This is a genomic window from Aestuariispira insulae, from assembly GCF_003385955.1.
Taxonomy (GTDB): Bacteria; Pseudomonadota; Alphaproteobacteria; order UBA8366; family Aestuariispiraceae; genus Aestuariispira; species Aestuariispira insulae.
This window is the reverse complement of record NZ_QRDW01000008.1, coordinates 56,850-169,840: the sequence shown is the minus strand read 5'-3', so window position 1 is coordinate 169,840 and position 112,991 is coordinate 56,850. Positions and strand designations below refer to the sequence as shown.

General features: G+C 56.9%; 109 protein-coding genes and 1 tRNA gene (2 of these 110 cut by a window edge). 66 read left to right on the top strand and 44 right to left on the bottom strand.

Features of this window, described 5'->3' with window-relative positions:
• Both DFP90_RS17270 and DFP90_RS17265 read right to left on the bottom strand, forming a co-directional pair.
• A protein-coding gene (locus DFP90_RS17270; RefSeq protein WP_115937763.1) for a glutathione S-transferase family protein crosses the window boundary here: on the bottom strand, window positions 1-617 show its 5' portion. 4 nt of this gene lie to the left of the window's left edge; the window shows 617 of its 621 coding nt (coding positions 1-617); it begins with the start codon at window positions 615-617; the stop codon falls past the left edge of the window.
• A gap of 93 nt (window positions 618-710) precedes the next feature.
• Window positions 711-1,571 carry an AraC family transcriptional regulator gene (locus DFP90_RS17265; protein ID WP_181905426.1) on the bottom strand — a complete coding sequence of 287 codons (861 nt, stop codon included), beginning with the start codon at window positions 1,569-1,571 and terminating at the stop codon, window positions 711-713.
• Window positions 1,572-1,758: 187 nt separating this feature from the next.
• Between DFP90_RS17265 and DFP90_RS17260 the strand changes: the two genes are divergently transcribed.
• Together DFP90_RS17260 and DFP90_RS17255 are read left to right on the top strand one after the other, a co-directional pair.
• The gene (locus DFP90_RS17260) at window positions 1,759-2,205 is read left to right on the top strand and encodes a MarR family winged helix-turn-helix transcriptional regulator (RefSeq protein WP_147301045.1); all 447 of its coding nucleotides are present in this window, start codon (window positions 1,759-1,761) and stop codon (window positions 2,203-2,205) included.
• 49 nt (window positions 2,206-2,254) lie between these two features.
• A complete protein-coding gene (locus DFP90_RS17255; RefSeq protein WP_115937760.1) occupies window positions 2,255-2,698 on the top strand; it encodes a methyltransferase family protein in 444 nt (147 codons plus the stop codon).
• A 34-nt stretch (window positions 2,699-2,732) separates the two neighbouring features.
• Here the strand turns inward: DFP90_RS17255 and rraA are convergent, their stop codons facing one another.
• On the bottom strand, window positions 2,733-3,230 hold the full coding sequence (rraA, locus tag DFP90_RS17250) for a ribonuclease E activity regulator RraA (protein ID WP_115937797.1): 498 nt from the start codon (window positions 3,228-3,230) through the stop codon (window positions 2,733-2,735).
• Window positions 3,231-3,420: 190 nt separating this feature from the next.
• Between rraA and DFP90_RS17245 the strand changes: the two genes are divergently transcribed.
• The 3 genes from DFP90_RS17245 (at window position 3,421) to DFP90_RS17235 (ending at window position 7,225) form a co-directional block, all read left to right on the top strand.
• Window positions 3,421-4,662 carry a fatty acid desaturase gene (locus DFP90_RS17245; RefSeq protein WP_115937759.1) on the top strand — a complete coding sequence of 414 codons (1,242 nt, stop codon included), beginning with the start codon at window positions 3,421-3,423 and terminating at the stop codon, window positions 4,660-4,662.
• Between the two features lie 113 nt (window positions 4,663-4,775).
• Entirely contained in the window at window positions 4,776-5,963 is a 1,188-nt protein-coding gene (locus tag DFP90_RS17240) for a phosphoglycerate kinase (protein WP_115937758.1), read from the top strand.
• Window positions 5,964-5,980: 17 nt separating this feature from the next.
• Complete coding sequence (locus DFP90_RS17235; RefSeq protein WP_115937757.1) at window positions 5,981-7,225, top strand: PQQ-dependent sugar dehydrogenase; 1,245 nt, start codon at window positions 5,981-5,983, stop codon at window positions 7,223-7,225.
• Window positions 7,226-7,235: 10 nt separating this feature from the next.
• On the opposite strand, the gene DFP90_RS17230 is transcribed toward DFP90_RS17235, so the two are convergent.
• Entirely contained in the window at window positions 7,236-8,342 is a 1,107-nt protein-coding gene (locus DFP90_RS17230; RefSeq protein ID WP_115937756.1) for a tetratricopeptide repeat protein, read from the bottom strand.
• Between the two features lie 83 nt (window positions 8,343-8,425).
• Between DFP90_RS17230 and DFP90_RS17225 the strand changes: the two genes are divergently transcribed.
• Window positions 8,426-9,028 (top strand): NUDIX hydrolase, encoded by a 603-nt coding sequence (locus tag DFP90_RS17225; RefSeq protein ID WP_115937755.1) that lies wholly within the window; start codon window positions 8,426-8,428, stop codon window positions 9,026-9,028.
• 16 nt (window positions 9,029-9,044) lie between these two features.
• On the opposite strand, the gene DFP90_RS17220 is transcribed toward DFP90_RS17225, so the two are convergent.
• Window positions 9,045-9,656 carry a septation protein A gene (locus tag DFP90_RS17220; RefSeq protein WP_181905425.1) on the bottom strand — a complete coding sequence of 204 codons (612 nt, stop codon included), beginning with the start codon at window positions 9,654-9,656 and terminating at the stop codon, window positions 9,045-9,047.
• 117 nt (window positions 9,657-9,773) lie between these two features.
• Here DFP90_RS17220 and DFP90_RS17215 point away from each other — a divergent pair, with 117 nt between their 5' ends.
• Window positions 9,774-10,931 (top strand): glycosyltransferase, encoded by a 1,158-nt coding sequence (locus tag DFP90_RS17215; protein ID WP_115937753.1) that lies wholly within the window; start codon window positions 9,774-9,776, stop codon window positions 10,929-10,931.
• On the opposite strand, the gene DFP90_RS17210 is transcribed toward DFP90_RS17215, so the two are convergent.
• Entirely contained in the window at window positions 10,928-11,779 is an 852-nt protein-coding gene (locus DFP90_RS17210; protein WP_181905424.1) for a DMT family transporter, read from the bottom strand. The two genes, DFP90_RS17215 and DFP90_RS17210, sit on opposite strands and share 4 nt — an antisense overlap.
• Window positions 11,780-11,992: 213 nt before the next feature.
• On the opposite strand from DFP90_RS17210, the gene DFP90_RS17205 reads away from it, so the two are divergent.
• Both DFP90_RS17205 and DFP90_RS17200 read left to right on the top strand, forming a co-directional pair.
• Window positions 11,993-12,247 (top strand): hypothetical protein, encoded by a 255-nt coding sequence (locus tag DFP90_RS17205; RefSeq protein ID WP_115937751.1) that lies wholly within the window; start codon window positions 11,993-11,995, stop codon window positions 12,245-12,247.
• 67 nt (window positions 12,248-12,314) lie between these two features.
• Complete coding sequence (locus DFP90_RS17200; protein ID WP_115937750.1) at window positions 12,315-13,397, top strand: response regulator; 1,083 nt, start codon at window positions 12,315-12,317, stop codon at window positions 13,395-13,397.
• 27 nt (window positions 13,398-13,424) lie between these two features.
• Here DFP90_RS17200 and DFP90_RS17195 read toward each other — a convergent pair whose 3' ends face one another.
• From DFP90_RS17195 to DFP90_RS17165, 7 genes are all read right to left on the bottom strand, one after another.
• A complete protein-coding gene (locus DFP90_RS17195) occupies window positions 13,425-14,306 on the bottom strand; it encodes a DMT family transporter (RefSeq protein ID WP_115937749.1) in 882 nt (293 codons plus the stop codon).
• 79 nt (window positions 14,307-14,385) lie between these two features.
• The gene (locus tag DFP90_RS17190; protein ID WP_181905423.1) at window positions 14,386-15,243 is read right to left on the bottom strand and encodes a helix-turn-helix transcriptional regulator; all 858 of its coding nucleotides are present in this window, start codon (window positions 15,241-15,243) and stop codon (window positions 14,386-14,388) included.
• Between the two features lie 216 nt (window positions 15,244-15,459).
• The gene (gene ftsY, locus DFP90_RS17185) at window positions 15,460-16,377 is read right to left on the bottom strand and encodes a signal recognition particle-docking protein FtsY (RefSeq protein ID WP_115937747.1); all 918 of its coding nucleotides are present in this window, start codon (window positions 16,375-16,377) and stop codon (window positions 15,460-15,462) included.
• Window positions 16,374-17,660, bottom strand: coding sequence for a tRNA (N(6)-L-threonylcarbamoyladenosine(37)-C(2))-methylthiotransferase MtaB (mtaB, locus tag DFP90_RS17180; protein WP_281269701.1), 1,287 nt, complete (start codon window positions 17,658-17,660; stop codon window positions 16,374-16,376). The genes ftsY and mtaB overlap by 4 nt, the downstream gene beginning before the upstream one ends.
• Window positions 17,657-18,469, bottom strand: coding sequence for a diaminopimelate epimerase (dapF, locus tag DFP90_RS17175; protein ID WP_115937745.1), 813 nt, complete (start codon window positions 18,467-18,469; stop codon window positions 17,657-17,659). Before dapF ends, mtaB begins: the two co-directional genes overlap by 4 nt.
• 166 nt (window positions 18,470-18,635) lie before the next feature.
• Window positions 18,636-20,009, bottom strand: coding sequence for an RsmB/NOP family class I SAM-dependent RNA methyltransferase (locus tag DFP90_RS17170; RefSeq protein WP_115937744.1), 1,374 nt, complete (start codon window positions 20,007-20,009; stop codon window positions 18,636-18,638).
• A 58-nt stretch (window positions 20,010-20,067) separates the two neighbouring features.
• Window positions 20,068-20,523 (bottom strand): HIT family protein, encoded by a 456-nt coding sequence (locus DFP90_RS17165; RefSeq protein WP_115937743.1) that lies wholly within the window; start codon window positions 20,521-20,523, stop codon window positions 20,068-20,070.
• Window positions 20,524-20,710: 187 nt separating this feature from the next.
• Between DFP90_RS17165 and DFP90_RS23430 the strand changes: the two genes are divergently transcribed.
• Entirely contained in the window at window positions 20,711-20,980 is a 270-nt protein-coding gene (locus DFP90_RS23430; protein ID WP_115937742.1) for a DUF1674 domain-containing protein, read from the top strand.
• 21 nt (window positions 20,981-21,001) lie between these two features.
• On the opposite strand, the gene DFP90_RS17155 is transcribed toward DFP90_RS23430, so the two are convergent.
• Both DFP90_RS17155 and DFP90_RS17150 read right to left on the bottom strand, forming a co-directional pair.
• Window positions 21,002-21,292, bottom strand: coding sequence for a 4a-hydroxytetrahydrobiopterin dehydratase (locus DFP90_RS17155; RefSeq protein WP_115937741.1), 291 nt, complete (start codon window positions 21,290-21,292; stop codon window positions 21,002-21,004).
• An 18-nt stretch (window positions 21,293-21,310) separates the two neighbouring features.
• On the bottom strand, window positions 21,311-21,928 hold the full coding sequence (locus tag DFP90_RS17150) for a regulatory protein RecX (RefSeq protein WP_245957106.1): 618 nt from the start codon (window positions 21,926-21,928) through the stop codon (window positions 21,311-21,313).
• Between the two features lie 343 nt (window positions 21,929-22,271).
• On the opposite strand from DFP90_RS17150, the gene DFP90_RS17145 reads away from it, so the two are divergent.
• The 4 genes from DFP90_RS17145 to DFP90_RS17130 all read left to right on the top strand — a co-directional run bounded on the left by DFP90_RS17145 (window position 22,272) and on the right by DFP90_RS17130 (window position 26,598).
• Window positions 22,272-23,558 (top strand): hypothetical protein, encoded by a 1,287-nt coding sequence (locus DFP90_RS17145; RefSeq protein WP_115937740.1) that lies wholly within the window; start codon window positions 22,272-22,274, stop codon window positions 23,556-23,558.
• Window positions 23,559-23,656: 98 nt separating this feature from the next.
• Window positions 23,657-24,451, top strand: a complete 795-nt coding sequence (locus DFP90_RS17140) for an ABC transporter permease (protein ID WP_115937739.1) — start codon at window positions 23,657-23,659, stop codon at window positions 24,449-24,451.
• 7 nt (window positions 24,452-24,458) lie between these two features.
• Complete coding sequence (locus DFP90_RS17135; protein WP_115937738.1) at window positions 24,459-25,253, top strand: ABC transporter permease; 795 nt, start codon at window positions 24,459-24,461, stop codon at window positions 25,251-25,253.
• Window positions 25,254-25,320: 67 nt separating this feature from the next.
• Window positions 25,321-26,598, top strand: a complete 1,278-nt coding sequence (locus tag DFP90_RS17130; RefSeq protein WP_147301044.1) for a hypothetical protein — start codon at window positions 25,321-25,323, stop codon at window positions 26,596-26,598.
• A 54-nt stretch (window positions 26,599-26,652) separates the two neighbouring features.
• On the opposite strand, the gene DFP90_RS17125 is transcribed toward DFP90_RS17130, so the two are convergent.
• A complete protein-coding gene (locus DFP90_RS17125) occupies window positions 26,653-26,820 on the bottom strand; it encodes a DUF3012 domain-containing protein (protein ID WP_115937736.1) in 168 nt (55 codons plus the stop codon).
• A gap of 174 nt (window positions 26,821-26,994) precedes the next feature.
• Here DFP90_RS17125 and DFP90_RS17120 point away from each other — a divergent pair, with 174 nt between their 5' ends.
• The 3 genes from DFP90_RS17120 (at window position 26,995) to hslO (ending at window position 30,128) form a co-directional block, all read left to right on the top strand.
• On the top strand, window positions 26,995-28,218 hold the full coding sequence (locus tag DFP90_RS17120; RefSeq protein ID WP_245957105.1) for an aspartate aminotransferase family protein: 1,224 nt from the start codon (window positions 26,995-26,997) through the stop codon (window positions 28,216-28,218).
• Window positions 28,211-29,125, top strand: a complete 915-nt coding sequence (argF, locus tag DFP90_RS17115; protein WP_115937735.1) for an ornithine carbamoyltransferase — start codon at window positions 28,211-28,213, stop codon at window positions 29,123-29,125. The genes DFP90_RS17120 and argF overlap by 8 nt, the downstream gene beginning before the upstream one ends.
• A 76-nt stretch (window positions 29,126-29,201) precedes the next feature.
• A complete protein-coding gene (gene hslO, locus DFP90_RS17110; protein ID WP_115937734.1) occupies window positions 29,202-30,128 on the top strand; it encodes an Hsp33 family molecular chaperone HslO in 927 nt (308 codons plus the stop codon).
• A gap of 24 nt (window positions 30,129-30,152) precedes the next feature.
• Here the strand turns inward: hslO and DFP90_RS17105 are convergent, their stop codons facing one another.
• Window positions 30,153-31,469, bottom strand: a complete 1,317-nt coding sequence (locus DFP90_RS17105; protein ID WP_115937733.1) for an aspartate aminotransferase family protein — start codon at window positions 31,467-31,469, stop codon at window positions 30,153-30,155.
• Between the two features lie 129 nt (window positions 31,470-31,598).
• Here DFP90_RS17105 and DFP90_RS17100 point away from each other — a divergent pair, with 129 nt between their 5' ends.
• Window positions 31,599-32,300 carry a TetR/AcrR family transcriptional regulator gene (locus DFP90_RS17100; RefSeq protein WP_115937732.1) on the top strand — a complete coding sequence of 234 codons (702 nt, stop codon included), beginning with the start codon at window positions 31,599-31,601 and terminating at the stop codon, window positions 32,298-32,300.
• A 92-nt stretch (window positions 32,301-32,392) separates the two neighbouring features.
• Window positions 32,393-32,977, top strand: a complete 585-nt coding sequence (locus tag DFP90_RS17095) for a hypothetical protein (protein ID WP_115937731.1) — start codon at window positions 32,393-32,395, stop codon at window positions 32,975-32,977.
• Between the two features lie 117 nt (window positions 32,978-33,094).
• Here DFP90_RS17095 and DFP90_RS17090 read toward each other — a convergent pair whose 3' ends face one another.
• Complete coding sequence (locus tag DFP90_RS17090; RefSeq protein WP_115937730.1) at window positions 33,095-34,093, bottom strand: NAD(P)H-dependent glycerol-3-phosphate dehydrogenase; 999 nt, start codon at window positions 34,091-34,093, stop codon at window positions 33,095-33,097.
• A gap of 18 nt (window positions 34,094-34,111) precedes the next feature.
• Window positions 34,112-35,134, bottom strand: a complete 1,023-nt coding sequence (gene tsaD, locus DFP90_RS17085) for a tRNA (adenosine(37)-N6)-threonylcarbamoyltransferase complex transferase subunit TsaD (protein WP_115937729.1) — start codon at window positions 35,132-35,134, stop codon at window positions 34,112-34,114.
• 73 nt (window positions 35,135-35,207) lie between these two features.
• On the opposite strand from tsaD, the gene hemC reads away from it, so the two are divergent.
• From hemC to bhcD, 19 genes are all read left to right on the top strand, one after another.
• The gene (hemC, locus tag DFP90_RS17080; RefSeq protein ID WP_115937794.1) at window positions 35,208-36,122 is read left to right on the top strand and encodes a hydroxymethylbilane synthase; all 915 of its coding nucleotides are present in this window, start codon (window positions 35,208-35,210) and stop codon (window positions 36,120-36,122) included.
• On the top strand, window positions 36,115-38,523 hold the full coding sequence (locus tag DFP90_RS17075; protein WP_181905422.1) for a uroporphyrinogen-III synthase: 2,409 nt from the start codon (window positions 36,115-36,117) through the stop codon (window positions 38,521-38,523). Before hemC ends, DFP90_RS17075 begins: the two co-directional genes overlap by 8 nt.
• Window positions 38,520-39,722, top strand: coding sequence for a heme biosynthesis protein HemY (locus DFP90_RS17070; RefSeq protein ID WP_115937727.1), 1,203 nt, complete (start codon window positions 38,520-38,522; stop codon window positions 39,720-39,722). The genes DFP90_RS17075 and DFP90_RS17070 overlap by 4 nt, the downstream gene beginning before the upstream one ends.
• A gap of 240 nt (window positions 39,723-39,962) precedes the next feature.
• Window positions 39,963-40,038: transfer RNA gene (locus DFP90_RS17065), tRNA-Thr, on the top strand.
• Window positions 40,039-40,099: 61 nt separating this feature from the next.
• On the top strand, window positions 40,100-40,417 hold the full coding sequence (locus DFP90_RS17060; protein ID WP_115937726.1) for a hypothetical protein: 318 nt from the start codon (window positions 40,100-40,102) through the stop codon (window positions 40,415-40,417).
• A 221-nt stretch (window positions 40,418-40,638) separates the two neighbouring features.
• Window positions 40,639-41,955 carry a SpoIIE family protein phosphatase gene (locus DFP90_RS17055; protein WP_115937725.1) on the top strand — a complete coding sequence of 439 codons (1,317 nt, stop codon included), beginning with the start codon at window positions 40,639-40,641 and terminating at the stop codon, window positions 41,953-41,955.
• A gap of 99 nt (window positions 41,956-42,054) precedes the next feature.
• A complete protein-coding gene (locus tag DFP90_RS17050) occupies window positions 42,055-42,711 on the top strand; it encodes a paraquat-inducible protein A (protein ID WP_115937724.1) in 657 nt (218 codons plus the stop codon).
• Complete coding sequence (locus DFP90_RS17045; protein WP_115937723.1) at window positions 42,708-43,343, top strand: paraquat-inducible protein A; 636 nt, start codon at window positions 42,708-42,710, stop codon at window positions 43,341-43,343. The genes DFP90_RS17050 and DFP90_RS17045 overlap by 4 nt, the downstream gene beginning before the upstream one ends.
• A complete protein-coding gene (locus DFP90_RS17040; RefSeq protein ID WP_115937722.1) occupies window positions 43,340-45,085 on the top strand; it encodes a PqiB family protein in 1,746 nt (581 codons plus the stop codon). Before DFP90_RS17045 ends, DFP90_RS17040 begins: the two co-directional genes overlap by 4 nt.
• A gap of 25 nt (window positions 45,086-45,110) precedes the next feature.
• A complete protein-coding gene (locus DFP90_RS17035; protein WP_115937721.1) occupies window positions 45,111-45,716 on the top strand; it encodes a PqiC family protein in 606 nt (201 codons plus the stop codon).
• Window positions 45,717-45,775: 59 nt separating this feature from the next.
• Window positions 45,776-48,343 carry a PAS domain-containing sensor histidine kinase gene (locus DFP90_RS17030; RefSeq protein ID WP_115937720.1) on the top strand — a complete coding sequence of 856 codons (2,568 nt, stop codon included), beginning with the start codon at window positions 45,776-45,778 and terminating at the stop codon, window positions 48,341-48,343.
• 88 nt (window positions 48,344-48,431) lie between these two features.
• Entirely contained in the window at window positions 48,432-48,848 is a 417-nt protein-coding gene (locus tag DFP90_RS17025) for a MarR family winged helix-turn-helix transcriptional regulator (protein WP_115937719.1), read from the top strand.
• Window positions 48,845-49,258 carry a DUF2000 family protein gene (locus DFP90_RS17020; RefSeq protein ID WP_245957104.1) on the top strand — a complete coding sequence of 138 codons (414 nt, stop codon included), beginning with the start codon at window positions 48,845-48,847 and terminating at the stop codon, window positions 49,256-49,258. Before DFP90_RS17025 ends, DFP90_RS17020 begins: the two co-directional genes overlap by 4 nt.
• Entirely contained in the window at window positions 49,251-49,706 is a 456-nt protein-coding gene (locus DFP90_RS17015) for a MaoC/PaaZ C-terminal domain-containing protein (protein WP_181905421.1), read from the top strand. The genes DFP90_RS17020 and DFP90_RS17015 overlap by 8 nt, the downstream gene beginning before the upstream one ends.
• Window positions 49,707-49,802: 96 nt before the next feature.
• The gene (locus tag DFP90_RS17010) at window positions 49,803-50,951 is read left to right on the top strand and encodes an Acg family FMN-binding oxidoreductase (protein ID WP_115937716.1); all 1,149 of its coding nucleotides are present in this window, start codon (window positions 49,803-49,805) and stop codon (window positions 50,949-50,951) included.
• A 2-nt stretch (window positions 50,952-50,953) separates the two neighbouring features.
• A complete protein-coding gene (locus DFP90_RS17005; RefSeq protein WP_115937715.1) occupies window positions 50,954-51,403 on the top strand; it encodes a MarR family winged helix-turn-helix transcriptional regulator in 450 nt (149 codons plus the stop codon).
• A gap of 214 nt (window positions 51,404-51,617) precedes the next feature.
• Complete coding sequence (gene bhcB / locus DFP90_RS17000; protein WP_115937714.1) at window positions 51,618-52,574, top strand: beta-hydroxyaspartate dehydratase BhcB; 957 nt, start codon at window positions 51,618-51,620, stop codon at window positions 52,572-52,574.
• A 40-nt stretch (window positions 52,575-52,614) separates the two neighbouring features.
• Window positions 52,615-53,778 (top strand): 3-hydroxy-D-aspartate aldolase BhcC, encoded by a 1,164-nt coding sequence (gene bhcC / locus DFP90_RS16995; RefSeq protein ID WP_115937713.1) that lies wholly within the window; start codon window positions 52,615-52,617, stop codon window positions 53,776-53,778.
• Window positions 53,779-53,789: 11 nt separating this feature from the next.
• On the top strand, window positions 53,790-54,755 hold the full coding sequence (bhcD, locus tag DFP90_RS16990; RefSeq protein WP_115937712.1) for an iminosuccinate reductase BhcD: 966 nt from the start codon (window positions 53,790-53,792) through the stop codon (window positions 54,753-54,755).
• A gap of 102 nt (window positions 54,756-54,857) precedes the next feature.
• Here the strand turns inward: bhcD and DFP90_RS16985 are convergent, their stop codons facing one another.
• Genes DFP90_RS16985 through DFP90_RS16975 form a run of 3 tightly spaced genes read right to left on the bottom strand, consistent with a single transcriptional unit; the run spans window position 54,858 to window position 56,389 of the window.
• Window positions 54,858-55,385, bottom strand: a complete 528-nt coding sequence (locus DFP90_RS16985) for a macro domain-containing protein (protein WP_115937711.1) — start codon at window positions 55,383-55,385, stop codon at window positions 54,858-54,860.
• 1 nt (window position 55,386) lies between these two features.
• Window positions 55,387-56,172 carry a hypothetical protein gene (locus tag DFP90_RS16980; RefSeq protein ID WP_115937710.1) on the bottom strand — a complete coding sequence of 262 codons (786 nt, stop codon included), beginning with the start codon at window positions 56,170-56,172 and terminating at the stop codon, window positions 55,387-55,389.
• Between the two features lie 10 nt (window positions 56,173-56,182).
• Window positions 56,183-56,389 (bottom strand): hypothetical protein, encoded by a 207-nt coding sequence (locus DFP90_RS16975; RefSeq protein WP_115937709.1) that lies wholly within the window; start codon window positions 56,387-56,389, stop codon window positions 56,183-56,185.
• Between the two features lie 162 nt (window positions 56,390-56,551).
• Between DFP90_RS16975 and DFP90_RS16970 the strand changes: the two genes are divergently transcribed.
• Window positions 56,552-56,761 (top strand): dodecin, encoded by a 210-nt coding sequence (locus tag DFP90_RS16970; protein ID WP_115937708.1) that lies wholly within the window; start codon window positions 56,552-56,554, stop codon window positions 56,759-56,761.
• A gap of 28 nt (window positions 56,762-56,789) precedes the next feature.
• On the opposite strand, the gene DFP90_RS16965 is transcribed toward DFP90_RS16970, so the two are convergent.
• From DFP90_RS16965 to DFP90_RS16940, 6 genes are all read right to left on the bottom strand, one after another.
• The gene (locus DFP90_RS16965) at window positions 56,790-57,212 is read right to left on the bottom strand and encodes an EVE domain-containing protein (RefSeq protein ID WP_115937707.1); all 423 of its coding nucleotides are present in this window, start codon (window positions 57,210-57,212) and stop codon (window positions 56,790-56,792) included.
• Window positions 57,213-57,244: 32 nt separating this feature from the next.
• Complete coding sequence (locus DFP90_RS16960; protein WP_115937793.1) at window positions 57,245-57,598, bottom strand: TraR/DksA family transcriptional regulator; 354 nt, start codon at window positions 57,596-57,598, stop codon at window positions 57,245-57,247.
• 65 nt (window positions 57,599-57,663) lie between these two features.
• On the bottom strand, window positions 57,664-58,998 hold the full coding sequence (locus tag DFP90_RS16955; RefSeq protein ID WP_115937706.1) for an MFS transporter: 1,335 nt from the start codon (window positions 58,996-58,998) through the stop codon (window positions 57,664-57,666).
• A gap of 593 nt (window positions 58,999-59,591) precedes the next feature.
• Complete coding sequence (locus DFP90_RS16950; RefSeq protein WP_115937705.1) at window positions 59,592-60,329, bottom strand: Bax inhibitor-1/YccA family protein; 738 nt, start codon at window positions 60,327-60,329, stop codon at window positions 59,592-59,594.
• Between the two features lie 116 nt (window positions 60,330-60,445).
• On the bottom strand, window positions 60,446-62,968 hold the full coding sequence (locus DFP90_RS16945) for an ABC transporter permease (protein ID WP_181905420.1): 2,523 nt from the start codon (window positions 62,966-62,968) through the stop codon (window positions 60,446-60,448).
• Window positions 62,969-62,981: 13 nt separating this feature from the next.
• Window positions 62,982-63,719 carry an ABC transporter ATP-binding protein gene (locus DFP90_RS16940; RefSeq protein ID WP_115937792.1) on the bottom strand — a complete coding sequence of 246 codons (738 nt, stop codon included), beginning with the start codon at window positions 63,717-63,719 and terminating at the stop codon, window positions 62,982-62,984.
• A 75-nt stretch (window positions 63,720-63,794) separates the two neighbouring features.
• On the opposite strand from DFP90_RS16940, the gene DFP90_RS16935 reads away from it, so the two are divergent.
• The 5 genes from DFP90_RS16935 (at window position 63,795) to DFP90_RS16915 (ending at window position 68,371) form a co-directional block, all read left to right on the top strand.
• Window positions 63,795-64,460 carry an arylesterase gene (locus DFP90_RS16935; protein WP_115937703.1) on the top strand — a complete coding sequence of 222 codons (666 nt, stop codon included), beginning with the start codon at window positions 63,795-63,797 and terminating at the stop codon, window positions 64,458-64,460.
• Between the two features lie 3 nt (window positions 64,461-64,463).
• Window positions 64,464-65,597, top strand: a complete 1,134-nt coding sequence (locus DFP90_RS16930; protein WP_115937702.1) for an FIST signal transduction protein — start codon at window positions 64,464-64,466, stop codon at window positions 65,595-65,597.
• Between the two features lie 29 nt (window positions 65,598-65,626).
• Window positions 65,627-66,682 (top strand): NADP(H)-dependent aldo-keto reductase, encoded by a 1,056-nt coding sequence (locus tag DFP90_RS16925; RefSeq protein WP_115937701.1) that lies wholly within the window; start codon window positions 65,627-65,629, stop codon window positions 66,680-66,682.
• A 103-nt stretch (window positions 66,683-66,785) separates the two neighbouring features.
• Window positions 66,786-67,382 (top strand): RNA 2',3'-cyclic phosphodiesterase, encoded by a 597-nt coding sequence (gene thpR / locus DFP90_RS16920; RefSeq protein WP_115937700.1) that lies wholly within the window; start codon window positions 66,786-66,788, stop codon window positions 67,380-67,382.
• Window positions 67,379-68,371: a tyrosine recombinase XerC gene (locus DFP90_RS16915; RefSeq protein ID WP_245957103.1), complete on the top strand. Its 993-nt coding sequence runs from the start codon at window positions 67,379-67,381 to the stop codon at window positions 68,369-68,371. Before thpR ends, DFP90_RS16915 begins: the two co-directional genes overlap by 4 nt.
• A gap of 11 nt (window positions 68,372-68,382) precedes the next feature.
• Here DFP90_RS16915 and DFP90_RS16910 read toward each other — a convergent pair whose 3' ends face one another.
• From DFP90_RS16910 to ubiG, 4 genes are all read right to left on the bottom strand, one after another.
• Window positions 68,383-69,153: a substrate-binding periplasmic protein gene (locus tag DFP90_RS16910; protein WP_218044712.1), complete on the bottom strand. Its 771-nt coding sequence runs from the start codon at window positions 69,151-69,153 to the stop codon at window positions 68,383-68,385.
• A gap of 48 nt (window positions 69,154-69,201) precedes the next feature.
• Window positions 69,202-70,767, bottom strand: a complete 1,566-nt coding sequence (locus DFP90_RS16905) for a methyl-accepting chemotaxis protein (protein WP_181905419.1) — start codon at window positions 70,765-70,767, stop codon at window positions 69,202-69,204.
• 72 nt (window positions 70,768-70,839) lie between these two features.
• Window positions 70,840-71,655, bottom strand: coding sequence for a substrate-binding periplasmic protein (locus DFP90_RS16900; protein WP_115937698.1), 816 nt, complete (start codon window positions 71,653-71,655; stop codon window positions 70,840-70,842).
• A 201-nt stretch (window positions 71,656-71,856) separates the two neighbouring features.
• The gene (ubiG, locus tag DFP90_RS16895) at window positions 71,857-72,636 is read right to left on the bottom strand and encodes a bifunctional 2-polyprenyl-6-hydroxyphenol methylase/3-demethylubiquinol 3-O-methyltransferase UbiG (protein ID WP_425452180.1); all 780 of its coding nucleotides are present in this window, start codon (window positions 72,634-72,636) and stop codon (window positions 71,857-71,859) included.
• Window positions 72,637-72,893: 257 nt separating this feature from the next.
• Between ubiG and DFP90_RS16890 the strand changes: the two genes are divergently transcribed.
• The 9 genes from DFP90_RS16890 to DFP90_RS16850 all read left to right on the top strand — a co-directional run bounded on the left by DFP90_RS16890 (window position 72,894) and on the right by DFP90_RS16850 (window position 84,773).
• Window positions 72,894-74,114, top strand: coding sequence for an aspartate kinase (locus tag DFP90_RS16890; RefSeq protein ID WP_115937697.1), 1,221 nt, complete (start codon window positions 72,894-72,896; stop codon window positions 74,112-74,114).
• 211 nt (window positions 74,115-74,325) lie between these two features.
• On the top strand, window positions 74,326-76,647 hold the full coding sequence (gene ptsP / locus DFP90_RS16885; protein WP_245957102.1) for a phosphoenolpyruvate--protein phosphotransferase: 2,322 nt from the start codon (window positions 74,326-74,328) through the stop codon (window positions 76,645-76,647).
• 173 nt (window positions 76,648-76,820) lie between these two features.
• A complete protein-coding gene (locus tag DFP90_RS16880; RefSeq protein ID WP_115937696.1) occupies window positions 76,821-78,179 on the top strand; it encodes a helix-turn-helix domain-containing protein in 1,359 nt (452 codons plus the stop codon).
• A gap of 142 nt (window positions 78,180-78,321) precedes the next feature.
• On the top strand, window positions 78,322-79,464 hold the full coding sequence (gene ispG / locus DFP90_RS16875; RefSeq protein ID WP_115937695.1) for a flavodoxin-dependent (E)-4-hydroxy-3-methylbut-2-enyl-diphosphate synthase: 1,143 nt from the start codon (window positions 78,322-78,324) through the stop codon (window positions 79,462-79,464).
• A 27-nt stretch (window positions 79,465-79,491) separates the two neighbouring features.
• Window positions 79,492-80,784, top strand: coding sequence for a histidine--tRNA ligase (gene hisS / locus DFP90_RS16870; RefSeq protein ID WP_115937694.1), 1,293 nt, complete (start codon window positions 79,492-79,494; stop codon window positions 80,782-80,784).
• A 26-nt stretch (window positions 80,785-80,810) separates the two neighbouring features.
• Window positions 80,811-82,130 (top strand): glutamyl-tRNA reductase, encoded by a 1,320-nt coding sequence (gene hemA, locus DFP90_RS16865; protein ID WP_115937693.1) that lies wholly within the window; start codon window positions 80,811-80,813, stop codon window positions 82,128-82,130.
• Entirely contained in the window at window positions 82,127-83,206 is a 1,080-nt protein-coding gene (prfA, locus tag DFP90_RS16860) for a peptide chain release factor 1 (RefSeq protein WP_115937692.1), read from the top strand. The genes hemA and prfA overlap by 4 nt, the downstream gene beginning before the upstream one ends.
• Window position 83,207: 1 nt before the next feature.
• Window positions 83,208-84,059: a peptide chain release factor N(5)-glutamine methyltransferase gene (prmC, locus tag DFP90_RS16855; RefSeq protein WP_115937691.1), complete on the top strand. Its 852-nt coding sequence runs from the start codon at window positions 83,208-83,210 to the stop codon at window positions 84,057-84,059.
• 219 nt (window positions 84,060-84,278) lie between these two features.
• Window positions 84,279-84,773 (top strand): DUF4167 domain-containing protein, encoded by a 495-nt coding sequence (locus DFP90_RS16850; protein WP_115937690.1) that lies wholly within the window; start codon window positions 84,279-84,281, stop codon window positions 84,771-84,773.
• A gap of 81 nt (window positions 84,774-84,854) precedes the next feature.
• On the opposite strand, the gene DFP90_RS16845 is transcribed toward DFP90_RS16850, so the two are convergent.
• Complete coding sequence (locus DFP90_RS16845; protein WP_245957101.1) at window positions 84,855-85,622, bottom strand: MOSC domain-containing protein; 768 nt, start codon at window positions 85,620-85,622, stop codon at window positions 84,855-84,857.
• Window positions 85,623-85,728: 106 nt separating this feature from the next.
• Between DFP90_RS16845 and DFP90_RS16840 the strand changes: the two genes are divergently transcribed.
• Complete coding sequence (locus DFP90_RS16840) at window positions 85,729-88,107, top strand: Lon protease family protein (RefSeq protein WP_115937688.1); 2,379 nt, start codon at window positions 85,729-85,731, stop codon at window positions 88,105-88,107.
• Window positions 88,108-88,121: 14 nt separating this feature from the next.
• Window positions 88,122-88,712, top strand: a complete 591-nt coding sequence (locus DFP90_RS16835) for a D-sedoheptulose 7-phosphate isomerase (protein WP_115937687.1) — start codon at window positions 88,122-88,124, stop codon at window positions 88,710-88,712.
• A gap of 63 nt (window positions 88,713-88,775) precedes the next feature.
• Here the strand turns inward: DFP90_RS16835 and DFP90_RS16830 are convergent, their stop codons facing one another.
• Window positions 88,776-89,780 carry a hypothetical protein gene (locus DFP90_RS16830; RefSeq protein ID WP_115937686.1) on the bottom strand — a complete coding sequence of 335 codons (1,005 nt, stop codon included), beginning with the start codon at window positions 89,778-89,780 and terminating at the stop codon, window positions 88,776-88,778.
• A 276-nt stretch (window positions 89,781-90,056) separates the two neighbouring features.
• Between DFP90_RS16830 and secA the strand changes: the two genes are divergently transcribed.
• Both secA and coaA read left to right on the top strand, forming a co-directional pair.
• On the top strand, window positions 90,057-92,729 hold the full coding sequence (secA, locus tag DFP90_RS16825) for a preprotein translocase subunit SecA (RefSeq protein WP_115937685.1): 2,673 nt from the start codon (window positions 90,057-90,059) through the stop codon (window positions 92,727-92,729).
• 77 nt (window positions 92,730-92,806) lie between these two features.
• A complete protein-coding gene (gene coaA / locus DFP90_RS16820; RefSeq protein WP_115937684.1) occupies window positions 92,807-93,754 on the top strand; it encodes a type I pantothenate kinase in 948 nt (315 codons plus the stop codon).
• Between the two features lie 27 nt (window positions 93,755-93,781).
• Here the strand turns inward: coaA and DFP90_RS16815 are convergent, their stop codons facing one another.
• Together DFP90_RS16815 and DFP90_RS16810 are read right to left on the bottom strand one after the other, a co-directional pair.
• Window positions 93,782-94,168, bottom strand: a complete 387-nt coding sequence (locus tag DFP90_RS16815) for a VOC family protein (protein ID WP_115937683.1) — start codon at window positions 94,166-94,168, stop codon at window positions 93,782-93,784.
• A gap of 97 nt (window positions 94,169-94,265) precedes the next feature.
• Window positions 94,266-94,637 carry a hypothetical protein gene (locus DFP90_RS16810; RefSeq protein ID WP_115937682.1) on the bottom strand — a complete coding sequence of 124 codons (372 nt, stop codon included), beginning with the start codon at window positions 94,635-94,637 and terminating at the stop codon, window positions 94,266-94,268.
• A 66-nt stretch (window positions 94,638-94,703) separates the two neighbouring features.
• Between DFP90_RS16810 and DFP90_RS16805 the strand changes: the two genes are divergently transcribed.
• The 4 genes from DFP90_RS16805 to DFP90_RS16790 all read left to right on the top strand — a co-directional run bounded on the left by DFP90_RS16805 (window position 94,704) and on the right by DFP90_RS16790 (window position 97,794).
• Complete coding sequence (locus tag DFP90_RS16805; protein ID WP_115937681.1) at window positions 94,704-94,976, top strand: hypothetical protein; 273 nt, start codon at window positions 94,704-94,706, stop codon at window positions 94,974-94,976.
• Between the two features lie 120 nt (window positions 94,977-95,096).
• The gene (dapD, locus tag DFP90_RS16800; protein ID WP_115937680.1) at window positions 95,097-95,942 is read left to right on the top strand and encodes a 2,3,4,5-tetrahydropyridine-2,6-dicarboxylate N-succinyltransferase; all 846 of its coding nucleotides are present in this window, start codon (window positions 95,097-95,099) and stop codon (window positions 95,940-95,942) included.
• Window positions 95,943-95,981: 39 nt separating this feature from the next.
• The gene (dapE, locus tag DFP90_RS16795) at window positions 95,982-97,145 is read left to right on the top strand and encodes a succinyl-diaminopimelate desuccinylase (RefSeq protein ID WP_115937679.1); all 1,164 of its coding nucleotides are present in this window, start codon (window positions 95,982-95,984) and stop codon (window positions 97,143-97,145) included.
• A gap of 64 nt (window positions 97,146-97,209) precedes the next feature.
• Complete coding sequence (locus tag DFP90_RS16790; protein WP_115937678.1) at window positions 97,210-97,794, top strand: hypothetical protein; 585 nt, start codon at window positions 97,210-97,212, stop codon at window positions 97,792-97,794.
• A gap of 6 nt (window positions 97,795-97,800) precedes the next feature.
• On the opposite strand, the gene truA is transcribed toward DFP90_RS16790, so the two are convergent.
• The 5 genes from truA to DFP90_RS16765 form a co-directional block, all read right to left on the bottom strand.
• On the bottom strand, window positions 97,801-98,538 hold the full coding sequence (gene truA, locus DFP90_RS16785) for a tRNA pseudouridine(38-40) synthase TruA (protein ID WP_115937677.1): 738 nt from the start codon (window positions 98,536-98,538) through the stop codon (window positions 97,801-97,803).
• Between the two features lie 40 nt (window positions 98,539-98,578).
• Window positions 98,579-99,067, bottom strand: a complete 489-nt coding sequence (locus DFP90_RS16780) for a copper chaperone PCu(A)C (protein WP_115937676.1) — start codon at window positions 99,065-99,067, stop codon at window positions 98,579-98,581.
• 58 nt (window positions 99,068-99,125) lie between these two features.
• Window positions 99,126-99,512 (bottom strand): DUF2946 family protein, encoded by a 387-nt coding sequence (locus DFP90_RS16775; protein WP_245957107.1) that lies wholly within the window; start codon window positions 99,510-99,512, stop codon window positions 99,126-99,128.
• A 12-nt stretch (window positions 99,513-99,524) separates the two neighbouring features.
• On the bottom strand, window positions 99,525-100,448 hold the full coding sequence (locus tag DFP90_RS16770; protein ID WP_115937674.1) for a homoserine O-succinyltransferase: 924 nt from the start codon (window positions 100,446-100,448) through the stop codon (window positions 99,525-99,527).
• A gap of 172 nt (window positions 100,449-100,620) precedes the next feature.
• A complete protein-coding gene (locus DFP90_RS16765; RefSeq protein ID WP_115937673.1) occupies window positions 100,621-101,403 on the bottom strand; it encodes a phosphoadenylyl-sulfate reductase in 783 nt (260 codons plus the stop codon).
• A 247-nt stretch (window positions 101,404-101,650) separates the two neighbouring features.
• On the opposite strand from DFP90_RS16765, the gene DFP90_RS16760 reads away from it, so the two are divergent.
• Window positions 101,651-102,607 (top strand): putative metalloprotease CJM1_0395 family protein, encoded by a 957-nt coding sequence (locus tag DFP90_RS16760; protein ID WP_115937672.1) that lies wholly within the window; start codon window positions 101,651-101,653, stop codon window positions 102,605-102,607.
• Between the two features lie 12 nt (window positions 102,608-102,619).
• Here the strand turns inward: DFP90_RS16760 and DFP90_RS16755 are convergent, their stop codons facing one another.
• Complete coding sequence (locus DFP90_RS16755; RefSeq protein WP_115937671.1) at window positions 102,620-103,381, bottom strand: SDR family NAD(P)-dependent oxidoreductase; 762 nt, start codon at window positions 103,379-103,381, stop codon at window positions 102,620-102,622.
• Between the two features lie 265 nt (window positions 103,382-103,646).
• Between DFP90_RS16755 and DFP90_RS16750 the strand changes: the two genes are divergently transcribed.
• The 3 genes from DFP90_RS16750 (at window position 103,647) to DFP90_RS16740 (ending at window position 110,189) form a co-directional block, all read left to right on the top strand.
• Window positions 103,647-104,795, top strand: a complete 1,149-nt coding sequence (locus DFP90_RS16750) for an efflux RND transporter periplasmic adaptor subunit (RefSeq protein ID WP_115937670.1) — start codon at window positions 103,647-103,649, stop codon at window positions 104,793-104,795.
• 25 nt (window positions 104,796-104,820) lie between these two features.
• Window positions 104,821-107,991 carry an efflux RND transporter permease subunit gene (locus tag DFP90_RS16745; protein WP_115937669.1) on the top strand — a complete coding sequence of 1,057 codons (3,171 nt, stop codon included), beginning with the start codon at window positions 104,821-104,823 and terminating at the stop codon, window positions 107,989-107,991.
• Between the two features lie 242 nt (window positions 107,992-108,233).
• Window positions 108,234-110,189, top strand: coding sequence for an acetoacetate--CoA ligase (locus DFP90_RS16740; protein WP_115937668.1), 1,956 nt, complete (start codon window positions 108,234-108,236; stop codon window positions 110,187-110,189).
• 74 nt (window positions 110,190-110,263) lie between these two features.
• On the opposite strand, the gene DFP90_RS16735 is transcribed toward DFP90_RS16740, so the two are convergent.
• Window positions 110,264-110,689: a TerB family tellurite resistance protein gene (locus DFP90_RS16735; RefSeq protein ID WP_181905417.1), complete on the bottom strand. Its 426-nt coding sequence runs from the start codon at window positions 110,687-110,689 to the stop codon at window positions 110,264-110,266.
• Between the two features lie 89 nt (window positions 110,690-110,778).
• Window positions 110,779-112,269: a MocR-like pyridoxine biosynthesis transcription factor PdxR gene (pdxR, locus tag DFP90_RS16730; protein WP_115937787.1), complete on the bottom strand. Its 1,491-nt coding sequence runs from the start codon at window positions 112,267-112,269 to the stop codon at window positions 110,779-110,781.
• 126 nt (window positions 112,270-112,395) lie between these two features.
• On the opposite strand from pdxR, the gene DFP90_RS16725 reads away from it, so the two are divergent.
• Window positions 112,396-112,991, top strand: partial view of a pyridoxamine 5'-phosphate oxidase family protein gene (locus DFP90_RS16725; protein ID WP_115937666.1) — the 5' portion only. It continues 43 nt past the right edge of the window; the window shows 596 of its 639 coding nt (coding positions 1-596); it begins with the start codon at window positions 112,396-112,398; the stop codon falls past the right edge of the window.

Below are 112,991 nucleotides of genomic sequence, written 5' to 3'. Positions count from 1 at the left end.
TCCAGCCCTTGCGCAGCCAGGGCCCGTTTCACCGCGGGCCTTGCCCGCATGCGGTTCCGGTGGGCAATGATGCCGGGAAGTCTTTCCACATCAACACCATCCCCTTCCAGCCAGCGCGCCAACGTAAATAAGTACATATCAGCGATGGAATAATCCTCACCCATAACATATGGCCCTGCCAGCATTCCGTCTTCCACCAGCATCATGGAAGAAAGCATGGTTTCAGGCACCTTGCGCTTCATATCATCAAAGCTGGACACCTCATCCGCCCAACGGCTGCCACGCAGTTTATGCGCATGGGCCACATGCACGGTTGAACAGAGATAACTGTTGAAGGATTGTAACGCCGCCAATTGGTAGGGGTCGCCCAGCGGGGCAAGATCCGCGTCCGGGTGGGTTTGCGCGATGTAAAAAAGTAGAGCTGGCGTTTCGGTCAGAACCCCTTTATCCGTTACCAATGCCGGGACACGCCCTTTGGGATTGAGCGTCAGGAAATCCGAGCTGCGTTGCTGGTTCTTGGAAAAATCGATGCCGACCGCCACATAGTCGGCACCGACCTCTTCAAGCGCGATATGCGTCGCCAGCGCACATGTGCCGGCTGCATAATAGAATTTCATCTTTTCTTCCCCTGATCATTGCCCTGATCTTGTGTTGGCCATTGTGGGAAGAAACCGGCATTAGGCCAATGAATTATTTTCCGGCCACCTGCATCACGCCGGAACCACCGGAATATAGATATCAATTTCACCGCTCAGGCTTTCGGGATCAAACCGGTCATCGGTCAGCTCGAAATCCGGATCGCCGGTATACCGGTAATCGGAATTGGGCAGCCAAGTACCCCAGATATACTGCATCGTCACTTTCATTCCCGCGGGCACATCAGGCGAGGTCACCTTATGGGTGAAAACCGCATAGGTCCTGGCCGGCAGCTCGATCGACCGCATGCCATCGGGAACATGACCGATTTCACTGACATCCAGGCAGGCGGTATAGGTGAATGTTTCGTCGCCGGGCTGTTTTCCAGAGCAGATCCCGTAGGCCGCCTTTCCGGTTTTGGCCGGGATATCGGGAATGCGCCCACGCAGCTGCCCCCAAAGCGCCGGTATTTCAACCGCTTTTTCAGGTGAGAACGTCATATCCAAACCGATCGCCTTCAATCCCGCATGTTCGACAATTTTTGGTTCCATCGTGATATCCTCATGGAAATGCTTCAAAATATCGCTCGTCAGGGCAGGCTTGAGCATGAATCCCTCCCAATCCCGTTGACGCCGGAATTGTCCCGGTGCCATGCCGAAAAGCTTTCGAAACGCCCGGGAGAATGCCTCCTGTGAGTCAAATCCGCTCTCCAGCGCCAGATCAATCAGCCGGATATCTTCACTGACCAATCGCTCGGCCGCGATGGAAAGCCGCCTTTTACGGATATAGCCAACGATTGTATCCCCGGCCAAAGCGCGAAACATCCTGGCAAAATGATAATCCGAATAACAGGCGGCGTTCGCCACATCCGACAGGCGGATCTCGGTTGAAAGATTGGCTTCAATATAGTCGATCGCCTTGAAAAACTGCTTCATGCAACATCCTTTACCCTGAAATGGAGCGTAAGGGAAAGGCCCGCATCTGTTTTGACCGGGATTGCTAAATTTTGCGGCAGGACAGAAAATATTTGACATCGTTTAGCATCTAAACAAAAATGCTTTTGTAACAGTAACAGGGTTCCAAGACTTGTCCGGAACAGGGAAAAATCAAGCCGTTGATCAGATGCTGGAGACGCTTCATCAATTGATCACGCGGGCCAATGCGCTTGAAAACACGCCAAAGGCTTTTGGCACCGACACTTTATTGCATCGTGCGGAAATCCATACGATCCAGGCGATCGGCCTGCGGCCAGGCCAGAATCTTCAGCAACTGGCGGATCGGATGGCTGTGACCAAAGGCGCGGCCTCCCAGATGGTCACCAAGCTGGTTCGAAAGGGGCTGGTGAAAAAAGACAAAGGTGAAGATAACCGGAAAGAGGTGCTCCTGAACCTGACCGAACAAGGCTGGACCGGTTTTCACAGACATGAAGCCTTCCACGCCTACCTGCACCAGGTGCTGCTGGACCATTATGGTGAGGCACTGGAGCAGAAGATGGCAGAGCTGCGCGGCTGCTTGCAGGAACTCCTGTCTGTCACTGATCTTTATGAAGAGAAGGTCAAAGATTTCTAAAAAAAATTTGCGTAATTAGTTTAGCATCTAAACAATATGGAGAAAGACCATGAAACGCCTACTACCCCCCTATCTGTTCTTCCTGTCCGTGCTGGCAATGCTTGCCGTGCATCGCTATCTGCCACTCTGGCATGGCGAGTTTTCGCCCTGGAACCATTTGGGCTGGCTGGCCATCCTGGGCGGCCTTGGTCTGGCCATTATTGGCAAACGTCTTTTTGCCAATCGCCAGACCAACATCAAGACCTTCAACGACCCCCAGACGCTTGTCACCGAGGGTCCGTTCCGCTTGTCGCGCAACCCGATGTATCTCGGCTTTCTGTTAGCCCTGATCGGGATTGCAATCGTCTTGCAGGGCCTCTCGCCCTTCCTGGTCGTGCTGGCCTTCTTCCTGATAACGGATTTTTGGTACATCCGCTTTGAAGAGGCACGCATGCGCGCCATCTTCGGTGACGATTACGAGAACTACTGTCTGAGAACCCGCCGCTGGATTTGAAATGCCGGCTGTACACGTTGCCGGCAGACCTCTCTCAGGCCGGCAGCGGTCCCTTCGCATGGAACAAAACACCATCCTCATCGGCATAGAGCCAGCCACCCGGCGTAAAGGTCACACCACCAAACGTGACAGGCACATCCCGTTCACCTGCCCCGGTCTTGGCGGACTTCATCGGATTGGTTCCCAAGGCCTTTACGCCGAAATCCATCTCACCGATGGCGCGGCTGTCGCGGATCGGGCCCAGGATCACTGCGCCGGACCATCCATGATCGCGACCCATTGCCGCAATCAGATCTCCCATCAGGGCGGTTTCCATATTGCCGCCGCCATCAATCACCAAAATACCGCAGTCACTTTCCTCCTGCAGGATCGATTTCAGCAAGGCATTGTCATTGCGGCATTTTACTGTAGTCACCGGCCCGGAAAAACGGACCCGCCCGCCCAAATCAAGGAACTGGGTCTGGCAGCTTTCAACCACTTCCTGGAAATCATCTACAATATCGGCCGTGGCCCGGCCCAACTTATCAGTCATCAATTCATCCTGTTCAAACGGGTGATTTTTTCGCAGAATAGGATGAAACAATGCCCCTATGAAAGCCTTGATGGAAATTCGGGACGGAACCCGATTTTTTTCATGAAACAGGGTGGCATTCATCATTTCTACACCCATGTCTGATATACCATCTTTCAGACTGATCAGCCGCAAGACCGAGAGTAACTTCATGCCGGACAACCATACCGCCATCGCCGACAATCGCTCCTTGATGTCGCGGATCGCCGCCCCTGTGCCCTTCGCCCTGGTGCATCTGTTGTGCTTTGCCGCCATCTGGACCGGGGTTTCCCTGACGGACATCGCCCTGGCCTTTTTCCTATACGGATTGCGTATGTTCGGCATCACGGCGGGCTATCATCGGTATTTTTCGCACCGGACCTTTAAAACCAGTCGCGTTTTCGGTTTCATCCTGGCCTTCATCGCCCAAAGTTCGGCCCAGCGCGGGGTAATCTGGTGGGCTTCGAATCACCGCCAGCATCACCGGGCCTCTGACACGGAGGAAGATGTACATTCGCCGGTGCGCAAAGGGTTTTGGTATGCCCATATGGGCTGGATCTGGTCCGGGCATCATGAAAAAACCGATTATGACGCCGCCCCGGACCTGGCCAAGCTTCCGGAATTGATGTGGCTCGACAAACATCCCTATACCCCGGCGGTCATCATGGGTGTGCTTGTCACCCTGCTGTTCGGCTGGTCCGGCCTGATCGTCGGCTTCTTCTGGTCCACGGTCGCCCTGTGGCATGCCACTTTCTGCATCAATTCGCTGGCCCATGTTTATGGCCGCCAGCGCTATCTGACCGGTGATCAGTCTCGCAACAACTGGTGGCTGGCGATCCTCACCATGGGCGAGGGATGGCATAATAACCACCACCATTTCCAATCCGCCGCCCGCCAGGGATTCCGCTGGTATGAAGTGGATATGACCTATTACATCCTCCAGGGTTGCCGACGCCTGGGCCTTGTCTGGGATCTGGCCCAGCCGCCCAAACAGGTGGTTGAGAATGAGCGCAAGGTGGCCCGCTCCGTCGTGGAAAAAGCCGCCCGGCAGCTGGCCGCCTCCTTCCAGGTAGATGCGATCACCGCCGACTTGAAAGCGAGCCTTGCCGAACATTATGCAAAACTGGAGCCATCCTTTGATAAGCTGCAGACCAATGTGGCGGCAACCCTGGCCGGCTGGCATCAGCATCTGGAAGGCGATATGGAAAAAGTCCGCGAAGATATCCGGGAACTGGTGGCAAAACTGCCCGCCCAGGCCATGCCCACCGGGGCCGACCTGATGGCGCGCGCACAGAAAATGTTCGCCAGGACACCGGCGCTGGGTGACGTCACCGAACGGGCGCGCGAAATCCTGCTGGAGGCGATCTATGCGGAACTGGCCCGCCAGGCAGTACCGGTGCGAGTGAAGCCCTAGCCTCACCCTTACGGGTAGCTGCCATGGCTGGCTTTTTCCCTTATGATCGGCTATGCCCAACGGCGAAAAGCTACACACCCCTTTTGCTGACCCAGTAAAATGACGAGGATCTGATGTTCAAGACTTTGGATGATGCAAGCGTCTCCGGTAAAATCGTGCTGCTGCGCGGTGATCTCAATGTGCCGATGGCCGACGGTAAAGTAACCGACAAGACCCGGATCGAGCGTTTGATGCCGACCGTCCGCGAACTTTGTGAAAAGGGCGCGCGCGTGGTGATCCTCTCCCATTTCGGCCGGCCCAAGGGCCAGCGGGTGCCGGAAATGTCCCTGGCCCCGATTGCCCCGGCCGTCGCCGAGGTTCTGGGCGCACCGGTCGCCTTTGCCGATGATTGTGTCGGATCCGTCGCCAGTGACGCCATTGCCAAGCTGGACGACGGCCAGGTCCTGCTGCTGGAAAACCTGCGTTATCACCCGGAAGAAGAAAAGAACGATCCCATGTTCGCCGCCAAACTGGGCCAATTGGGTGACCTTTATGTGAATGATGCTTTCTCTGCGGCGCACCGGGCGCATGCCTCCACCCACGGGGTCGCCAAGACCCTGCCCGCCTATGCCGGACGCAACATGCAGGCGGAACTGGAAGCCCTGGAAGCGGCCCTTGGCAATCCGGAAAAACCGGTCGCCGCCATTGTCGGCGGCGCCAAAGTATCCACCAAGCTGGCGGTTCTCACCCATCTGATCGAAAAGGTTGATGTGCTGGTGATCGGCGGCGGCATGGCCAACACCTTCCTGCATGCCCTGGGCACCGATATCGGGGCCAGCCTGTGCGAGAAGGATCTGGCGGAAACCGCACGCGAGATCATGGCCAAGGCCGACCAGGCCAATTGCGAGGTGATCCTGCCCTCTGACGTAGTCGTCGCTAAGGAATTCAAGGCGGGTGCCGAAAACGAGGTGCGCCAGATCGCCTCCGTCCAGAAAGACGGCATGATCCTGGACATTGGCCCGGACAGCGCCACCGCCCTGGCCCAGCGCCTGGAAACCTGTAAGACATTGCTGTGGAACGGCCCCATGGGCGCCTTTGAGATCGAGCCCTTTGACGCCGGCACGGTTAAAGTCGCCCAGGCAGCCGGTAAGCTGACCGCCAATGGCAATCTTGTCTCCATCGCCGGAGGCGGCGATACGGTCGCAGCCCTGGCCCATGCCGGTGTTTCCGACAAATTCACCTATATCTCCACCGCAGGCGGTGCTTTCCTGGAGTGGATGGAAGGCAAGGAACTGCCGGGCGTCGCGGTATTGGAGAAGTAATCCGAGGGAGGGTCGATATGATCAGGGCCGGAATAGCATCTTTCCTGGCACTTGCCGGAACACTGCTTCCGATAGCCATTGCGTCCGCCGAGATGCCGGGCAAATCCTATCATATCGACCCGGCCAGCCTGCCCAAACCTTATGCGACCGCGTCAGCGGTCAATCCATCCCGATATAATCCAAGCCCGTCCGACGCACGGATCAATTTACCGATCGGTTTTCAGATCAATCTGTTTGCCGATCAGTTGCAGCATGCACGCAATATCAAGGTCGCCTCTGACGGCACCGTCTTCATGGCGCAATCCAGGCGCGGGCGCATCCTGCTGCTGAAGGATAGCGATGGTGATAGCCAAGCCGACATCCGGGAATTTTATGTCCGGGGCATGTCCCGCCCCCATGGCCTGGCCATTCATGACAGCTGGCTTTATTTTGCCGATACCGACCATATCTGGCGCATTGACTGGGTGCCGGGCCGTACCCGGCCCAAGCGGGCACCGGAAAAAATCACAGCAGAAGGCGCGCTTGGCGATGGCAGCGGCCATTGGACCCGCAATATTGCCATCAGCCCCGATGGCAAGACTATGTTTGCCTCCATCGGCAGCCGTGGCAATATCGGGGAGGAACCCCTGCCCCGTGCCAGCATCCAGAAATTCAGCCTTACCAAGAACGGTTTCCTGACCGACCAGGAAACCTATGCCACCGGCCTGCGCAATCCTGTTGGAATTGGTTTCAATCCGGCAAATGGAAGGCTTTATACGGTTGTCAATGAACGCGATGGCCTGGGCGACGGCCTAGTCCCGGATTATTTCACCTCCGTGCGCGCAGGCGGCTTTTATGGCTGGCCCTATGCCTATATCGGCCCCAACCCTCAACCGGACTATGGCGAACGCGCACCGGACATGGTTGCGAAATCCATCATCCCGGATGTCCTGATCCAGTCACACTCGGCACCGCTTGGCTTTACCTTCCTGCAAAACGCTGATGTACCGGAAGATTGGAAGGATGATGCGCTGGTCGCGCTCCATGGTTCGTGGAATGCCGCCCGGCCAACCGGGTATAAGATTATCCGGGTGCCGTTTGAAAAGGGCAAACCCACCGGCGGTTATGTGAATTTCATGACCGGTTTTCATCTCAACCCAGAGGCCGAAGATGGGGCCGCCAGCATCTGGGGCCGCCCGGTCGCGCTCGCCGTCATGCCCGACGGCTCGATCTTGTTCAGCGAAGATGCCGGCCAGAAGATCTGGCGAATTTCCAGACTCTAATTGCAAGGCACTAGGGACGGCGGGCCAACAGGATCAACCCTTTGACATCCTCGCCATATTCACTGCGCAACACCGCCCGGTCATAGTTCTCGATCACAAAACCCACCGCCCGGATCGCGGACAGGACATAATCCTGTTCATGGGAATAGCGTCCGCTTGGATGCAGGTGGTAGCGCGCGGTGTCCGGCCGGGTTTCCAGAGAAAAGGCAAATGTCCCGCCCGACCGAAGGCTGTCATGGGTCGCCGCAAAAGCCTCTTCCAGAGCCCCGAAATAACAAAGCACATCCGCCGCGACCACAAGATCATACTGTCCCCGCCGGCTTTTCAGAAACGCCACCAGCTCTTCTTCCGCCAGGTCATCATATAGGCCGCGGTCCGCCGCTTTTTCCAGCATGCCGGACGAGAGGTCCACCCCGTCCATGCGGTTCGCCAGCGGCTTCAGCAGCGGGCCGCACAATCCTGTACCACAACCGGCATCCAGGATATCCAACCCCGTTATGCCTTCCGGCAGATGCTGTTTAACCAACGTTTCCAGCAATTGCGGCGCGCAATAACCCAACTCCTCCAGTTTCTGGTCGAAATCCTGGGCAAAAACGTCAAACACATCCGCCACATAGGCCTCGACGGCCTTTTCCGGAGGGGTCAAACCGCCAACGGCCGCCCCCATATGGGCCGCATCCGGATTGTCAGGAAAGCGTTTTACCCAGTCACGGGCAATCCGGGCCGCTTCCTGCTCCGCCCCACTGTGAAAATAGTCATAGAGCGCCCGGCCCAGGTTGGAATGGGCAACCAGATCCTCGTCATCCCGCTCGATGGCGGTCAGCAGGGCGCGGACCGATTTCTCCGACTCTTCCAATTCATAATAGGCCAAGCCCAGCTTGCCATATTCCTCGAACCCGTCAGGATCCAGATCCAGGTTTTTCTGCAGACATGCCGCCGCCACTTCATATTCATCCAGCTGGATCGCAATCTCGCCGCGCCAGCCCAGGGCCTCCAAATTGTCCGGATCCTGCGCTAGCACGGAATCATAAAGCTTTGCTGCCGCTTCATACCGATCTTCACGATATTGATCCATTGCCGCTGCCAGCAGGCTGTCCAGGTTTTGTCCGTCCGTCATGAAATATCGTCTCCGGATAAAAATTCTGCTCCGCCGCTGCAATCCCTCTTGCGTGAGCGAGCCGGCAATTCCAATATCAGCCCATGAGCACACGCAAGGAACATAAAGGCGGTTATCAGACCACCTATTTCGACGGCGATACCGTTGAGACCGGCAAGGGCGAGCGCGGCCCGAGGGTCCGGCGCGTGCCCAGCGGTGATTCCGTTGAGCGCCTTGTATGCCCCGAATGCAACTTTATCAACTATGAAAACCCGCTGATGGTGGTCGGCGCCGTGGTCACTTTCGGTGATAAATTCCTGCTGTGCAAACGCTCGATCGAACCAAGGGCCGGTTTTTGGACCATCCCGGCAGGCTATATGGAGCTGCATGAAACGCCCTTGGACGGTGCCAAGCGGGAAGCGGTTGAAGAGGCCAACGCCGCGATCGAGATTGATGCACTGCTGGCGATCTATACGATTCCCCGAATCTCACAGGTCCAGATGATCTATCGCGCCAGCCTGCCGGAACCCCATTTTTCACCGGGACCTGAAAGCACCGATGTCGGGCTGTTCAGCTGGGATGAAATCCCCTGGCAGGAAATCGCCTTTCCGACCGTCCATTGGGCCTTGAACCATTTTCAAGAAGTCCGGGGGCAATCCGCCTTCGCGCCATTCACCAATCCGGAGGGTGCCACCGGCACCCTGTGACCGATGCCGCCTCCGCTCAGGCGGCGTCATCTCCTCCGTCTTCTTCCTCATGCTCGACAGCATTTTTTGAAATCATCGGCATTTGGCTGAGGATAAAGACAAAGGTTAGGCCGGTGAGGCCGAAAACCTTGAAATTGAACCAGAATTCCTCCGACAAAGTGCGCCAGACAAATTCGTTCAAGGCCGCACTGGCCAGAAAAAACCAGATAAACCGCCAGGTCAGCGTGCGCCAGATTTCATCCGGTAAATGGAAAGCCATATTAAAGATGCGCTTCAACCAAAGCCGGTTCAGCAACAGGCTGACCCAGAGCAGGCCCGCAAACAGGATCTGCACGATGGTCGGTTTCATCTTGATATAGGTTGCATCCTCGAAATAGACCGTCAGCCCGGCAAAGAACAAAACGAAGCCCGAGGTAACGAGAGGCAAGACCGGCACGCGCCGGGCAACCACCAGCGAGAGCAGCACCGCCGCGGCAGTGGCGATCAGGATCACCTTTGTCGCAGCCACCAGGTCTTTATCGGTGAAAAAATAATAGGCGATGAAATAGGCGGCCAATGGCACATAATCCACCACCGGCTTCAGCCATTTCGGCTCTGCCTTTTCCGCGCGTGTTTCCGATTGGGTCAAACCTGATACTCCCTTATTCATTGGCAGGGCCAGATATAGGCCTTCCTGTTGGCAGGCGCAACCGAACAGCCCTATAGTGTTGAGCATGTTAATAAATATGCAACAGGCGGTGCACCCATGATTGGCATCGGTTTCCTTTGTCACGCCGAGAATGACAATGTGAATGAAATGGCCCGGCAGATGGCGGACGGCTTTCTGGCCGAAGGCGTCGACTACCGCCTGATCGACACCCGCCAAAGCGGCGCGGGGCAGGAATTGCTGGATCTGATCAGGGAGACGGACGGCAACTGTTTCCTAAATTGTTTCAACAATGTCGGCCTGCCTACAGCCGGTGACAGTCCGGTTCTTGATGCCATCAACGACGCCTTCATCCCGGTCTATTCATGGTATCTGGATCACCCGATCATCAATGCACCGGAATTCAATATCCCGGTCAAGAATCACATCATCACGCAAACCTCCCCCCTGCATGTGGAATTCCTGGAAAAATACCCCATCCATGATGGCAGACCTCTCTATACGCTGCCCCATGCCGTGAATGTGAGCGACAATTTTTCCTGGGACCAGGAGAAAACCATTCCTTGCCTGTTTGTCGGCACCATAGGCGCCCATCCGGATGAACAGCGCAATCAATGGGCCGGGCAATATGGAGAGCGGGTGGCCGAAAACCTGAACCGGATGGTCGAGCTTTATCTGGGCGGCCTGCCGGGCGGACTTGAAAACTATCTGCTCAAGGGCCTGGACCAGCAGGAAAAGGAGCGCCTGGACTGGCCATTGTTACGGTCCTACGCCATTGTTCTGGACCGGTATCTGCGCGACCGGATGAAACTGATCATGGCCCAGCTTTGCCTGGATGTTGGCGGCCTGGTTGCCGGTCCAGGATTTGACGCATTGCTGTCGGCCGGCACGGCCGACCAGTTTCCCGGTGCGGTCCCGGCGGATCAGGTACCGGCATTGGTGCACCAATCCCGCCTGATGATGTCACCACAACCGGAATATTACCAATCCCATGAACGGTTTTTCTTTGCTGCCGCCGGGTCCGCTGTTCCCATCACCGGCCAACAGGACTATCCAGCGCAATGGCTGGATCAAGGGGTTGTGAAAGTGGATTACCGGGACCCTTCAGGCAATCGTGACCGGCTGATGGCGGCGCTGCAGGATGAAGACCTGCTTGCCCAAAAGGCACTTGATGCCTATTCAGCGGTCAGGGAACGCCATCAATATCAAAACCGGGCCTTAGAGATCCTGCGGCATCTGGCAGAGGTTTCCCATTAGGCCCAGCCGTTGAGCACCACGACACCGATGGAAACCAGCCCCGCAGCCAGATAGCGTCTGGCGGTGAAGCTCTCTTTCAAAACAACGGCGGCGATCACCGTGGCCAGTAAAGAAGAGGTTTCCCGGATGGAAGATACAGCCGCCATGCTGCCCAGGCTCATGGCAAAAATCACCAGACCATAGGCCAGATTGCTGGCCATTGCGCCGCCAAGGCCGGTGATCCAGTTCCGTTTCAAATGGCTGACAAAGGCCCGGCGCTTCCAGAGCAGAACCCAGACCAGGAACGGCAGCCCTTCCAGGATATAGAGCCAGAGTATATAGGAAATTGGCGCGCCAGAGCGGCGCACGCCCATGCCATCCAGGACCGTATAGCCGGCAATCCAGCACCCGGTCACCAGTGCCAACAGCACCGGTGTCCGGTCCCGCCCCCGCGGCCAGCCGCCTTCAAAGGCCAGCATCATGATCCCGGCTGACGTTACCATCACCGCCATCATCCCCATGGGAGAGAGCATCTCGCCCGCAAAGATCCAGGCGCCGGCCGCAACAAGAAGTGGCGCTGCCCCCCGTGCCAGCGGATAGACCTGGCTGAGATCGCCATGCCGGTATGAGAGAATCAGGAATGCGTAATAGCCGTAATGAACCAGGGTAGAGGCTATAAGATAGGGCCAGGCTTGATGATCCGGGACCTCAAGAAAGGGAACCGCCACCATCCCCGCCAACATGCCGCCCAGAGAAAGCGTGGCGAAAGTCAGCACCCGATCCGCCGCTGATTTGACCAAGGCGTTCCAGCTGGCATGCAAAACCGCCGCAGCAAGAACCATCAAAATAGCCAGGCCATCGAGCCCCATAACCGCCCCTCCACGAGTGCAATAACAAGATTTCACCAACATTATTCCAACTAACCGTATGTAATCAAAAGAGGCTTTGTCATACAGGCATGAGTATTTATTCATGTTAATCGTCCTGAAGGCGCCTTCAGATATCAATGGATTGCTACCCAATCTGGTCCTGGCTGTTTCCCGCCGTTGCCAAGTTCCTTCGGTAAGCGGTATAATATTGCCATGTCTGATAATGGTTCTTCCATCTCGGGACCGCGCGGCCTACAAACTCCCGCGGTCAGCCCACAAAAAGTCACCGACCGACCGCAGACCAGTGGCGGCCGTACGGCGGCGCGTGCGGCCCGACCCGATCAGGAAGAACAGACGGACCTCGACAATGCCTTTGGCCGCCTGGATACCCTTCTGGCGCGGGACGACGGCGGGGAACCGCGATCAGATGTGCCGACCCGCGGGTTTTATCTCAACATACTGGTTTAACGGGTTTTCAAAACGCCAGCTTGCCTGATAAGAATTATAAAATAGTAACAAGGATATAAGGGACCCTATGGCACGCTTTGACTTCTCCCGGCTATCTGTCCTCGTCGTCGAAGACAGCCAATTCATGCGCAGTCTGATTATCGGCATCCTCAGGGCCCTTGGTGTCGAGAGGATCTTAACGGCTGAAAATGGTGAGGAAGCCATTGCGGTCATGTCACCAGGTGGCAAGAAAACCCAGTCCATGGTCGGCATGACCGGTGTCGATATCATCGTCTCCGATATGTTCATGCCGGTGGTAGACGGGCTTATGTTCCTGCACTGGATCCGCCTGTCGGATAAGTCACCGGATCGGTTCCTACCTTTCATCATGATTTCCGCCGCCGCCGATCGAGATGTAATTATCAAGGCCCGCGATGCCGGTGTTGATGAATTCCTCGCAAAGCCCTTTTCCGCCGCCAACCTGGCCTCCCGCTTCACCCAGGTGATCGAACATCCCCGACAAGTCGTCTATTGCCCGACCTATTTCGGACCGGATCGCCGCCGGCGCAATATTCCAGCCAAGGAAGAAAAGCGCGTCAACACGCAAAATGACGTGGAAATAATCCATTCGGGCAAGGAAATGGCCGCGCTGAAAAACAGCAAGAAGCGTGTCTGGTATATCCGCCTGCCAAAGAAACTGAAAACCAAACTGGCCACCGGCTTTGGCGGCAATGACGAACCGGCCTTTGATCCGGAATTGCTGGAAGCGGCGGAAGCCAAGATTGCCGACATGGAGGGCGATTACGCCGATTGGGTGGCCGAAAGCATTGAAAAGCTGGTCCAGGCCCATCACCGCTCCATCGAGGATATGGGCGATGAATCCTGCAAGGAACATATGGCCACCATCCATTCCATCGCATTGGAATTGCGCGGCCAGGGGGGCATCTTCGGCTATCCGCTGATGACCCAGTTTGGTAAATCGCTTTATGAATGCACCGATGAGGAATCCGAAGCAACACCGTTGCTGCTGGATCTGATCAACAGCCATATCGACCTGATCAAGGTTGTCATGTCCCAGAAAATTAAAGGCGATGGCGGCAAGATCGGCAAAGAATTGATGCAGAGCCTTCACGAAGCCAAGATGAAGTTTAAGAAAAGCCAGGACGACTAAGCGCGTTCTGGCCCCTTTCCGACAGTATCAGGCGTTTTTCTTGTTAGCCATCGTGCCGAGTAGGATAGCACCGATGGTCGCGCCAATACCGACCACATGCATTGATGATAGCGTTTCCTGCAGGAAAAAGGCCCCGCCGCATACCGCGCTCACCGGCAACACCGCGGTAAAAAGGCCTGACTGGCTGACCGGCACATGGGCTGTGCCAAAGAACCAAAGCATATAGCTGATCACGCTGGATGTGACCGCGTAATAGAACAGCAGCAGCCAGACATCCGCCGGAACCGATACCAGATCCATGGCGACAAGTTCCGGCAACCCCAGCGGCAGGAACATCACCAGCGCCGCCAAATTCAGCCAGGCCGTCGCCGCCAGCGGACTGAGCCGCCCGGACGCGCGCTTGGCAAAGATCACAAACAACGCCTCGCAAAAGACCGCGCCGATCACGAAACCGTTGCCGATCAAGTCGCCCGCTGCGCCCTGTGCATTGCCGCCCAGGTTCACCAGCATCACGCCACAGACTGCCAACGCGATGATCATCAAGGCGCGCATCGTCAGTCGTTCCCGGAAAAACAAGAACCCCAGCAGGGCCACGGCGGCCGGAATGGTGCTGGTGATGATGCCCGCATCAATGGAGGAGGTGCGTTCAAGCCCCCATAGAATGAACAGGTTGAACAGGAATACCCCGATAAAGGCCTGCCCCAGGATCGCGCCCCCGCCGGAAAGGCCCGGTGCTGGAATGCGGCCATATTTCATCTTCAACAGGGGAAACAGGATCAGAATACCGACCAGCCCGCGGATCACGGAAAAACCAAAAACCGGGAAATGATCCAGCAACATCTTGCCAACCGGAATATTCAGGCCGACCAGGATCATGGCGGCAGCAAGGGAAAGATAGGCGAAGGGCATGGCGGTTCCAAATTCAATCACAAAGCGGATGCAGCATGTCTAACAGGCATCTGCGCCGCCAGCTTGTAAGATATTGCGCTTAATAGAGCCCCGCCTGCCGGGCCGCCATTCCCGGGGCCACACCATAGATCTGTTTGAAATAACGGGTGAAATGGGACTGATCAAAAAAACCGCTGTCGAGGGCGGCCTCAGTCGCATTATGCCCTGCCCGAAGCAGCGTCATGGATTTCGCCACCCGCCGATGGGTCAGATAGCTAAAGGGCGTCACACCGATCGCTTTCTTAAATGATCGGACAAAATGATACTTGGAAAGCCCAGCCAGTGCCGCCAGCTGATCCAACTCATAACTTTCCTCCGGCGCATCCGCCAGCAGGGATCTAACGCGCTCCACCGCGCCAAAGGCACCGGCCTGGCGATCCGGCCTTTCGGTTCCATGATGGCACACCAGACGCCCGGTGATTTGAGCCAGCAAACTATCGGTCGCAAGCTTGTCTTCGCGTTCCAGATAGGCGTTGTGCAGCCGGTGCAGCCCTGCCGCCAAGCACCGGTCTTTTGCCGCGCTGGGTGCAATCTCAGTATTGTTTGACCAGACCGCCCCCAAATCATCCGCGGCCTCGTAGAGAATGCCGGGTTCCAGATAAAACATGCGGAACGCCCTTCCCTGATCGTCAATGGGCGTGCCGTCATGCACCTCACCGGGATTGGTCAGCATCACATCCCCCGCCTCCGTGATGCGGGAATGGCGGCCATAAACCGAATCCTGTGCGCCTGCGACCATATATCCGATGCCAAAGGCATCATGGCTGTGTTTGGGATAGGCATGGCTGGGCAGCCAGGCGGTTACAGGCATCACATCCGCACGGTTGGTGGCATGAAAAGAGACACTGTCCGCTTTTCCCTTGCCCCCATCAATCCGGATTGTCCTGTCTGCCTGCATCGCTTTCCCCTCTTGGAAGGGGCCAAGCATATCAGATCGCCACTGCAAGTCACTTGTATGATATTGCTGTTGATCCCAGTCCTAACGATTCGTCACCCCGGACGTGATCCGGGGTCCAAGACAAATTTCTCAGGCGACGGCGGTTTACAGCCCCTGGATCCCGGCACGGTGGCCGGGATGACAGAACCTAAATGAAAATCAGGGAATTGAACGCGCTTAGTCTGCCAAGCCCATCAGGCTCTTGGCATAGGCATCCGCCTCAAAAGGTTTCAGATCATCGGCGGTTTCGCCAACGCCGATGGCATGCACGGGCAGGCCGAATTTTTCCGCCAGCGCCACCAGCACGCCCCCCTTGGCCGTGCCATCCAACTTGGTCACCACCAGGCCGGACACATTCACGATCGACTGGAAGGTTTCCACCTGGGAATGCGCATTCTGGCCAACCGTCGCATCCAGCACCAAGAGGGTGTTATGCGGCGCGCTTGCGTCCAGTTTGGCAATCACACGCACGACCTTTTCCAGCTCCGCCATCAGGTCTTTCTTGTTATGCAGACGCCCGGCGGTATCGATCAACAGCAGATCCGCGCCTTCGGCCCGCGCGCTTTCAATCGCGTCATAGGCCAGGCCTGCCGCATCCGCGCCGGTTTCCCGTGCCACCACTTTGCATCCGGTCCGGTCGCCCCAGATTTTCAGCTGTTCGACCGCGGCCGCACGGAAGGTATCGCCCGCCGCCAGCATGACCTTCAGCCCCTGCGCGGAATAATGCTGTGCCATTTTGCCGATGGTGGTGGTCTTGCCCGAACCGTTGACTCCAACCACCAGAACCACATGCGGGCCTTTCGAGCGGTCAATTTCCAGCGGCTTGGCCACGGGATCGAGAATAATGGCGATATCCTCAGCCAGCGCGCCGCGCACCTCCTCGTCGGTGACTTCCTTGTCAAAGCGCGATTTTGCCAGCGATGCCGTCAGCTTCGCCGCCGTGACAGGTCCGAGATCCGCCGCAATCAGCGCCTCTTCCAATTCTTCCAGCGCCTCATCATCCAGCTTGCGCTTGGTGATGACACTGGAAATGGAGGAAACAATTTTGGTGGAGGATTTGGAAAGGCCGGATTTAAGTTTTTGGAACCAACTCATGCGGCGGCCTCATGGGCCGGTTTTGCCAGCAACATATTATTCTCTACCCCTGTAATCACTGCATGCACCAGGGCACCGTCCTCGACCGGGCGGTCGAACCGGACCTGGGTAAACTGTTCGGTGCGGCCAACGCCGTTGCGCTCGAAAAGCACCATGGCTTCTTTTCCAATTTGAGCCGCGAGGAATGCCGCTTCCCGCTCTGCTCCCTTGGCGCGCAGGCGGGCCGCGCGTTCCTTGCGCACGGCCTTGGGCACCGAATTTGGAATCTTTGCCGCCGGTGTGCCTTCCCGTTCGGAATAGGGGAAAACATGCAGCCAGGTCAGGCCGCATTCATCCACGATCGCCATGGTATTTTCGAACATTTCCTCGGTCTCAGTCGGGAAACCGGCAATCAGGTCGGCACCGAAAACCACCTCGGGCCGGGCGGCGCGCAGGCGCTTGCACAGGTCAATCGCCTGATCACGCAAGTGGCGGCGTTTCATCCGTTTCAAGATCATGTCATCGCCCGCCTGCAGCGAGAGGTGGAAATGCGGCATCAGACGCTTTTCCTCCGCCAGCAGGCGGAACAGATCCTCGTCCATCTCAATGCAGTCGATGGACGAAATCCTCAGGCGCGGCAGATCCGGCACCGCGGCCAGCAACCGGCGCACCATTTGGCCCAGCTGTGGCTTGCCTGGCAGATCCTCGCCATAGGACGTGATATCCACCCCGGTCAGCACTACTTCCTTGTAACCATTGGCAACCAGCTCGCGCACCTGGGCGACCACCTCGCCCATAGGAACCGAGCGGCTGTTGCCGCGGCCATAGGGGATGATGCAGAAGGTACAGCGATGGTCACAGCCATTTTGTACCTGGACAAAGGCACGGGCGCGGCCCTCAAGGCCTGCGACCAGATGACCGGCGGTTTCCTCCACCGACATAATGTCATTGACCAGGACTTTTTCCGTCACATCCAGGCCAAAGGCATCGGGCTTCATCTTTTCCATATTGCCGACCACCCGGTCGACTTCCGGCATCTGGGCAAAGGCGTCGGCATGCACCTGGGCAGCGCAGCCGGTCACAATGATCTGGGCGTCGGGATTGTTGCGTCTGGCGCGCCGGATCGATTGCCGGGCCTGGCGTTCGGCCTCTGCGGTCACCGCACAGGTGTTGAAGATCACCGCGTTGGTCAGGCCTGCTTCGCGCGCATTATCCAGCATCACTTGGGATTCATAGGTGTTCAACCGGCATCCGAAAGTGACAATTTCCGGATCCGCATCGGGGCGTTGATCCGGGTTACTCACAGGTCCAGCTCCCCGATAAAGGCAGTGGCCACTGCCCCGGTCATCAGCACATGGCCGTTTTCCAGCCATTGCATTTTCAGAACCCCGCCATCCAGCTCAATCTCCGCCTGACGCGCGCTCAAACCGCGGCGCACGGCAGCAACCAGGGTCGCGCAAGCGCCCGATCCGCAGGCCAGCGTCTTCCCGGCGCCGCGTTCCCAGACACGCAGCCGGATGGATCCGTTCGGCCGGATGGTAGCCAGCTCGACATTGGTGCGTTCGGGAAACAGCGGATGATGTTCCACCTGCGGTCCCAGTTTTTCCAGGGGCAGGCTGTCCGCATCCTCAACAAAGAATACACAATGGGGATTGCCCATACCAACCGCCACCGGGTTTTCCAGCGAACCCAACTGTATCGGCAGGGACAGGGTATCCATTTCCTCCGACAGCGGCACATCGCGCCAATCGATCAGGGCATTGCCCATATCAACGGTGATATCACCCGCCTCGGCGGCGGTTGCATGCAGGTTGCCGCGCCGGGTCTTGATCAGGACCTGATCCAGGCCGCGTTCCTTCATCGCAAGCGACGCGACACAACGGGTCGCATTGCCGCAGGCCCCGGATTCGGACCCGTCCGGATTATAAATCCGCATGAACAGATCCGCGTCCCCTTCGACCGCTTCCATAATGATCAATTGGTCACAGCCAACGCCAAAGCGGCGGTCAGACACCAGGCGTACCTGATCCGTCGTCAGGGACCATTGTCCGTGGCGGTTGTCGATAACGACAAAATCGTTACCCAGGCCATGCATTTTCCTGAACGGAATCATTTTTAATACGCTCTTGTCTGAAGCAGGTTACGGGGCACCATGCAGCGTACCATGACGCGCAAATCAATCGGGTGCAACCGGTTCTTACGCGCGCGTTATAAGGCCAGTAACGGGCAAAAGTCCAGCCTTTTGCCCGATTTCCGCCCGGGACGGTGATACCGGCCCATTATTTTCGGATCAGACGCGCCGCGAAAAACCCGTCCATGCCGCCCTTTTCCGCCCAGTAACTGGGCAGGCAGCGCAGATAACCATGATCCGTGATGGCTTCTTCCAATCCAGGCAGATCCGCTTTGACAAACGGCTTCAGGGAGAGTTCAACCACCGCATCCAAAAGACCTGCGATCTGGGCTTCACCCTCTTCGGGCTGAAGCGAACAAGTCACATAAAGGATCTCGCCGCCCGGACGAACCATGTCCAGGCTGGCCAACAATAACTTCCGCTGCAGCTCCGCCAATTCCTTCACATCATTGGGCGAGCGGATCCATTGCAATTCCGGATGACGCCGAATGGTGCCGGTGGCCGTGCAGGGCGCATCCAAAAGGACAATATCTGCGGGCTTTTCCGGTCGCCAGGTTTCCGCATCCGCCTCAACCACCTGCGCACGCTGGCCGACCCGGTCCAGATTGGCCTGCAAACGTTTCAAGCGGCCACCATGCCGGTCCACCGCCGTAACGGAGGCCCCGGCTGCGATCAGTTGCATGGTTTTGCCGCCCGGCGCAGCACAAAGATCAATGACCGTCTTCCCGGTCACATCGCCCAGCAGCTTGACCGGCAGGGCAGCCGCCGCATCCTGCACCCACCAATGGCCGGCCTTATAGCCTTCCAACCCCGGCACAGCGGTACCGGCGGGCAGACGCAGCGAACCCGTGGGCAGCCGATCCGCGCCCAGTGTTTCCGCCCAGTCATCCGCATCATCCTTCACGGTCAGATCCAACGTAGCCCCGGCAACATGCGCCGTTGCAATCGCCCTCGCCGTAGTTTCGCCATAGGCGGCTTCCCAGGATTTCCATGCCCAGGGGCGGACATTTAGTTTCGGATCGGACAGATCGTCAAACAGGGCATCGCCCTCACGATCCACCCGACGGAGAATGGCATTGACCACCCCTTTGTACCGAAACAGCGGTTTGCGGCCCGCCAGCTCAACGGTCTGGCCGACCGCGGCATGGGCCGGTGTCTTCAGATAAACCAGCTGCGCCAGGCCCAGTTGCAAGATCCGGCGGACCTGGCCCTTATCTCCTTCGGGCGGTTCCTGCAGCAAACGGTCAATCAACGCATTCATCTGGCCCATATGCCGGGCGACGGTCAGCACCAGCAGTTTGGCAAAGGATTTGTCCCGATCTGACAAATCGGCGAAATCCCGGTTGCCAAAACAAGCATCATCCACGGCCAGATGTTTATCCATCACCGCACCAAGCAAGGTCAGGGCAACCTGCCTTGCACTCTTGGGCCGCGCTGTGGTTGGGCGGGCATTGGGGTTGCCCGGTTTTCGTGCGCGGCCGTTACGGCCATGCGCGCTTTTGGAAGAGAATCTGTCAGTCATGAGACTGGTTATGACCCCATGCCCGCCCAAAAGAAAGCCTTATCACCATCTTTCCCGGTCAGGCACCATCCAACACCCGGTTTTCCCGCAAGTGATCTGACAGTTGCAAAAGTATCTCCGGTCGGCCGGCGGCCTGGTCGGCCCCCAGATCCGGTGCTGTCGGCCAAGAGCCATCCTGCCAGGTATGCCCCTCAAATATCCGCGGGCCGCCATAGCGGGGAATCACATGATAATGCACATGCGAATCCACCATCATCAACATCAGATGATTGATTTTGTCATAGCCGAAACACTGTTTCAGGGTCTGTTCGATCACCCGGACCATGCGCTGGTAATCCGCGCCGGCCCCTTCCGGCATGGCCGAGAGCCTGGTCTGATAGTTACGCAGCGACAGGATCCCAGCCCCCAGTGTAGGCTGCTGCGGTCGCACGCTCCAACGCCAGAAATCTGTCTGGTGAACCTGTAGCTCCGGTATCCTGAAATGCGTATCAAATTCTGCAAGGCTATTTGTCATGACGGTTTCTCCGGCCCTCATCGCCTTTTGCTACAACGCCTTGATCCCAGATTCGCACGCGTTTCGGCAATCTTATTCCGTCCCGTACTCCTTCCCGGCCAGGCTTTGCCGCGTCTTTGCCTCCAGACGGAACCATTCCACATGCCCGATCTTGGCAAATCATCATTTTGCACACATATTATGCCTTATGAACAAGCTTGCAGAACTTTTGAAATTCGCCCGGTCAACGGATGGCAAGGCCCCGGAAGCGGAGCCCGCCCAGGATCAGCCAACCCCGGAGGCCAAAGGCCATGATTCCCGTTCCCTAGCCGAAGAAAAGGCGGATCTGGCGGGCGAAAAATGGCGCAAGATGGCTGAGGCCAATGGCGAGATTGATATTGAAATCGGTGGCCCGAAAGGTCTGGAGCCGACCCGTTACGGCGATTGGGAACGGGCCGGCCGTTGTGTGGATTTCTAAATCGCAGTCCGTCTTACAGGATTAACCGGCAATGCGGTCGATGAACTTAGCCAATTTTTCATCCCGTTCGGACAGACCGTTACAGTCATGGGTGGTCAATGTCACCTCAACGCGGTTATAGACATTGAACCATTCCGGATGATGGTCCGCCTTTTCCGCCTGGATCGCGACCCGGGTCATGAAACCGAAAGCTTCATTAAAATCTTTGAATTTCAGCTTCCGGATGATGGCATCACGGCCATCCACCTCTTCCCAGCCGTCCAGTTCCCGCAGCAAAGTTGCCCGTGCGTCAGCTGACAGTTTTTCAACCATTTTCTCTTTTCCCTTTCCCTATTCTTGTTCATAGAGGCTTTCTTCCAAAGCCTCGGCTGAGTCGGCTTCAATGATTTTTCGTGCCAGGTCAAACCCAAACCCTTGCCGCGCCAGTGCCGCCAGGTCCTTATCCCGCTGTTCTTCCCGGTTTTTTATCCGATAGGGACCGATCCGGCGACGTTTGGCATAGGCCACCGCGGCTGTTAGGTCCAGATCCGCAGGCTGTTCTTCCGCCGCCGCCTCAAGCGCAAGGTCAATATCTTCTGAAGCGACACCCTTTGCCCGCAATTTCATGCGCACGGTTCTTGGCGCATTGCCGCGCCGGAGAAGGCTGGTCACTTTTACCTCTGCATACTGACGGTCATTCAGCAGGCCCAGCTCCTGAAGCTTGACGATAATCTCATCAATCCAGGCGGCACCCTCTTCCGGGTTGGTGCTGTGGTCGCGCGCGCTTTTTAACACGCGGCGCATCAAGACCTGGCGTAGATTCTCGGAACTGCTGGCGAAACGCTGCAGGTAAAAAAGCGCCCCGTTATGCAGGCGGCTTTTGGTAATCGGCCTGGATGGGCGCCTATTCCGGCCACCCTGGGTGTTTTGCTTTTTTTCTTCCCCGTTATCCATTTGATTTTTAATCATTAAATGAGGGTTTTCCGATTCATGACCTGTTTTTTTTCGTTGCTTGTGATGGCTATCACATCCCTGTCGCGATGCCCACAGTATTATCATTTTCACAAGACAAAGCTAAGGCTAAGTACCAAGGTGAAGTTTTGCCGGAACGATCGATGGTTGAATATCCTGCCCCTCCCATCCAGCATCGGTCGCTCGGGTTTCAAGGCCGGTGACGCATAGATCATGCGTCACCGGTTTTTTTATGCCTAAGTCTTTCTCATAATTACGCTAACTTTCTCTTTAGCCTTTTATGCTAGGCTTCTGCCTGATCAGGGCCTTAGTCCCTTTCGCCAACTGCCGGGTGACATTATTGGCAAAGAAACAGGATTTTGCAGATCGAGGAGTTTATGTCGGTTTCCGGGGACGGGGACTGGAGGCTGTTCGCTGCCGGAAAGCAAAAACAGAAAATGATGTTTATGAAGCCTTGATCGTCAATTGGAGCGGGGACAATTCGCGAAGCGGCGACATGATCATGCCTTTCATGGGTTTGAAGGACTGGCGGACACTGAATTTCTTTGATGAAACGCTTTTCCTGGCGGTTCAGGATTACGGCAAGGTGACCCAGGGCTATATGGATCCCCTGGTGATGCGGAATCTGCGGCTGAAAATCGTCGCCGATCATGGGGATGAATTTGAAGTGTCTCAGGCTCAAGCCGCCATGGAGGTTGAGGAACGTGATACCAGAGAAACTTTTCTAGAAGTGCTCGCTCTATTTTCCAGGGATTATGGTGCCCGCGCCGGGGATGAGCAATTACGTCATGTTACCCGCAAAATTTTGATGCGCCTGATGAGCGAGGATCCCGATACCGTTTATAAGCTGGCAAGAGAACTGGCCACCATCATGGGCCGCCTATCAGGTGCTTCCGGCGATGTGCTGGCCCGGCGGATCGAATTTTACAGTGAGTTTGCCGCGCCGATTTGTTCGCTTGTCTCTGGCGACAACAGCCGTGACATCGGCTATCTGTCCCGGCAATTAGGCGAATTGGAAAAACTGGCAGACGAAATCAAGGATTATGCAGGCCTTAAACGCGGCGAATTATCAACCTTTGCCAACAAGATCTATGAAAATGCCCAGAAATTTGTCGATTACGCCCTGATCAAGGCACAAGATATCCAGGCGCTGATCCTGGATAACACCGCCTATATTGATCCCGTGAAATTCAAGGCCATGCAAAAGGAGCTGAAAGAGAACCGCCTCTACATCTCTTTTGCGTTGGATGGCTGGGGCGGTCATTCTATACGCTGGGCCAAGGCGAAGCTGGAAGGTGCCGATGCCTGTAATGATGTGATTGTCGATATGTACCGGGCCATGCCTCAACCCACTAAGGAGTTGGAAGAAGTGTCGTTGCGCGGATATGACACCAAAGGTGCCGGTTTACGAACGGGTTCCGTGCGAGAGATGCATAGCTGGGATAGTGAAGAGCGCGACGACGAGCTCTATAACCGGGTTTTACAGGGAAAATTACAATCAACTGACGATCCGGAAGCCAAAAAGCACCGGGAGAAAGAACGGCAGAAGGCTCGGGATGAAAGTAAGGCGCTTCTGGATGATGTGCTCAATCTGGTTGCTGGCGGCACACCTGCGAAAAAGCCGTGACGGGGAAAATCCGTTCATCTTGAGCACCTGCCCTTGAGAAATAAGGCAGTAATGCCTAAATCGTAAATTTCCCGTGCAAAGGCGATTGGTTTTATTTCATGCAAGTGGCGTCTCCCAGGCGATTTGGGCTGATCAACTGGATCGGCCTTTGGAATCTCTATCTCAAAGAGGTTCGCCGGTTTCTCAATGTTTTCACACAGACCGTTGCGGCCCCTGTGGTCACCACCCTTTTATTTTTGGCCATTTTCAGCCTGGCGTTGGGGCGGGCGGTTGAAACTGTGAACGGCACGGCCTTTGCCACCTTCCTGGCGCCTGGCCTGATCATCATGGCCATGGCCCAAAACGCATTTGCCAATACTTCCTCCTCGATCGTGATCTCTAAGATCCAGGGCAATATTGTCGATGTCCTGATGCCACCGATCAGCGCTGGGGAGTTTGTCGCCGCCTATGTCCTGGGCGGGGTCACGCGCGGCGTCCTTGTCGGCCTTGTCACCGGCCTTGGCATGTCCGCTTTTGTGGAATTACCCTTTGCCCATCCCGGCTTCATCCTGTTCCACGCGGTCAGTTCCTCCATGATGCTGGCATTGCTGGGCATGCTCGGCGGAATCTGGTCCGAGAAATTTGATCATATCGCTGCCGTCACCAACTTTGTGATAACGCCGTTTTCTTTCCTGTCCGGCACGTTCTATTCCATTTCCAGACTGCCGGAACCCTTCTATTCTGCCGCCTACTTCAATCCGTTTTTCTATATGATCGATGGTTTCCGCTTCGGGTTCATCGGTCAGTCCGATGCCAATCCCCTGCTAGGGCTGGCGGTCATGACGGGTGTGAATGTGGCCCTCTGGCTGGTGGCCTGGCGGATGACCGCGCGCGGTTACAAACTGAAAGCGTGATAGCAGGATGATTGAAGCCCCCCGAAAATATGGCATTTTGAACCAGATGGGGGTCACCACATTCATCCGGCGCGAGCTTGCCCGTGAATGGCGTTTCTTCCGCTACACCGTCTTCGGACCAGCCCTTCAAGCCGCCCTGTTTGCCGCTGTCTTCCTGCTGGCGGCAGGCGATAAGATGATCACTTTTGACGAGATTGGATTTCTGGAATTCCTGATTCCCGGCATGATGATGTCCGCCGCCATGCAAAAAGCCTTTGAATCCGGTGCCTTCTCCCTGATGGATGACAAGCTTTCCGGCCAGATCGGTGATTTCCTGAGCGCACCTTTCAATGCCTTTGAATGGTTGCTGTCCTATACAGTTTCGACATTCGTGGTCTCGGCCCTGACCGCGCTTACGGTCTGGGGCGCGCTTTGCCTGTTCGGCACCGTCGTCATCCCGCAAAACCCGCTATTGCTGCTCGGCTTCTTTGCTGCCGCCAGCATCGCCTTCACCGCTTTTGGCATCCTGTCCGCTATCATTTCCGATAAATGGGACAGCCTTTCCGCCAAGGAAGTCTTCATCCTGGCCCCCCTGGTTCTGTTGTCGGGCTCCTTCTTCCCCCTCAACGCCCTGCCCGGCGAATGGCAGATTGCCTTGCTGTTCAATCCGATCTTCTACATGATCGACGGGTTCCGCTATGCCATGACAGGCTATCAGGACAACCCGCCGGAGCTTGGCATGTTGGTCGCTTGGTTCACGGCGATCATCATGTGGGTTGCCGCCTTCATCTGCCTGAAACGCGGCTACCGGATCAAAAGCTGAACCATGGTCAGGGGGCATGCCCTCTGTTACGCTGCTGATCCATATGAACCTAGTCCCGGAAACCGGCATGCCCAAACCTCTCTTTTCCATTGATGACGCCTGGAACCTGCTCTCCAAGGGCCAGGTGGTTCAAGCCGCCCAAATTTTCCAGGCTGCCGTTTCAGCGAAGGACCAGGACCGCAGCGCCTGGACCGGCCTGTTTGTCTGCGGCGTTCTAAGCGGGCAGACAGACGGCATCGACCGTTTGGCGGAAGAACGGGACAATGCCTTTGGCGACGCAGGTTCCATGCTGTGCGATGCCCTGATATTGCTGGCCAATAACGAGGTGCTGCCCGCACTGGCATCCCTGGCGGATAGCTGGCCGTCAGAATCCCATTACCGCCCACTGGTCGATTATTATCTGGGTCATTGCCAACTGGCTCTGGGTGAGACAGATCAAGCGCTTGAGAGCCTGATGGCGGCGAAAACCGGCTTTTTGGAAAAAGGCGCTGCACTCAACCTCGATCAGGCGGACATGAACCTCTCCACCACTTATCTGCAATGCGTCAACCTGATGGACCCGGACGCGGTCGATCAATGCCTGATTGGGAAAGAACCCGCCCGCCCGCTGGAAGAAATCACCTGGCTGGATGGGGCCACAGGCAACGGCCCGGTTTTCTTTGCAGCCGCCGATGCAAAATACATCCGGCGGTTCGCTGCTGAATTCATTGCCGGACTGGCCGGTAAGCTACCGGATGGCTGTCGCCTGCATCTCCATATCATGGATCCGGATGAGGCCAGTTTAAATGAGGAAATTGCCGGTTTACGTTCCAAGGCTGGTAAAACCGGGATTGATCTGCGCTTCTCCCATCATAACAGCGCCGCCTTTGCGGTTGAGAAGGCCGCCTATTATGCCGGTACCCGCTTTCTGATCGGAGACCGGATCATCGACCATTATGGCTGCGGAATCACGGTCATGGATATTGATCTGGTGGCCAAGACCTCCCTCGAACGGTTGGCCGAAACGGTGGAAAACCAGGTTTATGCCCGATATCTTCGCCCTGATTTCGGCCCGGGCGGCATCGAATATGCTGCGGTTACCTGTTTTTCGCGGGATCAGGGCCGCGACTTCTTGCAAAAAGTCGCCCAACTGATCCGCCTACGCATGGCGGAAAGCCAGCGCCATCTTTGGTTCGTGGATCAGGCCGCCCTGTTCCAAGCCCGCCATTGGTGCGAAACAAACCTGCCCGACTTTTCCGCTGGCGATCTGGCTGAGATCGCAGCCTTTGACGATCTCTTCGATCACACCTCCGCTGAGGCAGATAAAGCCGCCATCATGAGCAGCCACGAAAAAAGGGAGGCCTGACCGCCTCCCTTTCTCGCTTTTTCAAAAAGCCGCTAAAGCGCTCTGATCATTCGGTCAGAGAACACAGCTCTTGGCAAACTCTGCCGCTTCATTGGCGGACCAGTCACCCTTCGGTTTTTCCTTCAACTGCTCACACCATTCCTTGCTGCCCATTTCGGGCTCACAAGCCGTCAGGAAGGCGCCTGTGAATGCCAGCATCAAAACCAAGGTCAATTTTTTCATGGGAACCCCCAATAGTTTCTCAGTATCTACCTCAATACACTAAAAAACCCCATCCGTTCAGTCCCTTTTTGACAGAATTGCGGAAAGCTTCGTTGACAGGACGTGAAAAGCCCGTCATTCCTCGCGTTTCACTTATTTCAACCAACATGCAGTATAAGGAAAGATATTAAGGTCATGTCCTCCAACGACACCGCAAAACAGCCGACGGCTGTGATGAATACCTACGCACGGTTCCCAGAGACCATGGTGCGGGGCGAAGGGGTTTACCTCTTCGATGCGGAGAACCGACGATATCTCGATTTCTATACCGGCATTGCTGTGAATGCGCTTGGCCATTGCCACCCGCATCTGGTGAAATGCCTGCAGGATCAAGCTGCCAAACTGTGGCATGTTTCCAACCTCTATCATATTGAGGATCAGGAACGCCTGGCCAAACGCCTCACCGCCCACAGCTTTGCCGATGTGGCCTTCTTCCCCAATACCGGCGCGGAAGCGCTGGAAGGCCTGATCAAGCTGGCCCGGCGCTATCATTTTGTCACCGGCAACCCGCAGCGCTGGCGGATCATCACCGCAAGCGGTGCCTTTCACGGGCGCTCGCTCGCGACCATTTCGGCGGCCAACAATCCAAAACATCTGGAAGGTTTCGGGCCGAAGGTAGAAGGCTTTGACCATGTACCATTCGGCAATATGAACGAGCTGCGTGCAGCCATCACCGAAGAAACCGCCGCCATCCTGGTCGAACCGATCCAGGGCGAAGGCGGGATCAATGCCGCCGAGATGGGATATTTGAAGGAATTGCGCCGTTGTGCCGATGAATTTGGCCTGCTCCTGATTCTGGATGAAGTCCAGTGCGGCAACGGACGGACAGGCAAAATGTGGGCCCATGAATGGGCGGAGATCAAGCCCGATGCGCTGGCCACGGCCAAAGGGCTCGGCGGCGGCTTCCCGGTCGCCGCCATCCTGGCCACCAATGACGCCGCCCAGGGCCTGACCCCCGGCACCCACGGCACCACCTTTGGCGGCAACCCGCTGGCCATGGCGGTCGCCAATGCGGTTCTGGATGTCCTGGAAGGGGATGGTTTCATGGATCATGTGATCGCCGTCTCTGGGTATCTTGACCAGAAACTGGCCGGATTGGTGGAGCGCCATCCGACGATTTTCACAGCGAAAAAAGGTTTTGGCCTGATGCTGGGCCTGAAATGCACAGATGCGATCACCAATGGTGACATTATCGGGGCGGCCAAGGCGGAAGGCCTGTTGCTGGTCGGGGCTTCGGATAATGTGATCCGAATCCTGCCGCCACTCACCATTGAAAATTCCCATGTGGATGACGCCATCGCCATCCTCGACAAAGTTGCCGCCGCGCAGGCGCGAAGGAAGGTTAGAACCAATGACTGAACCGAAACATTTTCTGGACCTGGACAAATTTTCCGAAGCCCAGCTGCGCGCCATGCTCGATGCCGGCAATGCTTTCCGCAAAGGCAATGCCCGTGGGGCCGAACGTCCGCTGGAAGGCAAGGTACTGGGTTGTATTTTTGAAAAACCCTCGACCCGGACCCGCATTTCCTTTGATGTCGGCATGAAACAGCTGGGCGGCGAAGTAGTGGTCATGACCCCGTCTGAATCCCAGCTGGGCCGGGGCGAATCCATCGCCGATACCGCGCGCGTGCTGTCACGTTATGTGGATTGCATCATGATCCGTACCACAACAGAGGAAAAACTTCTGGAACTGGCGGAATATGCCACCGTGCCGGTGATTAACGGCCTGACCGACCGCACCCATCCCTGCCAGCTGATGGCCGATGTGATGACCTATGAACAGCATCGCGGCTCGATCAAGGGCAAGATCCTCACCTGGTCCGGTGACGGCAATAATATGGCCACCAGCATGATCCATGCGGCCGTGCGGTTTGACTTCACCCTGCGCCTGGCCGTGCCGGAAGAATTGCCGCCGCCGGCGGATGTTCTGGAATGGGCCAAGCGAGAAGGCGGCAAGATCGAGATCTATAACAGCCCCGAACCGGCCGCCGAGGGCGCGGATTGCATTGTAACGGACACCTGGGTTTCCATGGGCGACAAGGACGCGCCGGTACGCCATAACCTGCTGCAGCCCTTCCAGGTGAATGACCATATCATGAGCCTGGCCAATCCGGATGCGCTCTTCATGCATTGCCTGCCTGCCCATCGCGGCGAGGAGGTGAGCGAAAGTGTGATCGACGGCCCGCAATCGGTCATCTGGGACGAGGCGGAAAACCGCATGCATGCCCAGAAAGGCGTTTTGGCCTATTGCATGGGCGCGCTTTAAGCCTATTTAAGGTGATATTGCGTATCATGGGGCGCTCTGTTATAGAGCGCCCCTCACTTTTTCAGGGTATTGAGCGATGTCCGACAGTAATTTTCAGATGACCGACGATCTGGTCCAGCCCTTCATGATCGATGCCAGTGGTCTCAATGGCCGCCTGGTCCGTCTTGGCAACGCCATCGATACCATCGTCACCCGCCATGACCTGCCTGAATCCGTGCGTGCCCTGCTGGGCAAACTGCTAGCCCTGGGGGCCGGCATGGCGACCGCGCTCAAATATGACGGCATTTTTACCCTACAGATCAAAAGCGATGGTCCGGTTTCCATGATGGTGGCCGATGTCACCACCAATGGCGACATTCGGGGTTATGCCCAGTTGAGCGGTGAGATTGCCGACGAGGAAGCAGCGCGCGCCGCCCCTGTGCCAAATCTGCTGGGCAAGGGCTATATGGCCTTCACCGTGGACCAGGGTGCCGAGATGGAGCGCTACCAGGGCATTGTGGAGCTGGTCGGTGACAGTTTGGAAGACAGCATCGACAATTATTTCGAAAAATCCGAACAGTTTGCGTCAAAGACCCATCTGGCCGCAGGCAAAACCCCGTCCGGCCAATGGCGTGCAACCGCCATTGTGCTGCAGCGCCTGCCGGAAGAAAGCGGCGACAAAACGCACGAGGAAACCCAGGAAGATTGGGTGCGCGCGGTCACCTTGATGAAAAGCGCCACGGCGGATGAGATGCTGGACGAGCGCCTGGACGCCCATGGCATGCTCTATCGCCTGTTCCATGAAGATGGCGTGCGGGTCTATGACCCCAGGCCGCTGGATGTGGGCTGCCGCTGTTCGCGGGACCGGATCGCGGGCATCCTCATGGGCATGCCGGACGATGATCTGGACCATGCCATGGTCGACGGCAAAATCTCGGTCAATTGCGAGTTTTGCAATGTCAGCTTTGACTTCACCCCCAATGATGTAGACGCCCTTAAGGCAGCCCGGCGCGACCAAGCCTAGGCTCTATACGGCCTGCTGATCTTATCACGGCAAATGCTCCCTGAGAAGGTCTGATCGCCGCTCCAGGACCCGGCGAAAAGCATCGACAAAGCGATCAATTTCCTGTTGCGTCAATGTCAGGGACAGAGCGATAAACCCCCGCCGTGCGATGTAATATCCTTCTTCAAGCAAATCGAGAAAGACCAATTCTCGCAATCGATCATCCCGGCGCATCACATCCCGATAGTTTTCTATCGGGCCAGCGCCCGGATGCAGGCACATGAGCGACCCCAGACCGGATATCTGGAACGGTATCTCCAGATCAATTGCGGTCTGATTCAGCCTCTCGCGGATCTTGTCCCCCCATGCATTAAACCGGAATGCATGTTTTGCTGTATAGATCCTGCCCAAGGCCGCCACGCCGGCATGCATGGTCAGTACATTATTGTTGAATGTTCCCGCATGAGCGATGGCATCGGGCCGCCTCGGATCAAAAAGATCCATGACTTCCGCACGGCCGCCGAAAGCCCCGAAGGACATGCCGCCGCCAATCCATTTGCCGACAGTCATAAGGTCGGGGAAAATGCCATAGAGCCCTTGTCCACCCTCTTCCCCCAGACGGGAGGTCATCACCTCATCAAAAATCAAAAGACAACCAGCCGCATCGCTTTCACGCCGTAACGCGGCGAGAAAATCGGGCCTGGCCGGGACACAGCCTCCGGACCCCAGCATGGGTTCCACCATCACCGCCGCCAATTCAGGCCCCAGCGATCGGATCGCCGTGACAGCCGCTTTCACATCATTGAACGGGCAGACCTCCCAGGAGAAGGGGGCATTTGTTGATATATCCGGCTTAAACAGAAAAACACCACCGTGATAACCGCCCTCAAAAACAAGAATTTTGTCACGGCCCGTATGAGCCCTGGCCGCCGTCAGCGCCATTAACGTGGCTTCGGTTCCTGAATTTGTGAAACGGACTTTTTCCAATGCCGGAAAGCGAGAAACCAGCAGCTGAGCGAATTTTGATTCTATTGAATGATGGGCCCCAAGGTTAATACCGCCTTGCAGAGCAGTGCGGATCGCCAGCTGAATTTCCGGATGGTCATGGCCAAACAAACCTGCCGTATATTCTCCCAACAGGTTCAGCAACCGGTTGCCGTCTGCATCAATCAGCCAGCTCCCCTCACCGGTTGCCGCACGAAAGGGATAGGGTTCATGGAACAAAACTGTCCGTGTATTCCCGCCAGGCATAACCGACAGAGCCTCTTGAAAGGCTTGGTAGGATTTTGGGCATCGATCAACATATCGCGCCCGCGCACCGGCTAGCGCCCGGCCCAGCCTAACACCATTACCGTGATCCATTTTCCCGCATTTCCTTTCTTATTGTACGGCGTACAAGAGATTTAAATACAGGAACACCGCCCCCTTGTACAGCGTACAATTGAGCCTTATGATCTCCACTCATCCCAGACATGGACCAATAGGCATAAGATGACATTAAAAGCCTCGGAAACGGCACTTACGGAATGCGACATCACTGCCCATGCACTGGCTATGATTGATGAAGAGGGCCTCGGGAAATTCTCAATTCGCCGGCTGGCACAGGCAATGAATGTCTATCCGACGGCTGTTTTGTGGCATATCGGCAGCCGGGACGACTTGTTGGCAAAAGTGGTTGAAAAGGTCCTGGAAAACCTGCCGCCCGATACCAGCGGACTGACCTGGCAACAAAGCCTCCTTGCAATCGCCCTTGATTACCGGGGCGCTGTTAAGGCCCATCCCAACATCTCCCCTCTGCTTGGTGCCGATCTGACCTCCAACGCAGGTGTGAATTTCGGTTTTGTCGAAGCGATTCTTGAGGCGCTTGCCGGCGCCGGCTATTCTGGACAGGCAATCGTTGATGCCTATAACAGTTTCTCAGGGGCTTTCATCGGATTTGTCACCTTGGAATTCTCACCACAACCGAAAAACAGCGGCAAAGCTCTGAAATCAGACATATTACGACGGTTGGATGATTTGTCTGAGCAAGAGTTTCCGCATCTGACATCGCTAAGGACGCAAATGACGGACAAAGCCTTTGTCACCCGCTGGTCCAGCGGCAACGAGGCCCCCATGGAAGAAGCCTATCATGCCTTGATCGAGATGCTGGTCCGCAGCCTAGACAAGAAAAAACAAGACTTTAAGGGAATTTGACAATTTCAAGGCATCTCTTCTACCGCCCTTGCCAGCCTTCTGGCGCCGTCGCATAGTGTTTGTCAGGGTTCTTATATTCTTGGGGTAATACCATGAAGAAAATTGTTTCCGGACTTGTCGGCCTGTTCGCACTGGCCGGTCTCAGCGCCTGTGAAACCGCGATCGACCAGCCGCAATATGCCGACCTGACCTTTGGTCATCTGGGCGTGATTGAGCTGAATGTCGCCGAGATCAAAGTGATCAAGGCCTATCAGCCGTCCCCGGCCGCTCCCCATGTGGAACTGGAATTCCCGGTCTCCCCGCTGGAAACGGCAGCCCGCTGGGCCACCGACCGGCTCAAGGCCACCGGCACCAGGGGTGTCGCCACGGTCACCATTTCCGATGCCTCCGTTGTTGAAACCGCTCTGAAAACCGAAGACGGCCTCACCGGTGCATTTACCACCGACCAGTCGGAACGTTATGACGGCACGATTGAGATGAAGATCGTTACGGAAGACCCCAGCGGCACCATGGCAGAAACCACCACGGTCGTGCGCCGTTCCACCACCGTTCCGGAAGATGTCAGCCTGAATGAACGGTCCGATATCTGGTATGATTTCACCGAACAACTGATGACGGACCTGGATCGCCAGTTGGTCACCAATATCAAAACCTATCTGAAGGGCTTCACCTATTGAGGGGGCTATCCGGCCGATCTTAAACAACTTGGGTCTGCAGGATCAGAAGGGTTGCGCTGAACAGCCCTTCCCTGCACCGCCCGGCCAGTTTTTGACAAAAATGCCAAGAACGGTGGGTTAACCATGTTCCTGGCGGAACGGGCGGTTCAGCACATCCGATATGGTTTTCTCAATATCCGCATCTAGACTTACGATCCGGTTAACAGCCTGGCAGATGGGCATGTCCACTTTCAGCTTATCCGCCAGATCGCAGACTGATTCGGCCGACCAGACCCCTTCCGTCACCGCCCGGCGTTCGGCCAGGATTTCCGCGACGGTCCGACCCCGCCCCAATTCTATCCCAAAGGACATATTGCGTGATTGCGGGCTATTGCACGTCAGGGTCAGATCGCCAAGACCGCTTAACCCCATGACCGTTTCCGCACGCGCGCCAAGTTTCACCGCCAAACGCATCACTTCGGCCAGCCCCCTGGTCACCAGGGCAGCCCTGGCATTTTCACCAAGATTTCGCCCCGTTACGATCCCGCAGGCAATGGCCAGGACATTTTTCACCGCACCGCCGATTTCCGCGCCGACCACATCATTGCTGACATAGGGCCGAAAAGTGGGGATGCCGACGGTCTGCAATATGGTGTTTTGAACCCATTCTTCCGTCGCCGCCAGAGTCACCGCCCCGGGCAGCCCCAAGGCCAGTTCACGGGCGAAAGTCGGCCCCGATAAAACCGCGATCCCGCTGTCCGGCAGGCATTGCGCCGCCACCTCGCTCATCAGTTTTCCAGTCGAACGCTCCACGCCCTTGGAACAGAGCGCCACGGCCTTACCTGATGCATGAGGCGCCATTCTTTCAGCAATTTCCCGCAGATGCTGGGACGGCACCACCAGCAGCACGGCCTGTGCACCCTCCAGGGCTTCGGCCATATCCGTGGTGGCTGTGATCCCGCTTTCCAGAGAAACATCCGGCAGATACAGCGGATTGCCGCGTCCTTCATTAATATCGGCGACAACGGTCTGGTTTCGTGCCCAGATACAGACATCATTCCCGGCCTTCCGGGCCACACAGGCCAAGGCAGTACCAAATGCGCCGCCTCCGATCACCGCCACGGAATTTGCCTTCATGCTGTTTTCGCCTCCCGGTTATTGATCCAGCGGCCAGCGCGGGCGCGGCGCGAATTCAAGACTGTCCTGATGGCCCAGACGGAAATGTTCCAACCCCGCCCAGGCAATCATCGCAGCATTATCGGTGCATAGGTGTATCGGCGGGGCCGCAAATTGCATGCCTTCGCGCGCACAAAGGCCGGTCAGCACACCCCGGATATGGGTGTTCGCCGCAACACCGCCGCCGACCACCAGCGCATGGCCATCGCCGTAATCCTGTTTGAACTGAGCGATCGCGCGCCCGACACGGTCTTCCAGAACATCGCCGACCGCCTTTTGGAAAGAGGCGCACAGATCAGCAACCACCGGGTCGGTCAGACCCTCTTCCGGCAATTTCTGGATCTGCTGGCGCACGGCCGTTTTCAGACCGGAGAAGGAAAAATCACATCCCGGGCGCCCCTTCATCGGGCGCGGCAGGTCGTATTTGGACGCATCCCCCTTGGCCGCCATCTTTTCCAGATTGGGCCCGCCGGGATAGGGCAGCCCCATCATCTTGGCACTTTTATCAAAGGCCTCGCCCACCGCATCATCGACCGTGCGGCCATAAAGCGTGTATTTCCCGACCCCCTCCACCGCCAACAACTGGCAATGGCCGCCGGAAACCAGCAGAAGAAGATAGGGAAATTCCACGTCGCCATTCAGCCGGGCTGTCAGCGCATGACCCTCCAGATGATTGACTGCGACAAAAGGCAGCTGGCGCGCCAGCGAAATCGCCTTGGCGGTCATCACACCAACCATCACGCCGCCAATCAATCCAGGCCCGCCAGTCACGGCGACCGCGTCCAGGTCTTCATAACCGATCCCGGCCTCTTTCATGGCCTGGTCGGTGATGGAATCCATATAATCAAGATGGCTTCTCGCTGCGATTTCGGGAACAACGCCACCATAGGGCCGGTGCTCATCCAATTGGCTTAGAACCACGTTGGAAAGAATAGTGCGGTCATCGCGCACGACGGCGGCGGCGGTCTCGTCGCAGGAGGATTCAATTCCCAAAACTATCATGCGCTTGGGTGTAGCTTATCCGGGCCGAATGCGCTACAGGTTGGTGAAAGAAAATCCAAAAAAATATGGTTCCATGACCGAGATTCTGAAAATCGGCACCCGTGCCTCCCCCCTCGCCCTTGCCCAGGCTTATGAAACCCGTGACCGCCTGTTGGCTGCTTTCCCGGATCTGACCATTGAGATTGTGGAACTGACCACAACCGGTGACAAGATCCTGGACCGCCCGCTCGCCGAAGTCGGCGGCAAAGGCCTGTTCACCAAAGAGCTGGACGAAGCCCTGGCCGATGGCCGGGCGGATATTTCCGTTCATTCCATGAAAGATCTGGAAACCAGCATCCCCAGCGATCAGGCACTTGGCGCCGTTCTGGAGCGTGAGGATGTGCGCGATGCCTTCATCAGCCCCAAGGCCGCCCGGTTGGAAGACCTGCCCGCCGGATCGGTGGTCGGCACCTCCTCCCTGCGCCGTCAGGCCCAGATCAAGTTGAAACGCCCGGATCTGGAGGTCGTTACCTTCCGCGGCAATGTTCAGACCCGACTGCGCAAGCTGGCGGAAGGCCAGGCCGATGCCACCCTTCTGGCCATGGCCGGTCTCAACCGCCTGGATAAAACCGATGTCGTTTCCAGCGCCCTGGAACCGGAATTCATGCTGCCCGCTGTGGCCCAGGGGGCCATTGCCATCACCTATCGCAAGGGCGACCAAAAGGTGGCCCACTGGCTCGGCGCCTTGAACCATGAACCAACCCGCATCCGGGTCACCGCCGAACGCGCCATGCTGGCCACCCTGGACGGGTCCTGCCGAACCCCCATTGCCGGACTGGCGGAATTCACCCCGGATGGGCAGATGCGTCTGCGCGCCCTGGTCGCCAATCCGGAAGGCACTCTTTGTTATCAGGCGGAACGGCTCGGCCCTCCGGACGAAGCCGAAGCCATGGGCATTGATGCCGGACGGGAATTGAAGGCCCTGATGGGAGATGATTTCTTTGGCTAAGCGACCGGTCTTGATCACCCGCCCGACAGAAGATGCAAGAGAGCTGGCATCAACGGCGGCACGGGCCGGTGCGCAACCGGTTCTCGAACCGCTGCTGACCATCGGGTATCTGGACGAGAAGCTTGAACTGGACGGCCTTCAGGGCCTGATTTTCACATCCGCCAACGGGGTGCGGGCCTTTACCCGCCTGACAAAAAGGCGGGATCACAGCGTTTATGCGGTGGGCCCGGCCTCTGCCCGCGAAGCCCGCGAGGCCGGTTTCAAAAAAGTGCATGTGGCCGCCGGCGATGTCGAGGCTCTGGCCGACATGATCCGGGACAAATGCGTTCCCAACCAAGGGGCATTCCTGCATGCGGCCGGCAGCGCGCTGGCCGGTGATCTGGCAGGTGAGTTGGGCCGGTCGGGTTTTGAAATCCGCCGGGCCGTGCTCTATTCCGCAGGCAAGGCGGATCGGTTAAGCCAAAACGCCTTAGATGCCATAAAATCGCCTCAAGGCTGCATTATTCCGCTTTTTTCTCCCAGAACGGCAGAAACCCTGCTGGCCTTGGTGACCGAAGCGGGGGTATCCTCTCAATTGGCCGGATGCACCGCCTTATGCCTCAGCCAGGCGGTCGCCGACAAATTGACACCCAGCCAATGGGCGACGGTGATCGTGGTGGACCGGCCGGATAGTGATTTGCTTTTGGCCAAGTTGGACAAGATATTGAATGGGGAAGACAGGGATCGGGACATGACGGACGACAAGAAAAACAACACCGATGATCAGGCACCCGATCGGGCCAAGGAAAAAAGCACCGACAATGATCGTGCTGGCAGTGATCATACCGGCAATGATGAGGCCCTGAACCTGGACGCCGAAGCCCTGATTGAGGCTTTTGGCGGCATTCGTCCCATGGCCAACAAACTGGATGTTGCCGTCAGCACGGTGCAGGGCTGGAAACAGCGCAACCATATCCCCGAAAACAGATTGGATGATATCCAGCGGGCGGCTGCCGAAAATGGCATTGACCTGATCGCCATCGCCACCATGTCTGTTGCCGCAAACCCGGCACCGGAAGCGCAAGAGGCAACAGCTCCTTCCAAGGACGAGGCTCACCCTGCGAATGAGAGCGCAACGGATACGTCAAATACGGCCTCCGGCAACACGACCATTCAGGCCCAAAACATGCCGGCCAATGAAATAACCGTTATCAAACGCGGTGGCAGTCGTGTCGCCTGGCTGGCGCTCTTGTTGTCCGCAGGCATGGGCGCAGCCCTGGTTACCCAGCCCTATTGGGGGGAAACAGTCCGCAATAGCTTGCATCCCAGCTTGTCCAAATTCGCCCCCAACTTGTTTGCCAAGCCGGGGTCCAACCAGGCCGACCAGGAGATCGCCTCGCTCAAGAGCAGTCTCGGTGAGGTTAACGAGCGATTGTTATCCCTGGAAAGCCGACCGGTCGGAACCGACCCATCAGCCGCAATCACCGATCTGGAGGCCGTTGAAAAGCGCATCCGAGATTTGGAACTGCAGGTTGTTGCCCTCGATACGGTGTCACGGACCAGCGTGACCGCGAAAAGCGACCAAGCCGATACCAGCGCCCTGGAAACCCGGTTGGACCGCATGGCCGAAATGCTGCAAGCGCGCCGCTCGGCAGGACTGGAGAGCCAAAACGCCCTGCGCCAGGCTGTCACCTCGCAAGGTGAGCAAACAGCCGCGGTCGCCGCCCGGCTGGAAGCCCTGTCCAGCCGGTTGCAGGCAGCAGAAACTCAACTTTCCAGTTTGAAATCAGCGCCCGGCAGCCGTGACCAAAGGGAAGTGGCCCTGGTCATTGCCGTCGGCCAGATGGAAAGTGAGCTGGTCGCCGGACAGCCCTATTATCGCAGTCTGACCAGCCTGCAGGCTTTGGCGCGCAATCTGCCTGATCTCAATACCCCCTTGGCCAAACTGGCCCCCTATGCGGAAGGCGGCCTGCCAACCCGGACGGAACTGAACCGCCGGTTTGAACAGATGATGACCGAGCTTCGGGATCCCGTTCAGGAGGCGAGCCTGGAAAACTGGCTGGATGCCAGCCTGGCCAATATCAAGAATCTGGTTCATATCCGCCCCACCGGGGCCGCTGCGGACCTGCCGCCGGAAAGCCTGGCGGAAAATGCCCTGAGGCAGGATGACCTGCCGGGCGCGGTCGCAGCCTTGAGCCCGCTTGAATCCACCACACCGCTTATCGCCGATTGGCTGAAGGCCGCCAATAGTCGGATCGAGGCGGAAAGCGCACTATCCGAGTTGCGCCGGATCGCGGTCCATAATCTGGCGCTGGCCGCCGCCCCGAAGACTGCGGAGGAATTGGCGCGGGAGATCATTCAGGAGGGTGCTCCGACCGCACCGACACCGGTTTCTGCTGAACCTGCTGGAGATACAGAATGATCAGAGGCCTGCTGTTTCTTCTTAAAATTGCCGTACTGGGCGCGATCACTTTCTGGCTGGCCAGCCAACCCGGTCAGGTGACAGTCACTTGGCAGGATTGGCGCCTGGACACCTCTGTCGGTGTCATGCTGATCTTGTTGCTGGGGGTCAGCCTTTTGCTGATGATAAGCTACAATTTCTGGCGTTCGGCAAAATCCGCGCCGGGCAAATTTAAACAGAACCGGGCGTTATCGCGCCGGGAACGCGGCTACAAGGCCCTTACCCAGGGGTTGGTCGCCGTAGCCGCCGGTGACCGGCTGGAGGCACGCAAACAATCCAGAAAAGCGAATGCCCTGTTGGATGACCCGCCGTTGACCATGCTGCTCTCCGCACAGTCGGCCCAGCTGAATGGCGATGACCAGGCGGCAGCAAATTATTTCAACGCCATGCTGGATCATCCAGATGCCGCTTTCCTGGGCGTGCGCGGCCTGATGATGCAGGCGGCAAAAACCGGCAATCAGGAAGAAGCCCTGATGCTGGCACGCAAGGCCTATAACCTGCGGCCGGACACCCCTTGGGTACTGAAGGAACTGGTCGACCTGCAGATCAAATCGGCGGACTGGGCCGGGGCGATCCGGACGATCGACGAAGCCATCAAAGCAAAGGCCATCAGTCAAGAGGACGGCAAGGAGCGCAAGGCCCAACTGCTGATGGAACAATGCCGCGCGGCCCGCGATGAAGGCGACAGTGCCCTGGCGCTCAGATTGGCGACCCAGGCGAATAAGCTCTCACCCGATTTGACCGTGGCGATCACCACCCAGGCCCGCCTGCTGGCCCGCAGCGGCAAGGTCAAAAAAGCGGAAAAGGCCATTGAAGAGGCCTGGAAACGCAATCCAAACCCGCTGCTGGCCAAAACCTATCGGGATATTGCCGCCGACCAGGATCCTCTGAAACAGGTCAAGCGGTTCGAGCATCTGCTCTCGCTCAAACCCGGCTCCAGCGAGGGCCATATCGCCCTGGCCCGCGTGGCTCTGGATGCGGGCCTTTGGGGAGAGGCGCGCAATCATTTGAACCAATTGCCCGATTCTGAAATCAGCCCACGGGTCTGCCATCTGATGGCGGAGCTGGAGGAACGGGAACATGGCGACATGAAAGAAGCGCGCAAATGGCTGAATCGGGCGGTCTATGCCGGTGAAAACGGGGAGACCGCCGCGCCCTGAGCGGTTTTCCTCGACCCCAAAAGACGAAACCGGCCTGAGGAGGGCCGGTTTCTGCAGGTTAACCTTGAGGAAAGGGAATAAAAATTCCTGAGACTCTTTTCCGAATTGACAGGGCTAACCTAGCAGCATCTCGGGCAATGTTCAGTGATCGTCGTCACAGTAAAAAAACTGATTCACAAGCTCTTGCAAAAAGGGCAGACTGGCCGTATGTTCCGCGCCGTCGCGAAAGCGCATCATTAAGCCGACTTAGCTCAGCTGGTAGAGCATCGCATTCGTAATGCGGGGGTCACGTGTTCAAGTCACGTAGTCGGCACCATCATGGAAGGCCCGGCGTTATGGCGCTGGGCCTTTCCGTATTTAGAGCCAGGGGCATTGAGATGAAATTCGCCCGTTTTTCCTTGATCACCAATCAGCCCGGGCCGCTCGCCATTGACGCAGTCAGGGACGCCATCTCACGTGCCGGTGGCTGGATCACCGGCCACAGCCTGTTTTCCAATCTGTCCGCCACAATCAATTTTGACTTGCCCGGCGATGCAACTGCCCGCTTCCTGGAATTACTTCTGGAAAAGGGCCTGCGGGCCAGTGCAGAGGATCCCATGCCGACAGGCAGCCCCGAGGAACTGACCTGCACCATCGCAATCACCTTTGCCAATCCCGGCCCGGATCAACGACGGGAAGTACCGCCATTCGGCTAAAGCTATCGGGAATGGTGTCTTTTTGTCAGTTCAACATATCTCTGCCCCCCTATTCGTGATATAAATCCATGGTATCCGCCACCATCCGGCGGGAATGTTTCCGGCTGGATCCGGACGCGGGGGAGGGGCTGTGGATCCCATGCCATCGGCATGGTGACTGCCTCCGAGAAAAAAATACAAATAACTGTGCCCAGAAAACGAACTGACCATGGAGCCATGCCATGAGGGATCGAACAGAATGGGAACCGCGGGGATGTGATCGCCGTTTAAGCAATCCGTTTCTCCTATCGCCGTCACAGCCACCGATGCGCCCCATCGCCTCCAACAACCGGCGCGGCCGCGACCGGCGTTCAAACGGCTATATTTCCGAACAAAAACTCTTTCACCAGATCCCTTATCACCTGCTCGAATCTGAATTGAGCAGTCTGCCGCAAAAGCAGTTTAGCGATGGAGAAGTCCTGATCAGGCGCGGCCAACGCAACCGCTATCTCTATCTCTTGATTGATGGCTGCCTGAAAATTCACCTTGATGATTCACAAGAAGATGAGGGTATCCTGCTGGAACCGGGTGAATGTGTCGGCGAAATGTCGGTGATAGATCGCGGCCCCGCCTCGGCCACAGTCATCTGCGATGGCTCCGCCACGGTTATCCAGATCGATGCCAGCCGATTTTGGAACAGTTTTGGCAAATCGCGTCACATTGCGCGCAATATGCTCAGGATCCTGACCACACGCATGCGCACCCATAATGAAATGATCCTGGCGGCCAGAGAACAAAAACTGCTCTGTGATCATCTGCAGAGCGAGTTGGCCCATGCGGCAGATCTGCAAAGAAACATGCTGCCCGATCTCTCGCAGATGGCGGTTCAGGATTTCGGGCTAGAACTGGCCGGTTTGATGAAGCCAGCGGCCAAGGTTGGCGGCGACCTCTATGATGCATTTTTTATGGAAGATAATCATCTTTGCCTCGCCATGGGCAGCGTTTCCGGCAAAGGCATGCCCGCTGCCCTGTTCATGGTCCAGGTGATGAGCATGCTGCGCGGTCAGATGCAACGGCCCGGCGATATCGCCAAACGCATGGGTATTCTCAACAACCTGGTCTGTCAGTCCAACAAATCCGGCATGCAGGTATCCCTATTCGTGGCCGTGATCGACCTTCAAGAACGGGGATTTGACTATTGCCTGGCCGGCCATCAGCCTCCGGCTGTCTCCCGCAATGGCCATGCCTTCCATTTCCTTGATGCCGAGGCCTCCCCGCGCCTGGGTGGCTGCGAGGATGTTGATTTCACAATCGGTCTCGGCCGATTGGAACCGGGGGATCGCTTTTTCATCTTTACCGAAGGCGCCATCAACCGCCAAAACGGTAATCAGGAACCCTTTGGCGAAACAGAACTGCTATACCAGCTTGATGCACTGCCACGAGCCAATGCTGCCGGGAAATCCCTTGAAGAAATCGATCATGCCCTAACCCTGCATGCGGCAGGCGCCCAGCAATGCGAGGATATCGCCATGATGGCCGTGCAGGCGCTTGATTATTGATTTTGTCTCATCGACCCTTTGATCGGCCGCCCGGCCAACTTCGTCATTTGCCTTTCACGGCCTTGATGAGGTAATCCTTGTTGCAGGAAAATCAAATGGATGGAAACGGTCTTGGCGCTGGAAAAGCTGGAGAGCTATACCGACCGGTATATCGCCTGTCACGAATGTGACCTGGTGCATCCGGTGCGACGCCTGCTTGACGGTGAGATCGCCGCCTGCGGCCGTTGCGGGGCGGTTTTGTATCAGCAGCGCCGCAACAGCATGGACCGATCCCTGGCCTTCGCGCTGACCGGCCTCATTCTCTTCATCGCCGCCAATATGTTTCCTCTGCTGACCTTTGAAATGGAAGGCCGGGAGCAATCCAACCGCCTGATTGACGGATCATTGGCGTTTTGGAAAAGCGGCTATTGGGAACTTGGCCTCTTGGTCTTTATCTCCTCCGTCGCCGTTCCCTTCTTCAGTCTTATATCAATCCTTTATGTCCTTTTGCCCTTGAAATTTAGCCGGATTCCAAAGGGTTTCGTCTATGCGGTGCGATCCATTGAGTGGCTGAAGCCCTGGGCCATGTCGGAAGTTTTCATCCTGGGCATCATTGTCGCCTTCGTGAAGCTGACTGATTTTGCAACCGTCACCCCCGGTCCCTCCATGGCCGCTTTCGTTGGTATGGTGATCGCCATCACCCTGGCCAATGTCACCCTGGACGACCGGGTCATATGGCGTCTGGAAGAGGATATCCGGACGGGGAATGAACTATGAGCACGCAAAAAACAGCGGCAGAGCTGGGGGCGATCGGCTGCCATGACTGTGGCCTATTGGTGTCGGAACAATTCCTGGAAAGCCGCCAAAGCCATCATTGCCCAAGATGCCGGGCGCCGATGCATCGGCGCAAGCCGCTCAGCCTCGCCAAAAGCTGGGCTTATCTTCTGGCTGCCGCCATTCTTTATATCCCGGCCAATATGATGCCGATCATGACTGTTATTTCCTTTGGCAGCGGCGCGCCGGACACCATCATGAGCGGGGTTATTCACCTGGCCGCCGCCGGCCAATACCCCATCGCCCTGTTGGTTTTCATAGCCAGTGTCTTTGTGCCGCTGCTTAAAATCGGCGTGCTGGCCTATCTATTGGTCTCGGTCCAGTGGAACCTTGCCGCCAAACGCCGCCAGCGCACCAGAATGTATCGCATGACCGAACTGATCGGCCGCTGGTCGATGATCGATATTTTTATGATCTCCATCCTGGTGGCCCTGGTGAAGCTGGATGCCATCGCCACCATCGAGGCAGGGCCCGGTGCCATCGCCTTTGCCGCTGTGGTCGTTCTGACCATGATTGCCGCCCAGAAATTTGATCCCAGGTTGATCTGGGATGTGAAAGAGAAAACTGTAAAATGACCGATGCCCCGAAACCTGCGTCTGAGAATAACAAAGGCGATGACCTGGTGATCCGCCGCGGACTGGCCAGTCTGTTTTCCATTTGGCTGGTGCCGATCATTGCCCTGGCCATTGCCGGATGGCTGGCCGTGCAGGCCATACGCGATCAGGGGCCAACCATCACCATCCAATTTGAGACCGCCGAAGGCATTGAAGCGGGTAAAACCAAGGTCAAATACAAGGATGTGATCGTCGGCACTGTCGAAGCAATCCAGCTCAATCCCGATTTAAGCGGGGTTAAACTGACTGTTGGCATGTCGGCCGGGTCGGAATCCTATCTTTCCGAAAATTCGAAATTCTGGGTTGTTCGCCCCCGGGTCACCTTGAAAGGTATCTCCGGCCTGGACACCATTGTATCCGGGGCTTTTATCGAGATTGATCCCGGCCAGCCAGGTGCCTCCACCTCTGAGTTTACCGGCCTGGAGGAACCGCCCCAGTTGACCTCCAGTGCCGAAGGGCGGGAATTCATCCTCGCGTCCCGGAAGCTGGGCAGTTACTCAGTCGGATCCCCGGTCTATTATCGCGGTTTCGAGGCGGGCGAAATTTTGGGCTATTCGCTCTCTGATGACAAACAATCCATCACAACCCGGATCTTCATCAAGGCCCCCTATGATGCATTGGTCACTGTTTCCTCCCGCTTTTGGGATTCCAGCGGCATCAATCTCTCTTTAACCGCGGAGGGCATGAAGCTTAACGCCTCCTCCCTGCAAAGCCTCGTGCTGGGCGGTATCGAATTCTCAACGCCCGTCTCCCTGGAAGATGCGGCACCTGCGCCGGATGGGCATCAATTCACCCTGTTTGGCAGCGAAGAGGATATTGAAGAGGCGCAATATACAGAAAAACAGTCCTTCATTCTTTATTTTGAAGGGTCGGTGCGTGGCCTGAATGTGGGGGCACCAGTGGAATTCAAGGGAATCCGGGTTGGCACAGTCACCGATATCAATCTAGAGATCGACCGTTCCACCGGGGATTTCTTCATACCGGTCCTGATCCAGCTGGAACCCCAGCGCATCCGCTTTGTCGATAGCAGCGCCGATGTTCCCAGCATGACCGGCGGCCTAAAGCAACAAATCGAGCATGGCATGCGGGCGCAATTGAAAACCGGCAGCTTCCTGACCGGCCAGCTGTTTGTAGATTTGGTGATGGAACCGGATAAACCCGCGAACTATTCCAAGCGCAATCGTTACGGTTTCCCGGAAATTCCCACCATCCCCACCAGCCTGGAGGAAATCACCACCTCCATCACCCAATTGGTGGAAAAAATCGAGAGGCTGCCGATTGACCAGCTTTCCAACAGCATGCTGCGCACGGCAGAGGGCGTGGAACAACTGGTGACATCGGACGATATCCAGGAAACTGTCCGGACCTTGAACGCAACCTTGCTTGAATATCGCACGCTGGCGGAGAATGCACAGGACCTGACGCAGAATTTGGACCAGACTGTGATCCCCGAAGCGGCCGGCGCGTTAGCCGATGCCAGGGCGACCTTGGCACAAACGGAGAAAACCATCCAATCCGCACAGCTGATGTTCGGTGCCGCCAATTCCATGCTGGCCGATGGTTCGCCCCTCCGCTACGACCTGGAAAACATGCTGCGCGAGCTTTCCGCTTCCGCACGCTCCATCCGCAATCTCTCGGCCTATCTGGAGCGCAACCCCAGCGCTTTGATCACCGGCAAAACCCCGCAGGGGGTCCAGCCTTGAGCCATCAAACAAGGACAGTATTGATATGATATCAAAACGCCTCTTCATTGCCCTGGCCGCCGTCCTTCTGCTGGCCGGCTGCGTTGGCAGTCCGTCCCAGCCGACACGTTTTTACATGCTGTCCGCCGGTGGAGCGGAACAGGACGGCCCGCCCCTGTCGGCGGGTAAAGCTGTTCTGCTGGGCCCGGTCACGTTGCCGGGCTATCTGGACAGGCCGCAATTGGTCACTCATACCTCCGACAACAAGCTCGCATTGTCAGAATTGGATCAATGGGCTGAACCGCTGCACGACAATCTCAAACGTGTGTTGATCGATAATCTGTCGGCAGCGCTTGAAACCGAACAGGTTTATGCCTATCCGGCGTCTCTGCGCCCCGGACCGGACGTCATTCAGATTACATTGGATATTGCAGAAGTCCGTTTTTCCCCGACGGGGGATGTCAGCCTGAAAGCACGTTGGAGCCTGTTCAATAGCCTGGATGGCAAACCTCGCTTACGGGATGGAAAGATCTATCAGTCGCAAAATGGTGGCGGCCATGAAGATAACGCCGCCGCCCTGAGCAACCTCGTTTTGGAGCTGGCTGGCGATCTTGCAACGGCTGCGCGCACCGTTGCATTAGCATCCTCGTGATTTTCATGATATGTGAATTTCGTACAAGAATGTGCCAATCCTAATCCAGAAGTGAATTCATGATTCTTTCGCCAAAAAACCGGTCGGGCCTTTATTTTTTTGCAACTGTCCTGGTTGCCGTGGCCCTGTTCACAATGTCGGTTTTCACGGCGGAACGATTTGCCGCTGAAGATCAGGAACATGTGTTTTTGGAGCAGCAGGCGCTCCTGACCCAATCCAGCGCGGCGAGCATGCAGCAGCGTCTTGATTTCCTGTCCACCCGGGCCGGCGAAGTCGCCTTGACGCTGAGCGAGGCCCAGCGAGGCCCCGTACCCGGCAATAGGCGCTCGGCAGAAATCCTAACCCGCGCGCTTTCGAATTTTGGCGATTCTGTCCGTTTCATCCATTACGGGCCGGACCGTCAGTTGGTGGCTGCCGCTGGCTTTGAAAGCGATTCCGTTGTTGATCAACAGCTAGCCTTCTGGCTCAACAACTATTGGCAGTCCGAAAACCGGACCGATCCTTATCTGCTCTTTCCCGATTTCCTGGTTACCAACAGCCATCAGATTGCCGCAGTTCTGTTTCCTATCCCGGCCAATGACTTGCGAGGTGACATGACCCGGGGCTTGCTTGTCAGTCTGGTGGATATCGCTGATCTTTCCCAGAAATATGTCTCCCCCCTCCGGTCCGGCGAATTTGGCGCGGGATATCTGATGAATCAGGCCGGAACCATCCTTTATGACCATGAGACCGAGATTATCGGGCGCAGTGTTTTCGACGGTATGCATGTGGATTATCCGGACCTGCGTCGGTTCGATAATCGGCTGATCAGCGAAAAAAGCGGCGTTGACACCTATCATTTCACCCGCAAACGAAGCGGCGCGGTCGTGCGAAAACTGGCCGCGTGGGATTCGGTATCCTTTGGCCCACACAAATTCATCATCGCCCTATCCGCCCCTGACAGCGAGCTGGCCGCAGGCATGAATACCATGCGTTGGCTCAGCCTGTCGCTGGGCGCCATTTTGACCCTGGTCATTTTCCTAGCAGCCTGGTTTTTCATGATGATGCGCACGCATACTTTGCGTCGCGCCACATCCATGTTGGAACAGCAGGTTGCGGATAACCAGGATGCGCTCAGCGAGTCAAAAAGCCGCCTCACCGGCTTTGCCGCCGCCCTGCCCGACCTGGGTTTCCTGTTTGATGCCGAGGGGCGCTATCTGGAGATTTACGGCGACGAAAGGTTATTGATCCGCAATCGCCAGGATCTGATCGGCAAACGCTTTTCCGACCTGTTGCCCCATGATGTTGCCTCCAAGCTGAAAGAGGTTGTCTCTAAGACGCTGGAAACCGGCAAGAACCAGTTTGTCGAATATTGCCTCACCATTCAGGGCAGCGAAGTGATTTTTGAAGGCAAGACCTCTTTGGTGCCGGCCACGAAACGCGCGCCCGCGCTGGTCGCTTTTGTCACCCGCGATGTCACCTCCCTGCGCCAGGCCGAACAACGCCTTCATGCCGCGATCGAGAGCATGGCCGACGGTGTCACTTTGTGGGATGAGGAAGACCGCCTGGCGCTCTATAACGAGGAATATCTGCAGATTTATCCTTTCCTCAGGGATATCCCCGGCGGCGCGGTCGGTAAAACCTACGAAGAAATCCTCCGCTATACGCTGGAACATATCAATGTGGTTTCGGATCGCGCGCAAAATGACCGCGAGGGCTGGATCAACAAACGGTTGCGGGTTCACCGTGACAGCTCTGAGGATGCCTATATCGCGCGCCTGGATGACGGACGCTGGATTTCTGTGCGGGAACGTTCCATGGGTCAAGGCTGGATTGTTGGCATCCGAAGCGATATCACGCCCTTGAAACAAGCGGAACAAGACGCCCTGGAAGCCCGTATCACCGCAGAGATGGCCAGCAAGGCCAAATCGGAATTCCTGGCCAATATGAGCCATGAATTGCGCACGCCTCTGAATGCCATCCTGGGGTTGGCCGAAATGATCCAGCGACAGGAACTGGGCCCGGTCGGCAATGACCGCTATGTGGAATATGCCGACGACATCCGGACCAGCGGCCAGCATCTCCTCACCCTGCTTAACGATATTCTCAATCTATCCCGGATCGAAATCGGCACTATGGAGTTGCAGGAGGAATCCATTGATCTGGTTGAGATCATTGAGGCCAGCACCCGCATCGTTAAGGGATTGGCCGAAGCCAAATCCATTCATCTATCAACGGCCGCCCCTCAGAACTGCCCGATTCTTGGTGATGGACGCGCCTTACGCCAGATCCTGTTGAATCTTCTGTCCAACGCGATCAAGTTCACCAATTCTGGCGGTGATATCGCAGTACGCCTGGTGATTGATGATGCCATACGGCTTTCCGTGACGGATAACGGCATTGGAATTGATGCGGCCGACATCGACCGCGTCTTGGAACCCTTTGTGCAGCTGAGCCATCCGGGCACCGCCAAAGAACCCGGCACCGGAATCGGCCTGGCGCTCAGCAAACAGTTGGCGGAATTGCATGGCGGCAATCTCTCCATGGAAAGCACTCCAGACGTAGGAACCACCGTCACGCTGACCTTGTCCCTTGAGCGGCGCTTGCCGGAACAGCAAAGCAATCTCTTTTCCAGCATTACCAACTGATCTTTAGACAGGCCGAGTTACCCAGTCACTCCTAAAACTTTTTGCACATATATCTTGTATACAAATATTATTTGTACATAATACCGTCATGGAAAATATTACGGATTGCATAAGTTATCTTATTAGCGGCGCAGCGAAACAGATCAACCGCCGGGCGCGGGAATTGCTGGCGCCCTATCATTTGACCCCGGTGCAATATGCCGTGATCCGGGCCCTTTACGAATATGACCTGCAAACCGGCAGCGAGCTGGCCACAACCCTGTTCATGGATAGCGCCACCCTCACCGGCGTTGTTGACCGGCTTGAAAAACAAGGAATGGTCGCCCGTGTGCCGGATGGTCAGGATCGCCGGATCAACCGCCTGGCACTCCAGGACAAGGCCCGGAGTTTGTTGCCGGAGCTGGACAATGCGATGGATCGCCTGAATGCAGAGGCAGACATGATCCTGGGCGGCAAAGCCAAGAAAGTACGCCAGGGGCTAATCAAACTAGGGAAAGGGACATGAGCATGTTCGACACCAAAATCGCAATTGTGTTACGGAACGATCTGGCCAGCTGGCAGAAGATGAATGTGGTCGCTTTCCTAACCAGCGGTCTTGTCGGCCAAACGCCTGAGATACTGGGCAGGGATTATGAGGATGCCGACGGCAATACATTCAATCCGCTGGCCGTACAGCCGATGATCGTCCTGGAGGGCGACGGCAACACGCTGTCAAAAATCCATAACCGCGCCTTAAACCGACAGGTCAAAACCTCGGCCTATGTCGAAGAAATGTTCCAGACGGGCCATGATGATGCCAATCGGGCCGTCTTCAAATCTTTCGGACCGGACAATGCCAAGATCGTCGGACTGGCCATGCGCGCCGAGAAAAAAACCGTCGATAAGATCACCAAGGGAGCAAAGATGCATGGCTGACCTCCACCTCATGGAAGCCCTGCAACCCGGCACTCAATTGCGCACAGAGAGCCATCTTGTCACGCAAGAGGAGATTCTTGAATTTGCCGGCAAATATGATCCTCAACCCATGCATCTGGATGAAACAGCCGCAAAAGAAGGACCGTTCGGCCAATTGGTCGCCAGTGGCTGGCATGTGCTTTCTGTGACTATGCGTCTGGTGGTGGAGGCCAATCCGTTCGGTCAAGCTCATTTCGTCGGAGCTGGTGTCAACAATATCCTGTTCCGTAAACCGCTGCCACCGGGCACCAGCATTCACGTCGAGACGACGGTTAAAAAAATGCGTCCGTCGACAAAAGGCAACCGGGCACATGCCTCGCTCACCGCGCTGACAAAGGATAGCGCAACCGGGGACATCATCGTATCACAGGATTGGGAAATCCTCGTTTACCCGGAAAAAACAGTCTGATCGCTGCAGTCACAGAAGTTTCATTTCACTGACCTTTCATTGTTTAACGTTAAACTATATATTTAGTTTAGCGTTAAACATACTAAGGAAAACGAGATGGACCGCCGCACGTTTCTGAAAATTGCCGGACTGGGCAGCAGCATTCTTGTTGCTTCAGCCGCCGGCTTTGCCCTAACCCGCGATCCAAGCCGGGCCTTAACGCCCTGGAGGAATGCCGGAAAAGAAACCGGGAATCCCTTGTTGCAAGCGCTGTCCTATGCATTGCTGGCCCCCAACCCACATAATCGCCAGCCCTGGATCGTTCATCTGAAACCCGGCCTCAATGCCGCCCTCACCTGCGATTTGGATCGGCTGCTGCCCGCCACCGACCCATTCAATCGGCAGATCACCATCGGCCTGGGCTGCTTCCTGGAAACCTTCAGGATCGCGGCGGCCGCCCAGGGCTATGCCGCCGCCATTGATTATTTCCCCGAGGGTGAGCCAGGCCGCCATCTGGATCATCGCCCTATCGCCCATCTAACCCTGCGGGAAAACAAAAACCTGGCGCATGTTCCGCTGTTCCCGGCGATTTTGACCAGACGCACGAACCGCACGGCTTACGACCTGTCACGCCCTCTTGATGAAGATGCCCTCAATAAACTGACCGGTACAGCAATCGGCACCGCCGCCACCAGAACCAGCCAATCTGATCCCCTTGTTGGGAAACTCCGAAAGCTGACCCGGGATGCGATGCTTGTGGAAATGCGGACCAAACCGGCCCATCAGGAAAGTATTGATCTGATGCGCATCGGCAAAGCGGAGATCGAAGCCAACCCCGATGGCATATCGCTCGGCGGGCCGGTATTGGAAGCCATGAATCTTGCCGGTATCCTGACGAGGGAAACATTGAACGATCCCACCAGCATGGCCTTCCGGGGCGGTTTGGAAATGGTCGAGCGCACCGCCATGACCGCCATGGGTTTTGCCTGGATCACCACACCGGGCAATTCCAGAACCGATCAGATCTTGGCTGGCAGAAGCTATATGCGCCTTGCCCTGGGCGCCGAAACCGAGGGCATTGCCATGCAGCCCATGAGCCAGGCGTTGCAGGAATACCCCGAAATGGCAAGCAATAACGGTGCGATCCATGAATTGCTAGCCCCCGCCGCGGGTGATACGGTCCAGATGCTGGCCCGTCTGGGCTATGCAGACCGGTCCGCCCCATCGCCGCGCTGGCCCCTGGAGACATTCATCAAGAAAGGCTGACCTTGCCGGAGCTGAACGACCCGCCCATTTTCCGACTTCTGGGTGAGATTGGGATCATAGAACAGCTGGCGCGGACCGAGTTGGAAAGATTGCTGCCCGACGGTTTGAAGGCGTCACAGTTCAATGTCTTGAACCACCTGGCCAGACTGGGCGGTGAATGGAGCCTTGTGCGTCTGGCCAATGCATTTCAAGTGACCCGGGGCGCCATGACCAACACCATCCAGCGACTGGAGGCGCGGGATCTGGTGCACGTAAGTCCAGACCCGGAAGATGGCCGGTCAAAACTGGTATCCCTCACCCCCCAGGGGTTGGCCGTGCGACAACAGGCGGTTACCACCGTCACCCCCCTTCTGGCTGCCCTGTCCGCTCAACTCAATGACGCCGAGATTGAGCGCCTGCTTCCTTTGCTGGTGAAAGTCCGGCAATATCTGGATGAAAACCGCTCTGCTTAAACCACCCAAAAATGCCATAAGATCAGTCTCTTTGCTCTATTATCAAAATTTTTAAAAGATTAATTTTATTTTTTATAGCTTTCCTAAAACATAAGCGCTGCCCATCTTTCTGGAATGGCCCTTTCCGCAAACAAGAGGTCTGTCCGGTCCGCCGGACAACAGGGAGGCTCTCGCGGAAGCCGATGATTTCCAATGCGAGACGGGAAGCAACAAGATGTATGTACCTACCTTCGATGATGTGCGTAACGCCCAGGAGCGGATCCAGCCCCACATCCATCGCACCCCGATTCTGACCAGCAGCTTTATCAACAAGCTGGCCGGTGCGGAGCTTTTCTTCAAATGCGAAAACTTCCAGAAAGCGGGGGCCTTCAAAGTGCGCGGTGCCAGCAATGCCGTTTTTGGCCTGGATGAGGAAAAGGCAAAGCTGGGCGTTGCCACCCATTCCTCCGGCAATCACGCGCTGTCACTGTCCTACGCTGCCGGTCGCCGGGGCATTCCGGTCACGGTTGTGATGCCGCGCACCGCACCGGAAGCCAAGAAGGAAGCCGTCAGAGGCTATGGCGGCACCATCGTGGAATGCGAACCCTCCACCTCTTCCAGAGAAGCGGTCTTTGCTGAAGTTGTCGCCAAGTCCGGCGCAGAGTTTGTCCATCCTTATAACGACCATCGGGTGATCTCGGGCCAGGCCACCTGTTCGCTGGAACTGACCGAGCAGGTGGAGGGGCTGAATGCGGTTGTTGCCCCCATCGGCGGCGGCGGCATGGTGTCCGGCACCTGCCTGACCCTGTCCAGTATCGCCCCCGATGTGGAGATCATCGCGGCCGAGCCGAAAAACGCCGATGACGCCTACCGTTCCTTCAAGGCCGGCCACATCATTGCCGATGACGCGCCCCAGACCGTGGCCGACGGCCTGAAAGTACCCTTGAAAGACCTGACTTGGCATTTCGTTTCCAACCATGTCACCGACATCCTGACCGCGACAGAAGAGGAAATCATCGAGGCCATGCGCCTGATCTGGCAGCGGATGAAGATTGTCATGGAACCATCGAGCGCCGTGCCGCTGGCCACCATCCTCAAGAATAAAGAGGCCTTCGCCGGCAAGCGGGTCGGCGTGATCATCACCGGCGGCAATGTGGACCTGAACAAACTGCCCTGGCTGCCGAAAGCCTGAAACAAATAATCGATAAAAGATGCAAGAGTGGAGAGCCCCAATGAGCAACAGACTTGATTTCTCGAAACTGGAAGTGGGTTATGACGTACCAGCCGCCATCGGCATGGACGAAGCCGATATCCAGACCCCCTGCCTGGTTGTCGACCTGGACGCGTTTGAGCGCAATATCGCAAAAATGCGTGATTTCTGCCGCGAAACCAACATGCGCCACCGGGTACATGGCAAGATGCATAAATCCGCCGATGTCGCCCATTACCAGATCGACCATGGCGATGCCTGCGGTGTCTGCTGCCAGAAAGTGTCCGAGGCGGAAGCCTTCGCCCGCGCCGGGGTGAAAGACATCCTGGTCTCCAACCAGGTGCGCGACCCGGCAAAGATCGACCGCATGGCGCAACTGCCGAAACTGGGTGCGCGCACGCTGTGCTGTGTCGATGACATCACCAATGTGGCGGAGCTTTCTGCCGCGGCCAGCAAACATGGTACGGAAATCGAGTGCCTGGTGGAAATTGATTGTGGTGCCGGCCGTTGCGGCGTCACCACAACCGCCGATGTGGTCGCCATCGCCAAGGCGATCGACGCCGCCCCCGGCCTCAAATTCGGCGGCATTCAGGCCTATCAGGGCGCAATGCAGCATCTGGATAACTACGAGGACCGCAAGGCCAAGATCGATATCGCGGTCGCCATGGTCGTCGATGCTGTGGAAGGCTTAAAAGCCGAAGGCCTGGAATGCGACATTGTCGGCGGCGGCGGCACCGGCTCCTACTATTTCGAAGGGGCGTCCGGCGTCTATAACGAACTGCAATGCGGGTCTTATGCTTTCATGGATGCAGATTACGGCCGCATTCTGGATAAGGACGGCAAGCGCATCGACCAGGGCGAATGGGAAAATGCTCTTTTCATCCTGACCTCGGTCATGAGCCATGCCAAAGCAGACAAGGCGATCTGTGACGCCGGTCTGAAGGCGCAGAGTGTGGATTCCGGCCTGCCGGTGATCTTTGGCCGCGACGATGTGGAATATGTCAAATGCTCTGATGAGCATGGGGTGATCGCCGATCCCGATGGCAAGTTGGCCATCAATGAAAAACTGCGCCTAGTGCCGGGCCATTGCGACCCGACCTGCAACGTCCATGATTGGTATGTTGGCGTTCGGGGCGGCAAGGTGGAAACCCTCTGGCCGATCACCGCACGCGGCAAAGCATACTAAGGATTTGGCAGATGTTGATTATTCCCGAAAAAATCATCCCGGACCTGATTTCCGAACAGGATGCCTTCACCGCCGTGGAAGCCGTCTTTGGTGCCATGGCCAAAAAGGACGCCTATAATTTCCCGGTGATCCGCGAAGCCATCGGCCATGCGGATGCGCTCTACGGTTTCAAATCCGGTTTCGACCGGGCGGGTCAGGTGCTGGGCTTGAAATCCGGCGGGTATTGGCCGGGCAATATGGAAAAGGGCCTGACCAACCATCAGTCCACTGTTTTCCTGTTTGATCCGGATACAGGCCGGCCCCATGCCATGGTCGGCGGCAACTATCTGACCGCTGTCAGGACGGCCGCTGCCAGCGCGATTTCGATCAAATATCTATCCAGGAAAGACTCCAAAATCCTGGGCATGGTCGGGGCCGGTCACCAATCCACTTTCCAGCTGCGCGCCGCAGCTGCCCAGCGGGACTTTGACAAGGTGATCGCCTGGAATGTGGATCCCAACATGCTGGGCAATCTGGAAAAGACAGCCCAGGAGCTGGGCCTGCCGTTTGAATCGGTGGACCGCGAGACCATGGGGCAGCAGGCCGATGTGATCATCACCATCACCAGCTGCTTTGAACCGCTCCTGATGAAAGACTGGATCAAGCCCGGCACCCATATCGCCTGCATGGGCACCGACACCAAGGGCAAGCAGGAAGTGGATGCCAATATGGTGGCGGCCGCGACCGTCTTCACCGACGAGATCGCACAGTCGATCGAGATCGGCGAATGCCAGCATGCCATTGCACAAGGGTTGATCAAAGAAGATGACATCAACCAGATCGGTGACGTGATCAACGGCGACCATAAGGGCCGCAGCAGTGACGATGAAATCACGCTCTTTGACGGCACCGGTGTCGGCCTGCAGGACCTGGCCGTTGCCGATGCGGCCGTCAGGTTGGCCAAGGACAAAGGTGTCGCCCTGGGCATCGATATCTAAGAGACAAAATTACCCCGCGGGGCTTATTCCCTTGGGAGCTACCTCTCCCTTAAGCCCTTCATTCCCACCGCCGGGAGCGTTAGCCCCCTCCCGGCGGCTTTTTTATGTCTCTTGCGCAACCATTCCCAAAGCCTTTTCATAAATCTTGACGGTCTTACGATCGAAACAACAAAAAATGATTTCCATCGGCTGATCGGCTTGTTCCAGGCCTGCCCGTATTTCTCGAACCGCGATCCCGATCGCCAGTTCCACCGGAAAACAGTAGGCACCGGTTGAGATTGCCGGTATGGCGACACGGCCCAGCCCATAGTCCGACGCAGCTTTCAGGATATTCCGATAGGTTTGTGCCAACAGATCCTCTTCCCCATCACCCCCGCCTTTCCAGACAGGACCAACCGCATGGATCACATGGCGCGCTTTCAGGGAATGGCCCGATGTGATACGCACCTCTCCCGTCGGACAGCCGCCAAAGGCCCGGCATTCTTCCTTAAGGCCGGGACCGGCAGCCGCATGAATGACTCCGTCAACACCCCCGCCGCCCAGCAGGCTTTTGTTGGCAGCGTTGACAATAGCATCAACATCGAGCGTGGCAATATTCGCCCGCACCAGTTTAATTGCGCTTTCCACCATCTTATTTCCCGCTGTAATCATACATCTGGTCATCTTCCAGTTGGACAACGAGCGGGCGCAAACGCAGGAACAAGAGGCAGGCGATCGCCAGCGTCGTTGCGATGAAAACCCCCCCCCCCACCGTGATCCAGATCGGCCAGAGAAGGTTCATCATCGTAGCGGAGAGATCCCCATAAAGATCCAGGAACTCTACCAGAAGATAGGGCGAAGAAAACAGCCCGCCCACAATTGCGATATTCAACAACAGGATCGTGCCGATCTTGAAGGACCGTTTCTTGGTCGCCTCCACAATCACCCAGCTGCCCTCTTCCACCTGAAGCGCCATTGCGGGAAACATCAGGATCGACCGGCTGACCACCCACAAGGCCACCAGGGCCGCCGCCGCCCAGCCATAGGGAATGAACCCGGTAAAGAATACCGGAACGCCGATCACAAATCCCAAAAACAGGAACAGGCATAAGAAGTAAAACTCCTCCCGGCGCAGGCGCAACGGCTTCCAACCCACCACTTCTTCGCGGCCCTGTAACAAACAGCGCTGCCAAGTGGTCATCATCGGCACCCAGATCAAGGCCGATGTGACCTTCAACCCTGCTGGCCAGAAACTGTCCGCATCGACCAAGTCATCGACAAATTCCAGTGACATCATGAGCAGCAGGAAAATCAGCGCCGGAAACCAGCTAACCAGAATGAGGGCGCCAACATGCCGGAAAGTCTGTCCATAGGCCTGCCCGAGCAGGTCAAAAACCGGCAGCGGCACCGCCACGGCGTCATCTGTATCTAATGTCATTTCAAGTTACTCAATGAAGGATATCGGGATTCATATTCTGCAAGGCGTTTACTGCCTGGCCAATGCAATACCAGACGCCCTGGTTTTCCAAATCGCCCTCTCTGGCGAAACGGTCGGCCTTCTCCCGCGCGACATCGGATGCCTGCTCTCCATGGGATTTGATCAGCAGCATTGCCGCGCCAAAATGATACTTCGGGTCACTGGTTTTCAGATACATCCCGGTCGCCCCTGTCGGCTTTATGGTTATAGGTTCAGTATAGCCCGAAATGGGTCAGGCTCAAACAGACAGCACGGCCAGTTCGGCAATTTCATGACGATACAGCGCAAAATGATGCTAACCTGCTGAAATACACCGTCCTTAATACAGGAGAGACATGTGATGTCGGATCATGTTTATAAAAAAGTCGAACTGGTCGGCAGCTCAGCGACCAGCATCGAAAAAGCGATCCAGAATGCCATCGAAACTGCCTCGAAATCGCTGAAACATCTGGATTGGTTCGAAGTGATTGAAACCCGGGGCCATATCGAAAACGGCCGGGTCGCCCATTATCAAGTGGTCCTGAAAGTAGGCTTCCGGATCAAGGATTGACGGATTTTCAATAATTGGCCGGGCTAGACTAGATGGCCGAAGTTTCGCCCATCTGACAAATCAGTTTCCAGGAGGCTTCGTCCACCGGCACCACAGAAAGCCGGCTTTGCCGGATCAGGGCTAATTCCGACAAGCGCGGCTCGGCTTTTATCTCAGCCAATGTCACCGGCTTTTTCATCGGCGCGACCGCTTTTACGTCCACCATGCCGAAACGCCCGGTCTTGTCGGTATGGTCGGGATAATATTCCTTACAGACTTCCACGATGCCGACAATCTGCTTTTCCTTGACCGAATGATAAAAGAAACAGCGATCGCCCAGCTTCATCGCCTTCATATTATTGGACGCCTGATAATTACGAACCCCGTCCCAATGCTCGCCTTTTGCACCGCGTTTGACCTGATCCTCCCACGACCAGGCATTCGGTTCCGATTTGATCAGCCAATATTGCATGTCAGTCCCCGTTCTTCAGTGGTCACTTTGTTTCAGACAGATCCGCCTGCACAAGCAATACAGGTGGGAATACTGGGGTCCAGCCGCAACCGTTTTTCCGCAATCGGTTCGTCACAGGTGACGCAATAACCGTAATCCCCCTGCCCGATCCGTTTCAGCGCCGCATCAATGCGCCCGATCTCGGCCATGCGCCGGCGTTCGGTTTCCTGCGCCATGGCCTGGCCCTGCATCGCATCCATGCGCGAAAGCCGCCCTTGCATGGTCTGATCCAGCGCGACCGGCGCACGGGCCTCTTCGCTGTTTTTTGCCAAGGCCGACAATTCCTCGCGCCGGTCCAGCAATTGCCGTTCGAACCCCGCCAGATCTATATCCTGTCTTTCGCTCATGCCTTTATTCTGTGGCATTCAAGACAGCTTGGCCAGTAGATTGGCTCCAGCCATTCCGGAATGGATCAGGAATTCTCCCGGTCTTCCTCTTCATCGATCAGATCATCCTCACCGGTCAGGAATTCTTCAAACAATTCCTCAACCGTATCGGGATGATCCGGCTCGCAGGGGTTCCATTCCGTGCCATCGAATTCCGGGTTCAAACCGGCGGTATTGGGCGTGGGCGCCATCGCCACATAATCCCCCTGCTCCGCCTGCGGCAGGGAGGCACGCCGGGTCATACGATAGAGGGCAAAAACCCCGATCAGGGCAAAACAAACGGACGTGCCCCAGAAGAATGAATCCGCTGCGAACTGTTCCATGGCAAAGGCTGCGGCGGGTGGGCCGAAAATTGCACCAAGGCCACTGACCAAAACCAGAGTGCCACTGGCTGCGACCATCTGCTGCGGGTTCAGATAATCGTTGGTATGGGCCAGGCAAAGGGAATATAGCGGTGAGGAAAGCCCACCCAATAGCCCGAACATCACCAGCAGCATAATATAGTTGTCTTCCAGCAGAACACAGCCCACCCCGGTCGCGGCAGACAGAAAGGCAACCACAGCGATCACCTGCCTGCGGTCAAATATGTCCGAAAGCTTGCCGATCGGCCATTGGAACAGCAGCCCGCCGACAAACATCATCAACATGAAGAGGGAAATCTGCGGCACGCTCATGCCCACTTCCGCTGCATATACACCGCCCAGCGAAAACAGGATGGCCTGGCCCATCATGGTGAAAAACAGCCCGACCACGCCGAGTGGGCTCACCTGATAAAGCATCAGCATGCTGGCATTTTCCGAGGCTTCATAGGAAGGGGCCGGCGTGGCGGAAACCAGGATCGGCACCACCGCAACACTGATCAAAACGGAAATCAGGGTGAACAGCTCGAAGCTGCTGGGGTCAGCCACGTTCAGCAAAAGCTGCGACAGGCAGAGCGCGCCAAAGATCACCAGCATGTAAAAGCTGAGCATCTGGCCGCGCGTCTCATTGGTGGAGGCGTTATTCACCCAGCTTTCACAAACGATATAGAGCCCCGCATAGGAAAAGCCGGTCAGGATTCGCATGATGCCCCAACTGATCGGATCCACAAAAACCGGATGCAGCAGCACAGCCGTCGAGGCCAGGCCGGCCAGGGCGCCGAAGGTCCGCACATGACCAACGGAGTTCACCAATTTGGGAACAATCATCGAGCCCAGCAAGAAGCCGACATAATAGCCCGACATCACGATACCGGTCAGGCCATTGGGGAAGCTTTCCAATTTTGCGCGCACACCAAGCAACGTGCCATGCAGCCCGTTGCCAAGCATCATCAGACCAAGCCCCAAAAACAGCGCCCAGCAGCCTTTTACCGCATGAAACATCAGGCTTCCTTTCTTCCCCAATTGGGGCACAGACCATTTCGCAAATGCGAGAACGGCGCTTATGCACGTTGCCAGCGTCGCAAAACTCTACAGGAACGTCGTAAAAACTCCTAGATGCGACTTCGCAAAATTTTCTTGTTTCTTCGTAACTTGGGAGATGTTTGCCGATTTTCGGACAGTTTTTCGGCTCTTCCCGGGAATAAGTCTAAGACCTGTGTGTTTTGATGAAACACGGGGCGTCGAAACACGGGGCGTCAAAACAGGAGGATACCGCCTATGTCATTTTCTCATTGGTCTTCTTATGACAGCGATTATTCACCTTTCCAGCCCCTTAGTCGGCAACCCGCGACTGACCGGCCCCGGTGCCGCCAAAAGCCATGCCCCAACGAACCGATCCGCCCGGAAACATTACTCAGACCTATGCAGGGGTTGATCCTGGCCCTTGCGGCCGGTCTGGGCCTTTGGGCAACTGTTCTGGCCCTAATGATCTGGGCATTCAAAGCCTTCTGATTTGGCTGTCCCCCAGCAGCCAAACAGAAAACGCCCGGCCATCAAGGCCGGGCGTTTCTTCATTCGGTCACTCAGGGAACGGATTAATCGTCGCCGTTCATGATCCCGAGGATGTTCAGCAGGTGGACGAACATGACCACGAAGCTGCCGTAGAGCTGCAATGCGCCGAAGATGGCGAACCGGCCAGCCGCTTCACTGGAACCGGCCATGAAATAGTTATTTTTGATTTCTTGGGTCTCCCAGGCGGTGATGCCGGCAAACAGCAGAACCATGCCACAGGAGATAACCAGGCTCATGCCAACATCCTGGAAGAAGAAAACATTCGCCAGAGACGCCAGGATCAGGCCGATACAAGCCATCATCGCAAAGCGGCCAAAACCGCTCAGGTCTTTTTTCGTGGTGTAACCGATCAGGCTCATGCCTGCGAACATGCCTGCTGTGATAAAGAAGGCCCGGCCAACCAGCATCGGATCTTTACCCAGATAAAAGGCCACCATCGGAGAGATCATCACGCCCCAAAGCGCACAATAGAGCCAATAATAGCCCTGCGCCATGGCACTGGAACGCATGCTGATAATCTTCGGCGAGAACCAGCCCATACCGAGAAGAGCGATAAGAAGCACCCATTTCGCCGGTCCAACGGCCAATGTGTACATCAGCTCCTGATTGGTGGACATAAACAGAACGATCAGGCCGGTGAAGGCCACGCCCAGAGCCATATAGTTATAGACTTTGAGCATATATGACCGGAGGCCCGCATCAATATCGGCACGCGCGCCGCTGCGGTCCATCACGGTCGACTGGTGTCGATTCATTTCCATCTTTCTTCTAACCCCTTGATGCAATTTCAATTGCGCCGGACAAATCCAGCGCGGCAATTACTGTGTTTAATATGGGGATGATCCAAATTGAATTCAATATTTTTCGTATGAATTCATCAGTCGTTGCGCAGGAAGGGCGCCGCTTTCCGGCCCAACGCATTCCAGGCCCCGAAACCGCCAATTCCCACGGTCAAGATCAGGGCAGCCACCAAAGTCATCATCAACGCCATCGCGTCAAATTCCCAGCTGGTATCCATCACGAACCGGATCACGCCATACCCCGCCAATGTGCCTATAAATCCTGCAATAATAGCGGTGATCACACCCAAAAGTGCATATTCGATCATGTATGCCGCCATCACATCGCGCCGGGTCGCGCCAAGAACCTTCAGAACCACGGAATCATAAATCCGGCGGTAATGCCCAGCTGCAATCGCACCCGCCAAGACCAAAACCCCGGTCAGGATCGCCACCATGGCAATGGTGCGCACCGCCATACCCAGGCTTTCGATGATCTTGGCCACTTCGGCCAGGATCTCCTTGACCCGGATGCTGGATATGTTGGGGAATTTATCAACCACCGCACGCTCCAGCGCGGTTTCCTTTTCCGCATCCAGATGGACAGTTGCGATATACATTTGCGGCGCGCTTTCCAGCAGCCCCGGCGAGAAGATCATCACGAAATTCAGACCCAGCCCCTGCCAGTCAATCTCCCGGAAATTGGCAATGGTGGTTTCCACCTCCCGGCCCAGGATATTGACCGTTACCTTATCCCCGATCGCAAGCCCGAACGCCTTGCCCGCATGCACATCAAAGGAAACCAGCGGCTTGCCGGAATAATCAGCCGGCCACCAATCGCCCTCAACCACCTCACTGCCCTCTTTCGGCGGTGTCCTGGCCCAGGTCATGCCCCGGTCCCCACGCAGCACCCAGGCAAAATCAGCTGGCGGCGTGATCTGGTCCGACGGCACCCCTTTCAGGGCCGTAATCCGACCGCGCAGCATCGGCGTGTCACCGGTTTCACTCACAGTGGGAAAGGCGGAAAGCTCTGATCGGAAATCGGCAATCTGATGCGGCTGGATATCAATGAAATAGAAAGACGGCGCCTCACCGCTCAGAGTCACCCGAACCTCCCGGTTCAAATTCGCTTCAATCAGGCTAACTGCGGACAAAACCGTCAGCCCCAGCCCCAGGGAGAGGACAACCGAACTGGTCGGACTGCCGGGTCGGTGCAGATTGGCCAGCGCCAGCCGGAGCCGGGCCGAACGCGGATGCGGCATCTTCCTGGTCAGCCGGATCACCGCCCAGGCCGTGCCCCGGAATAACAGCAAGGTCGCTGTGGCGCAGACCACAAAAATCGCGGCCAGCCTGGGATCCTTAGAGGTGGCAATGGCAATGCCCGCCATCAGCACTCCCAAGACCGTCGTGATCAGGATCAATCGCCGGCCCGACCGGAAACGCTGACCGCTGATGGCATCGTGAAAGAGCGAGGCTGCCGGCACCATGCGCGCCCGGGCCAATGGCCAGAGACTGAAAACCAATGTCGTGCCAATCCCGAAGCCCAAGGCCAATAACAGCGGCATCGGGTAAAAACCGGTTTCCGCCGTCACCGGCAGTTTATCCGCCAGAATCGGCGCCAAAATGGTCGGCATCACCGCCCCGATCAAGGCACCGCCCAGAGAGCCCAGGGTTCCCAGCACCATCAGTTGGCTAAGATAGGTACCGAAAATCAAGCGTGACGGCGCACCCAGGCATTTTAACGTGGCAATGGTGCCGTTACGGGTGGCGAGATAGGCCTGCGCCGCATTGCCGACCCCGACTCCGCCCACCAAAAGGGCCGTCAAGCCAATCAGGGTCAGGAAGATCTGCACCCGGTCGACGAAGCGCTGGATATTGGGCGCGGCATTTTCAAGATTTCGGATCCGCCAGCCAGCATCGGGAAACTGCGTCTTCAGCCTTTCTTCCCAGACGGCCGCGGATTCATCTGCCGGTATATCAAGACGGTAATAAAATCGAACCAGGCTGCCAGGTTGGATCAGCTCGGTTTCCGGCAAGGCCGCCTGCGGAACCACGACGCGCGGCCCCAGTTCAAAGGCCTGGGTGCTTCGGTCCGGCTCGACGGCGATCACATCAGCAATGCGCAGGGTCGCCTGTCCCAAACGGAAGTAATCCCTGACCTGCAAATTGAGCCGTTCCAGCAGGTTGGACGCCACCACCGCGTTCCAATACCCATCTTCCCGCACCAGCACATCATGAAGGGCCGCACCGCTTGCAAGTTCGAACCCGCCGAATATCGGATAGGTCCCATCCACGGCCTTGACCTCGACCAGGCGCCGGTCCGCCCCATCGGGGCGCACCGCCATGGCGCGCAGAATAGCAATGGCCGACATGCCGTCACTATTCTCCTTCAGCCAGGCAACCTGGTCCGGTTCGGCCGGTTTATGGGTCAGGCGCAGGGAGACCTCCCCGCCCAGCAGCAGGCGCGCATTCGCCCGCAATCCCTGTTCAATGGCCTGGGAGACAGCTCCAACACTGGCCACCACCGCAACACCCAGCGCCAGACAGGCCAGGAAAACCCGGAACCCTTTCAGGCCACCGCGCATCTCGCGCATCGCCAGTTTGAAGGCCAGCTTGATCATGACAACACGCCCCTCAGTCTGCCGTGCCGGCCAGCATCCGGTCGCGTTCCACTTCTTCCAAACAACCATCAGCCATGCGCACAATCCGCCCGCATCGCTCGGCCAGGGCAGGATCATGGGTAATCAACAGAAGGGTTGTTCCCAGATCATCGGAAAGCTTGAACATCAGATCGATGATCTGTTGGCCGGTGGCACCGTCCAGGTTGCCCGTCGGTTCATCCGCCAACAGCAGTTTCGGCTTGATTGCAAAAGCCCTGGCCAGGGCGACACGCTGTTGTTCGCCGCCAGACAACTGCCCCGGATAGTGATCCATCCTGTGCCCCAGGCCAACGGATCGCAAGCTATCCGCCGCCTGTTCAAACGCATCAGACCGGCCGGACAGTTCCATCGGGATCGCGACATTTTCCAACGCCGTCATGGTGGGGATCAGGTGAAATCCCTGGAAAACAATGCCCACATGATCGCGCCGGAACAGGGCCAACCGGTCTTCGCTTTGGGCGCGCAGATCCAGGCCACACACTTCCAACTGGCCAGCGCTGGCGGATTCCAGCCCTGCAATCAGCATCAGCATCGACGTTTTTCCCGACCCGCTGGGCCCGACCACGCTAACCGTTTCACCGGCCTGAATGGAAAAAGAAATTCCCTTGAGGATGTTGACGTCACCGGATGCCGACCCCAATGTTAAATCGACATGCTCGAGATGCACCAACGGTCGATCATCCCTGTCAACGGCAACATCAGTGGCTTTCATATGGCACTCCAACAGCCAGAAATTGAACAAGAGCCCCCGGCAACGGCAGGGCGGCTCGCATTAGGATATGGCGCGATGATCAAGCTTTTCAATGGCCTCTCAGCGTTTCGACCGGTTCAATTCACCGCGTCCCTCTTTCTTATTCTCTTTCTCACCGCAAATGGTTCACTGGCCAATGAGAAAGTTATCTTGGCACTGGGGGACAGCCTGACAGCCGGCTTTGGCCTGGCCGAGGAAGAAAGTTTCCCCGCTCAGCTGGAAAAGGCACTGGTGGGCAAGGGACAAAAAGTTCGCGTAATCAATGGCGGGCTGTCCGGCGACACCACCACAGGCGGCCTATCCCGTTTGGACTGGCTGCTATCGGAAAATCCGGATCTGATTATTATTGAACTTGGGGCCAATGACGGGCTTCGCGCCCTCTCACCGGACCTGACCCGACAAAATCTGGATCAATTGATCCTCCGGTCCAAGGCGACCGGGGCCACCGTTTTGCTGACCGGTATGAAAGCGCTGCCTAATCTGGGTCGGGACTATGTTCAACAGTTTGACGCCATCTTCCCCGCACTTGCCGAAAAACACGGGGTCCATTTTTACCCGTTCTTCCTGGATGGGGTTGCCGCCGATCCGACGCTTAACCAGCAGGATGGCATCCACCCCACCGGTGAAGGCATTGCCATTATTGTTGACCGGATCCTGCCCTTCGTCGAAGAAGCGCTGACTGATACCGGCGCGGAGGGCTAACCCTTGGGAGAACAAACACCACCATTTCTTTCAGCCGCAGCCAAAGCCACAGAATGGCAGCAGGCCGCTGCGGAAATCCTGCAAAATCTTGGTACTCCGACCGCAGCGCATCGCCTTGGCATTCTCTATGTTTCATCTGATTTCGCGCCCTATCTGCCGGAAATAGAAATTTTCATGCGCCAGACGACCGGCATCCCTCATTGGGTCGGAACAATCGGACAAGGTGTGATCGGGACAGAAGGCGAGTATCTAGGCTGTCCTTCGATTTCAGTTATGGCCCTGCCAGTGCCGGAAGGGGCTTTCCATTTGCTGAACGGCATCCATGAAGACACTGATCCGACCGTCGGCAATGCCCTCCCCTGGCTTAAGAATGTCGATGTGCCGCTGATCCTGACCCATGGCGACCCATCAAACCAGGTCCTGCAGGGCCTGCTGGAAGACCTGGCCCTGGAAACCGGGGGGTTCCTGGTCGGAGGGCTGAGCGCGGCCATGGGGCCCGGCACCCAGCTGGCCGGACAGCCGGACGGTCAGGGGCTAAGCGGGGTCATGTTGTCCAACCGGGTGGTCCCCGCCATCACCAGTCAGACACAGGGCTGTTCGCCGATCGGGGGCATGCATCAGGTGACCGACGCTACCGACAATGTGGTCATCAGCCTGGATGGCAGGCCGGCGCTTGAGGTGTTCAAGGAAGATATCGGCGAAATCCTGGCGCGGGATCTGCGCCGGGTGGAGGGTTATATCTATGCCGCCCTGCCGCTGCTGGATGGGGATCAGGCGGACTATATGGTGCGCAATCTGGTCGGCATCGATACAGGCAATGCGGTGTTTGCCATCGATTCCGTGATCCAACCCGGTGAAATGCTGATGTTCTGCAGACGCGATCACGACAGCGCAGTCCAGGACATGCAGCGCATGCTGGATGATCTGGATCGCAGGCGGGACGGACAAACCATACGCGGCGGCATCTATGTCAACTGCGCCGGGCGCGGCCCGAATCAATTCGGCCCAAAGGCCGTTGAACTGGAAATGATCCGAGAAACATTGGGGGATTTCCCCCTGACCGGTTTTTTTGCCAATGGCGAGATAAGCCGGGACAAACTCTATGGCTATACGGGGATACTGACGCTTTTCCTGTAGCCGGGATTTCTGAAAGAAGGGTGGAAAATATGGAATATCGCCGTTTGGGACGGACAGACCTGGATGTCAGCCTGATCTGTCTGGGCACCATGACCTGGGGGGAACAAAACAGCGAGGCCGACGGCCATGCCCAGCTGGATTACGCGCTGGAACATGGAGTAAACTTTGTTGATACCGCCGAAATGTATGCCGTGCCCCCGCGTGAGGCGACCTATGGCCGGACCGAGGAAATCATCGGCAGCTGGTTTCAAAAGACCGGCCGCCGCCAGGATGTGATCCTGGCCAGCAAGGTTTCCGGCCGCGCCCAGCGTTTTCCCTATGCCAGGCCACACCTTCATGACGGCGAAACCAGGCTCGACCGCCAGAGCATCCTTGAGGCCTGCGACAACAGCCTCAAGCGCTTGAAAACCGACTATATCGATCTCTATCAGGTCCATTGGCCGGACCGTTCAACCAATTTCTTCGGACAGTTGGGCTATGTCCATAACCCGGACGATGACGCCATTGAAATCGAAGAGACACTGTCCGCCCTGGATGAATTGGTCAAGGCCGGGAAGGTACGCCATGTGGGAGTTTCCAACGAAACGCCCTGGGGCATGATGCGCTATCTGGCCCTGGCCGACTCGAAGGGATTGCCGCGAATCGCCTCGATCCAGGACCCATACAACCTTCTCTTCCGACAGTTCGAAGTGGGCGCAGCCGAGGTTTCCTGCCGGGAACAGGTCGGTCTGCTGGCCTATTCACCGCTCGCCATGGGCACGTTATCGGGCAAATATCTGAACGGACAGATGCCCGAAGGATCGCGCATGGCATTATTTGGTGAATATTTTCCGCGCTACCAGTCGGCCAAGGTTCAAGGTGAAATTGCCAAGTATGTATCACTTGCAAATGAATATGGCCTTGATCCGGTTCAGATGGCATTAGCCTTTGTTAATCAACAAGTTTTTGTCACTTCCAACATCATTGGCGCAACCCGGATGGACCAATTGGAAACCTGTATTGGCTCGGCTAATATTAGCCTGCCGGAAGAGGTTCTTCATGCAATTGCCATAATTCATAAGGAGACACCCTTCCCCACAAGCTGATATACTTGGTTTTGTTAGTGCGTTAGTGGGACTCTTAGGCCCTCCAACGAATATCGGGGATCATCTTCCCCGGTATTATAACAACCCGAACAGGGAGGTTGCCATGATCAGATTATTCGTCGCCCTGCCCATCCCGGAACATGTCCATCACGTTTTGCAGACCATGTGCCATGGCCTGAACAATGCGCGTTGGGTTCCCGAGGAGAACAGGCATTTGACTTTATTTTTCATCGGAGAGGTCGAACATGGCCTGGCCGACGATATCGACATGGCGCTGAGCCACATCGATATGGATCCGGTGGATGTGACCCTTGATGGGCTTGGTTTCTTTGCCAAGAAAGAACGGGTGCATACCATCTTTTCCCGCGCGAAACGCACAGAGAGGCTCCTTCATCTGCAAAAGAAAGTGGAATCGGCCCTGGTCCGTGCCGGGCTGCCGCCCGAAACCCGGAAATTCACCCCGCATGTAACCCTGGCCCGCATGAAACCGGTGCCGGTCGCGGTGGCGGAAAGCTATTGCGCCTCTCATCATCACCCGGAGGAGATCACCTTCACCGCCGATCACTTCACCCTCTATTCCAGCCGGCTCACGCCGGAAGGGTCGATCTATACGGCAGAGGTTAATTACGGGATGGGCGGCTATGTCCCCCCTTTCGACCTCGATCCTGGAGATGACATTCTGAGCGAGAGCCTGGCGTGACGACAAAGCCATCTTCCCGGTCCGGGGCAAAAGCCCCGGTCTGGGACCTGGATCTGGATCCGACCTGTGGCAATGGTGATGTGGCTCGTGCCTATCGGGGTTTTCTGGAACATATCCGTGCAGAAAAAAGATACAGCCACCACACCTTGGACGGATATGCCAGGGATCTCACTGCTTTTTTGCATTTCGTCAGCCATCATCTGGGCGGCATTGCCGGCCTGAACGACCTTGCCAGCTTAAAAACCGCTGACTTCCGGGCCTGGCTGGCCCGGCGCGCGGCACAAGAGATGGCGAAGACCTCCACCGCGCGAGCGCTATCCGCCGTGCGCAGCTTCTTCCGCTGGCTCGACCGACAGGATTTGGCCAGCAACGCGGCCATTGCCACCATCCGGACCCCGAAACTGGACCGGGCCGTGCCAAAACCACTGACGGCATCAGATGCGGAACGCACGCTGGATCTGGCCGGCAGCTGGACCACGGAAGAATGGGCTGCCCGGCGGGATGAAGCGGTGCTGACCTTGCTCTATGGCTGCGGCTTGCGTATCTCCGAAGCGCTGGATCTGAACCGAAAGGATTGGGCCGCCGACCAAGCCACTGTCCGGGTGTTGGGAAAGGGCAATAAAGAGAGACTGGTTCCAGTGTTGCCTGCGGTGCAAGCAGCCATAACCGCCTATCTTGATCTCTGCCCCTACGGCAGTGATGCTGACGATCCGCTTTTCTATGGGCTTCGCGGCGGTCGCCTCAATGCGCGCACGGTCCAGAAACTGGTTCAGCAACTGCGCCATGCACTGGGCCTTCCCGACAGCGCCACCCCCCATGCGCTGCGGCACAGTTTCGCGACCCATCTTTTGGCGGGCGGCGGGGATTTACGCGCGATCCAGGAATTGCTGGGCCATGCCAGCCTGACCACCACCCAGCGCTATACCGAGATCGACACCGGCACATTGCTGATGGAATATGCCAAGGCCCATCCCCGATCCGGGCGTTAGCGTAAACCCGCTCATCGCTCGCTGATCACGGTCCCAAGATATTCCCTTTTAATTTTGGCAATGGTGCCATCCGCCTGGAGCGATCGAATGATGGCATCATAATTCGCAAGCAGCAATGAACGCTGCGGATGGCTAGAGGCTTTGGGAAAAACATTATAATACGGCTTGGACGTCAAGGGCTTTCGCAAGATCGCAATTTTTTCCAGGCGGTCACTGTAGCGCTCATCATAAAGCAGATTGATGGTATTCAGCGCCACAATATCAATCCGGCCCGCAATCAGCTTACGAATCTGAAGCATGTTATTGGAAACCATGTCCAAATTCAGGCCCGCCGCCCAAAATTCCGGGGTATAGGCATATTCACTGGTGGCACCAACGCGCAGGCCTTTGAGATCCGAGAGCTGTTCAAACCGGATTCTGCCTAGATCCTCTTTCCGGATGAAAAAACTCCAGGTGATGTCGATATAAGACTCGTCCGGATAATCCAGAAAGGACATGCGGGATTCTTTTTTTGAAAAAAGCAACAGCATGTCAGCATTGCCGTTTTTGGCCTCCGTCAGCAATCGACTGCCCGAATTGATCAACCGGATTTTGTAATGTAAGCCCAGTTGTTTCATCACCAGTTGCAGGACATCCGCATCAATGCCGCGAACCGTTCCCTCTTCCAAATATTTAAAAGGTGCCTGGGGTGTGGCTAGCACAATAAATTCCCGGGCCTGCGCCATGGACACAGACAAAATACTTATCAGCGACAGAAAGCTGGCAATTACCAGAAAACGCACCGGTCAGATCCTATTTATCCCTCTGAAAATCTTTGCTCGCCTTCCAGTTTAAGCGGATTCTCGAATTTCGCTTAGGAATTTATCCACCTCCCTGGATAGTTTGGCCGTTTGGCTGTTCACCTCATTGACCGTACTGGTCACCTGGCCGGCGGCTTCCATGGTGCTGTTAGCCTTTTCCTCCACTTCTCGGATGCTTTCCGCCACTTCGTGGGTATTGGCGGAAATTTCTGTCACTTTCTGTGCGATCTCCGCTGTTGCAGCCGCCTGCTGCTCGGTGGAGATGGCCACGGCTTTGGAGATCTGCCCCGCTTCCTCCACCACTTTGCTGATCTCCTGGATCGCCACAACCGTGTCCTTGGTGATGCTCTGGACCGCACCGATATTTTCCGTGATCTGTTCCGTTGCTTGCGCGGTTTGCGAGGCCAGGCTCTTCACTTCCCCGGCCACAACCGCAAAGCCCTTGCCCGCATCCCCGGCCCGCGCCGCCTCGATGGTGGCGTTCAGGGCCAACAAATTGGTCTGATCCGCGATACCGCTGATCAGTTCAACGATCTCACCAATGCGCCCCGCGCGTTCTTCCAGCGTATTGACGATCTTGCGGGTATTGTCCGCCCGGTCACTGATGGTCTGCACCAGATCGGAATTGCGGTTTACGCTGCCCGACACCTCACGGACAGACGCGGAAAGCTCTTCAGCCGCGGACGAAACCGTATTTACGTTATGGGTCGATTCTTCGGTGACATCGGCCACCCTGCGACTGAGCGTGCGGTTGGTTTCTGCCACCTCGCCCATCTGGCCCACATTGCCGGACAGGGCGTCGGTATCCCTTTGAACCTGGACGACAATCCCTTTGACAGCATCCTCGAAATGCCGAGCCAGGGTTTCCATGGCTTCGCGTTTTTCGGCCTGGTTCCGTTTTTCCGTTGCTTCACGCTCATGCCGCAGGCGATCAACATTGGCGGCATTGGCTTTGAAGACCTCAAGCGAGCGGGCCATGGTACCGATCTCGTCGTTGCGCTGTTGCCAAGGCACCTCGAGATCCGTCTGGCCCGAGGAAAGCCCCTCCATCACCTTTACTAGATCACCCAATGGCCCGGTCAACATCCGCAGGGAAAAGAACACCGCAGCCATGACCCCCCCCATCAAAACAAGCGCAGTGATGATCTGGCGCAGCAAAAGCTCACGCTTGGACGCCTCCACCGCCTCAAGGCTAATATGAACAACCATCTTGCCCAGATCGGTGCGTTCTTCATCCTCGACAATAAAAAGCGGCTGCTCGATCTGCAGGGTGTTAACCGTTGAGATATCAGTCTTGGTGAAGATGAACATCTGCGAACCGTCGGTATCAAAGATTTCACCCTGGGCGAAGCTTTCTTCCCGGCCAAGCTCCAGCAGCAGATTCTCAACCTCTTCATCATCAGCATTCCAGAGCGGGCTGGCCATGGCTTTTGCCTGTAGCTCCACCAAGAGCCGCGTGCTGGTGACCAGCTGGTTTTGCTGCTGCCCGGCAATTCGGGTTCCCTCGATGAAGCCGGAGATGGCCAACAGGATGATCACCAATGCTGCCACCAGCAACAGGACCCTGACTTTCAGACTGATTTTCGACAGCAACATGGCACCCTCTTCGAAATCCGAGAAAATGAAACACGGGAACGGCCAAGCCATTCCCGTGTCACAAGGGGAAGATTATTGATAGCGGCCCAGGACTTCTTCGATTTTTCCTGCCGCCATCAATTTGTCGAAACCGGCATCAAAAGCATCCACCAGCGCCTGAGCATTCGCGTGTGATCTTGCGACAATGAAATGCAGCCCGGCGGCAGAGGTCTGGAACTCGCTGCGGGCCACCTTGGAGGCATCGCCCAGGGCCTCGGCCGCAGCCCCTTCCGCATCAGCGATCGCGGAATCGACAAAATCAACCTGGCCGCGTTCCAGCAGCTTGAAACAGGCCGCCATATCCTTGGGATCACGGCGTTTCAAATCCCCGCTGGCGATCAATGTGCCAACATGGCCGAATTCACCATAGCCGGCCGGCAGACAAACAGTCTTGCCTTTCATATCGTCGGGCGAATTGATCGTCGGGCTTCCGGCTAAGACATAACCGTAACTTGGATCCGAGGAATAGACATTGCGCGAAAACAGGAAATCCGCCTCCCGCTCCGGGGTCTTGCCCCAGGGGAAAGAGGCATCCTGTTTGCCAGCCCCCACATCCTTCATGGCCCGGCTCCACGGTGCCCAGGACAGGGTGCTGTCCATACCGCTTTCCTTCAGGGCCATTTCCGTGATCACCACCGCAGCCCCGCCACCTTCCAGTTTTTTGTCCGTGTAGGGCGGATATTCATCCCCGGTCACCAGCTTGATCGTTTCAGCATGGGCATTGCCCAGCCCCATCAGGGCCAGGACCATCAGGGTTGCGAGCAAACCGGTGCCCCATTGGATCATTGTCAATTTCTCAGCAGTTGCGGCCCGGACACGGGGGGAACGGCGTCGGCTTGGGGTGCGCATTGTCTATGCTCCTTGAAAAATTCAAGTCCACACCGGAGCCGGTCATGTTATGTCGCGTGGGCCGATCATCAGCCCGAACAAGCATCCGGTGCCTCAAGGTCCAGCGACTAGAAAAAACAGGCAAGCCTGTCAGCCGGGCCTGCCCAGTAGTATTGTATCTTTTGTTTAATGGGGGGTTAACGCCCCAGCGGGTTCCCGACCTTAACCTTCTTTTTCCGCGTATAGCAGGTAATTCACCGCCAGATCATTGGGGTTCAGCGACCACGTGTCTTTGAGCGGATTAAAGACCACGCCCTGCAAATCCCGGATTTCCATACCGGTCGGACGCAGATGGGCTGCCAGCTCGGATGGTTTCAGGAATTTTTTCCAGTCATGGGTGCCTTTGGGCAGCCAGCGCATCACATATTCCGCACCGACAATGGCAAACATGTAGGAGCGTGCCGTGCGGTTGAGGGTCGCCATGAACATGGCCCCGCCGGGCCGCACCAGGTCGGCTGAAACGCTGACAAAGGATTGAACATCCGCCACATGTTCGACCACTTCCATATTCAGCACCGCATCAAATTGTTCGCCATCGGCCAGCAACTGTTCGGCGGTGGCAAAGCGATAATCGATATCCAAGCCGACGGATTCCGCATGGGCGCGTGCCACATGAACCGATTTTTCCGTGGCATCGACCCCGATGATGTCCGCGCCCAGCCGCTTCATCGGCTCGCACAACAGGCCGCCGCCACTGCCGATATCGAGAATACGCAAATCTTTCAGCGGATTGGCAGCGTGCGGGTCACGGCCGAAACGGGCGCAAAGATGATCGCGGATATAGCCGATGCGGACCGGATTGAACTTATGCAGCGGCTTGAACTTACCATCAGGATCCCACCATTCCTCGGCCATGGCCGCGAATTTGGCGATTTCCGCATCATCAACCGTGTGGCCCAGGGGGTTGAGATGCTCTTTGTCCATGGCGCTCGATTTGCCCATCCTCAGGATTCCCAAAATTACTGATATTCAAAATTTGGCGAAGGAAACTTATGCCAGTTACGACGGATCGGGTCCAAAAAGATCACGGCCTGCCTGAATATATTGCCGTCCGCGCTTGAACCAAACCGCCACACAGAGTATGGATACGCGGCCCCGGCAGGGCAAGCCCTCCAATAGAGCTTGAATGAGACCTTTTGGTCGCACCTGCTGGTCGGGTTGCGCGAACGCTTAATTTTATATGAGGCCGAAGAGACGCTATGGCGCGCATTGTTATGAAATTCGGCGGCACTTCCGTCGCCGATCTGGACCGGATCGCCAATGCCGCGAAACGGGTCAAACGGGAAGTGGACGCCGGGAATGAGGTGGCGGTTGTCGTCTCTGCCATGGCCGGTGTCACAAACCAGCTGGTTTCCTATGTGGACCAGACCTCCAAGATCTATGATACCCGTGAATATGACTCCATCGTCGCCTCTGGCGAGCAGGTGACCGCCGGCCTGATGGCACTGCGGCTGCAGGAAATGGGTGTGAATGCACGGTCCTGGCTGGGTTGGCAGATCAAAATCCATACCGATGACGTGCATGGCAAGGCCCGTATCACCGCCATCGACGGCTCGGAAATGATCGAGCGGTTTGGCGAAGGCCAGGTTGCCGTGATCGCCGGGTTCCAGGGCATCAGCCCGCTGAACCGCATCGCGACCCTGGGCCGGGGTGGTTCAGACACCACTGCGGTTGCTCTGGCCGCCGCCGTCAAAGCCGACCGGTGCGACATCTATACCGATGTGGACGGGGTCTATACCACCGACCCCCGGATCGTGACCAAAGCCCGCAAGATCGAAAAAATCAGCCATGAAGAGATGCTGGAACTGGCGTCGCAGGGGGCGAAAGTCCTGCAGACCCGCAGCGTTGAGATGGCCATGAACCATGGGGTTCGCATGCAGGTATTATCCAGTTTCGAGGACCTGCCCGGCACCCTGGTAGTTGCAGAGGATGAAATCGTGGAAGAACAAATCGTCACCGGCATCGCCTATAGCCGCGATGAAGCCAAAATCACCCTGGTCAATGTCGCCGACAAACCGGGTGTCGCCGCCCATATCTTTGGCCCCCTGGCCGATGCCAGCGTCAATGTCGACATGATTGTCCAGTCGGTTTCCGCCGACGGCAAGAAAACCGACCTGACCTTCACCGTTGGCAAAACCGACGTGGAGCGCGCGGTCAAGGTCCTCGAAGATAATCACCACGAGATCGAATATGATGATCTGCTGGCGGATTCCGATGTGGTCAAGGTTTCGGTGATCGGTGTTGGCATGCGGTCCCATGCCGGTGTTGCCCAAACCATGTTCAAGACCCTGGCTGAAAAAGGCATCAATATCCAGGTGATCTCCACCTCCGAGATCAAGATCTCCACTCTGGTGGCTGAGGAATATACCGAACTGGCTTTGCGCGCCCTGCACACGGCATACGGGCTGGACGCGGAATAATTCTCTCATAGGTCTGGATCATCAGGCCCGGATAACATAATAGTTATCTGATGGACGCTGTGGCGCGATTCGCGCTACAAAAGAACATGTCGGGCTGCTTCATCGCGGATTGGGCAGCCCGCATGGTTTTTTGATTCCCGGAATCTTTGCTTCCGGGGCGTCATTGGCGCAGGTAACGGGTGCAACCCAAACCGGGACAATGCTTGGGGGCATGTTGGAACATAAAGATACAAACTCTCCGACCATGAAGGAAGACAAGGCCCGTGGCGGGTCCAGGCAGCTGCTGCGGCGTCTTCGAGATATCATGGCCACCGGAGAGGGCGCCCAGGAACGCCTTGACCGGCTGGTGAAAATCATCGCGCAGGAAATGCATGCCGATGTCTGCTCACTCTATGTGCGCCGGGCGGGGGATGTCCTGGAACTGTTCGCCACTGAAGGTTTGAAATCGGAATCCGTGCATCAGACCAGGCTGCGCATCGGCGAGGGGATCGTCGGTGATATTGCCGCCTATGCCAGGCCCTTTGCCCTGGCCGACGCCCAAAGCCACCCACATTTCGCCTATCGCCCCGAAACGGGTGAGGAAAGCTTCCATTCCCTGATGGGGGTGCCGATCCTGCGCGGCGGCCGCGTCATGGGGGTTCTGGTTGTCCAGAACCGAGAGGAAAGCGAATATTCCGACGAAACCGTCGAATTGATGGAAACCGTCGGGATGGTAGTGGCCGAAGTCATCGCCGCGGGCGGTGTGGTGCGTCGCCGTGAACAGGCCCCGGTCGACGGCCTTGCCCTGAAGCCGCTTCGTATTGATGGTGTCCAATTGAGCAGCGGGCTTGCCATGGGCCGCGCCGTGCTGCATCGCCCCCTTGTGCCGATCGGCAAGATGGTGGCCGAGGATGAGGCCCATGAACAGCGCCGCCTGGATTACGCGCTGGCCGCCATGCATACCAAGCTGGACCATATGGTTAAAACCGTGGATGACGCCGGCGGCGGTGACCATGTGGATATTCTGAAAACCTACCGCATGATCGCGGAGGATCGCGGCTGGATCCAGCGCATCCGGGACGCCATAGGCACCGGCCTGACCGCCGAGGGGGCGGTTGTGCGTGTCCAGAACGAAACCCGCGCCCGCATGGCAAAGGTGCAGGATAACTATCTGCGCGAGCGCCTCCTGGATTTGGAAGATCTCGCCTTTCGTCTGTTGCAGCATCTCCAGGAAAGCAATGCAAATGGGAACGGCCAGTCCGGCCCGACCCAGGCCGACCTGCCAAAAGACATGATCGTGATCGCACGCAGCATGGGTCCTGCGGAACTGCTGGATTACGACCGGGAGCGGTTGCGCGGCGTGGTGCTGGAGGAAGGCTCTTCCACGGCTCATGTGGCCATTGTCGCGCGCGCGCTCGACATTCCGATTGTCGGTCGGGTCAGCCGGATCCTGAGCCGGATCGAACCCCATGACCGGATCATTGTCGATGGCAATAACGCGGTTTGCTTCGTCCGTCCGGGCGAGGAATTCCGCCGGGTCTTTGCCACATCCATGGAGCTGCATGAACAGCGCCTGGCGGCCTATGCCCGGGATCGTGATTTGCCCTCCGTCACCTGTGACGGGGCCAATATCACTTTGAATATGAATGCCGGCCTGCTGATCGACATGCCACATTTACATGAAACCGGCGCCTGCGGGGTCGGCCTGTACCGGACCGAAGTCCCGTTCATGGTCCGGTCCGAATATCCCGATGTGAAAGTCCAGGCGGATCTCTATGCCCGTGTCTACGAACAGGCCGAGGGAAAGCCGGTTGTTTTCCGGACATTGGATATCGGCGGCGACAAAGTGCTGCCCTATTTCCAGGATCAGGCGGAAGAAAACCCGGCCATGGGTTGGCGGGCGATACGGGTGGCCCTCGACCGGCCGGCCATGCTGCGCCAGCAGCTGCGCGCCATGATCCATGCGGCCAATGGTCAGCCATTAGCCATCATGTTCCCGATGATCTCCGATGTGCAGGAACTGCTGAACGCCAAGAAGGCGTTGAACAAGGAGCTGGACCGGGCCAAGGACAGAGGGCTGTCGCTGCCCTCCGATTTGTCGGTCGGCATCATGTTTGAAGTGCCGTCGCTTGCCTTCCAGATGGATGCAATGCTGCCGCATGTGGATTTTATTTCAATCGGCTCCAACGACCTGCTGCAGTTTTTCTTTGCCAGCGACCGCGGCAACCCGCGCCTGGACAAACGCTATGAAGCCCTTTCACCCGCATTCCTGTCATTGATCCGGTTGATTGCGGACAAATGCCGCGAGAAAGGGGTGTCGTTGAGCGTATGCGGTGAAATTGCCGGCGATCCGCTTCATGCCATGGCCCTGATCGGTGTCGGAATTCGGCAGCTATCCATGTCACCACGCTCCATCGGCCCGGTCCGCAGCATGGTTCGGACCCTTGATGCCAAAGCGCTGGAAGCCTTCCTGGCCGTCAATCTGGACAGCCCCGCCCACAGTTTGAGAAGCCTGCTGATCGCATTCGCCAAAGATCACAAGATATTCCTGTAAGGAATTGAATCAGATTTGGTTTTTTTGCCCGGCCTTCGGTTAAGGCTTTGCATTTTTTCAACACTTGCCCATAATGCCCCAAAGCGGGTCCGTTCCACGCGGCATACTCGCCAGAGGGATGAAAAAAACACAAGTAAACGGGGATCGCCGCTTAGGCGGTGGCAGGTCGTACCATGACTCCAATCAATCAAGCTGATTCCGCGCAAGCGCCAGAATTGGAAAATAAGAAACGTGTTGGCGATATATTGCGCGAGGCCAGGGTTGCCCGAGATGAAGAGCTTGATCAGGTTGCCGATCTTTTAAGAATCCGGCTGGAGTATCTACGCGCCATCGAGGAAAACCGGCCAAACGACCTTCCCGGCACCGCCTACGCCCTCGGCTTTGTCCGAACCTATGCCAGCCATCTTGACCTGGACACCAAAATTCTTGTGGACCAGTTCAAGGTAGAAGCGGAAGAGATTGAAAAACTCACTGAGCTTAACTTCCCGGAACCCCTGCCGGCCAAAAGCGTACCCGGCGGCGCCCTTGTCTTCATGGGGCTATTGTTATTCGGCGTGTTCTACGGTCTCTGGTATTATCTGAATACCCAGGATAAATCCGTCGCCGATCTGGTGCCGGACCTGCCGCCCCAGATTGCCCATGTGATTGATAGCATGACCGGCGCCAAATCGGAGGAAACGGCAGAGCAAACTGAACCGGCACAAGTTGAGGGCGCCAGCACCGCCCCGGAGGAATCTGTCCCTGAGAATTCAACCGCGCAAGCTCCTGCCGGCCAGGACCAGGATCAGGACCCCGACAGCGACACGGCAAGTTCCGATGCCAGCCCGGCAGTGGAAGCCTCGCAGCCGACAGTCACTGAAAACAACCTAACCCCGGTCGAGACCGCACCTGCCAGCAATGAACCGGCGGAAGAAACATCCGTCGAGGAAGCGGGACAAATGATGGCGACCGAGACCGCTGAGCCGTCCGACCCGTCTCCAGCCAATGAGGAAATGGCTGCAGAAACGACTTCAGCCCCAGACGGTCAGGACGCCGCCGCCCAAACCGCTCAGGAAGTGGCAGAAACCGTCACAGAAACCGCGCCGGACACCCCTGCTGACACAGTCGCCAGCGCTGATGAAGCAGCAGCTGAAACCGTGGAAGAAGGTAATGTCGATGCCGCAGAAGAAAACAGGACCGAACAGCCCGCCGAGGAGCGTGCTGTGGCAGCCGTGCCTTCTGCGAACCTGCCCACGGCCACCGTTGAACCAAAAATCTATGGCGAAGAAAATGACGGTGCGCGTGTCATCATCACCGCCAAATCCACCGCCTGGGTGGAAATCTCTTCCGCCTCCGGAGACCTGCTTCTCACCCGCCTTTTAAACAGCGGCGATAGGTACAAGGTTCCCAACAAACCTGGTATCACCCTGATCACCGGAAATGCCGGTGCGCTGGAAATTGCCGTGGATGGAAAACCGGTCGCACCGATCGGTGAGGTTGGTGCGGTTGTGCGCGATGTATCCCTGGATCCCGACAGCCTGACCACGCCCTGACAGTCGCCCGATTTACCGTAACGGGGAAAATTCACGCAAGTTTCATCCGAAGTAGACGCTGCAGGCTTGAATTTTCAGGGCTTTGAGCGCATTTTCTCCCCGCGGGCAGCAGGCCCCGGCAAAATGGAGAGATAAACCGGCCATGAGTGTTAGGCCCTATCGCGATATCTATCGGCGGAAATCCCGTCAGATCATGGTCGGCAATGTGCCGGTGGGCGGTGATGCGCCAATCACCGTGCAAACCATGACCAATACGCTGACCAGCGACGCTCAAGCCACCATCCGGCAGATCAAGGCCGTTGAGGAGGCCGGTGCGGATATCGTGCGTGTTTCCTGCCCGGATGTTGAATCCACCGCCGCGCTCAAGACCATCATCGACAATGTTTCGATCCCTGTGGTCGCCGACATCCATTTTCATTACAAACGTGGCATCGAGGCCGCCCTGGCCGGCGCGGCCTGCCTGCGGATCAATCCCGGCAATATCGGCAGCGCGGAGAAGGTTCGCGAAGTGGTCAAAGCCGCGAAAGATAATGGCTGTTCCATGCGTATCGGCGTGAATGCCGGTTCACTGGAAAAGCACCTGTTGGAAAAATATGGCGAACCTTGCCCGGAAGCCATGGTGGAAAGCGGTCTGGAACATGCCCGCATCCTGGAAGACAACGATTTTTTTGATTTCAAGATCAGCGTGAAGGCTTCCGATGTTTTCCTGGCTGCCGCCGCCTATCACGGCCTGGCTGAAGCCTGTGATTATCCGCTGCATCTTGGCATCACCGAAGCAGGCGGGATCCGCACCGGCACGATCAAATCCGCCATGGGTATCGGTTCCCTCCTTTGGGCTGGCATCGGCGACACTATCCGTGTCTCCCTTTCCGCCGATCCGGTCGAGGAAGTGAAAGTCGGTTTCGATATCCTGAAAACGCTGGGCCTGCGCCATCGCGGTGTGAATGTCATTTCCTGCCCAAGTTGCGCCCGCCAACAGTTCAATGTGATCAAGACCGTAGAGGTTCTGGAGGAACGCCTGGCCCACATCACCACCCCGATGAGCGTTTCGGTCATCGGTTGCGTGGTCAATGGCCCTGGCGAAGCGCGCGAGACCGATATCGGCTTCACCGGCGGGGGCAAAGGCACCCATCAGGTTTACGTATCCGGCCTGCCGGATCATCGTCTCAAGGACGATAATATCGTTGATCATCTTGTCGGTCTGGTGGAAAAGAAAGCCGCCGAGATCCAGGCGGAGATCGACGCCGAAAAGGCAAAACCCAACGCAGCCGACGCTGCAGAGTAGCTCACCAACTGACGAAGGATTAAAACCATGGCGGTATTGCAACCCGTCCGCGGCACCTATGACCTGTTACCCGAAGCCATGCGCGCCCATCGTCATGTGGTTGATACCGCAGCTGGTGTGACTCTCTGTTATGGGTTCGAGGAAGTCGCAACCCCGGTTTTTGAATTTACCGAGGTTTTCTCCCGGACGCTCGGCGACACATCCGATGTCGTCACCAAAGAGATGTATTCGTTTGAGACCCAGGGTGGAGATCACATTACGCTGCGCCCGGAAAACACCGCCGGTGTCGCCCGCGCTTTCATCACCAACGGCCTGGCCCAGCATGCGCCGGTGAAATGTTTCTATGCCGGCCCGATGTTCCGTTACGAAAAACCGCAGAAAGGCCGCCAACGCCAGTTCCACCAGATCGGGGTGGAATTGATCGGCGCTGCCCAACCGCAGGCGGATGTGGAAGTGATCGCCGCCGGTGTTGCCGTGCTGAAATCGCTTGGTATTTATGAAGAAACCACGCTGGAACTGAACACATTGGGTGATCCGGCCAGCCGCACCGCCTATCGCGATGCCCTGGTTGCCTATTTCAGTGCGCATAAGGATAAGCTTTCCGAAGATTCGCTGATGCGGCTGGAGAAAAACCCGCTGCGCATCCTCGATTCCAAGGATCCCAGTGATCGGGAACTGGTCAAGGACGCACCGGTTTTCGGTGACTTCCTGAATGAAGAAAGCAAGGCCTTTTTCAAAGCCGTCAAAGACGGTCTCGATAGCCTGGGCATTGCTTATGAGCTGAACCCGCGCCTGGTGCGCGGCCTCGACTACTACAACCATACCTGTTTCGAATTCACCACCCAGGCACTGGGCGCGCAGGGGACCGTCATGGCGGGTGGCCGTTATGACGGGCTGATCGAACAGATGGGTGGCCAGCCAACACCTGGCGTTGGCTGGGCAGCAGGCATTGAACGTCTGGCCATGCTGGCCAATGACACGCCGGAAGCCGTGCGACCGATGGTGATCATTCCGTTGGGTGACGCGGCAGAGATCCGGGCGCTGACCCTGGCGGAAGAGATTCGCGCCGAGGGCTACCGGGTTGAAATGGCCTATGGCGGCAACATGAAGAAACGCATGAAACATGCGAATAAGATTGATGCCGGCATTGCCATTATCATGGGTGATGACGAGCTGGCCAAAGGCGTTGCCATGGTCAAAGATCTGGATAGCGGCGAACAGGAAGAAGTGCCGCTGGAACAATTGGTCGGTGGCATCACCGCCTGGGAACTGGCTGAGATGTATGGTGAAGACGGTCTGCCGTCGGATCCGCAAGACTGAGCCGGCCCCTTAAAGAAAGAGACTGAATGAGCGGCATACGCCCTGTCATTGTTGGAGCCAGCTATCGCACCGTCCCATCCGGGACTCGCGACAAGCTCTACCTTGACCGGGCGGCCCGCCAGTCCCTGCAGGAAAAACTACGCCGTGATGGGATTGATCAGGCCCTGATCCTGTCCACCTGCGACCGGGTTGAAGTTTTGATCTGCAGCCCGGATGGCGAACCCCATTGCCAGCAGGTGCAAAGGCATTTGGCAGCTCATGCCGGATTGTCCTTCGGCAAAATCTCAGACCTGCTCTACCGACTTTATGATGATGAGGCCGTCAGCCATCTTTTTACCGTCATCTGCGCCCTCGACAGCCATATGATCGGCGAAGCGCAGATTTTCGGCCAGGTAAAAGAAGCGATCACGGAAAGCCAGGAGGCCGACATGATCGGCACCGAACTGGCCGACTTAAGCAACAGCGCGGTCGCGCTGGCAAAACGGGTGCGCAGCCAGACGCGCATTGGCGAGGGCGCGATATCGGTCGCCTCGGCAGCTGTGCGTTTGGCCCGCGACCTCCATGGCAATCTGGCCGACTGCCGGGCGCTGCTGATCGGGTTGGGGGAAACCGGCCTTTTGTTGCGCGAACAGATGCAGCTGGCCGGGCTGACCGGTTGGATGATGGCCGGCAGCGCCCGCCGCACCGAACGGATGGCGGCCAAGATCGGCGCACATTTCACGCCAACAGAACAGCTGCCCGCCGCCCTGGAACAGGCCGACCTGGTGGTCACCGCTGCCGGGAACGGACGCTATTTAATCGATGTCGAGATGGCGGAGACCATCATCCGTGCCCGCCGCCGCAAACCGGTTCTGTTTCTCGATTGCGGCATACCGGCCGATATCGACCCCGGCCTGGACGCGCTGGACGATGTTTTCCTCTACGGCCTTTCCGATATCGAGCAATTGGCCGAGAAAGGCCAGCTGGACCGGCAGGAAGCGGCAGAAGAGGCCCGGCAGATGGTCCGGGAAGCGGTCGGCGACTATCGCCGCATTCAGGCGGAGAAAGATGGTATTCCCATGCTGGTCACCCTGCGCCGCCATTTTGAATTGATCCGGGCAAACCTGCTGGCCGATCATCCCAATGCCAGTGCCGAAGAAGCCACCCGTCTGCTGGTCAACCGCCTGCTGCATCAGCCGAGCGAAGCGTTGCGTGCGCTTGCCGGCCAGGGCGATGCCGCTGATTTGCGCGACACCATCACCGTCAATAGGGTTCTCGAACAACTGTTTGATCTGGCTGCCCAGGCGGATAACCAGGACAAGAACCAAGCCATCGATAAAATGGCCCCTTCAGGAGAGAAAGAATGAGTTGGACACATCGGCTGGACCGGGTTGTTGCCCGGCATCAGGAACTGTCCGATACCTTGGCATCCGGCCAGGCTGAAGGGGACGCCTTTGTCGCGCTTTCCAAAGAGTTCGCCGAGCTGAGCCCGATCGTGGAAAAAGTCGCCGCCTTCAAGGCCGCCCAACAGGAATTGAGCGACCTGGAGGAAATGGTTGCAGACCCGGACGCCGATGCGGAAATGAAAGAGTTGGCGGAAGAGGAATTGCAAACCCTCAACGAGCAGCTGCCGGATTTGGAGCATCAGTTGCAGTTGGCGCTGCTGCCGAAGGATCAGGCAGACTCCCGAAACGCCATCCTGGAGATCCGCGCCGGGACTGGCGGCGATGAGGCCGCCCTTTTTGCCGGCGATCTGTTCCGCATGTATCAGCGCTATGCCGCCAATCACGGCTGGCGGGTCGAGCTGATTGAAGAAAGTGCCAACGAAATCGGCGGCTTCAGTCAGGTTGTTGCTTCCGTGTCCGGGTCCGACGTCTTTAAACGGTTGAAATATGAATCCGGTGTGCACCGGGTCCAGCGCGTGCCGGAAACCGAAAGCGGCGGGCGCATCCACACCTCCGCAGCCACGGTTGCCGTCCTGCCCGAGGCGGAAGAGGTGGATATCGAGATTGCCAACGAAGATCTGCGCATCGATACATTCCGCGCCCAGGGCGCCGGCGGTCAGCATGTGAACACCACCGATTCCGCAATCCGTATCACCCATATTCCAACCGGCGTCGTGGTCCAGTGTCAGGATGAAAAATCCCAGCACAAAAACAAGGCCAAGGCCATGAAGGTTCTGCGCGCCAGGCTTTATGAACATGAACGCGAGCGCCTGGCTTCCGAGCGCGCCGAGGACCGCAAGAGCCAGGTCGGCTCCGGCGACCGCTCGGAACGCATCCGGACCTATAATTTCCCGCAAGGGCGCGTGACCGATCATCGCATCAACCTGACCCTCTATAAATTGGACAAAGTGATTGAGGGCGAAGCCCTGGATGAGCTGCTGGACGCCCTGATCCTGGAAGACCAGATGGCTCAGTTGGCCGCCCTCGGCGAGGCATGAGATGAGCGACCTGCCCAGAGCGGATGACTGCCTGATCAACGCGGAGGAGAAGCTGCGCACCGCCGGGATCGAAGGCCCCCGGCGTGAAGCCAGACTCTTGCTAGCCTACCATCTGGGCTGCACGGTGGAGCGGGTCATGGCCTTCCCCGAAGAGCCGGTTGCGGACCGGCAGCGCTTTGATGCCATGATTGCACGCCGTGCTGCGCGCGAGCCACTGTCCCACATCACAGGCCTGCGGGAATTCTGGAGCCTGGATTTCGAGGTCTCCTCCCATGTATTGGACCCCAGGCCCGACAGTGAGACCCTGATTGAGGCCGTCTTGACCCTGTCGCCGCCTGCGGACCGGCCATTATCCATTGTTGATTTCGGCACCGGCAGCGGTTGCTTGCTGCTGACATTGCTTTCGGAACGGCCGCTGGCCAAGGGCACGGCGGTCGACCTTTCCCCGGACGCGCTGGCCGTTGCCCAACGCAATGCAATCCGCCATGGCTTGGCGGAACGCTGCTCCTTCATCCGGTCCAACTGGGCAGAGAATGTGACCGGCCCCTTTGATATCGTGATTTCCAACCCGCCCTATATCGAGAGCGCCACCGTGCTCGATCTGGAGCCGGAAGTGCGTGATCATGAACCCCATCTGGCGTTGGATGGGGGTGCCGACGGCCTGGTTGCCTACCGCGCACTCATCCCCCAGGCTTTTTCCCTTTTACGCGAAGGCGGATTGATCGCGTTAGAACTGGGCATGGGACAGGCCGGCCAAGTCTCTGAAATACTATTACAATCCGGATTTAGCGAAATAAATACCCATTGCGATCTCGCGGGCATCGAACGATGCCTGACTGCCCGGCATCCCTGATCCCGCACTTTTCCGCCGATGTGGTAAAAAAAAGCTTGAAAAGCCGTCTTCAATGGTTACGGTGAAGATATGTCCTAGACGCGCTGAAAAGCGCGGGCGCTATTGGGAGCGCTGTGAGGCACTTTAGTTTCCGCTACAATATAAAACGAGCGCCACTGTCATCTGACTGGGCGCAGAGGTTAGCGGCTTCTTTCACCGGCTTATCTGTGTGATGCGAGTATGAGACAAAACAACAAAAACCGCCGTGGTCGCGGGAATAGTGGTGGCGGGGGTAACCGTCGTCCGAACGCGCGGCAAAATTTTGATTCCAACGGTCCGAATGTCCGCATCCGTGGCACCGCGACCCAGATCTACGACAAATATGTCGCCCTGGCCCGTGACGCCCAGACCTCCGGCGATCCGGTTCTGGCCGAAAGCCTGCTGCAGCATGCGGAACATTATTACCGCATCCTGAGCGCCGACCAGGAAAACCGTGCCCGCCGCCAGGAACAGCAGAATGCCAAAAAGGCAAAGGAAGAAGCTGAATCCAAGGATCCAGAGGCAACCGAAAATGACGACGCTGATGATAGCAGCGACGAGGAAGATGAAGCTGAAGCCGAGGTTGTGACCGAAACGCCCGCCAATGATGAAAACAACGAGGCGGATGAAGAGGAAGAAGACGTCAAGCCGCGTCCGGCCAGACGTAAAAAAACCAAAGCGGCTGTTGCTGAATAAATCAGCTTAAGCAGGCGGAAATAGATAAGGGCGGTTGTTTACCGCCCTTTTTTATACCGTGGCCTTTATTGCTTCGAGGCATCAATCAACAAGCGTAATCTCATCTCCCTGACGGATGGTGCCGCCTTCGATCACGCGGGCATAGATACCCATATCCATATGACCAAAACCGCGGCGCAGGCTTAAGGGCACATTCATGTCCACCTCGCCATTCTCCGGGTTTACATTGGTCGCTGCACAGCGCCCGATCATTTCCTCAACCGCCAGGATCACATCCCCGATCTTGATCTTCTTGGCGATCCAGTCACCCTCAACCCAGGGGGTCGCGCCGGAAAAATACAGATTGCCGCGGAACCGATGCGGATGCACCGGTTGCTGCAACACACGTTCTTCCAGATCCTTAACACTGGCCAGATTGATCAGGCTGACGAAATTCGGCTGGGTATCGGTGAAACCGTCGCTGGCGGGAGCCTCGACAATCTTCGGCATGCCGCGCGAACCGGTTGGCATGAAAGCGGACAGGAAGGTCTGTAACGTCTGGCGACCGATATGATCGCGGATCACGCCGCGGCTGACCGGCTTGCCCTTGCGGGTGATCGTCAACTGCCCGTTTTCCTCATCAAATTCCAAGCCGAGCTGCGCCAGTTTTTCATCCCGCGCCAGCATCAGGAAATTTTTCTTCGGCGCCCAGGCCGGGGCCGCCGGATCCACATCAGAAGAGGCATGAATAATGCCCCAGCGCCGGTCATAGGGAAGCCCTTCGCCGGGAACCAGATTGGTTTCGCTTATGATGTCAGCCGCCAAGCCTTTGACGGGATAGCGGCAAATTTCGTCGATCTGTATTTTCATGCACTGCAACATAACGAAAGAATTTGCCGACGGAAAGCTTTCAGATCGCCGGAAATCGCTTTAGACTCTGTTTCATCAAAACAAAAAAGCGGAATTGCTCTCTTTCATGCCCCAGAAAAAATCTCACAAGGAAGTCGGCCTGCCCCGTTTTGATGGGTGGCGGGCCCGCGGCAATGGTCTGTTTGTTCTATCCAGCCACAAACGCGCACGCGAAGCCTTGGAATTCGGCCTTTCCATCAAGAAACCCGGTTTCAACATCTTCGTCCTTGGGGATGATGATTCTGGCAGGCTGACCCAGACCATGGCTTTCCTGACGGAAAAGCTCTCAACTGAACGGCCGCAGAATGACTGGATCTATCTGAATAATTTTCAGCGCACCCATCGGCCACGCCCCTATTCCCTGCCACCCGGCACCGGGCGGTTGTTCCGCGACCGCATCCATGCCTGCGTGATCACCATGATCGAGGCTTTTGAAGCCGCCTTCCAAAGCGAGGATTACGAAGGCAGGTTGGCCACTATTGGCCGCGAGGTTCAATCCACCATCGACGAAGAAATGGATATCTTGCGCCAGGAGGCCAGCGAACATGGCCTGACCATCCTGCGCACCCAGGAAGGCATGATGGTCAGCCCGCTCAATGAAGAGGGCGAGGCCATGCCCTTGAGCGATGTGCCCGCCGAAATGCGCGAGGAAATGACCGAGCGTGCCAATGAGATCGCAGAGGAACTGACCGCAATTCACCGCCGGGCCGCCGAACAGCAGACCGAAGCCGGCATTGAGGTTGCCGCCCTGGACCAGGATATCGCCGACAGCATCATAAGCGAGCTGCTCTCGCCGATCATCAAGGATTTCGGGGGTTATCCGGGGATCGGGCGCTGGCTGACCGGCCTCAAGGAAGACATCATGGATAATCTGGAAATATTCCAGACCACCATCGCCACCGAGGATGATGATGTCCGTGAGGCCTATGAGGAGGAGTTGAAACGACGCTATGGGGTCAATCTGCTGGTGGATAATGGCGATATGACCCCGCCTGAACCGGTTCTTGAACCCTCGCCCACCTATGAAAATCTGATGGGTTATATCGAATACCGCTCGGTGAATGGCGAATTGACCACGGATTTTTCCATGATCCGGCCGGGTGCGCTGCATCGTGCCAATGGCGGCGTTCTGGTCCTGCGCGCCCAGGAGATCGCCGAACAGCCGGAAGCCTGGGCGGCGCTGAAAGGCGCGCTTCGTGACTCCAAAATCAGGATTGAGGAACGCCATCGCCAGAATGGCGTGCGGGTGGCGGGATCGCCCAGCCCGAAGGCTGTGCCATTGGATGTGAAAGTAGTTTTGATCGGCGCGCCGCATTGGTATTACACCTTCTTCTCCGCAGATCCGGATTTCGCGCCGCTCTTCAAGGTCAAGGCCGATATCGATCCCGACATGGCCGCCACCACAGAAAACCTGTCCCATTATGCGGGCCTGCTGCGCGATATGGCCAAGCGGGAGAAACTCGGCTGGCTCAGCCGACCGGTGTTAATGCGCATGCTGGGCAAAGCGGCCCGGTTGGCCGATGACCGCAGCCGCCTAAGCTCGCGCTATGAATTGCTGGTCGATTTGATGGTGGAGGCCCGCCATCACGCCAAAGGTGGCAAAATCACCATCAATGCGCTGGAAAAATCCGACGCCATGCGCCGACGCCGCAATGCGCGCATCGAAGACCGCATGATGGAACAGGTTACGCGCGGGTCAGTTCTGCTGGATGTGGAAGGCCAGGAAATTGGCCAGGTCAATGCCCTGACCGTCTATGATACCGGCGACCATAGTTTTGGCAATGTGTCGCGCGTGACCGCCCGGGCCAGCGCCGGACGCACCGGCCTGATCAATATCGAACGCCAGGTGGATCTGGGCGGACCGTTGCAGCAGAAAGGCGCCATGATCCTGCATGGTTATCTGACCGGTCTGTTTGCTCGGGTGATGCCGATTGCGTTTAACTGCACCATCACTTTCGAGCAAAGCTACAGCGGTGTCGAGGGCGACAGCGCGACCGTGGCCGAGCTGTTGGCGGTCCTGTCCGAACTGGCGGGATGCCCGCTGCGCCAGGATCTGGCCATCACCGGTTCGATGAACCAGCGCGGTGTCGTGCAGCCGGTCGGCGGCATCCGGGAAAAGGTCGAGGCCTTTTACCATACCTGCCTGGCCAAGGGCCCATTGACCGGAAAGCAGGGTGTGGTGGTGCCCGAGGCCAACCGGACCAACCTGATTTTCGACCGGGAGCTGGAACTGGCAGTGTCCGACGGGTCTTTCCACATCTGGACCATTTCCCATGTGGATCAGGCCCTGTCCCTTTTCACCGATATGCCGGTGGGCGAGCTTAAGAAAGGCCAGTATATCCCGGATTCGAGCATCTATGGCCGGGTTGCCGCCCAATTGGAGGAATTTGATATGATCCTGAGGGAACGGGAAGGGCGGCTGTCCAACATGAACAGCCCGCGCTAGCAAGGAGCCATGCCATGAGCAATCTGGATCTTTATTTCGACCGAAATCTCGATGAGCATTCCGACGTGTTGGAACGCACCCGCGGTGCCTGCCGCGATACCTTCGCCCACATGCTGGCCGGTTGGGTAGCCGCGATCCGGGACGGCAACAAGATCGTCTTTTTCGGCAATGGCGGTTCCGCCAGCGACAGCCAGCATCTTGCCACCGAAATGTCGGTGAAGCTCAAGGATGACCGCGCACCCATCGCCGGCCTGGCACTGACCACCGATACCTCCGCCCTCACGGCCATTGGGAATGATTACGGGTTCAACCATCTTTTCGAGCGCCAGATCCGCGCCCTTGGCCGGCCCGGCGACATCGCGGTTGGCATCTCCACCAGCGGCAATTCGGAAAATGTGAACCGGGCATTGATCGCAGCCCGCGACATCGGCATGGTCGCCACCGGCCTGTCCGGCCGCGATGGCGGAAAAATGATCGATTTGTGTGACCCGTTGATCATTGTGCCTTCCGATATCACCGCCCATATCCAGGAGATGCATATCACCATCGGCCATATGCTGATCGGTGCTCTGGAGATAGAGTTAGGGCTGGTCAACAACAATTGACCCCCCGGTCAATCCGGTGGACCGGACCGGCAAGGGAACCTTTGTGCAGCCTGAAAAGGCGGATCACGCGTCCAGTTGCGCAATCCCACCCGGCCTCAAATCCGGCAATCGGCGCAGCCCGTCATTTGGGCGTCCGTCACCGCCCTCCACTATCAAAACCAGTTCAGGCCGGACCGTGAGCCGTCCTTCTGCCGGATCCGCCCGGCTCACCGGACCGCCGAACAGTTTGTCAAACAGATCGCCGAGAGACCGGGTCGCAGTTGCCAGATAATCCTGATTCAAACCTGAGCGCTCTTCCTTGAGCCGGTCCAGAACCGACCGTAGATCACCGCGTGTCTGATCCAAGGTTTCCGCCAGCGGATCAAAGGCTTCCGGGTCCAACGGGCTTGGGGTCCGTGACTGATCCGGTTCCGGCAGGCCCGGCCCCTTAGTCGCATTAGGAAAGGTAATATCGACACTATCCTTTTTGGTGAGCGATCCTTCTACTTCCTCGATTTCAACACGGAGGCTGACCCGTTTAAGCTGGACAGCCGCGGAATGTTCGTTGGTTGCCACCCGCAAATCAAAGGTCTCCACAACAACGGATAGTTTGATTTCCTTAAAGGAAAAATCCTTATTTCCGGTTTCCTCGAGCAGGGATTGCCCCAACTGCTCCGCTTTTTCTGACGCCGTCCGGCCGATTTCCTCCGAAAAGCCGGCAAGAGATGCTTCCTTGCCAACCGGTTGGCCGGCAATAGCCCCCAATTGCTGTAAAAAATCTCCAGCGGCATCGCGGATCGCGCCCGCAACAGTTTCCCGAACAAAACCGCGGGCCCGCTGAATGGCGTCCCGGGCCTGATCCAGCACATCGCCGGCCGCCCGGCTCAAAAAGACATCATCCTGCCGCCCCGGATCACGGGCAACAGGGATCCTATCGGCAAAAAGCTGTGCGGTTATTGGCTGTGAGAGCAGATCAGTATCTTGCCGGTTTAACCCGGTCGAATCATTGTTGGGTTGATTTTGACGGATATGTGGCGCGGGGTCCCGTGACTTGGGCACAGGTTCGCCAAGATTGGAAATACTACCCATGACTGCCTCCTTCTGGTGCCATGATGGATAGAAAATAGTCGGAAACAGCGGCATTCTGCCGCGATACTGAAACACGATCATACCACAATAACGGGATTTCCGGAATACGGTCCAAAAACCCTCATTTTTCGGAAAACTGATCTTATCGGGGATTAGTTTCGGGTTATTCCCTTAATGTCACCCCGTTTACGTTGACACATGCCCATCCGGCGCTTATCTCAGAATTCTAGAAGAACTTTATTCATTTATTTACTGCACTGTATTCGAGGCTTTTTCATGATTGGCGGATTGCTGAAAGCCGTGTTTGGCTCGGCCAACGACCGTATTGTCAAAAATCTCCAGAAAAAGGTTGATCGCATCAACGCGATGGAACCGGAACTGGAGGCGCTTAGTGAAGAGGCGCTGAAGGCGAAAACCACAGAATTTCGCGAAAGGCTGAAAGCCGGCGAAACCGAGGAGCAGATCCTCGAAGAGGCTTTCGCCGTGGTTCGGGAAGCCTCGAAACGGGCCTTGGGGATGCGCCATTTCGATGTCCAGCTGGTTGGCGGCATGGTGCTGCATCAAGGCATGATCTCAGAAATGCGCACTGGTGAGGGTAAAACCCTGGTCGCCACCCTGCCGGTCTATTTGAACGCACTCTCGGGCAAAGGGGCCCATGTGGTCACGGTGAACGATTACCTGGCCAGCCGCGATGCCGAATGGATGGGCAAGCTGTATAATTATCTGGGCCTGTCGGTGGGCGTGATTGTCCCCAACCTGCCGGACCCGATGCGCCAGCATGCCTATGCCTGTGACATCACCTACGGCACCAACAACGAGTTTGGTTTCGATTATCTGCGCGATAATCTGAAGCTTTCGATCGATCAGATGGTCCAGCGTGAATTCAATTTCGCCATTGTCGACGAGGTAGACAGTATCCTGATCGATGAGGCCAGGACGCCGCTGATTATTTCCGGCCCGGCGGAAGACTCATCTGAAATGTATATCGCCATCGATGCCCTGATCCCCGATCTGGTGGAAGAGGATTACGAAGTCGACGAAAAGGCGAAATCCGTCACCTTCACCGAGGAGGGCACGGAACATATCGAACAGCTGCTGAATGAGAAAACCGAGCTTTTGAATGGCGGCAGCCTGTATGACACCGAAAACATCTCGGTAGTGCATCACATCAACTCGGCTCTGCGCGCCCACAAATTGTTTACCCGCGATGTGGATTACATCGTCGAAAACAACAAAGTAGTGATCATTGACGAGTTCACCGGCCGAAAAATGGAAGGCCGCCGCTTTTCCGAGGGCCTGCATCAGGCCCTGGAAGCAAAGGAGCGTGTCGAGATCCAGCGTGAGAACCAGACTCTGGCCTCGATCACCTTCCAGAATTACTTCCGCATGTATCCGAAGCTGGCCGGTATGACCGGTACGGCCATGACAGAAGCCGGTGAATTTGAGGAGATTTATAGTCTGCGCGTGGTGGATATTCCGCCCAACCGGGAACTTGCCCGAAAAGATTATGATGATGAAGTTTACCGTACCAGCAACGAACGGGATAACGCTGTCATCGCGCAGATCAAGGATTGCCATGAAAAAGGCCAGCCGGTCCTGGTCGGCACCGCCTCGATTGAACGTTCTGAAGAGCTTTCTGCCAAGCTGAAAAAGGCCGGCCTCAAGCATGAGGTCCTGAATGCCAGACAGCATGAGCGCGAAGCCTTCATCATTGCCGATGCGGGCCTCACCGGCGCGATCACCCTTGCCACCAACATGGCAGGCCGCGGCACCGATATCCAGCTGGGCGGCAACCTTGAAATGCGCCTGATCAAGGAATTGGAGGGCATCGAGGACGCAGACGCCCGCACGAAAAAAACCGAAGAAGTCAAAGCCGAGATTGCCGCAGAACGTGAGAAGGTTATGGCGGCTGGCGGGCTTTACATCATCGGCACCGAACGCCATGAATCCCGCCGGATCGATAACCAGCTGCGCGGCCGTGCCGGGCGTCAGGGCGATCCGGGTGCGTCCAAGTTTTACGTCAGCCTGCAAGATGACCTGATGCGCATTTTCGGGTCAGAGCGCATGGATGGCATGTTGCAGAAGCTGGGTCTGGAAGAAGGCGAAGCCATCATTCATCCCTGGGTGAACAAAGCGCTCGAAAAGGCCCAGACCAAAGTCGAGGCCAGGAACTTTGAAATCCGGAAACAGCTGCTGAAATTTGACGATGTGATGAATGATCAGCGCAAGGTCATCTTTGAACAGCGCAAGGAAATGATGCGGGCCGACGATGTCCATGACACCATCCAGGACATGCGCCAGGATGTGGTTCAAACCGTCGTTGACGAACATATGCCGCCCAATGCCCTGCCGGATCAATGGGACCTCCCCGGTCTGCGCGAAGCGGTCAACCGCACTTTCAGCCTGGACCTGCCCGTCGATGAATGGGCCAAGGAAGAAGGCATCGCCAATGAGGAAATCCGTGAGCGTATTGCCAGCGCCGCAGATAAGATGATGGCGGAAAAGGGTGCCAATTACGGGCCTGAAGTCATGCGCAGCCTGGAAAAACAGCTTGTTTTACAGATCCTGGATCATTCCTGGAAAGAACATCTTTTGCATCTGGACCAATTGCGCCAGGGCATCGGGCTGCGGGCTTATGCCCAGCGGGATCCGCTGAACGAATATAAACGGGAGGCCTTCAACCTTTTCGATCATCTGCTGAATAACCTGCGCAGCCAGGTGACCCAGGTTCTCAGCCATGTGGAGTTGCAGATCGGCCAGCCCGAACAGGAACAGCCACGCCAGCAGGCCCCCGAAGCGGCCATGCCGCTTTCCGCAAGTGCTGCGGCCGGCGGCACGCCACAGGAAATTGACCCTGATAATCCGGAAACTTGGGGCAAAGTTGCGCGCAACGCGGCATGCCCGTGCGGATCCGGAAAGAAATACAAGCATTGCCACGGACGCGTCTAATACCGCCCGACAGAGCAGGATAAATTAAACGGGCGGTTTGGATTACAGATCGCCCGTTTCTTTTGAGAGAAGGCGCCATGGCCCTATCCAAGGAAGTCTATTCCCCCTACCGACGGTTTTCGGTCAAGGAATGGAGCGCGCTCAGCCAGGATAAAACGGCACCGCTGACCGCAAGGGAGCTGGAAGAGCTTCAAGGCTATAACGAGAAAGCCTCGATGCGGGAAGTGGAAGAGATCTATCTGCCGCTGTCCAGGCTGCTGAGCCTATATGTCGGCGCCGTGCAGGGGCTGAACCGCGAGGAATCATCTTTCCTGGGCGGTAATGGCGCTAAGATCCCGTTTATCATCGGCCTTGCAGGCAGTGTCGCTGTGGGCAAAAGCACCACCGCCAGGATCCTGCAAACGCTATTGGCCCGCTGGCCCGGCCATCCCAAGGTGGATCTGATCACCACCGACGGTTTCCTTCATCCCAATGCCAAGCTGGTGCAGCAGGGAATCATGAACCGCAAGGGCTTTCCGGAAAGCTATGACCGCGCGGCCCTGCTAGCTTTCTTGAGCGATATCAAAAGCGGCCGCCGCCAGGTGCGCTCCCCGGTCTATTCCCATCTGGTCTATGATGTGGTGCCCGATCAGTGGCTGGAAGTGGATCAGCCGGATATCCTGATTGTCGAAGGCCTCAATGTCCTGCAGACTGGACGGCTGCGCGCCGGCGAGCCCCATGTCTTCATCTCGGACTATTTTGATTTTTCCATCTATCTGGATGCCGATGAAGCCTTGGTGGAGGAATGGTATATCCAACGTTTTCTGGAATTACGCAAAACCGCCTTCACCGACCCCCGATCCTATTTCCGCAACTACGCGAGCTTATCAGAAGAAGAGGCCGTGAAAACCGCGACCAGGATCTGGCACGAAATCAACCTGAAAAACCTCCATGAAAATATCCAGCCCACCCGGGAGCGGGCGCGGCTGATCCTGCATAAGGGGGCCGATCATATGATTGACGAGATTTTCCTGCGGAAACTATGACGGCCAAGCCCATGCTGGCACCAAACGTCATACGACCGTTACCGCCGCGGTTGGCGCGCTGATATCAAGCACCGCGCCTTCCGGATCACGCAACAGCATACGGCGTTGGCCATAGGGCATATCGGTAGGCGGCTGGATGATGTCCGCTTTCATTTCCTGGGCGATCTGATGCACAAGGTCGCAATCCTCCACCACAAAGGTGATAATCACGCCCTGCGGAGCCTCACGAACGTCCGGTGGCACAATGTCACTATCCCGTTTCAAGATGCCATATTCCAATCCCGGCATCCCGTCATGGGTCAAAATCACGAACCAGCCTGAATTGAAATGACGCCGCATGCCAAGCAGAGCCTCATAAAAGGACGCCGTGCGGTCAACATCGTTGGCCAGAATATTCGAAAATACGCGTTGCATTCCTACCCCCCGGAACCAGTCAGAACCTATCACTTATTTTAGAGAGATAGGAACTGATGGGACGCCATTCAATTATTCCGGCCATAATTTGATCCGGTCAGGCGGCAAACAGCCGCCGGACAGCCCCCCGTTTCACCGGCACCCGTTTCTGCATGCCCATACGCATCTTGAAACTGTGACCGCGCAACCGCTTTTGCAGTTCCAAAAGATCCGCATCCTGGGGCTGCATCGCACAGAGATAGGATTCAAACCGCATAAGGGCCCATTTCAGCCGGTCCGGAGCGGCCGCAGCGCGCAACCCCTCAATCTCAACCAGCAGTTCTTCCTTCATGGTGCGCAACTGCCAGGTATTCGGCTTCGTCTGCTCCGCGAAATATTCCATATCATGCAGAAAACGCGAGATCTCGTGCACCGGATTGGCCGATACAGCATTGGTCGAAACAGGTACAGTATAGGCGGACGCGGTCATTTTGTTTCCCCTCTGTTCTCAATGAAGGAACGCTAGAACAGAATTGGAACATCGTCAACAAACAAAATGAGAACAAAACAGCATTTTTGTGTTCAACACCGCCATAGGCATGGTGACACGCAGTCGCTTTCAAACTATTCTCAAACGGCTTCTGGGAAAAAAAATCTGGCGACGCCTGCCTGCCAAACCGGCATTTTCATCAACACCGACGTGATCACGCCACTGGCCGGAGGAGGCCTCAGCCACGTGGTCGGATTTTTGAATCTGCTCGCGCTGTTCCTGCTCTTCCGGTTGATCAAGCTGGTCCTGTTCGACTGGTCGGCGCAAAACAGCGCCTGAACCAGCCTTTCAGCCGCTTTTTGGGAAGCAGAAGTCGCCTGCAAGCTTGACCTTGAAGGCCCTGCGCACCATTCTGCCGCCGCTGTGAGAAACAAATGATTTGAACAAGGGGTTCGGCCTATGAGCTACCAAGATTTGCAAGCCACCATCGAAGCGGCCTTCGACAACCGCGACACCGTCAACTACGGCACCACCGGCGAAATCCGTGAAGCGGTCAACGAAGCGCTTAACCTGATGGATTCGGGTAAAGCCCGCGTTGCCGAGAAAATTGATGGCGAATGGCAGGTGAACCAGTGGCTGAAAAAAGCCGTTCTGCTGTCCTTCCGCCTGAATGACATGAAGCCGATTGCCGGTGGTCCGGGCGAAAACACCAACTGGTGGGATAAAGTGCCCAGCAAGTTTGAAGGTTGGGGTGAAGCCAATTTCCGTGAGGCCGGCTTCCGGGCTGTTCCGGGCTCCATCGTGCGACACTCCGCCTATATCGCCCCCAATGCGGTCCTGATGCCAAGCTTTGTCAATCTGGGCGCCTATGTGGACAGCGGTACCATGGTCGATACCTGGGTGACCGTTGGGTCCTGTGCCCAGATCGGCAAGGATGTTCACCTTAGTGGCGGTGTCGGTATCGGCGGTGTGCTGGAACCGCTGCAGGCCGGTCCTGTGATCATTGAAGACAACTGCTTCATCGGCGCGCGTTCCGAAGTGGTCGAAGGCGTTGTTGTCGGCGAGGGTTCCGTGATTTCCATGGGTGTCTTCATCGGCCAGTCCACCAAGATCATCGATCGCAACACCGGTGAGGTCTTCATTGGCCGCGTGCCGCCCTATTCCGTCGTGGTTTCCGGCTCCATGCCGGGCAAGCCGCTGCCCGACGGCACGCCGGGACCGAGCCTCTATTGCGCGGTCATCGTGAAGCGCGTGGACGAAAAAACCCGGTCCAAGACATCCATCAACGATCTGCTGCGCGACTAAGCATCCCAGCATCAGGCTCATAAAGGTATAGGTGAAAAAATGCCCCTCGATCCGGTCAAACTGGCCCAGCAACTGATCCAATGTCCGTCCGTCACGCCCCATGAAGGCGGCGCGCTGGACCTCTTGCAATCGGTGCTGGAGGATCTGGGCTTCACCTGTACCCGCCTGCCCTTCCAGGAAGAAGGGACCGATGATGTTGATAACCTTTATGCCCGTCTGGGGGATGGTGCCCCCAATCTTTGTTTTGCAGGGCATACGGATGTGGTCCCGGTCGGCGACCGGGATGGCTGGAATGACGATCCGTTCCAGGGATTGATCAAGGATGGCATGCTCTATGGCCGCGGCGCTGCGGACATGAAAGGCGCCATCGCCAGCTGGGTCGCCGCCGTTTCCGCCTATCTGGAAGAGAAAGGCCAGCCCCATGGCAGCTTCAGCCTGCTGATCACGGGAGATGAAGAAGGCCCTTCTATCAATGGCACCAAGAAGATGTTGCCCGCTATTACCAAGATGGGTGAAAAACTTGACGCTTGCGTCACCGGCGAGCCAACCAACCCAAAATCTTTGGGCGAAATGGTCAAAATCGGCCGCCGCGGCAGCCTGAATGTCACCATTACCGTGACCGGCGTTCAGGGCCATACCGGCTATCCGCATCTGGCAGACAATGCCGCCCACCGTCTGGTCGCCATGTTGAAAGCCCTGACGGACTGGGAAATCGACCAGGGGTCCGACCATTTCCAGCCGTCCACGCTGGCCATCTCCACCATCGATATCGATAACCCGGCCACCAACATTATCCCCGGGACGGCAAAAGCAGTCTTCAACATCCGTTTCAATGACCTGCACACCTCCGACAGCCTGGAAAAGCAGTATCGGGAGATCCTGGACGCCGCCATCGGTGAAGGTGGCCAGTATGAACTTGATATCAAGGTATCGGGCGAGAGTTTCCTCACACCGCCGGGCCTGCTGTCCGATCTGGTCAGCGACGCTTGCGAAAAAGTAACCGGCCAGCGGCCGGAACTTTCGACCACCGGCGGCACCTCGGATTCGCGCTTCATCAAAGATTATTGTCCGGTGCTGGATTTCGGCCTGGTCGGCCAGACCATGCACAAGACCAACGAATGCGTCGCCGTCAGCGATGTTGAAGCGCTTGCCAAAATCTATCAGAATATTATCGAAGGTTATTTCGAAAAGGTCCCGTCCTGAACAACAGGAAACCCGGTCCCGTAAAGGACCGGGACAACCGTGGGCCCCGGGAGACAATGGGCCTATGATCCAAAGACCCAGCATTGCAGAAACCGCCGGGCAGCTCTATCTCGGTTGGCGGCTGCTCTGGCTCAACCGGAAAGCCCTGGCTTCTTTCGGACGCACCGAAGAAGCCTTCTGGAAAAGTTTCTGGTGCGCTGCATTCGTATTGCCCCTGCATGTGCTGCGTTTGACCTTCGGTCAGGAATATTACAGACCCGACATCGAATGGTCCCTTTTTTGGGCAGTTACGGTGGAAAGCCTGATCTATCTGATCAGTTGGATCATCTGGCCTGTGGTCATCGCACCAATCTGCAGACTGATGAACCAGAGCCAACAGTTCATTCCCTATATTTGTGCGCTGAACTGGAACAACGGCGTGTTCTACTTACTGCTGACCCCGCTGATCCTGCTGGAAGCCGCAGGCCTGATTGCACACGACTTGTATCAAACCTTATTATTCGGTTTCTTTTTCTGGAAAATCGGTCTGCATATCTTCATTGTGACCACCCTGCTGAAACAACTGGTGCCAACCGCCATCCTGATCGTGCTCGGCAATGTCATCCTGGTGCTGACTGTTGCCGCCACCCGACAGGCCATCTTGCATTAACGGGCGTCAGTAATTCACTTCCGTGAGGTAAAGGCCCTGCGCAGGGGCTGTGGGGCCACCCGCCGCACGGTCACAGGCTTCCAGGGCTGATTTCAGGTCCGCCTTGGTCCATTTGCCTTCACCGACCAGCTTCAGCGAGCCTACGAAATTGCGCACCTGATGATGCAGAAAGGATTTCGCCCCCACATGGAAACGGATCTCACCATCCTCCTCCACAACATCCAGCCGGTCCAACGTCTTGACCGGTGATTTCGCCTGGCATTCCGCCGCGCGGAAGGATGAAAAATCATGCTGGCCCAAAAGAACCTTTGCCGCATCATCCATCAAGGCCACATCCAGGGGCACCTTCACATGCCAGACCCGCCCTTTATCCAGGGCAGGCGGTGCCCGCCGGTTCAGCAAGCGATAGATATAGGCCCGGCTGAGCGCATCAAAGCGCGCGTTGAAATCATCTTCCACAGCCTCGACCTCCAGGACCGAGATTGGCACCTGGCGCAGATGGGCATTCAGCGCCTCGCGAATCTTGAGTGCGGGAAAATCGCGCTCCAGGTCGAAATGGGCCGCCTGATTAGTGGCATGCACACCCGCATCGGTTCGTCCGGCGCCCTGGACCAGAACCTCTTCACCGGAAAAACGGAAGATCGCCGCCTCCAACTCCCCTTGAACCGTGGCACGGTCATCCTGCCGCTGCCAGCCGGAGAAAGGCCCGCCATTATATTCAACTCGAATTTTCCAACGGGCCATTTCTACACCTGTTACCTGGATTGCCGGACAGCGGAGCCAATCAGCTGCCGTGGCTGTTGTGGTTCATGGTTTTTTCCGCACCATGGGCGACGGATTTCACCATCACCTGAACGGTGGTTTCACCGGCCTTTTCAAAAGTCAGGGTAAGATCGAACATCTCGCCCTCAACAAAAGGCTGTTTCAGCCCCATGAACATCACATGATAGCTGCCGGGTTTCAGTTCCGCCATACCGCCAGACGGTACCGGTACAAAGGCAACCTCTGTCATTTTCATGACACCGTCACCGACCATCTGATGGGTGTGGAGCTCCACCTTTTTCGCAACATCGGAGGAAGCGCGGATCAGCTTGTCGTCGTCCCCCTTGTTATGAATGGTCAGATAGGCACCGCCCGCTTTTGCCTGTTTGGTGGCGCTGGCGCGCGCCCAGGCTTCTTCAATCATCAAATCGCCCAGCTTCACATCATGGGCAAAGGCGGTAACACTCATCAGCGTGACAACAGCGGCCACGATCATTTGGATTTTTTTCATATGTCTGGTTTCCCTCTCTGGAGAATGAAGCGTTATATAATGGTTTTTCTTGTATGCTTCAAACCGCAGGAGGTGCCCGGATCGAGACGGTCCCGACCATGCCTGCCGGACCATAGTGCACTGCCAACCAGCCACCGTGGATCGCGGTCGGCAAGGGGGATTGGGCAAGCCCGGCACGCGCGGCATCTTGCGCAGGCTTCTCACAGGCCAGCAGGCAGAAATCGCAAGCCTTTATGGGATCAACCGCCCCCCTATCGGCCCCAGCGGGAACATTCCCGCCGGATAGATTCGCTTGCATGTCTTGGATCCATCCGCAGATGAAAACCCCAGACTGGTCCTGTGAGGCCGAAGAGGCCTGTGCACTGGCAATGGGCAGGAACAGGTTCAGCAAAAGACCGAACAAGGCGCATCCATATGCGCTAAGAAGGTTCCGCCTGTTCCTCATCATGACGTTATGTCAGGTCCCCGTGCCAATAGCCTCGATATCAAACGGTGTCGTTTGATAAACATCATTGATCCAGTTCGCGATCAACAGATGGGCATGGCTGCGCCAAAGATTGAGCGGCATCTGATTTGGATCATCATCCGGATAGTAGTTCCTGGGCAGCTGTATTTCCAGTCCCTGGCGCACATCACGATCATATTCATCCTTCAAGGTGGTCGCGTCATATTCCAGATGATTGAACATATAGACCTGACGGCAGATCCGGTCCCGAACGATACAAAGCCCGGATTCAGGTGATTCCGCGAGCACATCAATCCCGTCACGTTGTGGCAGGTCCTCCCGGCGGTTCTCGGTATGACGGGAAACCGGCACCAGGAATTCATCCGCAAAACCGCGCAACAGGATCGAATGTTTCTTGACCACGCGATGCTGGAACAAACCGAACATCTTTTCACGCAGCGGATGTTTCGGCACATTATGGAAATGATAAAGCGCCGCTTGCGCCCCCCAGCAAATATTCAGCGTGTTATGGACATGCGTCTGAGTCCACTCATAGATCTGGGAAAGCTCCTCCCAATAGGCGACATCCTCGAAATCCAGTGTTTCCACCGGGGCACCGGTGACGATCAAACCATCGAATTTCTGATCCCGGATGGCTTCCCACGGATGATAGAAATCCAGCATATGCTGACGGGATACATTGCTAGGTGTGTAGGACCCCGTCGTGATCAGGGTCATCTCAACCTGCAGCGGCGTCGCCCCGATCAGGCGTGAAAAATGCAGCTCGGTTTTTTCCTTCAGCGGCATCAGATTCAACAACCCGATCTTCAGTGGCCGGATATCCTGACGCGCAGCATCGGATTCCTGCATCACCACCAGGCCTTCGTCGCTCAGGAATTTACGCGCCGGCAGGTTATCTGGAATCTTGATGGGCATTGGACTGGCCTCTGGGTAATAATGAACTTAATCCAATCTACCTAATGGAAATCAATCCGCTTTTCCAGTCCAAAAATCCGCTATACAGAACAACCGTTCGTTTTTTTGTCCTGAAACAAAAAACCAGCCGCCATAGGCGACTGGTTCCTCCGGATCCCAAATGAGCCGACGGTTAGATATTATCCGCAAATCGCATTTTATGGATACCACATTCGGTCTTGCCGTTACCTGCCCAGCGACCGGACCGCGCATCTTCACCCGGTTTCGGTTTGGAGGTACAGTTGGCGCAGCCGATGGACGGATAACCTTCGTAAAACAGCGGATGGCGCGGCAGGCCGAAATTCATGTAATGCTCATCAATCTGCTCAGCATCCCAATCCGCCAACGGATTGATCTTGATCCGGCCGTCATCAGATTCAAATGTCGGCAGGTTGGCGCGGGTGGAAGACTGATAACGCTTGCGCCCGGAAATCCAAGCATCATAGCCCTGCAAAGCACGATCCAACGGGCGAACCTTGCGGATATCACAGCAGGCATCCGTATCGCGTTCCCAAAGTGTACCGTTCGGGTCCTCCGCCTGAATGTCCGTCTCCAGCGGGTTGAAAGACTGGACATTGGTCAGCCGCAGCCGTTCAATCAGCATGTCCCGGTAATCGAGGGTTTCCTGAAAATGTTTGCCGGTATCCATGAAAATGATCGGCGTGTCGCGATCAACCCGGGAAACCAGATCCAATAAGGCTGCGGCTTCAGCCCCAAAGGATGAAACAACCGCGACCCGTCCGGGGAAGATTTCGAGCAGAACCTTATGCAGCAATTCCTTCACTGACAATCCTGCCAGGGAATCATTCAGCAAGGCCGGATCCATCGGCGCGCTGTGCGCACGGACATCAACTCTTTGTGATAGCGGGGTGGCTTGAGCCTCCGCAGTATGATCGGCTGCATCAATAAGCGCCATGGTTTGATCCTCAACTTTGCCTGATTGCTTGTGTTTAAGGAATATCTGGTGAGAGGTCAATTGTTTTACAATATTTTTTGTATAATATATATTATTAACTTTATTTTTATGTACATTATATCTCCACAAATCCGGCATCCTTTGTTATAGTCTGGTGTGGTCGGTTGTTGGCAAGAATGCGTATTTCCTGAACCAGAAGCGGTATCGGGCTTCAGTCGATCAAAGAAAGCCAGAAGGCAAAAGTAGAATGCAGGTAAATTTAAGCAGTGGACTTGCGATTGCCAGACCACTCGCCACCCCGTCTGCGGTGGCGGGTGATACGTCTGTGCCTGCGACATCGCAGAGCTCTGCCCCTGCAGGCCCGTCCGGCCCATCGCCCGCCATTAACCCTCTGACCGCCACATCCCAACTGGCAACCGACACCCTGTTGGCGGCCCAGGCATTGATCAGTACCCCACCAGAGTCAACGGATCCGGCCGCCGAAGAGGCAGCAGCCACGGACCAGGCCGATGAAGAGCAGACTGATGCTGCTGCCACAGAGGCAGAGGATGAAGAACAGCCAGAGGAAAAGACAAACGCGCAGGGCCTGACCACCGCCGAACAGCAGCAGGTCCAGGAATTGAAACAGCGTGACGCGGAAGTGAAACGCCACGAACAGGCCCATGCCGCGGTCGGAGGACAATATGCCAGCGCGCCCACATATGAATACCAAACCGGCCCCGACGGCCGGCAATATGCCATTGGCGGCGAAGTCAGTATCAATACCTCCCCGTTGAATGATCCGGAAGCAACCATTGCTAAGTTAACGATTGTGCGTCGGGCGGCGCTCGCCCCGGCGGAACCCTCGCCGCAAGACCAACGGGTGGCTGCAGAAGCCAACCAGGGAATTGCCCAGGCCTCAGCTGAATTGAGAACACAGCGACAGGAAGAAGCCCGCGAAGCACGCCGGGAGGAAGAAGAACAGCGCACGGAAAGCCTGGAAGACAGGCCTGATACGACAACGAGATCGGCCGAAGCCGGAGAGTCTTCCGATCCCACTGGCCAGCCTGGGTCCGGCCAATTCGGTGAGGGCGGCATATCCGCCAGGCAGGCCGCCGATGCCTTCAGCCAGGCCGCAGCCCTGACGGAATTCCCCTCCGCCAGGGATATCGACACCGAGAGGATCAGCCGGACAGCGGCGGAAGCCCAGGCCCCCGCCGGATAGTCCGCAGCCCCGTTAGCGCGGCTGCATGCGCAGCGCGCTGTCCAGACGCACCACCTCGCCATTCATGATCGGATTATCGATCATATGCAAAACCAGCTTGGCATATTCGGACGGTTTGCCGAACCGTGACGGGAACGGCAGGGTTGCGGCCAGGCTGTCCTGGACTTCCTGCGGCATGCCCAGCAGCATTGGCGTGCCAAACAGGCCCGGCGCAATCGCATTGACACGGATACCGGTTTTGGCAAATTCGCGGGCCGCCGGGAGGGTCAGGGACACCACCCCGCCTTTGGATGCCGCATAAGCCGCCTGGCCGATCTGGCCTTCATAGGCCGCCACGGAGGCCGTTGAAATGATAATGCCACGCTCGCCATCTTCATTGGCATCACGTGTCTGCATCTGGCTGGCCGCCAGGCGCATGATATTGAAAGTGCCCACCAGATTGACCTGGATGACTTTGTTGAAGGCGTCGAGCTCCATCGGGCCGTCCCGGCCGACGATCCGCCCAGCCGGGGCGACGCCCGCGCAATTCACCGCGACCGCGCAAGCCCCAAGTTTTTCCGAGACTTCCGCCATGGCGGCCTCAGCGCTGGCGGCATCGGCCACATTGCATTGAACCGCAATACCATCGATATCAGATGCAACCTCCTGCGCCTTTTCCAGGCCCATATCAAGGATTGCAACTTTGGCTCCTGCCTGTGCCAACGCACGTGCGGTCCCTTCACCCAGGCCGGATGCACCGCCGGTCACAACCGCCACAGCATTTTTGATATCCATTTAATTTCTCCCCTGTATCCGCGAATTCATGGCACACTATCGGGCGTTGTATGACAGCTTCGCAATCGGGGAAATGAATATCAACGTCAACTTGTCGCATCCCCAACCGATTGGAAATAGTTATTTTCCATTTCGTTAATTGTATTTGCGGAATCGAACGCCATGTTGATCATCCCGCACAATTATCGGATTTTGTTAACAACTTTCTGATTTGTTAGTTCCCGACAGCGTTCCTGCACAGATATCAGCCACAGGCAGACGACCTATGAAAAACATCCTCAAACGCCCTTCAAAACTGTTGGCCCTGGCCGCGCTGGCCGGTCTCGGTTTGCTGACCGCCTGCGATGACAGCGCCAACAGCCAGAGCCCCGGCCCGCAGCCGCCAGCCGTGACGGTGGCAAAGCCTGTCGTTAAAAAAATCATGGAGCGGGATGACTTCACCGGCCGTTTCGAGGCTGTGGATGATGTCAATGTGCGTGCCCGTGTGACCGGCTATCTGGAGAAAATCCATTTCACCGAAGGCAGCCTGGTCCAGGAAGGCGACCTTCTGGTCACCATCGATCAGCGCCCCTATCAAACCCAGTTGAACGAAGCGTTGGCCAATCTGGATGTCGCCCAAACGCAGTTCGATCTTGCTGAACAGGAACTGGAACGCGCCCAGACCCTGATCAAACGCGGAAATATCTCCCAGGCCACCCTGGATGAGCGCAATCAGCAATTTGCCTCTGCCAAAGCCCAGATTGAAGGCGCGAAGGCCGCGGTCAACCGGGCACGGCTGGATCTGGAATTCACCGAAGTCCGCGCCCCCATCAGCGGACGCATCGGCCAGAAAGGCATTTCCATCGGGAATTTGGTCAATGCCAATGAAACAATCCTGGCCAATATTGTTTCCCAATCCCCGATCCATTTCTACTTCGATGTGGATGAGCGATCCTATCTTGCCTATGCCCGCATGGCCCGCAACGGCGGCGGCGCCAACCGCCAGACGGTGACAGTCACCCTGACCGATGAGCGCGAAGGCGATTTGACCGGCTATCTGGATTTCGTCGACAACCGGGTGGATGAGGCCACCGGCACGGTTCGGATCCGGGCGGTCTTTGACAACGCCGACATGATTCTGCAGCCCGGCCTGTTTGGCCGGATCAGCATCCCCGGTTCCCCGCTGTATCAAGGCATCCTGATCCCGGATGAGGCAATCGGGTCCGACCAGGACCGCCGGATTGTCTATCTGGTGGGCAATGACAATGCGGTCAGCCCACAGATTGTCAGGCCCGGCCCGCGCATCGACGGCTACCGGGTGATCCGCGAAGGCCTGACCGGCACGGAAATCATTGTTGTGAACGGCTTGATGCGGGTGCGCCCCGGCGTCACCGTCACCCCGCAGATGACCGAGCTGCCGCCGGTGAAACAATAAGCCGCCCCGGCCGAGGACCAATCTCATGAAATTCGCTCATTTCTTCGTCGAACGCCCGATCTTTGCAACCGTGATCTCCCTGGTGATCATGATTGTCGGCGGGATTTCCTATTTCAATCTGCCGGTGGCGCAATATCCGGAGATTGCCCCGCCATCCATCGTGGTGCGCGCCAGCTATCCCGGCGCCAATGCGGAAACCATCGCCGCCACGGTCGCAACCCCGCTGGAACAGGAAATCAACGGGGTCGAGGATATGCTTTATATGTCCTCCTATTCCACCAGCGACGGCAATATGGCCCTGACCATCACTTTTGCCCTGGGGACCGATTTGGATCAGGCCCAGGTCCTGGTTCAGAACCGGGTCGCCATTGCCGAGCCGCGCCTGCCGGAAGAAGTCCGCAGGCTGGGGGTCACAACGGTCAAAAGCTCGCCGGACCTTATGATGGTGGTTCATATGCTCTCGCCCGACGACAGCTATGACCAGCTTTATGTCTCCAACTATGCCAAGACCCGGGTGCGCGACGTGTTGTTGCGCCTCGACGGAGTGGGCACATTGACCATTTTTGGGGAGCGTGAATATTCGCTGCGTGTCTGGCTCGATCCGGAAAAGCTCGCCTCCTACGGCCTTGCCGCCGGGGATGTCATCAATGCACTGCGCGAGCAGAATGTTCAGGTTTCCGGCGGGGCGCTTGGCACACCGCCCAATCCCGGCAATAACGCCTTCCAGTTTGTGGTCACCACCCAGGGGCGTTTTTCCGATGTAAAACAATTTCGCCAGGTAATCGTCAAATCCAGCGATGACGGCCGTCTGATCCGGGTTCAGGATGTGGCCCGGGTGGAATTGGGGGCCAAGGATTATGTCACCAACTCCTATCTGAACGGCAAGCCCGCCGTGGCGCTGGGCATTTTCCAACGCCCGGGATCCAACGCGCTGAACACCGCCGACGAAATCATGGCAACCATGGAAGACCTGTCCCGGGATTTCCCGGAAGGGCTTGATTACGAGATCGTTTACAACCCGACCGAATTCATCGCCGAATCCATGAACGAGGTTTACAAGACCCTGTTCGAAGCCATGATCCTGGTGATCTTGGTCGTGATCATCTTCCTGCAATCCTGGCGCACCGCGATCATTCCGATCGCCGCCATTCCAGTCTCGCTGATCGGGACATTGGCTTTCATGGCCGCCTTTGATTATTCGCTCAACACCCTGACCCTGTTTGGACTGGTCCTGGCCATCGGTATCGTGGTGGATGATGCTATTGTCGTGGTGGAGAATGTGGAGCGGAACATCGCCCTGGGCATGAGCCCGCGCCAAGCCGCCCACAAAAGCATGGACGAGGTTGGCAGTGCGCTCATAGCCATGGCGTTGGTCTTGTGCGCGGTCTTTGTGCCGACCGCTTTCATACCGGGCATTTCCGGACAGTTTTACAAGCAATTTGCCCTGACCATCGCTATATCCACCCTGATTTCTGCCTTGAACTCGCTGACATTGTCACCGGCATTGGCCGCCCTGCTGCTGCACCGGCCCGGCCAGGATCAGGAACCCACTTTTTTCCTGGCGCGCTGGGGCCGCAGTTTCGCCAACGGCTTCAACCATCTCTTTGACGGGCTGACCAACCGCTATGGCCGATCGATCCGCTTTGTCACCAAACGGACCGCCCTCATGTGGGTGCTTTATGCCGGTCTGGTCGCGTTAACGGTTAATAGCTTCATGACGGTACCGCGCGGCTTCATCCCGACGCAGGACCAGGGATATTCCATCGTGGTGATCCAACTGCCCGATGGCGCATCCCTGGCCCGGACTGACGAGGTGACCAAGCGCGCGACCCAGATCATTTTGGATACGCCGGGTGTGAAAAATGCCGTGGCCTTTGCCGGTTTTTCAGGCGCAACCTTCACCAACGCGTCCAATGCCGCCGCTATCTTCGCCACATTTGAGGATTTCGACAGCCGGATCGAAAACGGCCAGAATGCCAATGCGATCATCGGCCAGATTTATGGCCGCCTGCAATCGATCCAGGAAGCCTTCATCATCGCCGTGCCGCCCCCACCGGTCAGCGGTATCGGGAATGCCGGCGGTTTCAAGATGCAGATCCAGGAACGCAATGGCGACAGCGTGCAACGGGTCCTGGCCGCAGCCTATCAGATGATGGGGCAGGCCAGCCAGACGCCGGGCGTCATGGGCGTCTTCACAACCTTCAGCGCCTCCAGCCCGCAGGTCTATCTGGAGATTGACCGGGTCAAGGCGCGCATGCTGAATGTGCCTATCCCGGCAATTTTCGAAACCCTTCAGATCAATCTGGGCACCGCCTATGTTAACGATTTCAATGCCTTTGGCCGGGTTTACCAGGTCCGTGCCCAGGCCGACCAGGCCTTTCGGGCAGAGCGTGAGGATATTGCCAGCCTGAAAGTGCGGTCCGCCACGGGCGCGCTGGTGCCGCTGGGCACACTGGTGGAAATTCGTGATGTGGCGGGGCCGGATCTGGTCCAGCGCTATAACATGTATACATCAGTGCCGTTGCAGGGCAGCGCCATGCCCGGCATTTCCACCGGGGAGGCGCTCAAGATCATGGAAGACATGGCGGCCCAGACATTGCCACAGGGGCTGGAGATCGAGTGGACAGAGCTTGCCTATCAGGAAAAACAGACCGGCGACACGGCGGTCTTTATCTTCCTGCTGGCAATCGTCTTTGTCTTCCTGCTGTTGGCAGCACAATATGAGAGCTGGGTCCTGCCGCTGGCGATCATCTTGATCGTGCCGATGAGCATGCTTTCCGCCCTGACCGGGGTCTCCCTGCGCGGCATGGATAATAATATCCTGACCCAGATCGGTTTGGTTGTGCTGGTGGCACTGGCGGCGAAAAACGCGATCCTGATCGTGGAATTTGCCAAACAGCTGGAAGATGAAGGCAAGCCCCTGCGGGCCGCCGTCATCGAAGCGGCGCGCCTGCGTCTTCGTCCGATCCTGATGACCGCCTTTGCTTTCGTGCTTGGTGTGGTGCCTCTGATGATCGCCACCGGCCCAGGCGCGGAAATGCGCCAGGCGCTGGGCTCAGCGGTCTTTTTCGGCATGCTGGGGGTCACATTCTTCGGGCTCTTCCTGACCCCGGTCTTCTATCTGACCCTGCGCAGGATGTTCCGGTCCAAGCGAAAACATGCTGCCGGGGAGACCCTGATCGCTCATGACACCTGACGGGAAGTGAGCACCGATATCAGAAAAAGCCCGGACAGTGCATACCCACTGTCCGGGCTTTTTCATAGGCAATGCTGTGTATATCATGGATTCAAATCTTATCGACGTTGCGATAATTTTGGTGCAGCGCAGCGAAAACTTGAGCTTTATGTCGGATTAATGCTATTGCAACCGGCAACCAGGGTTTAGATACCGGTGCTATAAACCGAGGCCCGTGAAGAGACATATGCAGGGAAAAATTCATGACCGAACCGCTTTGGACCCCTTCCTCCACCCGGATCGCAAAAGCCAATGTGACCTCCTTCGCAAGAGCGCTGGAACTGCAATGGGGCGTGAGCCTACCTGATTATGAGGCCCTGCATAAATTCTCTGTCGATGAGATGGAGAAATTCTGGCTGACCTTCTGGGATTTCGCCGATATCAAGGCCGAAACCCGAGGGGAACGGGTGCTGATCGACGGCGACAAAATGCCCGGTGCCCAGTTTTTCCCTGATGCCAAACTGAATTTTGCTGAAAACCTGCTGACCAGGCGCGGCGATAATGAAGCCATCACCTTCTGGGCAGAGGATAAGGTCAAGCGCCGCATGACCTGGCGCCAGCTTTATGACGGCGTCTCGCGCTTGGCCCAGGCTATGCGCGCCATGGGCGTTGAAAAAGGCGACCGGATTGCCGGTTTCGTGCCCAATATGCCGGAAACCGTCATGGCCATGCTGGCCACCACCTCCATCGGCGCCATCTGGACCAGTTGCTCGCCTGATTTCGGCATCCAGGGCGTTCTCGACCGGTTCGGCCAGACCAAACCCAAGATCCTCTTCACCGCCGATGGGTATTATTACAACGGTAAATCCCACGATTCCCTGCATCGGGTCCGTGAGATTGTGTCCGACCTGCCCAGCGTGGAAAAAGTTGTCGTGCTGCCGCTATTGGACGACCATCCGGTCGTGTCCGAGATTTTCGGTGCCGAGACCCTGGCCGATTTCACCGAGGATTTTGAGGCCGGCGACATTGCTTTCGAGCAGGTCGAGTTCAACCACCCGCTCTATATCATGTATTCCAGCGGCACCACGGGCGCGCCGAAATGCATCGTTCATGGCACCGGCGGCACCCTGCTGAACCAGAAAAAGGAGCATATGCTCCATTGCGATGCCAAAACCGACAGCCGGGTATTCTATTTCACCACCTGCGGCTGGATGATGTGGAACTGGCTGGTCGCGGCACTCAGCTGCAAGGCCAGCATCATGCTCTATGATGGCTCCCCCTTCGCGCCCGACGGCAATATCCTGTTTGATTATGCCGCCAAGGAACGTTTCACCGTGTTCGGCACATCGGCCAAATACATCGATGCCTGCAACAAGGCCGAAATCAAGCCCCGCTTCTCCCACGATCTGCATTCCATCCAGGCGATCTTGTCCACCGGATCGCCGCTGGTGGATGAAAGCTTCGATTATATTTATCGCGACGTTAAGGAAGATGTGCAGTTGGCCTCGATTTCCGGCGGCACTGATATTCTCGGCTGTTTTATTGGCGGTATGCCGATCCTGCCGGTTTACCGTGGCGAGCTACAGGCTGCCGGCCTTGGCATGGCGATCAATGTCTTTGACCATGATGGCAAGCCGGTCGCAGGCGAAAAGGGCGAGTTGGTCTGCACCAAACCCTTCCCCTGCATGCCGGTCCAATTCTGGAACGATCCGGATAATGCCCGTTACAAGGCGGCCTATTTCGAAGAGTTCGACAATACCTGGTATCATGGCGATTTCGTTCTCAAGACCGAAAATGGCGGCTATGTCATCTATGGCCGTTCCGACGCCACCTTGAATCCGGGCGGGGTCCGCATTGGCACCGCCGAGATTTACCGTCAGGTAGAAGGTTTTGCCCAGGTCCAGGAAGCCATCGTGATCGGCCAGGAATGGAAGGGTGATGTCCGCGTGGTCCTGTTCGTGCGCCTGTCCGACGGCACCGAATTGGATGATAATCTGGTGGGTGCCATCCGCTCCCATATCCGCCAGCAATGCACACCGCGCCATGTGCCGGCCAAGGTGATCGCCATCACCGACATTCCGCGCACCCGTTCCGGCAAGATCACCGAGCTGGCCGTGCGCGATGTGGTCCATGGCCGGCCAGTTAAAAACAAAGAAGCGCTGGCCAACCCGGAAGCGCTGGATCTGTTCAAAAATATCAAGGAATTGCAGGAAGACTGATTTTCCTGGCCAGATTAAAGAAGGGGGCGGCATTTATCCGCCCCCTTCTTGTCGTCTTTTCCCTGAATGAAAATTCAGGCCTGAGCCGGATCCAGACCCAGGGCTTCGGCAATTTCTGAAAGCGCCTTTTCTTCCATGTCCTGGACCTTGAAATTGGAAATGAGCGCAATGCGCGCGCTACCAAGCACAAGCTTACGATAGGCCTCACTGGCATGAACGACAGAGACCGCCTTAAGCGCCTCTTCCCGGCCGGTTTCTCCCTCCTGCAACAACCTTTGGGTCCATTCCCGAAAGGCCGTTTCCACCTGTTCCCAGGGAATAGCTTTCAAAGCCTCCGTTTCTTTTGCCAGCGCCAGAAACCGGGAGGTTTCCACCTGTTCAAGCACCTGATCGGAACAGGCCACCAACCCAAAGGCAGCCGACATCGCGTTCAGCAAGGAACGATCAGCACCGGCAAAAGCCCGTTCGATCTCGACAGAAAAAGCGGAATTTGTAGTCATTCTTTCCCCCGTTAAATTGGCTTTGTTACTCATTATTTATGGTTTTCAGCTGCTGATACAATCTTTGGCATCACCGTTTTCCAACAGGGTCAATCCCCGGCCAGGGCTTCGGCCAGCTTGCGCACGGACGCCTCGATCTGATGTTCCGGCACCGCGGCAAATCCCAGCAGCAACCCCTGCCGCCCCGGTCCGGTGCTGGAATATTCGCTCATGGCGGAAACGGTGATGCCGCGTGCCCGTGCCCGGCTGGACGCCTCCACATCACTCATACGCGCGCTTAAAGCCGGCTTGAAGAAGGCAGGCAGATGCATTCCTGTTTCGGTCGCTTTCAGATCCAGATCACCCGCCAGATATTTCTGGCCCGCCGCCAGCAGGGCTTCCTGCCTGGCACCATAGAGCTTTTTCATCCGCCGCAGATGGGCGGCAAAATACCCCTCTTCAATAAACTGCGCCAAAGCGGGCTGACCCGTCGTGGACGGATGGTCATCCAGGGCAGCACGCGCCTGGCGGAAGGGATCGATCAGATCTTCCGGGACAATCAGATAACCCAGCCTAAGCGAGGGGAACATCACCTTGGAAAAGCTGCCGACATAAACCACACGACCATCCCGGTCCAGCCCCTGCAGAGCCGCCAAGGGCCTGCCGGAATAGCGAAACTCGCTGTCATAGTCATCCTCGATCACCCAACTGTCGCAGCGCGACGCCCAATCGAGCAGTTTGAGCCGGCGCGAGAGGCTCATAGTAACGCCCAGCGGATATTCATGGCTGGGCGCGACACAGGCCAGCCGGGCATCCGCCGCCATACGCTCGCCCGCCTCCACGTCAAACCCCTCATCATCCACCGGCACAGGGATCAGCTCAGCACCTGCGGCCAACAACACACCGCGCACGCCGGGATAACCCGGCTCCTCCACCAACACCGGATCACCGTCATCCAGCAGCACATGAGCCGCCAGACCGATCGCCTGCTGCGCACCCGAAACGATGATCACCTGATCCGCATGACAGCGCACCGCCCGTGAGGTTCTGACATAGCCCGCGATCGCTTCGCGTAACGGGCGATAACCCGCCGGTTCCGTATTGGCCAGGATATCCATCGGCGGATTGCGCCAGGCCCGGGACATGAGCCGGGCCCAGATATCAAAAGGAAATTCCTTCAAATCCGGCATACCGGCGGTAAATGCCGGATGCCGGTTGCCTTTGCGCAGATGGCGCAGTGATGCCAGACGCTCGCCGCGTTTGGATAGGCCCCTGGTTCTCGGATTGGCCCCGGCGCCCGGATCATTGGCCGCAGGCCAGGAAGATTCCGGTAGTTCGGTCGTGACATAGGATCCGGCCCCGACCCGGCCTTCCAGATAGCCTTCCGCCAGCAATTGATCAAAGGCGGACGCCACCGTATTGCGCGACACGCCCAGATCCTGGGCCAGGGTCCGGGTTGATGGCAGACGTTCGCCTGCCGTCAGCCGCCCGGTTAGGATCATGTCGCGCAGCTGGTCATAAAGCTGGCGATGCATTGGCTTTTCACTGTCCCGATCCAGGGCCACCGGCAGCAATGCTGCTTTATCCGTCCTGCGCACCATATTATGCCCCCGCAAATCTCTTTCAAAAAATGGCACCATCAATATTCCAACAATGGTTCTTTTATGCAAGCCAATTTAACCGGCATATGACCATCATCAGAACCACAAGCATTCCAGGCAAAGAAAATGAGTGAATATAATCCCAGTCAAATCTCCCGTGTGAAGCGCGTGCACAGGCGTGCCGCCTATGATTTTAAAACCGTGCACGGCATTCTGGATGCCGCCCATTTCTGTCATGTGGGTTATGTGATCGATGATCAGCCCTATGTAACCCCGACCCTGCATTGGCGCGACGGCAACCGCCTCTATTGGCATGGCTCCAGCGCCAGCCGGATGCTGCGCCAGGTCAAAACCGGCGTGCCGGTCTGTGTGACCGCATCCCTGTTTGACGGCTATGTGCTGGCGCGCTCCGCCTTTCACCATAGCGCCAATTACCGGGCAGTGATGGCCTTTGGCAAAGCGAAGTTGATTGAGGACCCGGCCAAGGCAGAGGCAGCCTTGAAGCTGATGATGGATAATCTCTGGCCCGGCCGCTGGGAGGAATTGCGCCCGGTCCGCGCCCAGGAAATCAAGGCCACCACCGTGGTCACCATGGAGATCGAAGAAGCTTCCGCCAAGATCCGCACCGGCGGTCCTGTCGATGATGAGGATGATTACGCCCTGCCCATCTGGGCCGGGGTTGAACCTGCCCGCCAGATCATTGATCCGCTGGTCGCGGATCC

What these genes read in the sequence shown, in the direction of transcription:
- bhcB (WP_115937714.1), top strand. Translation starts at nt 51,618, where the DNA reads ATGTATGTACCTACCTTCGATGATGTGCGTAACGCCCAGGAGCGGATC.
- DFP90_RS17015 (WP_181905421.1), top strand. Translation starts at nt 49,251, where the DNA reads ATGGCTGACCTCCACCTCATGGAAGCCCTGCAACCCGGCACTCAATTG.
- DFP90_RS16960 (WP_115937793.1), bottom strand. Translation starts at nt 57,598, where the DNA reads ATGAGCGAAAGACAGGATATAGATCTGGCGGGGTTCGAACGGCAATTG.
- rraA (WP_115937797.1), bottom strand. Translation starts at nt 3,230, where the DNA reads ATGACTGATAAGTTGGGCCGGGCCACGGCCGATATTGTAGATGATTTC.
- DFP90_RS17120 (WP_245957105.1), top strand. Translation starts at nt 26,995, where the DNA reads ATGTCCTCCAACGACACCGCAAAACAGCCGACGGCTGTGATGAATACC.
- DFP90_RS17140 (WP_115937739.1), top strand. Translation starts at nt 23,657, where the DNA reads ATGCAAGTGGCGTCTCCCAGGCGATTTGGGCTGATCAACTGGATCGGC.
- DFP90_RS16985 (WP_115937711.1), bottom strand. Translation starts at nt 55,385, where the DNA reads ATGGTGGAAAGCGCAATTAAACTGGTGCGGGCGAATATTGCCACGCTC.
- DFP90_RS17155 (WP_115937741.1), bottom strand. Translation starts at nt 21,292, where the DNA reads ATGGTTGAAAAACTGTCAGCTGACGCACGGGCAACTTTGCTGCGGGAA.
- DFP90_RS16945 (WP_181905420.1), bottom strand. Translation starts at nt 62,968, where the DNA reads ATGATCAAGCTGGCCTTCAAACTGGCGATGCGCGAGATGCGCGGTGGC.
- DFP90_RS17215 (WP_115937753.1), top strand. Translation starts at nt 9,774, where the DNA reads ATGATTGGCATCGGTTTCCTTTGTCACGCCGAGAATGACAATGTGAAT.
- DFP90_RS17165 (WP_115937743.1), bottom strand. Translation starts at nt 20,523, where the DNA reads ATGACAAATAGCCTTGCAGAATTTGATACGCATTTCAGGATACCGGAG.
- DFP90_RS17010 (WP_115937716.1), top strand. Translation starts at nt 49,803, where the DNA reads ATGGACCGCCGCACGTTTCTGAAAATTGCCGGACTGGGCAGCAGCATT.
- DFP90_RS17045 (WP_115937723.1), top strand. Translation starts at nt 42,708, where the DNA reads ATGAGCACGCAAAAAACAGCGGCAGAGCTGGGGGCGATCGGCTGCCAT.
- DFP90_RS16815 (WP_115937683.1), bottom strand. Translation starts at nt 94,168, where the DNA reads ATGCAACGCGTATTTTCGAATATTCTGGCCAACGATGTTGACCGCACG.
- hemC (WP_115937794.1), top strand. Translation starts at nt 35,208, where the DNA reads ATGACCGAGATTCTGAAAATCGGCACCCGTGCCTCCCCCCTCGCCCTT.
- thpR (WP_115937700.1), top strand. Translation starts at nt 66,786, where the DNA reads ATGATCAGATTATTCGTCGCCCTGCCCATCCCGGAACATGTCCATCAC.
- DFP90_RS17265 (WP_181905426.1), bottom strand. Translation starts at nt 1,571, where the DNA reads ATGAAGCAGTTTTTCAAGGCGATCGACTATATTGAAGCCAATCTTTCA.
- DFP90_RS16965 (WP_115937707.1), bottom strand. Translation starts at nt 57,212, where the DNA reads ATGCAATATTGGCTGATCAAATCGGAACCGAATGCCTGGTCGTGGGAG.
- DFP90_RS17135 (WP_115937738.1), top strand. Translation starts at nt 24,459, where the DNA reads ATGATTGAAGCCCCCCGAAAATATGGCATTTTGAACCAGATGGGGGTC.
- DFP90_RS17055 (WP_115937725.1), top strand. Translation starts at nt 40,639, where the DNA reads ATGAGGGATCGAACAGAATGGGAACCGCGGGGATGTGATCGCCGTTTA.
- DFP90_RS17230 (WP_115937756.1), bottom strand. Translation starts at nt 8,342, where the DNA reads ATGACGGACGGACAAAACCTGGACAGCCTGCTGGCAGCGGCAATGGAT.
- DFP90_RS17100 (WP_115937732.1), top strand. Translation starts at nt 31,599, where the DNA reads ATGACATTAAAAGCCTCGGAAACGGCACTTACGGAATGCGACATCACT.
- DFP90_RS17130 (WP_147301044.1), top strand. Translation starts at nt 25,321, where the DNA reads ATGCCCAAACCTCTCTTTTCCATTGATGACGCCTGGAACCTGCTCTCC.
- DFP90_RS16740 (WP_115937668.1), top strand. Translation starts at nt 108,234, where the DNA reads ATGACCGAACCGCTTTGGACCCCTTCCTCCACCCGGATCGCAAAAGCC.
- ftsY (WP_115937747.1), bottom strand. Translation starts at nt 16,377, where the DNA reads ATGAGTTGGTTCCAAAAACTTAAATCCGGCCTTTCCAAATCCTCCACC.
- DFP90_RS17020 (WP_245957104.1), top strand. Translation starts at nt 48,845, where the DNA reads ATGAGCATGTTCGACACCAAAATCGCAATTGTGTTACGGAACGATCTG.
- DFP90_RS17245 (WP_115937759.1), top strand. Translation starts at nt 3,421, where the DNA reads ATGCCGGACAACCATACCGCCATCGCCGACAATCGCTCCTTGATGTCG.
- DFP90_RS16805 (WP_115937681.1), top strand. Translation starts at nt 94,704, where the DNA reads ATGAGAACAAAACAGCATTTTTGTGTTCAACACCGCCATAGGCATGGT.
- DFP90_RS17260 (WP_147301045.1), top strand. Translation starts at nt 1,759, where the DNA reads ATGCTGGAGACGCTTCATCAATTGATCACGCGGGCCAATGCGCTTGAA.
- DFP90_RS17025 (WP_115937719.1), top strand. Translation starts at nt 48,432, where the DNA reads ATGGAAAATATTACGGATTGCATAAGTTATCTTATTAGCGGCGCAGCG.
- DFP90_RS16770 (WP_115937674.1), bottom strand. Translation starts at nt 100,448, where the DNA reads ATGCCCATCAAGATTCCAGATAACCTGCCGGCGCGTAAATTCCTGAGC.
- DFP90_RS16950 (WP_115937705.1), bottom strand. Translation starts at nt 60,329, where the DNA reads ATGGAAATGAATCGACACCAGTCGACCGTGATGGACCGCAGCGGCGCG.
- DFP90_RS23430 (WP_115937742.1), top strand. Translation starts at nt 20,711, where the DNA reads ATGAACAAGCTTGCAGAACTTTTGAAATTCGCCCGGTCAACGGATGGC.
- DFP90_RS16830 (WP_115937686.1), bottom strand. Translation starts at nt 89,780, where the DNA reads ATGGGTAGTATTTCCAATCTTGGCGAACCTGTGCCCAAGTCACGGGAC.
- DFP90_RS16745 (WP_115937669.1), top strand. Translation starts at nt 104,821, where the DNA reads ATGAAATTCGCTCATTTCTTCGTCGAACGCCCGATCTTTGCAACCGTG.
- DFP90_RS17040 (WP_115937722.1), top strand. Translation starts at nt 43,340, where the DNA reads ATGACCGATGCCCCGAAACCTGCGTCTGAGAATAACAAAGGCGATGAC.
- DFP90_RS17235 (WP_115937757.1), top strand. Translation starts at nt 5,981, where the DNA reads ATGATCAGGGCCGGAATAGCATCTTTCCTGGCACTTGCCGGAACACTG.
- DFP90_RS16955 (WP_115937706.1), bottom strand. Translation starts at nt 58,998, where the DNA reads ATGTTTCATGCGGTAAAAGGCTGCTGGGCGCTGTTTTTGGGGCTTGGT.
- DFP90_RS17255 (WP_115937760.1), top strand. Translation starts at nt 2,255, where the DNA reads ATGAAACGCCTACTACCCCCCTATCTGTTCTTCCTGTCCGTGCTGGCA.
- coaA (WP_115937684.1), top strand. Translation starts at nt 92,807, where the DNA reads ATGGCCCTATCCAAGGAAGTCTATTCCCCCTACCGACGGTTTTCGGTC.
- DFP90_RS16940 (WP_115937792.1), bottom strand. Translation starts at nt 63,719, where the DNA reads ATGAAAGCCACTGATGTTGCCGTTGACAGGGATGATCGACCGTTGGTG.
- tsaD (WP_115937729.1), bottom strand. Translation starts at nt 35,134, where the DNA reads ATGATAGTTTTGGGAATTGAATCCTCCTGCGACGAGACCGCCGCCGCC.
- DFP90_RS16975 (WP_115937709.1), bottom strand. Translation starts at nt 56,389, where the DNA reads ATGTATCTGAAAACCAGTGACCCGAAGTATCATTTTGGCGCGGCAATG.
- DFP90_RS17150 (WP_245957106.1), bottom strand. Translation starts at nt 21,928, where the DNA reads ATGATTAAAAATCAAATGGATAACGGGGAAGAAAAAAAGCAAAACACC.
- DFP90_RS16935 (WP_115937703.1), top strand. Translation starts at nt 63,795, where the DNA reads ATGATCAAGCTTTTCAATGGCCTCTCAGCGTTTCGACCGGTTCAATTC.
- prfA (WP_115937692.1), top strand. Translation starts at nt 82,127, where the DNA reads ATGAGTTGGACACATCGGCTGGACCGGGTTGTTGCCCGGCATCAGGAA.
- DFP90_RS16890 (WP_115937697.1), top strand. Translation starts at nt 72,894, where the DNA reads ATGGCGCGCATTGTTATGAAATTCGGCGGCACTTCCGTCGCCGATCTG.
- bhcC (WP_115937713.1), top strand. Translation starts at nt 52,615, where the DNA reads ATGAGCAACAGACTTGATTTCTCGAAACTGGAAGTGGGTTATGACGTA.
- bhcD (WP_115937712.1), top strand. Translation starts at nt 53,790, where the DNA reads ATGTTGATTATTCCCGAAAAAATCATCCCGGACCTGATTTCCGAACAG.
- DFP90_RS17060 (WP_115937726.1), top strand. Translation starts at nt 40,100, where the DNA reads ATGAAATTCGCCCGTTTTTCCTTGATCACCAATCAGCCCGGGCCGCTC.
- DFP90_RS17090 (WP_115937730.1), bottom strand. Translation starts at nt 34,093, where the DNA reads ATGAAGGCAAATTCCGTGGCGGTGATCGGAGGCGGCGCATTTGGTACT.
- DFP90_RS17095 (WP_115937731.1), top strand. Translation starts at nt 32,393, where the DNA reads ATGAAGAAAATTGTTTCCGGACTTGTCGGCCTGTTCGCACTGGCCGGT.
- dapE (WP_115937679.1), top strand. Translation starts at nt 95,982, where the DNA reads ATGCCCCTCGATCCGGTCAAACTGGCCCAGCAACTGATCCAATGTCCG.
- DFP90_RS16970 (WP_115937708.1), top strand. Translation starts at nt 56,552, where the DNA reads ATGTCGGATCATGTTTATAAAAAAGTCGAACTGGTCGGCAGCTCAGCG.
- DFP90_RS17030 (WP_115937720.1), top strand. Translation starts at nt 45,776, where the DNA reads ATGATTCTTTCGCCAAAAAACCGGTCGGGCCTTTATTTTTTTGCAACT.
- DFP90_RS16790 (WP_115937678.1), top strand. Translation starts at nt 97,210, where the DNA reads ATGATCCAAAGACCCAGCATTGCAGAAACCGCCGGGCAGCTCTATCTC.
- prmC (WP_115937691.1), top strand. Translation starts at nt 83,208, where the DNA reads ATGAGCGACCTGCCCAGAGCGGATGACTGCCTGATCAACGCGGAGGAG.
- DFP90_RS16850 (WP_115937690.1), top strand. Translation starts at nt 84,279, where the DNA reads ATGAGACAAAACAACAAAAACCGCCGTGGTCGCGGGAATAGTGGTGGC.
- DFP90_RS16980 (WP_115937710.1), bottom strand. Translation starts at nt 56,172, where the DNA reads ATGACATTAGATACAGATGACGCCGTGGCGGTGCCGCTGCCGGTTTTT.
- hemA (WP_115937693.1), top strand. Translation starts at nt 80,811, where the DNA reads ATGAGCGGCATACGCCCTGTCATTGTTGGAGCCAGCTATCGCACCGTC.
- DFP90_RS17190 (WP_181905423.1), bottom strand. Translation starts at nt 15,243, where the DNA reads ATGCAGGCAGACAGGACAATCCGGATTGATGGGGGCAAGGGAAAAGCG.
- DFP90_RS16750 (WP_115937670.1), top strand. Translation starts at nt 103,647, where the DNA reads ATGAAAAACATCCTCAAACGCCCTTCAAAACTGTTGGCCCTGGCCGCG.
- DFP90_RS16765 (WP_115937673.1), bottom strand. Translation starts at nt 101,403, where the DNA reads ATGGCGCTTATTGATGCAGCCGATCATACTGCGGAGGCTCAAGCCACC.
- DFP90_RS17225 (WP_115937755.1), top strand. Translation starts at nt 8,426, where the DNA reads ATGAGCACACGCAAGGAACATAAAGGCGGTTATCAGACCACCTATTTC.
- DFP90_RS17070 (WP_115937727.1), top strand. Translation starts at nt 38,520, where the DNA reads ATGATCAGAGGCCTGCTGTTTCTTCTTAAAATTGCCGTACTGGGCGCG.
- dapF (WP_115937745.1), bottom strand. Translation starts at nt 18,469, where the DNA reads ATGATTCCGTTCAGGAAAATGCATGGCCTGGGTAACGATTTTGTCGTT.
- DFP90_RS16900 (WP_115937698.1), bottom strand. Translation starts at nt 71,655, where the DNA reads ATGCGCACCCCAAGCCGACGCCGTTCCCCCCGTGTCCGGGCCGCAACT.
- DFP90_RS16905 (WP_181905419.1), bottom strand. Translation starts at nt 70,767, where the DNA reads ATGTTGCTGTCGAAAATCAGTCTGAAAGTCAGGGTCCTGTTGCTGGTG.
- DFP90_RS16835 (WP_115937687.1), top strand. Translation starts at nt 88,122, where the DNA reads ATGAGCAATCTGGATCTTTATTTCGACCGAAATCTCGATGAGCATTCC.
- DFP90_RS16840 (WP_115937688.1), top strand. Translation starts at nt 85,729, where the DNA reads ATGCCCCAGAAAAAATCTCACAAGGAAGTCGGCCTGCCCCGTTTTGAT.
- argF (WP_115937735.1), top strand. Translation starts at nt 28,211, where the DNA reads ATGACTGAACCGAAACATTTTCTGGACCTGGACAAATTTTCCGAAGCC.
- DFP90_RS17205 (WP_115937751.1), top strand. Translation starts at nt 11,993, where the DNA reads ATGTCTGATAATGGTTCTTCCATCTCGGGACCGCGCGGCCTACAAACT.
- ptsP (WP_245957102.1), top strand. Translation starts at nt 74,326, where the DNA reads ATGTTGGAACATAAAGATACAAACTCTCCGACCATGAAGGAAGACAAG.
- DFP90_RS17195 (WP_115937749.1), bottom strand. Translation starts at nt 14,306, where the DNA reads ATGCCCTTCGCCTATCTTTCCCTTGCTGCCGCCATGATCCTGGTCGGC.
- DFP90_RS17170 (WP_115937744.1), bottom strand. Translation starts at nt 20,009, where the DNA reads ATGACTGACAGATTCTCTTCCAAAAGCGCGCATGGCCGTAACGGCCGC.
- DFP90_RS16810 (WP_115937682.1), bottom strand. Translation starts at nt 94,637, where the DNA reads ATGACCGCGTCCGCCTATACTGTACCTGTTTCGACCAATGCTGTATCG.
- DFP90_RS17240 (WP_115937758.1), top strand. Translation starts at nt 4,776, where the DNA reads ATGTTCAAGACTTTGGATGATGCAAGCGTCTCCGGTAAAATCGTGCTG.
- hisS (WP_115937694.1), top strand. Translation starts at nt 79,492, where the DNA reads ATGGCGGTATTGCAACCCGTCCGCGGCACCTATGACCTGTTACCCGAA.
- DFP90_RS16845 (WP_245957101.1), bottom strand. Translation starts at nt 85,622, where the DNA reads ATGAAAATACAGATCGACGAAATTTGCCGCTATCCCGTCAAAGGCTTG.
- DFP90_RS17050 (WP_115937724.1), top strand. Translation starts at nt 42,055, where the DNA reads ATGGAAACGGTCTTGGCGCTGGAAAAGCTGGAGAGCTATACCGACCGG.
- DFP90_RS17035 (WP_115937721.1), top strand. Translation starts at nt 45,111, where the DNA reads ATGATATCAAAACGCCTCTTCATTGCCCTGGCCGCCGTCCTTCTGCTG.
- DFP90_RS17105 (WP_115937733.1), bottom strand. Translation starts at nt 31,469, where the DNA reads ATGGATCACGGTAATGGTGTTAGGCTGGGCCGGGCGCTAGCCGGTGCG.
- DFP90_RS16775 (WP_245957107.1), bottom strand. Translation starts at nt 99,512, where the DNA reads ATGAGGAACAGGCGGAACCTTCTTAGCGCATATGGATGCGCCTTGTTC.
- DFP90_RS17200 (WP_115937750.1), top strand. Translation starts at nt 12,315, where the DNA reads ATGGCACGCTTTGACTTCTCCCGGCTATCTGTCCTCGTCGTCGAAGAC.
- pdxR (WP_115937787.1), bottom strand. Translation starts at nt 112,269, where the DNA reads ATGGTGCGCAGGACGGATAAAGCAGCATTGCTGCCGGTGGCCCTGGAT.
- ispG (WP_115937695.1), top strand. Translation starts at nt 78,322, where the DNA reads ATGAGTGTTAGGCCCTATCGCGATATCTATCGGCGGAAATCCCGTCAG.
- dapD (WP_115937680.1), top strand. Translation starts at nt 95,097, where the DNA reads ATGAGCTACCAAGATTTGCAAGCCACCATCGAAGCGGCCTTCGACAAC.
- DFP90_RS16755 (WP_115937671.1), bottom strand. Translation starts at nt 103,381, where the DNA reads ATGGATATCAAAAATGCTGTGGCGGTTGTGACCGGCGGTGCATCCGGC.
- DFP90_RS16880 (WP_115937696.1), top strand. Translation starts at nt 76,821, where the DNA reads ATGACTCCAATCAATCAAGCTGATTCCGCGCAAGCGCCAGAATTGGAA.
- secA (WP_115937685.1), top strand. Translation starts at nt 90,057, where the DNA reads ATGATTGGCGGATTGCTGAAAGCCGTGTTTGGCTCGGCCAACGACCGT.
- DFP90_RS16780 (WP_115937676.1), bottom strand. Translation starts at nt 99,067, where the DNA reads ATGAAAAAAATCCAAATGATCGTGGCCGCTGTTGTCACGCTGATGAGT.
- DFP90_RS17125 (WP_115937736.1), bottom strand. Translation starts at nt 26,820, where the DNA reads ATGAAAAAATTGACCTTGGTTTTGATGCTGGCATTCACAGGCGCCTTC.
- truA (WP_115937677.1), bottom strand. Translation starts at nt 98,538, where the DNA reads ATGGCCCGTTGGAAAATTCGAGTTGAATATAATGGCGGGCCTTTCTCC.
- DFP90_RS17210 (WP_181905424.1), bottom strand. Translation starts at nt 11,779, where the DNA reads ATGGGGCTCGATGGCCTGGCTATTTTGATGGTTCTTGCTGCGGCGGTT.
- hslO (WP_115937734.1), top strand. Translation starts at nt 29,202, where the DNA reads ATGTCCGACAGTAATTTTCAGATGACCGACGATCTGGTCCAGCCCTTC.
- DFP90_RS16760 (WP_115937672.1), top strand. Translation starts at nt 101,651, where the DNA reads ATGCAGGTAAATTTAAGCAGTGGACTTGCGATTGCCAGACCACTCGCC.
- DFP90_RS16925 (WP_115937701.1), top strand. Translation starts at nt 65,627, where the DNA reads ATGGAATATCGCCGTTTGGGACGGACAGACCTGGATGTCAGCCTGATC.
- DFP90_RS16735 (WP_181905417.1), bottom strand. Translation starts at nt 110,689, where the DNA reads ATGACTACAAATTCCGCTTTTTCTGTCGAGATCGAACGGGCTTTTGCC.
- ubiG (WP_425452180.1), bottom strand. Translation starts at nt 72,636, where the DNA reads ATGGGCAAATCGAGCGCCATGGACAAAGAGCATCTCAACCCCCTGGGC.